Origin of the sequence: Pseudomonas sp. YL2 (assembly GCF_023063025.1) — a bacterium.
Taxonomy (GTDB): Bacteria; Pseudomonadota; Gammaproteobacteria; order Pseudomonadales; family Pseudomonadaceae; genus Aquipseudomonas; species Aquipseudomonas putida_A.
This window is the reverse complement of the sequence record NZ_JAJSLU010000017.1, coordinates 41795-137910: the sequence shown is the minus strand read 5'-3', so window position 1 is coordinate 137910 and position 96116 is coordinate 41795. Positions and strand designations below refer to the sequence as shown.

The 96116-nt window shown below is 60.2% G+C and carries 90 protein-coding genes, 4 tRNA genes and 1 pseudogene; 57 read left to right on the top strand and 38 right to left on the bottom strand.

Going from position 1 to position 96116, the window contains the following annotated elements; translation table 11 throughout:
- Nucleotides 1-227 precede the first annotated feature (227 nt).
- From LVD08_RS22015 to LVD08_RS22005, 3 genes are all read left to right on the top strand, one after another.
- Nucleotides 228-1289, top strand: a complete 1062-nt coding sequence (locus tag LVD08_RS22015; protein WP_247269250.1) for a Gfo/Idh/MocA family protein — start codon at nt 228-230, stop codon at nt 1287-1289.
- A 2-nt stretch (nt 1290-1291) separates the two neighbouring features.
- Nucleotides 1292-2107, top strand: coding sequence for a sugar phosphate isomerase/epimerase family protein (locus tag LVD08_RS22010; RefSeq protein WP_247269249.1), 816 nt, complete (start codon nt 1292-1294; stop codon nt 2105-2107).
- Between the two features lie 64 nt (nt 2108-2171).
- Nucleotides 2172-3050 (top strand): DMT family transporter, encoded by an 879-nt coding sequence (locus tag LVD08_RS22005; RefSeq protein ID WP_247269248.1) that lies wholly within the window; start codon nt 2172-2174, stop codon nt 3048-3050.
- A 127-nt stretch (nt 3051-3177) separates the two neighbouring features.
- Here the strand turns inward: LVD08_RS22005 and LVD08_RS22000 are convergent, their stop codons facing one another.
- Nucleotides 3178-4515: an MFS transporter gene (locus LVD08_RS22000; protein ID WP_247269247.1), complete on the bottom strand. Its 1338-nt coding sequence runs from the start codon at nt 4513-4515 to the stop codon at nt 3178-3180.
- Between the two features lie 267 nt (nt 4516-4782).
- Between LVD08_RS22000 and quiC the strand changes: the two genes are divergently transcribed.
- Entirely contained in the window at nt 4783-6684 is a 1902-nt protein-coding gene (quiC, locus tag LVD08_RS21995; protein WP_247269246.1) for a 3-dehydroshikimate dehydratase QuiC, read from the top strand.
- Nucleotides 6685-6786: 102 nt separating this feature from the next.
- The gene (locus tag LVD08_RS21990; protein WP_027612854.1) at nt 6787-7464 is read left to right on the top strand and encodes a TetR family transcriptional regulator; all 678 of its coding nucleotides are present in this window, start codon (nt 6787-6789) and stop codon (nt 7462-7464) included.
- Between the two features lie 117 nt (nt 7465-7581).
- On the opposite strand, the gene LVD08_RS21985 is transcribed toward LVD08_RS21990, so the two are convergent.
- Together LVD08_RS21985 and aroQ are read right to left on the bottom strand one after the other, a co-directional pair.
- Entirely contained in the window at nt 7582-8436 is an 855-nt protein-coding gene (locus LVD08_RS21985; protein WP_247269245.1) for a shikimate dehydrogenase, read from the bottom strand.
- Nucleotides 8433-8882 (bottom strand): type II 3-dehydroquinate dehydratase, encoded by a 450-nt coding sequence (gene aroQ / locus LVD08_RS21980; RefSeq protein ID WP_025108744.1) that lies wholly within the window; start codon nt 8880-8882, stop codon nt 8433-8435. Before aroQ ends, LVD08_RS21985 begins: the two co-directional genes overlap by 4 nt.
- Before the next feature lie 330 nt (nt 8883-9212).
- Between aroQ and LVD08_RS21975 the strand changes: the two genes are divergently transcribed.
- The gene (locus LVD08_RS21975; RefSeq protein WP_096795253.1) at nt 9213-9641 is read left to right on the top strand and encodes a DUF4160 domain-containing protein; all 429 of its coding nucleotides are present in this window, start codon (nt 9213-9215) and stop codon (nt 9639-9641) included.
- On the top strand, nt 9638-10084 hold the full coding sequence (locus LVD08_RS21970; RefSeq protein WP_247269244.1) for a DUF2442 domain-containing protein: 447 nt from the start codon (nt 9638-9640) through the stop codon (nt 10082-10084). Before LVD08_RS21975 ends, LVD08_RS21970 begins: the two co-directional genes overlap by 4 nt.
- 55 nt (nt 10085-10139) lie before the next feature.
- Here LVD08_RS21970 and trmA read toward each other — a convergent pair whose 3' ends face one another.
- The gene (gene trmA / locus LVD08_RS21965; protein ID WP_247269243.1) at nt 10140-11219 is read right to left on the bottom strand and encodes a tRNA (uridine(54)-C5)-methyltransferase TrmA; all 1080 of its coding nucleotides are present in this window, start codon (nt 11217-11219) and stop codon (nt 10140-10142) included.
- Nucleotides 11216-12511, bottom strand: a complete 1296-nt coding sequence (locus LVD08_RS21960) for an NCS2 family permease (RefSeq protein WP_007963748.1) — start codon at nt 12509-12511, stop codon at nt 11216-11218. The genes trmA and LVD08_RS21960 overlap by 4 nt, the downstream gene beginning before the upstream one ends.
- Before the next feature lie 224 nt (nt 12512-12735).
- Between LVD08_RS21960 and LVD08_RS21955 the strand changes: the two genes are divergently transcribed.
- Nucleotides 12736-13185, top strand: a complete 450-nt coding sequence (locus LVD08_RS21955) for a DUF4879 domain-containing protein (protein ID WP_247269242.1) — start codon at nt 12736-12738, stop codon at nt 13183-13185.
- Nucleotides 13186-13252: 67 nt separating this feature from the next.
- Nucleotides 13253-13804, top strand: coding sequence for a DJ-1 family glyoxalase III (locus LVD08_RS21950; RefSeq protein ID WP_247269241.1), 552 nt, complete (start codon nt 13253-13255; stop codon nt 13802-13804).
- Between the two features lie 6 nt (nt 13805-13810).
- On the opposite strand, the gene LVD08_RS21945 is transcribed toward LVD08_RS21950, so the two are convergent.
- Nucleotides 13811-15049: an MFS transporter gene (locus tag LVD08_RS21945; RefSeq protein WP_247269240.1), complete on the bottom strand. Its 1239-nt coding sequence runs from the start codon at nt 15047-15049 to the stop codon at nt 13811-13813.
- A 546-nt stretch (nt 15050-15595) separates the two neighbouring features.
- Here LVD08_RS21945 and LVD08_RS21940 point away from each other — a divergent pair.
- From LVD08_RS21940 to LVD08_RS21930, 3 genes are all read left to right on the top strand, one after another.
- Nucleotides 15596-17038 (top strand): cytochrome ubiquinol oxidase subunit I, encoded by a 1443-nt coding sequence (locus LVD08_RS21940; RefSeq protein WP_027612845.1) that lies wholly within the window; start codon nt 15596-15598, stop codon nt 17036-17038.
- Between the two features lie 3 nt (nt 17039-17041).
- A complete protein-coding gene (cydB, locus tag LVD08_RS21935) occupies nt 17042-18049 on the top strand; it encodes a cytochrome d ubiquinol oxidase subunit II (protein ID WP_007963753.1) in 1008 nt (335 codons plus the stop codon).
- Between the two features lie 83 nt (nt 18050-18132).
- The gene (locus LVD08_RS21930; RefSeq protein ID WP_007963754.1) at nt 18133-18300 is read left to right on the top strand and encodes a DUF2474 domain-containing protein; all 168 of its coding nucleotides are present in this window, start codon (nt 18133-18135) and stop codon (nt 18298-18300) included.
- A gap of 75 nt (nt 18301-18375) precedes the next feature.
- Here the strand turns inward: LVD08_RS21930 and LVD08_RS21925 are convergent, their stop codons facing one another.
- Nucleotides 18376-19500, bottom strand: coding sequence for a methyltransferase (locus LVD08_RS21925; RefSeq protein ID WP_247269239.1), 1125 nt, complete (start codon nt 19498-19500; stop codon nt 18376-18378).
- 150 nt (nt 19501-19650) lie between these two features.
- Nucleotides 19651-20379, bottom strand: a complete 729-nt coding sequence (locus LVD08_RS21920; RefSeq protein WP_247269238.1) for an autoinducer binding domain-containing protein — start codon at nt 20377-20379, stop codon at nt 19651-19653.
- A gap of 330 nt (nt 20380-20709) precedes the next feature.
- On the opposite strand from LVD08_RS21920, the gene LVD08_RS21915 reads away from it, so the two are divergent.
- Nucleotides 20710-21486, top strand: a complete 777-nt coding sequence (locus LVD08_RS21915) for a ferredoxin--NADP reductase (RefSeq protein WP_027612842.1) — start codon at nt 20710-20712, stop codon at nt 21484-21486.
- A gap of 42 nt (nt 21487-21528) precedes the next feature.
- Here LVD08_RS21915 and mscL read toward each other — a convergent pair whose 3' ends face one another.
- Nucleotides 21529-21942, bottom strand: a complete 414-nt coding sequence (mscL, locus tag LVD08_RS21910) for a large-conductance mechanosensitive channel protein MscL (protein WP_115986790.1) — start codon at nt 21940-21942, stop codon at nt 21529-21531.
- Nucleotides 21943-22227: 285 nt separating this feature from the next.
- Here mscL and katB point away from each other — a divergent pair, with 285 nt between their 5' ends.
- The 3 genes from katB to radA are packed head-to-tail and all read left to right on the top strand — an operon-like array spanning nt 22228 to nt 25777.
- Nucleotides 22228-23769, top strand: a complete 1542-nt coding sequence (katB, locus tag LVD08_RS21905; protein ID WP_123588925.1) for a catalase KatB — start codon at nt 22228-22230, stop codon at nt 23767-23769.
- A 60-nt stretch (nt 23770-23829) separates the two neighbouring features.
- On the top strand, nt 23830-24366 hold the full coding sequence (locus tag LVD08_RS21900) for an ankyrin repeat domain-containing protein (RefSeq protein WP_098965717.1): 537 nt from the start codon (nt 23830-23832) through the stop codon (nt 24364-24366).
- 43 nt (nt 24367-24409) lie between these two features.
- Nucleotides 24410-25777 carry a DNA repair protein RadA gene (gene radA / locus LVD08_RS21895; protein WP_007963764.1) on the top strand — a complete coding sequence of 456 codons (1368 nt, stop codon included), beginning with the start codon at nt 24410-24412 and terminating at the stop codon, nt 25775-25777.
- Nucleotides 25778-25887: 110 nt separating this feature from the next.
- On the opposite strand, the gene LVD08_RS21890 is transcribed toward radA, so the two are convergent.
- Nucleotides 25888-26256: a PilZ domain-containing protein gene (locus tag LVD08_RS21890; RefSeq protein WP_247269237.1), complete on the bottom strand. Its 369-nt coding sequence runs from the start codon at nt 26254-26256 to the stop codon at nt 25888-25890.
- A gap of 159 nt (nt 26257-26415) precedes the next feature.
- On the opposite strand from LVD08_RS21890, the gene LVD08_RS21885 reads away from it, so the two are divergent.
- From LVD08_RS21885 to yjiA, 3 genes are all read left to right on the top strand, one after another.
- The gene (locus LVD08_RS21885) at nt 26416-28482 is read left to right on the top strand and encodes a carbon starvation CstA family protein (protein WP_097089275.1); all 2067 of its coding nucleotides are present in this window, start codon (nt 26416-26418) and stop codon (nt 28480-28482) included.
- 15 nt (nt 28483-28497) lie between these two features.
- Nucleotides 28498-28695, top strand: coding sequence for a YbdD/YjiX family protein (locus LVD08_RS21880; protein WP_003228401.1), 198 nt, complete (start codon nt 28498-28500; stop codon nt 28693-28695).
- 152 nt (nt 28696-28847) lie between these two features.
- Complete coding sequence (yjiA, locus tag LVD08_RS21875; protein ID WP_096795248.1) at nt 28848-29819, top strand: GTPase; 972 nt, start codon at nt 28848-28850, stop codon at nt 29817-29819.
- 116 nt (nt 29820-29935) lie between these two features.
- Here the strand turns inward: yjiA and LVD08_RS21870 are convergent, their stop codons facing one another.
- From LVD08_RS21870 to LVD08_RS21850, 5 genes are all read right to left on the bottom strand, one after another.
- Nucleotides 29936-30646: a GntR family transcriptional regulator gene (locus tag LVD08_RS21870; protein ID WP_247269236.1), complete on the bottom strand. Its 711-nt coding sequence runs from the start codon at nt 30644-30646 to the stop codon at nt 29936-29938.
- 23 nt (nt 30647-30669) lie between these two features.
- Complete coding sequence (locus tag LVD08_RS21865; protein ID WP_027612834.1) at nt 30670-31374, bottom strand: FadR/GntR family transcriptional regulator; 705 nt, start codon at nt 31372-31374, stop codon at nt 30670-30672.
- Between the two features lie 84 nt (nt 31375-31458).
- The gene (locus tag LVD08_RS21860) at nt 31459-32772 is read right to left on the bottom strand and encodes a C4-dicarboxylate transporter DctA (RefSeq protein ID WP_007963773.1); all 1314 of its coding nucleotides are present in this window, start codon (nt 32770-32772) and stop codon (nt 31459-31461) included.
- A gap of 279 nt (nt 32773-33051) precedes the next feature.
- A complete protein-coding gene (gene glyA / locus LVD08_RS21855; protein ID WP_003228394.1) occupies nt 33052-34305 on the bottom strand; it encodes a serine hydroxymethyltransferase in 1254 nt (417 codons plus the stop codon).
- Nucleotides 34306-34636: 331 nt separating this feature from the next.
- The gene (locus LVD08_RS21850) at nt 34637-38485 is read right to left on the bottom strand and encodes a sensor domain-containing protein (protein ID WP_247269235.1); all 3849 of its coding nucleotides are present in this window, start codon (nt 38483-38485) and stop codon (nt 34637-34639) included.
- A gap of 286 nt (nt 38486-38771) precedes the next feature.
- On the opposite strand from LVD08_RS21850, the gene ettA reads away from it, so the two are divergent.
- Both ettA and gdhA read left to right on the top strand, forming a co-directional pair.
- Nucleotides 38772-40436: an energy-dependent translational throttle protein EttA gene (ettA, locus tag LVD08_RS21845; RefSeq protein WP_247269234.1), complete on the top strand. Its 1665-nt coding sequence runs from the start codon at nt 38772-38774 to the stop codon at nt 40434-40436.
- 375 nt (nt 40437-40811) lie between these two features.
- On the top strand, nt 40812-42149 hold the full coding sequence (gdhA, locus tag LVD08_RS21840) for an NADP-specific glutamate dehydrogenase (protein WP_247269233.1): 1338 nt from the start codon (nt 40812-40814) through the stop codon (nt 42147-42149).
- On the opposite strand, the gene LVD08_RS21835 is transcribed toward gdhA, so the two are convergent.
- The 4 genes from LVD08_RS21835 to LVD08_RS21820 all read right to left on the bottom strand — a co-directional run bounded on the left by LVD08_RS21835 (nt 42146) and on the right by LVD08_RS21820 (nt 45725).
- The gene (locus LVD08_RS21835) at nt 42146-42640 is read right to left on the bottom strand and encodes a GreA/GreB family elongation factor (protein WP_247269232.1); all 495 of its coding nucleotides are present in this window, start codon (nt 42638-42640) and stop codon (nt 42146-42148) included. The genes gdhA and LVD08_RS21835 overlap by 4 nt on opposite strands.
- Before the next feature lie 71 nt (nt 42641-42711).
- Complete coding sequence (locus LVD08_RS21830; protein ID WP_247269231.1) at nt 42712-43068, bottom strand: hypothetical protein; 357 nt, start codon at nt 43066-43068, stop codon at nt 42712-42714.
- Nucleotides 43069-43286: 218 nt separating this feature from the next.
- Nucleotides 43287-45140, bottom strand: a complete 1854-nt coding sequence (locus tag LVD08_RS21825; RefSeq protein WP_247269230.1) for an Lnb N-terminal periplasmic domain-containing protein — start codon at nt 45138-45140, stop codon at nt 43287-43289.
- Between the two features lie 96 nt (nt 45141-45236).
- Nucleotides 45237-45725: a DUF3015 domain-containing protein gene (locus LVD08_RS21820; RefSeq protein ID WP_007909797.1), complete on the bottom strand. Its 489-nt coding sequence runs from the start codon at nt 45723-45725 to the stop codon at nt 45237-45239.
- A 277-nt stretch (nt 45726-46002) separates the two neighbouring features.
- Here LVD08_RS21820 and LVD08_RS21815 point away from each other — a divergent pair, with 277 nt between their 5' ends.
- Together LVD08_RS21815 and LVD08_RS21810 are read left to right on the top strand one after the other, a co-directional pair.
- Nucleotides 46003-48441 carry a Lon protease family protein gene (locus tag LVD08_RS21815; RefSeq protein ID WP_027612829.1) on the top strand — a complete coding sequence of 813 codons (2439 nt, stop codon included), beginning with the start codon at nt 46003-46005 and terminating at the stop codon, nt 48439-48441.
- A gap of 326 nt (nt 48442-48767) precedes the next feature.
- Nucleotides 48768-49097: a PA4575 family protein gene (locus tag LVD08_RS21810; RefSeq protein ID WP_007963794.1), complete on the top strand. Its 330-nt coding sequence runs from the start codon at nt 48768-48770 to the stop codon at nt 49095-49097.
- Nucleotides 49098-49103: 6 nt separating this feature from the next.
- Here the strand turns inward: LVD08_RS21810 and LVD08_RS21805 are convergent, their stop codons facing one another.
- On the bottom strand, nt 49104-50936 hold the full coding sequence (locus tag LVD08_RS21805) for a hypothetical protein (RefSeq protein WP_247269229.1): 1833 nt from the start codon (nt 50934-50936) through the stop codon (nt 49104-49106).
- 174 nt (nt 50937-51110) lie between these two features.
- Between LVD08_RS21805 and LVD08_RS21800 the strand changes: the two genes are divergently transcribed.
- The 3 genes from LVD08_RS21800 (at nt 51111) to LVD08_RS21790 (ending at nt 52779) form a co-directional block, all read left to right on the top strand.
- On the top strand, nt 51111-51599 hold the full coding sequence (locus LVD08_RS21800) for a TIGR00645 family protein (protein WP_007963798.1): 489 nt from the start codon (nt 51111-51113) through the stop codon (nt 51597-51599).
- Nucleotides 51600-51734: 135 nt separating this feature from the next.
- On the top strand, nt 51735-52040 hold the full coding sequence (locus LVD08_RS21795) for a DUF6482 family protein (RefSeq protein WP_027612827.1): 306 nt from the start codon (nt 51735-51737) through the stop codon (nt 52038-52040).
- 121 nt (nt 52041-52161) lie between these two features.
- Nucleotides 52162-52779: an FKBP-type peptidyl-prolyl cis-trans isomerase gene (locus LVD08_RS21790; protein ID WP_003228367.1), complete on the top strand. Its 618-nt coding sequence runs from the start codon at nt 52162-52164 to the stop codon at nt 52777-52779.
- 136 nt (nt 52780-52915) lie between these two features.
- Here LVD08_RS21790 and LVD08_RS21785 read toward each other — a convergent pair whose 3' ends face one another.
- The 3 genes from LVD08_RS21785 to LVD08_RS21775 all read right to left on the bottom strand — a co-directional run bounded on the left by LVD08_RS21785 (nt 52916) and on the right by LVD08_RS21775 (nt 54870).
- Nucleotides 52916-53173 (bottom strand): PA4570 family protein, encoded by a 258-nt coding sequence (locus LVD08_RS21785; protein WP_003228365.1) that lies wholly within the window; start codon nt 53171-53173, stop codon nt 52916-52918.
- Nucleotides 53174-53378: 205 nt separating this feature from the next.
- Complete coding sequence (locus tag LVD08_RS21780; RefSeq protein ID WP_003228364.1) at nt 53379-53720, bottom strand: zinc ribbon domain-containing protein YjdM; 342 nt, start codon at nt 53718-53720, stop codon at nt 53379-53381.
- A 181-nt stretch (nt 53721-53901) separates the two neighbouring features.
- Nucleotides 53902-54870 (bottom strand): polyprenyl synthetase family protein, encoded by a 969-nt coding sequence (locus LVD08_RS21775; RefSeq protein WP_003228362.1) that lies wholly within the window; start codon nt 54868-54870, stop codon nt 53902-53904.
- A 241-nt stretch (nt 54871-55111) separates the two neighbouring features.
- Here LVD08_RS21775 and rplU point away from each other — a divergent pair, with 241 nt between their 5' ends.
- The 5 genes from rplU to LVD08_RS21750 all read left to right on the top strand — a co-directional run bounded on the left by rplU (nt 55112) and on the right by LVD08_RS21750 (nt 58856).
- Nucleotides 55112-55423, top strand: a complete 312-nt coding sequence (rplU, locus tag LVD08_RS21770) for a 50S ribosomal protein L21 (RefSeq protein ID WP_003228361.1) — start codon at nt 55112-55114, stop codon at nt 55421-55423.
- Nucleotides 55424-55458: 35 nt separating this feature from the next.
- Nucleotides 55459-55716, top strand: coding sequence for a 50S ribosomal protein L27 (gene rpmA, locus LVD08_RS21765; RefSeq protein WP_003228360.1), 258 nt, complete (start codon nt 55459-55461; stop codon nt 55714-55716).
- Nucleotides 55717-55910: 194 nt separating this feature from the next.
- Nucleotides 55911-57134 (top strand): Obg family GTPase CgtA, encoded by a 1224-nt coding sequence (gene cgtA, locus LVD08_RS21760; RefSeq protein WP_003228358.1) that lies wholly within the window; start codon nt 55911-55913, stop codon nt 57132-57134.
- 123 nt (nt 57135-57257) lie between these two features.
- Complete coding sequence (proB, locus tag LVD08_RS21755) at nt 57258-58376, top strand: glutamate 5-kinase (RefSeq protein ID WP_027612826.1); 1119 nt, start codon at nt 57258-57260, stop codon at nt 58374-58376.
- A gap of 12 nt (nt 58377-58388) precedes the next feature.
- Nucleotides 58389-58856, top strand: a complete 468-nt coding sequence (locus tag LVD08_RS21750) for a CreA family protein (RefSeq protein WP_003228353.1) — start codon at nt 58389-58391, stop codon at nt 58854-58856.
- A 183-nt stretch (nt 58857-59039) separates the two neighbouring features.
- Here the strand turns inward: LVD08_RS21750 and rpsT are convergent, their stop codons facing one another.
- Entirely contained in the window at nt 59040-59312 is a 273-nt protein-coding gene (gene rpsT, locus LVD08_RS21745; protein WP_003228351.1) for a 30S ribosomal protein S20, read from the bottom strand.
- Between the two features lie 252 nt (nt 59313-59564).
- On the opposite strand from rpsT, the gene murJ reads away from it, so the two are divergent.
- From murJ to ispH, 6 genes are all read left to right on the top strand, one after another.
- The gene (murJ, locus tag LVD08_RS21740) at nt 59565-61103 is read left to right on the top strand and encodes a murein biosynthesis integral membrane protein MurJ (RefSeq protein WP_027612825.1); all 1539 of its coding nucleotides are present in this window, start codon (nt 59565-59567) and stop codon (nt 61101-61103) included.
- Between the two features lie 129 nt (nt 61104-61232).
- The gene (ribF, locus tag LVD08_RS21735) at nt 61233-62171 is read left to right on the top strand and encodes a bifunctional riboflavin kinase/FAD synthetase (protein ID WP_003228347.1); all 939 of its coding nucleotides are present in this window, start codon (nt 61233-61235) and stop codon (nt 62169-62171) included.
- A gap of 13 nt (nt 62172-62184) precedes the next feature.
- Nucleotides 62185-65016, top strand: coding sequence for an isoleucine--tRNA ligase (gene ileS / locus LVD08_RS21730; protein WP_247269228.1), 2832 nt, complete (start codon nt 62185-62187; stop codon nt 65014-65016).
- Entirely contained in the window at nt 65009-65521 is a 513-nt protein-coding gene (lspA, locus tag LVD08_RS21725) for a signal peptidase II (protein WP_007963824.1), read from the top strand. The genes ileS and lspA overlap by 8 nt, the downstream gene beginning before the upstream one ends.
- Before the next feature lie 7 nt (nt 65522-65528).
- Complete coding sequence (fkpB, locus tag LVD08_RS21720; protein ID WP_210558657.1) at nt 65529-65966, top strand: FKBP-type peptidyl-prolyl cis-trans isomerase; 438 nt, start codon at nt 65529-65531, stop codon at nt 65964-65966.
- A 188-nt stretch (nt 65967-66154) separates the two neighbouring features.
- Nucleotides 66155-67099: a 4-hydroxy-3-methylbut-2-enyl diphosphate reductase gene (ispH, locus tag LVD08_RS21715; RefSeq protein WP_027612821.1), complete on the top strand. Its 945-nt coding sequence runs from the start codon at nt 66155-66157 to the stop codon at nt 67097-67099.
- On the opposite strand, the gene LVD08_RS21710 is transcribed toward ispH, so the two are convergent.
- Complete coding sequence (locus LVD08_RS21710; RefSeq protein ID WP_247269227.1) at nt 67056-67625, bottom strand: GspH/FimT family pseudopilin; 570 nt, start codon at nt 67623-67625, stop codon at nt 67056-67058. The two genes, ispH and LVD08_RS21710, sit on opposite strands and share 44 nt — an antisense overlap.
- 131 nt (nt 67626-67756) lie before the next feature.
- Here LVD08_RS21710 and LVD08_RS21705 point away from each other — a divergent pair, with 131 nt between their 5' ends.
- From LVD08_RS21705 to thiO, 7 genes are read left to right on the top strand one after another with little or no spacing between them, the layout of a single operon-like run.
- Nucleotides 67757-68230 (top strand): GspH/FimT family pseudopilin, encoded by a 474-nt coding sequence (locus LVD08_RS21705; RefSeq protein ID WP_097089250.1) that lies wholly within the window; start codon nt 67757-67759, stop codon nt 68228-68230.
- Nucleotides 68227-68676, top strand: a complete 450-nt coding sequence (gene pilV, locus LVD08_RS21700) for a type IV pilus modification protein PilV (protein WP_027612818.1) — start codon at nt 68227-68229, stop codon at nt 68674-68676. Before LVD08_RS21705 ends, pilV begins: the two co-directional genes overlap by 4 nt.
- On the top strand, nt 68673-69386 hold the full coding sequence (locus tag LVD08_RS21695) for a PilW family protein (protein ID WP_247269226.1): 714 nt from the start codon (nt 68673-68675) through the stop codon (nt 69384-69386). Before pilV ends, LVD08_RS21695 begins: the two co-directional genes overlap by 4 nt.
- Nucleotides 69387-69396: 10 nt before the next feature.
- On the top strand, nt 69397-69876 hold the full coding sequence (locus LVD08_RS21690; RefSeq protein WP_247269259.1) for a pilus assembly PilX family protein: 480 nt from the start codon (nt 69397-69399) through the stop codon (nt 69874-69876).
- Nucleotides 69863-72946, top strand: coding sequence for a pilus assembly protein (locus tag LVD08_RS21685; RefSeq protein ID WP_247269225.1), 3084 nt, complete (start codon nt 69863-69865; stop codon nt 72944-72946). Before LVD08_RS21690 ends, LVD08_RS21685 begins: the two co-directional genes overlap by 14 nt.
- Nucleotides 72947-72961: 15 nt before the next feature.
- Nucleotides 72962-73363 (top strand): type IV pilin protein, encoded by a 402-nt coding sequence (locus LVD08_RS21680; protein ID WP_247269224.1) that lies wholly within the window; start codon nt 72962-72964, stop codon nt 73361-73363.
- Nucleotides 73364-73420: 57 nt separating this feature from the next.
- Nucleotides 73421-74521 carry a glycine oxidase ThiO gene (gene thiO, locus LVD08_RS21675; protein ID WP_247269223.1) on the top strand — a complete coding sequence of 367 codons (1101 nt, stop codon included), beginning with the start codon at nt 73421-73423 and terminating at the stop codon, nt 74519-74521.
- A 115-nt stretch (nt 74522-74636) separates the two neighbouring features.
- On the opposite strand, the gene LVD08_RS21670 is transcribed toward thiO, so the two are convergent.
- The 4 genes from LVD08_RS21670 to LVD08_RS21655 form a co-directional block, all read right to left on the bottom strand.
- A complete protein-coding gene (locus tag LVD08_RS21670; protein ID WP_247269222.1) occupies nt 74637-75983 on the bottom strand; it encodes a sigma-54-dependent transcriptional regulator in 1347 nt (448 codons plus the stop codon).
- Nucleotides 75980-77569, bottom strand: coding sequence for a sensor histidine kinase (locus tag LVD08_RS21665; RefSeq protein ID WP_247269258.1), 1590 nt, complete (start codon nt 77567-77569; stop codon nt 75980-75982). The genes LVD08_RS21670 and LVD08_RS21665 overlap by 4 nt, the downstream gene beginning before the upstream one ends.
- On the bottom strand, nt 77559-77792 hold the full coding sequence (locus LVD08_RS21660) for a PP0621 family protein (protein ID WP_183786036.1): 234 nt from the start codon (nt 77790-77792) through the stop codon (nt 77559-77561). The genes LVD08_RS21665 and LVD08_RS21660 overlap by 11 nt, the downstream gene beginning before the upstream one ends.
- 127 nt (nt 77793-77919) lie before the next feature.
- On the bottom strand, nt 77920-78942 hold the full coding sequence (locus LVD08_RS21655) for an outer membrane protein assembly factor BamD (protein ID WP_027612809.1): 1023 nt from the start codon (nt 78940-78942) through the stop codon (nt 77920-77922).
- Between the two features lie 150 nt (nt 78943-79092).
- Here LVD08_RS21655 and rluD point away from each other — a divergent pair, with 150 nt between their 5' ends.
- The 9 genes and pseudogenes from rluD to LVD08_RS28295 all read left to right on the top strand — a co-directional run bounded on the left by rluD (nt 79093) and on the right by LVD08_RS28295 (nt 85970).
- A complete protein-coding gene (gene rluD, locus LVD08_RS21650; protein ID WP_007963852.1) occupies nt 79093-80055 on the top strand; it encodes a 23S rRNA pseudouridine(1911/1915/1917) synthase RluD in 963 nt (320 codons plus the stop codon).
- Nucleotides 80052-80774: a peptidoglycan editing factor PgeF gene (gene pgeF / locus LVD08_RS21645; protein ID WP_247269221.1), complete on the top strand. Its 723-nt coding sequence runs from the start codon at nt 80052-80054 to the stop codon at nt 80772-80774. The genes rluD and pgeF overlap by 4 nt, the downstream gene beginning before the upstream one ends.
- Nucleotides 80775-80904: 130 nt before the next feature.
- A complete protein-coding gene (gene clpB / locus LVD08_RS21640) occupies nt 80905-83469 on the top strand; it encodes an ATP-dependent chaperone ClpB (RefSeq protein WP_007963856.1) in 2565 nt (854 codons plus the stop codon).
- Between the two features lie 296 nt (nt 83470-83765).
- A tRNA-Asn gene (locus tag LVD08_RS21635) sits at nt 83766-83841 on the top strand.
- 9 nt (nt 83842-83850) lie between these two features.
- Nucleotides 83851-83927, top strand: a tRNA-Pro gene (locus LVD08_RS21630).
- 5 nt (nt 83928-83932) lie between these two features.
- Nucleotides 83933-84008: transfer RNA gene (locus LVD08_RS21625), tRNA-Lys, on the top strand.
- Between the two features lie 97 nt (nt 84009-84105).
- A tRNA-Pro gene (locus LVD08_RS21620) sits at nt 84106-84182 on the top strand.
- Between the two features lie 162 nt (nt 84183-84344).
- Nucleotides 84345-85115 (top strand): annotated as a pseudogene (locus LVD08_RS28300) (MCP four helix bundle domain-containing protein); the annotation flags it as partial.
- A complete protein-coding gene (locus LVD08_RS28295; protein ID WP_410477706.1) occupies nt 85107-85970 on the top strand; it encodes a methyl-accepting chemotaxis protein in 864 nt (287 codons plus the stop codon). The pseudogene LVD08_RS28300 and the gene LVD08_RS28295, both read left to right, overlap by 9 nt.
- Nucleotides 85971-86112: 142 nt before the next feature.
- On the opposite strand, the gene LVD08_RS21610 is transcribed toward LVD08_RS28295, so the two are convergent.
- From LVD08_RS21610 to LVD08_RS21595, 4 genes are all read right to left on the bottom strand, one after another.
- Nucleotides 86113-87411, bottom strand: coding sequence for an NAD(P)/FAD-dependent oxidoreductase (locus LVD08_RS21610; protein ID WP_247269219.1), 1299 nt, complete (start codon nt 87409-87411; stop codon nt 86113-86115).
- Between the two features lie 63 nt (nt 87412-87474).
- Complete coding sequence (locus tag LVD08_RS21605; protein ID WP_003228304.1) at nt 87475-87648, bottom strand: DUF3094 family protein; 174 nt, start codon at nt 87646-87648, stop codon at nt 87475-87477.
- Between the two features lie 51 nt (nt 87649-87699).
- Nucleotides 87700-88227, bottom strand: a complete 528-nt coding sequence (locus LVD08_RS21600) for an MOSC domain-containing protein (protein ID WP_096795222.1) — start codon at nt 88225-88227, stop codon at nt 87700-87702.
- Nucleotides 88224-88850: a DUF1780 domain-containing protein gene (locus tag LVD08_RS21595; protein WP_003228301.1), complete on the bottom strand. Its 627-nt coding sequence runs from the start codon at nt 88848-88850 to the stop codon at nt 88224-88226. The genes LVD08_RS21600 and LVD08_RS21595 overlap by 4 nt, the downstream gene beginning before the upstream one ends.
- Nucleotides 88851-88967: 117 nt before the next feature.
- On the opposite strand from LVD08_RS21595, the gene LVD08_RS21590 reads away from it, so the two are divergent.
- Nucleotides 88968-89657: an energy-coupling factor ABC transporter permease gene (locus LVD08_RS21590; RefSeq protein ID WP_135296585.1), complete on the top strand. Its 690-nt coding sequence runs from the start codon at nt 88968-88970 to the stop codon at nt 89655-89657.
- A 65-nt stretch (nt 89658-89722) separates the two neighbouring features.
- Nucleotides 89723-89938 (top strand): hypothetical protein, encoded by a 216-nt coding sequence (locus LVD08_RS21585; RefSeq protein WP_003228298.1) that lies wholly within the window; start codon nt 89723-89725, stop codon nt 89936-89938.
- Nucleotides 89939-89944: 6 nt separating this feature from the next.
- Here LVD08_RS21585 and yacG read toward each other — a convergent pair whose 3' ends face one another.
- The 5 genes from yacG to pilB are packed head-to-tail and all read right to left on the bottom strand — an operon-like array spanning nt 89945 to nt 94553.
- Entirely contained in the window at nt 89945-90142 is a 198-nt protein-coding gene (yacG, locus tag LVD08_RS21580) for a DNA gyrase inhibitor YacG (RefSeq protein WP_003228296.1), read from the bottom strand.
- Nucleotides 90139-90762 carry a dephospho-CoA kinase gene (gene coaE, locus LVD08_RS21575; RefSeq protein WP_247269218.1) on the bottom strand — a complete coding sequence of 208 codons (624 nt, stop codon included), beginning with the start codon at nt 90760-90762 and terminating at the stop codon, nt 90139-90141. Before coaE ends, yacG begins: the two co-directional genes overlap by 4 nt.
- Nucleotides 90759-91631 carry a prepilin peptidase gene (locus LVD08_RS21570; protein WP_096795219.1) on the bottom strand — a complete coding sequence of 291 codons (873 nt, stop codon included), beginning with the start codon at nt 91629-91631 and terminating at the stop codon, nt 90759-90761. The genes coaE and LVD08_RS21570 overlap by 4 nt, the downstream gene beginning before the upstream one ends.
- Nucleotide 91632: 1 nt before the next feature.
- Entirely contained in the window at nt 91633-92850 is a 1218-nt protein-coding gene (locus tag LVD08_RS21565) for a type II secretion system F family protein (RefSeq protein ID WP_247269217.1), read from the bottom strand.
- A gap of 2 nt (nt 92851-92852) precedes the next feature.
- Nucleotides 92853-94553, bottom strand: a complete 1701-nt coding sequence (gene pilB, locus LVD08_RS21560) for a type IV-A pilus assembly ATPase PilB (protein ID WP_247269216.1) — start codon at nt 94551-94553, stop codon at nt 92853-92855.
- Between the two features lie 228 nt (nt 94554-94781).
- On the opposite strand from pilB, the gene LVD08_RS21555 reads away from it, so the two are divergent.
- Together LVD08_RS21555 and LVD08_RS21550 are read left to right on the top strand one after the other, a co-directional pair.
- Complete coding sequence (locus tag LVD08_RS21555; RefSeq protein ID WP_247269215.1) at nt 94782-95222, top strand: pilin; 441 nt, start codon at nt 94782-94784, stop codon at nt 95220-95222.
- A gap of 295 nt (nt 95223-95517) precedes the next feature.
- Complete coding sequence (locus LVD08_RS21550; protein WP_007963876.1) at nt 95518-95874, top strand: BON domain-containing protein; 357 nt, start codon at nt 95518-95520, stop codon at nt 95872-95874.
- The last annotated feature ends 242 nt before the right edge of the window (nt 95875-96116 follow it).

The window sequence follows — 96116 nt, the reverse complement described above, 5'->3', positions numbered from 1 at the left end:
GCCCTCCCCCCCCCCCTGGTGGGCCCCCCCGGGGCCCCGATTTTTTTGGTTAAAAAAAAAAAAGCAAAAAGCCCGCGCCCCGCCGCAGCTCCTACAGGTTGAGCGTCAAGTACAAAGTTGTGCGGTGTTCGCACGGTTTTCCCATCACTGGGTGTTTGATTGTGGAACGCGGTTCTAAATTGTTGCTGGAGTGACATGTCCAACAACAATCACAAAAGGATCGCCCCTTGACTCCGCCCCTTCGTATCGCCCTGATCGGCGCTGGCAACATGGGCCAGCAGCATTACCAGCATTTGCAAACCCTCGAAGAAGCCCGGTTGTGCGCAGTGGCCGATCCCGGCCCGCAGGCTCCAGCGCTGGCGGCGCAGTGGGGCGTGGCGTATTTCGCCGATCACCGGCAGATGCTGGAGCAGGTGCGGCCCGATGCGGTGATCGTGGCCAATCCGAATAATCAGCACGTCAGCACGGCGCTGGATTGCCTCGCCGCCGGGGTTTCGGTGTTGCTGGAGAAACCGGTGGGCGTGCATCTGGATGAGGCACGCGAACTGGTGGCGGCAGTCAAACGCAGTGGCGTGCCGGTGCTGGTCGGCCACCATCGGCGGCACAATCCGTTGATCGTGCGTGCCCACCAATTGTTGCTCAGCGGCGCGCTCGGGCGGCTGACCACGGTTACTGCACTGTTCCAGTTACGCAAACCCGACCGATATTTCGAGGTCCCGTGGCGCCGTGAACCGGGGGCGGGCCTGTTGCTGACCAATCTGATTCACGACCTCGATCTGCTGCGTCACCTGTGCGGTGAAGTGCAGTCGGTGCAGGCCGTCACCGACAACGCGGTGCGGGGTTTTGCCAACGAAGACAGCGTCGCGGTGTTACTGCAATTTATCGACGGTGCACTGGGCACGCTGACCGGTTCCGATGCGGTCGCCGCGCCGTGGAGTTGGGAGCTGAACTCCGGAGAGAACCCGGTCTATCCGCGTCAGGTCGATCAGCCGTGTTATCTGCTGGCGGGCACCGCCGGGGCGCTGAGCATTCCGCAACTCAAGCGCTGGCATTACCCTGCCGATCAAATCGATGCCGGTTGGCACGAGCCTTTGCTCGCGGTGCAAGAGCATTGCGCAGCCGGGGACGCGTTGCGGTTGCAGCTGCAGCATTTTGTGCAGGTCGCGCGGCGTGAAGTCGAACCCTTGGTCAGTGCCGCCGATGCCGCGCGAACCCTGGCGCTGGTCGAGGCGATTCGTGAAGCGGCGGCCAGCGGCCGTGCCTGTTCCCCAGCAGCGGTCGAGGCTTGAGCATGAACGAACGAATCCTGTCTCTGGCCAGTCTCACCGTACTCGAGTTGTCACCGCCGCAAATGGTCGAGGTGGCGGCGCGTGCCGGTTACAGCCATGTCGGCCTGCGCCTGGAACCGGCGACGGCGGAGGAATATCACTTTCCGCTGGTGGCCGATGGTGATCTGCGGCGTCAGACGTTGAGGCGTTTGCGCGACACTGGCATCGCGGTGCTCGATGTGGAAATCCTGCGTCTGAAACCGCAAACCGTGGTCGCCGATTTCGAGAGGCTGCTGGCCGTCGGCGCGGAGTTCGGTGCCAGTGAATTACTGATCGCCGGCAATGATCCTGACGAGCAACGGCTCACCGACAACTTTGCCGCGTTGTGTGATCTGGCGGCGCCTTACGGTTTGCATCCGCATCTGGAGTTCATGCCCTGGACCGATGCGTGCAACCTCGAACAGGCGTTGCGCATCGTTGCCAATGCCGACCGGGAAAACGCCGCGGTGCTGGTCGATGCCTTTCATTTCGATCGCTCCGGCTCACGGCTGGAGGATCTGGCCAGCGTTGCGCCCGCGCGCCTGCGTTATGCGCAATTGTGTGATGTGGCGGGACCGAGACCGGCGGACATGGCCGAGATCTTGCGTCAGGCGCGCAATGAGCGGCGGTTTCCCGGCGAGGGCGATTGTGATTTGCACGGTTTGTTGCGCAGTCTGCCAGCTAATATTCCACTGAGCCTGGAGATCCCCACGGTAAAACTGCTGGAGCAGGGGGTCAGCGGATTGCAACGAGCGCAGATGGCGCTCGACAGGACGCGGGAATTGTTGGCGCAGTTGTAAGTCAGTTTTTGTGGCGGGGCGCCAGCGTCCTCGCCACTGTTTATTTTTCCTTCAGAGATATCCAATGACCGTCAGCACCCCGCTCTCCGGTGTCAACCAACCCTTCAAGGGGATCTTGCTGATTGTCGTGGCGACTTTCCTGTTCTCCAGCCACGATGCGCTGTCGAAATACCTCTCGGGTTTCTACCCGATCGTCATGGTGGTGTGGGCGCGGTACCTGGTGCACACCTTGCTGATGGCGGGAATTTTCCTGCCGCAATCAGGGCTGCGTGTGCTGCGCACCAAACGGCCGTTATGGCAGTTGGCGCGGGCGCTGTGCCTGCTCGGCACCAGTCTGTTTTTCACCACGGCGCTGCTTTACATCCCGCTGGCCGAGGCCACGGCGGTCAACTTTCTCGCGCCGGTGCTGGTGACGGCGCTGTCGGTGCCGTTGCTCAAGGAACGGGTGACGCGCGGCCAGTGGATTGCGGTGATCTGTGGATTCATCGGCGTGCTGATCATCGTTCACCCGGGCGGTGAATTGTTCACCCCGGCGGTGCTGCTGCCGTTCTGCTCGGCGTTGTTTTTCTGCTTCTATCAACTGCTGACGCGCAAGCTCAGTGAGGTCGACAGTCCGACCACCAGCAACTTCTTCGCTGGTCTGTGCAACACGCTGGTGATGAGTGCGTTGGTGCCGTTCTTCTGGCAGGTGCCGATCTTGTCGCACGCCGTGTTGATGCTGGCGCTGGGCAGTTGCGGGATGACCGCGCACCTGTTTCTGACCCAGGCGTTCCGCCATGCCGCGCCGGCATTGCTGGCGCCGTTCGGCTACTGCCAGATCGTGTTTGCCGGGTTGTTGGGGTGGGTGGTGTTCAATCACACGCCGAGTCTGTTGACGGTGATCGGCATTGCGGTGATCTGCTGCAGCGGCCTGGCGGCGGCGTGGCAGCAAAGCCGCAGATGAGAGAGATAAATAACCCTGTGGGAGCGGGCTTGCTCGCGAAGGCGGTGTTTCAGTCGACATCTTCAGTGACTGACTGGACGCTTTCGCGAGCAAGCCCGCTCCCACAGGGGGGAGGGGTGCAGGCCGGTTACTCGGTGACGTCTGGAATCTTGCGCGGTGCCATGAAGTACATCCAGGTCAGCGCAATGAAGTACATCGCCGGGATCAGCGTGAACAGCACCGTGTAGTTGTTATGGGTGACGGTCAGGATGTGGCCGACGATCTGGGTCATGAACATCCCGCCGATCGCTGCGCACATACCGCCGAAACCGAACACCGTGCTCATCATGTGCTTGGGCGTGTAGTCCATCACCAGGCTCCAGATGTTCGCAGTCCAGGCCTGATGCGCGCCGATAGCCAGGGAGATTGCCGCGACGGCTACCCACAGATTGCTTGAGCCGGCGGCCATGATCACGCCGATGATGCAGCAGGCGAACAGGAACATCGACAGCAGCCGCGCCTTGATCGAGTTCATGCCGCGACCGATCAGGAACGAAGACAGAATCCCGCCGCCCACGCTGCCGAAGTCAGCGGTGACGTAAATGATGATCAGCGGAATGCCCATCTGGGTGACGTTGATACCCAGGTTGTATTGCTGATTGAGAAACGGCGGCAGCCAGTACAGGTAGAACCAGAACACCGGCGCGGTCAGCGAATAGGCGAGGGCGAAGGCCCAGGTGCCGCGCATGCGCAGGATTCGCGAGAACGGTACGCGGGCCTGTTCCGGTTCGACTTCCTGCTGGATGTAGTCGAGTTCGGATTTTTTCACCCGTGGATGATCTTCCGGGTTGAAGTATTTCAAGCCCCAGAACAGCAGCCAGATCCCGCCGAGTGCCGACATGCACAGGAACGCTGCCTGCCAGCCCCAGACGTGGAGAATCAGCGGCAGCAGCATCGGCGTGAACATCGCGCCGACGTTGGTCCCGGCGTTGAAGATGCCGGTGGCCACCGCGCGTTCGCCGGCCGGGAACCACAGGCGCGTGGTTTTCACGCAGGCCGGGTAGTTGGCCGCTTCGGTCAGGCCGAGGATGAATCGGCAGACCATGAAGCCCACGGCCGAAGTCGCCAGACCGTGGGCGCCGGTGGCCAGGCTCCAGAGCAGCACCGCGCAGAAGAACACGCGCTTCACGCCGATGCGGTCGATCAGGCGTCCCTGCAGGACGAAGCCGATCGCGTAGCCGACCTGAAACCAGAAGTTGATGTTGGCGTAATCCATCGCCGTCCAGCTCATTTCCTTGGCGAGGATCGGCTGCATGACGCCGAGGGCGGCGCGGTCGATGTAGTTCAGGGTCGTGGCGAAAAACACCAGCGCCAGCATGCCCCAACGGGTCTTGCCGACAGCCATGGCGCCGCGGATCTTGTCGCCGATGCCACCCGTGGCAGTGCTCATGGCCGGGGCCATGCGGGAAGTCTGTGAAGGAATCATTGTTCCACCCGTTTTTGAATTTGTTATGTGGTGTTGTTTGCACGCACTGCGACCGAAGGTTCATTTCCGGACTCAATGTGAAGTCGATGGTGGGCAGTGGACGAAAAATCGTCAATTCGCCGAAACGCCATAGTGTTCGATAATCGCACGCAAAACTAACCGGCTGGTACACTTTAAATTGCTGCTGAAGACGATGCAGCCAATAATTTCCTCACGATAAAAAATGATCCCCTGTAAAAAACTGCAGCGCAGTCCGGGAGTAGCAACATGCAGCGTTCCATAGCCACCGTTTCCCTGAGCGGCACCCTGCCGGAAAAGCTCGAAGCCATTGCCGCCGCCGGGTTCGACGGCGTCGAGATCTTCGAGAACGATCTTCTGTATTACGACGGCAGCCCGCGGGAAATCAGGCAGATGTGCGCAGACTTGGGGATCGCCATCACCCTGTTCCAGCCGTTCCGCGATTTCGAGGGCTGCCGCCGTGATCGGCTGGCGCGCAATCTGGAACGGGCCGAGCGCAAATTCGACCTGATGCAGGAACTGGGCACCGATCTGGTGCTGGTGTGCAGCAACGCCTCGGCGGACAGCGTCGGCGACCGGCAGATTCTCGTCGATGACCTGCGGCTGTTGGCCGAACATGCAGGCGCTCGCGGGTTGCGTATCGGCTATGAAGCGCTGGTCTGGGGCCGTCACGTCAATACTTATCAACAGGTCTGGGACGTCGTGCGCCAGGCCGATCACCCGGCGCTCGGCGTGCTGCTCGACAGTTTTCACACCTTGTCGTTGAAAGGTGATCCAAGCGCGATCGCTGACATTCCCGGCGACAAGATCTTCTTTGTGCAAATGGCCGACGCGCCGATCCTCGCCATGGACGTCCTGGAGTGGAGCCGGCATTTTCGTTGCTTCCCGGGGCAGGGCGAATTCGATCTGCCGGGGTTCCTCGCGCCGATCATCCAGAGCGGTTACACCGGGCCGTTGTCGCTGGAAATTTTCAACGATGGCTTCCGCGCCGCACCGCCACGGGCCAATGCCGCTGATGGTCTGCGTTCGCTGCTGTATCTGGAAGAGAAAACCCGTCAGCGCCTGGAACAGCAAACAACGCCAGTGGTCAACCGTGAAATCCTCTTCGAAACGCCGCCGGCCAGCGAGTACAACGGCATCGAGTTTCTCGAGTTCGCCGTCGACGAAAGCCTCGGCGCCAAACTGAGCAACTGGCTGGAGCGCCTGGGCTTCGTCAAGGCCGGGCAGCACCGCTCCAAGAGTGTGAGCCTGTTGCGCCAGGGCGATATCAACCTGATCCTCAACGCCGAACCGTACTCGTTCGGCCACAGCTTTTTCGAGGCCCACGGCCCGTCGCTGTGTGCCACCGCCGTGCGGGTCAAGGACAGCGCCAGCGCCCTGGCCCGTGCCGTTGCCTACAAGGGCCAGCCCTATCGCGGACTGGTCGGCCCCAACGAACTGGAACTGGCCGCGGTGCGTGCACCGGACGGCAGCCTGATTTATCTGGTGGATGAAGCGGCGGACGTTTATGGCACTGACTTCAATCTGCTGCCGAACGCTCAGGCCCGTGGCGGCCTCAAGCGCATCGATCACATGGCCATGGCGCTGCCGGCCGACAGCCTCGACAGCTGGGTGCTGTTCTACAAGAGCCTGCTGGATTTCGAGGCCGACGATGAAGTGGTACTGCCCGATCCGTACGGTCTGGTGAAGAGCCGGGCGCTGAGAAGTCGCGACAGTTCGATCCGCTTGCCGCTGAATATCTCGGAGAACCGAAACACTGCGATCTCTCACGCACTGTCGAGTTATCGCGGCTCCGGTGTGCATCACATCGCCTTCGATTGTGATGACATCTTCGCCGAAGTCAGCCGCGCCAAAGAGGCTGGCGTGCCGTTGCTGGATATCCCGCTCAACTATTACGACGACCTCGCCGCGCGCTTCGATTTCGACGACGAGTTCCTCAGCGAGCTGGCGTACTACAACGTGCTCTACGACCGCGACGCGCAGGGCGGCGAGTTGTTCCACGTGTACACCGAGCCGTTCGAGGGACGCTTTTTCTTCGAGATCATCCAGCGTAAAAACGGTTATGCCGGTTATGGTGCGGCGAACGTCGCGGTCCGTCTGGCGGCGATGGCCAAATCACGCAGCGGTGCGGCGCGCCAGGCGAAGTTGTAGGAATTTCGTAAACGCGGGATTAAACACGAGCCGCGTGGCTTCCTTCACTGTGCAGCGCGGCCCATAATCGCCAACCTGTGCAGTGATGGCCGTGAGCCCGCAATGACAATGACTTCAGAACTCCCCGCTGCTCCCGTCGAATCCGGTATCGAGCCGCGCAAGAGTCGCAAGAACAACCCGGAAAAAACCCGCGAGAACATCCTGCAGGAGGCGATCGTCGAGTTCGTCCAGCAGGGCTTGTCCGGCGCCCGCGTCGACGCGATCGCCGAGCGTATCCACACCTCCAAACGCATGATCTATTACTACTTCGGCAGTAAGGAGCAGTTGTACGTCGAGGTGCTGGAGAAGCTTTACGGCGACATCCGCAGCACCGAAAACCGCCTGCACCTGGCCGAGTTGCCGCCGGTGGTGGCGATCCGTCGACTGGTGGAATTCACCTTCGATCACCACGACCGCAACGTCGATTTCGTGCGCATCGTCTGTATCGAAAATATTCACAACGCCGAGTTCGTGAAGCGTTCGGACACGATCAAGGCGATGAACAATACGATCCTCGATTCACTGGGCGAGATTTTGCGTCGCGGTGCCGAGGAGGGTGTCTTCCGCGCCGGGCTGGACGCGCTGGATGTGCACCTGTTGATCAGCTCGTTCTGCTTCTATCGCGTCTCGAACCGCCATACGTTCGGTGAGATCTTTCAGATCGACCTGCCGGATGAAAGCATCAAGCAGCGTCATCGCGAGATGATCTGCGAATCGGTGTTGCGCTACTTGCAGCCGTGACACCTATCCAATGTGGGAGCGGGCTTGCTCGCGAAAGCGGCGTGTCAGCCTATACATCGGCTGCCTGACACACAGCCTTCGCGAGCAAGCCCGCTCCCACAGGATCGATGTTTATCTTCAGCCATTCATGCTTTGAAAATGCGCCAGCATCCGCTGTGCGTCCGGCACCACGCCGCTGAACAATTCAAACGCCTTCACCGCTTGAAACACCGCCATGTTGCCGCCGTCCAGCGTGCGGCAACCCAGCGCGCGGGCGTTGCGCAGCAGTTCGGTTTCCAGCGGGAAGTACACGATCTCCGCGACCCACAATTCCTTGCGCAGCAACTCCACCGGCACCGGCATGCCCGGCAGTTTGGCCATGCCCATCGGCGTGGTATTCACCAGACCATCGGCCTGATTCAAGGTGCCCGGCAGATCACGCCCGGCGACGGCGCGACCGACGCCGAAATGCTGGTTGAGGTTGTTCGCCAGACTCTCGGCGCGCTCGCGGTCGACATCGAAAATACTCAGCTGCTGTACGCCTTCGCTCAACAACGCGTGGGCCACTGCCGCTCCCGCACCGCCGGCGCCCATCTGGACGACACGTTCACGCGCTGCGTCCTTCAGGCCTCGGCGAAAACCTTCGGCAAAACCCAGGCAATCAGTGTTGTGGCCGATGCGTTTGCCGTCCTTGAGCACCACGGTGTTGACCGCGCCGATGCCTCGGGCTTCCGGCGACAGTTCGTCGAGCAGCGGGATGATCGCCTGCTTGCACGGGAAAGTGATGTTCAGACCGGTGTAGTTCATCCGCTCGGCCGCCTGCAGCAAGTCGGGCAGGGCGTTGCTGTCGAGTTGCAACTGATCGAGGTCGATCAGCCGATACAGGTAGCGCAAGCCTTGGGCGTCGCCCTCATGTTCATGCAGTGCTGGCGTGCGCGAGGCTTGAATACCCGCACCGATCAGGCCAGCCAGTATTACCGGTTTACGGGTCATGCTGCGCGCCCCTTCAGTCGCTGACTGAAATGCTCCAGGGCCAGGCGATAGCCATGGCTGCCGAAGCCGCACATCACCGCCGTGGCGATGGCCGAGACAAACGAGTGGTGGCGGAATGGCTCACGCGCATGCACGTTGGAAAGGTGCACTTCGATCACCGGCAACTCACTGGCCACCAGCGCGTCGCGGATTGCCACCGAGGTGTGTGTCCACGCCGCCGGGTTGATCACGATCCCGGCGCAACGGCCGCGTGCCGCATGAATCCAGTCGAGCAATTCGCCTTCGTGATTGGTCTGGCGAAACTCCACGGCCAGGCCGAACTCTTCGGCAGCGCGGCCGCACAGAGCAGAAATATCAGCCAGGGTTTCGTGACCGTAGGTTGCCGGTTCACGAGTGCCGAGCAGGTTCAGGTTCGGGCCGTTGAGCACCAGAACGATAGGGGGCATGGGGGCAAACTCCACTTATTGTTTTTGGCTTGGGCCGAAGGTTTCAGCCTGTGGAGGTAAAATGTACCAGATGGTTACCATGGTCAATTGAACTGATTTAACCCGATGGTTTTGTGTTCGGTGATCGCACAAAAGCTACATCGCATTCAGATTTTCCGAATTGTATCGACAGTTTTGCTTACGTTTTTTTTCGAAGATGCAGCGCTTCCTCATCCGTGCCGACGCTAGTCTGAATGTGGTGAAAGGCATTGAGGTGCTGTGCAGCACCGGCCGTCGGATTTGAAAGGAAAATCAAATCCTGAAACTTATTAACCTAACGGATGGGTTAGCATGAAAGTATGCAACTACAGGGGATTGTCGATAAGCATCATGTTGCGAGATGAGCATTGCCCGCCACATGTTCACGTTAATGCAGGCGCCTGGAATGCCCGATTTCAGTTCAGTTTCTGGCACAACGACATTGAACTGTGGGATGTCGTGCCGCTTTCACGTCGACCGCCGCTGGCGGTGCTGGAAGGATTGTGTCGATCACTGGGGCAACCTGCTCATCTGCGTCGCGCACGAGGGATCTGGTGGTCAGGCTTGCAGACAGTTTGTCTCGACAATCAGGTGTGGGACTGCGAGTCAAACGAAGTCCCCGTGATGAAACCGGTCACCGCTACGACCTACAGGATCAGTTCGGCGCGCTATGAACCAGAAGCAGACAAGACTGTTCTGACATTGCTCGGCAAACTGGCAGGAGTTGAAATCGATTTATGAAAGTCATCAAGGCAAAGCCGTCCGTACATCGTCCGCTGACGGAAGAAATGCTCGATGCCGCGATAAAACGTGGCGAAGCGCGCCAAGCTAGCAGCTTGCAGGCTGTTTCTGTGACCTTTGAAAGCCCGTCTCTGGTCATTCGTTTTGAAGACGGCAGCGGTGTGTTGCTACCGGTGAGCCAGTATTCGGAGTTCGACGGGTTTGATTCAGACGATTATGCGAACCTGACAGTCGGCTATGCAGGCACTGCGCTTTGCCACGGGGGCAAAGACCTCGACGTTTCCATCTCCGGAATGATTTCGGCGAGCCCGTCACTCATGAGGATGGCGGCTTCGGTGGTTGCGTCGCGTAACGGTCGTCAAAGCAGTGCGGCAAAATCCGAAGCTGCACGAGCAAATGGCAAGAAGGGTGGGCGTCCACGTAAGACCGACACTGCACCGTAAGCAGGCACAAAAAAGCCGTCAATCACGACGGCTTTCTCGTATCCGGCATTCGCTATCAACGCCGGGTCAGCAACACCCCGGACTCCATGTGATGTGTCCATGGGAACTGGTCGAACATCGCGCAGCGGGTGATGCGGTGCGTGTCGTGCAGTTGGGCGATGTTGGCCGCGAGGGTTTCCGGGTTGCAGGAGATGTACAGGATGTTGTCGAAGCGCCGGGTCAGCTCGCAGGTGTCCGGGTCCATGCCGGCGCGCGGCGGGTCGACGAACACGCTGCCGAACTCGTAGCTCTTCAGGTCGATGCCTTGCAGGCGACGGAACGGGCGCACTTCGTTCAGCGCTTCGGTGAGTTCTTCGGCGGACAGCCGTACCAGCGTGACGTTATCCACAGCGTTTTCGCTGAGGTTGCTCAGTGCGGCGTTGACCGAAGTCTTGCTGATCTCAGTGGCCAGCACTTTGCGCACGCGGGTGGCGAGCGGCAGGGTGAAGTTGCCGTTGCCGCAATACAGCTCCAGCAGATCATCGCTGCGATCGCCCAGCGCTTCGTATGCCCAGTTGAGCATCTTCTGGTTCACCGTGCCGTTGGGCTGGGTGAACGCGCCTTCCGGCTGGCGATAGCTGAACGTGCGGCCGCCGACCTCGAGTTGCTCCACCACGTAATCGTGGCCGATGACTTCGCGCTTGCCCTTGGAACGCCCGATGACGCTGACGTTGAGATCAGCCGCCAGCTTCGACGCGGCGGCGTGCCAGTGCTCGTCCAGCGGACGGTGATAGCACAGGGTGATCATCGCGTCGCCGGCCAATGTGGTGAGGAACTCCACCTGGAACAGCTTGTGGCTCAGCGCCGAGCTGGCCTGCCACGCTGCCTTGAGCTGCGGCATCAACTGGTTGATGCGCAGGCTGGCAATCGGGAATTCCTCGATCAGGATCGGCGTGCGTTTGTCGTCCTGGGAGAACATCGCGTAGTGCCGCTCGCCGGCCTCGCGCCACAGGCGAAATTCCGCACGCAGGCGGAAGTTCTGCAGCGGCGAGTCGAACACGGTCGGCTCTGGCGCATCGAACGGGGCCAGCAGGTCACGCAAACGCGTGACCTTGTCTTCGAGCTGAGTGGCGTAGGCCTGGGAATCGAAAGTCATGCGTTGAACCAACCCAACTTGATCACGAACAGAATCGACAGAATCACCAGCGCCGGGTTCAGCTCACGGGCGCGGCCCGACAGCAGCTTGATCACGGTCCAGGAGATGAAACCGAAGGCGATGCCGTTGGCGATCGAGTAGGTGAACGGCATGGCCAGCGCGGTGACCACGACCGGTGCGGCGACGGTGATGTCTTCCCAGTCTATTTCCGCCAGGCCCGACGTCATCAGCACGGCGACGAACAGCAACGCCGGTGCGGTGGCGAATGCCGGAACGCTGGCCGCCAGTGGCGAGAAGAACAGCGCCAGCAGGAACAGGATCGCCACGACGATCGCCGTCAGACCGGTCCGGCCGCCAGCGCTCACGCCAGCCGCGGATTCGATGTAGCTGGTGGTGGTCGAAGTCCCCAGCAGCGAGCCGGCCATCGCCGCGGTGCTGTCGGCGATCAGTGCCCGGCCCATTTTCGGCATGTGGCCGTCCTTGCCCATCAGTCCGGCGCGTTTGGCGACGCCGATCAGGGTGCCGGAGTTGTCGAACAGGTCGACGAACAGGAAGGCGAAGATCACGCTGACCAGACCGATGTCCAGTGCGCCCTTGATGTCCAGTTGCATGAAGGTCGGGGCCAGCGAAGGTGGCATCGAGGTCACGCCGCCGAACGGGGTGAAGCCCATGGCGATGGAAATGATGGTCACTGCCAGAATGCCGATCAGCACTGCGCCGCGCACTTTCAGCGCTTCGAGGGCGACGATCAGGGCGAAGCCGAGGGTGGCGAGGATCGGCGCCGGGGCTTTCAGGTCACCGAGGCCGACCATGGTCGCCGGGTTGCTGACCACGATGCCCGCGTTGTGCAGTGCAATCAGCGCCAGGAACAGGCCGATACCGGCGGCAATCGCCGAGCGCAGCGGCAGCGGGATGCTGTTGATGATCCATTCGCGGATGCGGAAGATCGACAGCAGGAAGAAGCACACTGCCGAGATGAACACCGCGCCCAGCGCCACTTGCCAGGTGTGGCCCATGTGCAGGACCACGGTGTAAGTGAAGAAGGCGTTCAGGCCCATGCCCGGGGCGAGGGCGATCGGGTAGTTGGCGATCAGGCCCATGATGGTCGAGCCGATGGCGGCTGCCAGACAGGTGGCGACGAACACCGCGCCCTTGTCCATGCCGGTCTCGCCGAGGATGCTCGGGTTGACGAACAGAATGTAGGCCATGGCCAGGAAGGTCGTGACGCCCGCCAGAATCTCGGTACGCACGTTGGTGTTGTGTGCCTTGAGTTGAAACAGCCTTTCCAGCATGTCTGCTCCCCGTGGCGCGCGCGGCGCCGTGAATGTATCGACCTCAACAGCAAAGCACAGACCGTCGCAAGCGCCTGGGAATTTGTGGTGGGCCGGAAAAAGCCGCGCATCATACCAGCAGCGTGAGGAATATGGCGGTTGTTGGTGCCGAACGTCGTCGAAGTTTTGCCACAGGGCCAACTGCGCCATACTGCGCGCTGAATTTTTTGGGGAAATACGATCACATGGGCAAGCGCTGGATAAAGGCTTTCGGGGTAATGGCCGGGCTGATGGCCGGGTCGACGGCGGCGCTGGCAGCCTCGGCACCACCGTTGACGCAGGTGAAAGTGATCAAGGTTCAGTCGCCCGCCTGCGGGCTGGAAGACATCGGTGACGGACAGACCCAGACTCAATGCAATCACGCCGGGCCGAGCATCAAGGTGTATGTGCTGGAAGTCGGCTATGGCCAGAACCAGCCACACGCCACGCTGGACGGCTTTGAAGTCAACGGCACCCGGGCGCCGGTGTGCGCCTTTGATAACGGCAACCTGACCGAGTGCACGCCCGGCAGCAAAACTGTCGGCTCGCTGTATACCTTCGATCTGGCGGGCAAGCAGGAAGGCACCTTCAGCTTCAGCAACACTTCGCTCAACGCGCCGCGCAACACGATGTCGACCCAGCTTTACATCAAGTAACGGCTGTCACCGAACCGGGCAGGGCAAAGCTGACTACGCTTTAAAGATCACTCAGCGGATGGCGCCCATGACCTTTAGAGCCCTGATTACCCTCGCCGAGGGCATCGATGATCTGCAAAGCGTAACCCTGATCGACGTGCTGCGCCGCGCCAGCGTTGAAGTCGTGGCGGCCAGCATCGAAGGCCGGCGCATGCTGACCTGCGCGCGCGGTACGCGCCTGACGGCCGATGGCATGCTGGTTGATGTATTGGCGCAGACCTTCGACCTGATCGTCCTGCCCGGTGGTGCCGTCGGCGCCCAACATCTCGCGGCGCATCAGCCGCTGCAGCAATTGCTCAAGGACCAGGCCAGCGCCGGCCGCCTGTTCGCCGCCATCGGCGAAGCCCCGGCCATTGCCCTGCAAGCCTCAGGCGTATTACGCCAACGGCGCATGACCTGCCTGCCGAGTGCCAGCCATCAACTGTCAGGCTGTACGTTTGTTGATCAACCGGTGGTGGTCGACGGCAATTGCATCACGGCCCAAGGTTCCGGTGGCGCACTGGCGTTTGCCCTGACCCTGGTGGAGCAGCTTGGTGGCAAGGCGTTGCGGGCGAAAGTGGCGGGGGAGATGCTGGTGTGACGAGAGTCAGACCTTCGCCTCTTCCACCGGCACATGCATCCGGTCGCGGTTGGCCAGGGTCGGGAACAGTTTGATCCACGTTCCGGTGACCACCAGCGTGCCGATCCCGCCCATCACCACCGCCGGGACGGTGCCGAACCAGTGCGCGGTGAGGCCGGATTCGAATTCGCCCAACTGGTTCGAGGCGCCGATGAACAGGCCGTTCACCGCGCTGACCCGGCCGCGCATTTCGTCCGGGGTTTCCAGTTGCACGAAGGAGGCGCGGATCACCATGCTGATCATGTCCGCCGCGCCGAGCACCACCAGCACGCCCAGCGAGAACCAGAACGAGGTCGACAGACCGAAGGCGATGGTTGCGACGCCGAACACGCCAACGGCGGTGAACATCACCCGGCCAACGTTGCGTTCGACGGAGAACCGGGCGAGGAACAGTGACATCCCCAACGCGCCAACCGCCGGCGCCGAGCGCAGCAGGCCCAGGCCCCACGGCCCGGTGAGCAGGATGTCCTTGGCGAACACCGGCAGCAACGCGGTAGCGCCACCGAGCAACACCGCGAACAGATCCAGCGAGATCGCCCCGAGGATGTCCGGGCGGCTGCGAATGAAGCGGATACCCGCCAGCAACGAATCCAGCGTGGCTTTGCCTTTGTTCAGCGGCGTTTGCCGGGCGGGCAGGTTGAGCATCAAGGTGCAGGCGATGACATAGAGCAATACCGTCGGGCCGTAAACCCAGACGCTGCCGAACGCGTAAAGCAAGCCACCGAGGGCCGGGGCGACAATGGTGGCTGACTGTTGAGCCGACTGCGCTGCGGCGACCGCCCGTGGAAACAGGGCGCTGGGCACGATGCTCGGCAGCAGCGCCTGGGTGGTCGGCATTTCGAAGGAGCGCGCCGCACCGAGCAGGAAGGCGAGGATAAAGATCATTTCCCGGGTGACGTGGTCGGTCGCACTGCCGATGGCCAGTGCCAGGGCGATCATCGCCTGCAATGACTGACAGATCGCCGCAACACGGCGTCGGTCATAGCGGTCGGCGACATGCCCGGTGTGCAGCATGAACAGCACCCGTGGCGCGAACTCGACCAGCCCGACCAGGCCCAGGTCGAGCACGTTGCCGGTCAGCTGGTACAGATTCCAGCCGATGGCCACCGTGAGCATCTGAAAGCCACTGGCGGTGAAGATCCGGGCGAACCAGAACGCGAGAAACGGACGATGGTGACGTAACAGCAGGGGCTCTTGGCTGGGCATCTGAAGGCAGGTCTGGCTCTTGGGGGAACCGCGAGGTTATCACCAGTCTGTAACAGGAAGTTGCTATGACAAAAAATTTAGTTAGCCAGACATCGATTATCCGGATACCCCTTTCTCTGTGGCGAGGGAGCGTGCTCCCGCCGGGTCGCGAAGCGGCCCCAATCCAGCGCAATCCTGCTTTCAGGCAAGCGCTGGAAAACCTTTTTACGCCTGCTGCGCAGCCGAGCGGGAGCAAGCTCCCTCGCCACGGAGGGTTTCCTGGCTCTGGGACATCTGTTTCAGAACGTTGCCCAGGCAATGAGGCAACTTGTCACGCGGCAAACGACCACGCCGTTCTTCGTCGGAAATGGGACTACTCTTTTAACGTTGCTTGATCCAGATCAAGACCCTCCCGGGCCATGCTCTGGTGGCCCGTTGGCCAGACTCCCTGCGTTGCGATGGCTGTTAAAAAAGAACGAATCAGAATTCGCCGCACTCCATATCCGTGGGGGCAGTAGGCAGGGGCCACAAGCCCCAATGCCGGTATTACCTGACAGAGGAAGACTTATGTTCGGTTTAGAGGCACTCGATCTCGCCCGAATTCAGTTCGCGTTCACCATCTCGTTCCACATCCTGTTCCCGGCCATCACCATTGGTCTGGCGAGCTACCTGGCGGTGCTTGAAGGGTTGTGGTTGAAAACCCATAACGACACTTACCGGGATCTCTACCACTTCTGGTCGAAAATCTTTGCCGTCAACTTCGGCATGGGTGTGGTCTCCGGTCTGGTCATGGCTTACCAGTTCGGCACCAACTGGAGCCGTTTCTCGGACTTCGCCGGTTCCGTCACCGGACCGTTGCTGACCTACGAGGTGCTCACGGCATTCTTCCTTGAGGCCGGTTTCCTCGGGGTGATGCTGTTCGGCTGGAACAAGGTCGGACGCAAACTGCACTTCTTCTCCACGGTAATGGTGGCGATCGGCACGCTGATCTCGACGTTCTGGATCCTCGCCTCCAACAGCTGGATGCAGACGCCGCAAGGCTTCGAGATCGTCAACGGTCAGGTGATCCCGACCGACTGGCTGGCCATCGTGTTCAACCCATCGTTCCCGTATCGCCTGATGCACATGGCGACCGCCGCGTTCGTGGCCACGGCGTTCTTCGTCGGCTCGTCGGCGGCCTGGCACCTGCTGCGCGGCAAGGACAACCCGGCGATCCGCACCATGCTGTCGATGGCAATGTGGATGGCGCTGATCGTCGCGCCGATCCAGGCGGTCATCGGTGACTTCCACGGGCTGAACACCCTTGAGCATCAGCCGGCGAAAATCGCTGCGATCGAAGGCCACTGGGAAAACAAAGGCAATGAAGCGACCCCGTTGATCCTGTTCGGTTGGCCGGACATGAAAGAAGAGAAAACCAAATTCGCCGTAGAGATCCCGTACCTCGGCAGCCTGATCCTGACCCACTCGCTGGACAAGCAAGTGCCGGCACTCAAGGAGTTCCCGCCTGAAGACCGGCCGAACTCGACCATTGTGTTCTGGTCGTTCCGGGTCATGGTCGGTCTCGGCTTCCTGATGATCTTCACCGGTCTGTGGAGCCTGTGGCTGCGCAAGCGCGATTCGCTCTACACCTCGCGGCCGTTCCTGTATCTGGCGCTGTGGATGGGGCCGTCCGGCCTGATCGCGATCCTCGCTGGCTGGTTCACCACTGAAATCGGTCGGCAGCCGTGGGTGGTCTACGGGCTGATGCGCACGGCGGATGCTTCGTCCAATCACAGTTTCATGCAGATGAGCATCACCCTGATCATGTTCGTCGTGGTGTATTTCGCGCTGTTCGGTGCGGGGCTTGGCTACATGATGCGCCTGGTGCGCAAAGGGCCGAAAACCGACGAAGGCAAGGAAACCAACGAAGGGGGTCCTGGCCAGAAACGCACTCCGGCTCGGCCGTTGTCCGCAGCCGATGATGAAGGTACCGACGCCGACTCGCAGCGCAGCCTGGAAAAGGAGATTTGACTCATGGGTATTGATCTTCCGCTAATCTGGGCCGTGATCATCATCTTCGGCATCATGATGTACGTGGTCATGGACGGCTTCGACCTGGGGATCGGGATTCTCTTCCCGTTCATCCCGGGCAAGACCGACCGTGACGTGATGATGAACACCGTCGCCCCGGTTTGGGACGGCAATGAAACCTGGCTGGTACTGGGCGGCGCGGCGTTGTTCGGCGCGTTCCCGCTGGCCTATTCGGTGGTGCTGTCGGCGCTGTACCTGCCGTTGATCTTCATGCTGATCGGCCTGATTTTTCGCGGTGTGGCGTTCGAGTTCCGCTTCAAGGCCAAGGATGACAAGCGTCACCTGTGGGACAAGGCGTTCATCGGCGGTTCGGTGGCGGCGACGTTCTTCCAGGGCGTGGCACTCGGGGCTTTCATCGACGGTTTGCCGGTGGTCAATCGGCAATACGCCGGCGGTTCACTGGACTGGCTGACACCGTTCACCCTGTTCTGCGGCGCCGCGCTGGTGGTGGCCTATGCCTTGCTCGGTTGCACCTGGCTGATCATGAAGACCGAAGGCAAGTTGCAGGAGCAGATGCACAACCTCGCGCGGCCCTTGGCGTTCGTGCTGTTGGCGGTGATCGGCATCGTCAGTCTGTGGACGCCGCTGGCTCACCCCGAGATCGCGACACGCTGGTTCAGCATGCCGAACCTGTTCTGGTTCATGCCGGTGCCGATTCTGGTGCTGGTGACGCTGTACGGGCTGATCCGCGCGGTGGCGCGCAATGCCAACTACATGCCGTTCCTGCTGACCCTGGTGCTGATATTCCTCGGCTACAGCGGTCTGGGCATCAGCCTGTGGCCGAACATCGTGCCGCCGTCGATCTCGATCTGGGACGCCGCCGCACCGCCGCAAAGTCAGGGCTTCATGCTGGTCGGTACGCTGTTCATCATCCCGTTCATCCTGGGTTACACCTTCTGGAGCTATTACGTGTTCCGCGGCAAGGTCACCCATGAAGACGGTTACCACTGATCTCTCGCTCTGCTCACCCTGTGAGAGCAAGCCTTCTCGCGGTGGCGTCCTCAGCGACGCCATCGCCCAAGAGGAACGATGCAATGAACGGCAAACATTCCCTGCACGAGATTGAAGAAGCCGAAAAAAAGCCGCTGTGGCAGCGGCTCGGCTGGTTGGCCCTGATCTGGATCGGTAGCGTCGGCGCGCTGTTCATTGCCGCCAGCCTGATGCGCCTGTTCATGAACGCGGCCGGCCTGACCACACACTGAAACATCCCGTCCCGCTGCCCTTGGGCACGGTTTTATGACCCTCTGTACCGCGGAGGGTTTTTTTTGCCTGACGCTTTACTTGCGTGCTTTGAGAATCACGAATTTCGGTGTGGCTGCCACTTGCTCGACGCCACGGAACAGCCGCGCCAGCTTGCTGTGATAGCCCAGGTGCCGGTTGCCGACGATGTACAACGCACCGCCCACCACCAGCGCCTCGCGGGCTTGCTGGAACATGCGCCAGGCGAGGAAGTCGCCGACCACCTGTTGTTGATGGAACGGTGGATTGCACAGCACCACGTCTAGCGATTGCGGCTCCTGTCCGGCCAGACCATCACCAGCGCGTACGAGCACTTCACGCTCGCCCAGCGCGGCGCGCCAGTTCTCGGCGGCCGATTGCACGGCCATGAACGATTCGTCGACCAGCGTGTAGTGCGCGTCAGGGTTGTGCAGGGCGCTGGCGATGGCCAGTACGCCGTTACCGCAACCAAGGTCGGCGACGCGGGCGCTGCCGAGGTTCCTGGGCAGGTGCGGGAGGAAGGCCCGGGTGCCGATGTCCAGGCCCTCACGGCAGAACACGTTGGCGTGGTTGAGCAATTCGATGGCCGGCTCGTCCAGTTGATAACGCGAAGGGTAGGGCGAGGTCGCCGGGGCTTTGGCTTCAGGCGTTGCGATCAAAAGGCGAGCTTTCTTCACCGCCAGTGAAGCCTGTACCGGGCCAATGTAACGCTCCAGCAGATCACCGGCTGCGCGCGGCAAATGCTTGACCATGGCCGCTGCCACCACTTCGGCGCCGGGTGCCAGTAGCCCTTGCAGGCGGATCAGTTGCTCTTCCAGCAATGCCAGCGTCTTGGGCACGCGGATCAGCACCCGGTCGAACGGCCCGATCAACGGCTCACTGGCCGCAATCCCGCGCACGGCATCAAATGCCAGGCCGTTGCGTACCAGGTTCTTTTCCAGGCCCTGGAATGCGAGAAACGAGTCGCCACTGCTGCTGACCTGAACCTTGCCCGCCAGACTCGCCGCCAGCGCTCCGAAGCTGTCATTGAGTACCAACACCCGGGTGTCTGCCGTCGGTTGTTGCGCGGCCAGATGATTGAGCAGGTATTCGTCAGCCGCATCGAACGCTTGCAGAGGTTCATTCTGCTGCTCGGGCTGGCGGATCAGGTCGAGTTGGGCAAAGGGTGTTTCGAGCAAGGGCATCGGGCGAGAACTCTGGTTATTCAACGGGTGGCCCGCAGCCCAGGGCGTCGCGCGGCGGAACCATCCGAGTGGACTGCGGCGTGCGGCGCACGTCATCACTCAGGAAGGTTGCAAATGGTACGTTTTTTTCCGTTGAAATACTCGCAGCTTTTAGTGGGCGGGCATGTCGAGAAGGCCGCAACTCTTGGCGGCAATGACCGCAGAAATCTTGTTGCAGACGTTCAGTTTGAGAATCACGTTTTGCACGTGGTAATTCACCGTCCGCTCGCTCAGGCAGAGGATCCTGGCAATCTCATAGGCCGTCTTGCCGAGCGCCGAGAGCTTGAGCACTTCCAGTTCTCGCGGTGAAAGGCGTGGGGGGACGGGCTTTTTGGCCGGTTTGGGCAAGGTTTTGGCGAACAGGTCACTCAGGTGGCTGGTTGCGTAAAACATAAAGCCAAAATGCTCGTATAACTCGAGCGGACTTAATGGACCGTTTTTCCTGGCAAGGCTCAGGGTGCTGCACAGCCCGCTGTCTTCGTGGTGGAACGACTGGGACCAACCGTGTCGCAACCCATGCCTCTGTTGCGCGTCCCACAGCGACAAGGTTTGCGAAAACACGTCCTCGGTCCAGACAATCGGCAGCATTGAATGACTGCAGTGTGCTACTACCGGGTCGATTTTTCTGTAGTTTTGTCTTTCATAAAGTTGGTTCCACTCTTTCGGATAGTTATTGATTTGCAAGGTTTTGAAGTCGGCGTTCCGGTTGCTTGATGTCAATGTAATGGCGCAAAAATTGAAGCCAATATTTTGAACAAATCGCAGCAAGATCGGATAAGCAGTCTCTATTTCTCTTGCGAAAGTCAGTTGCTTTAATTGCGACTCCTTCCACATTTCCATCACTCACTCTCCATGAGTCGTTCGTCGGGTGCTTTTTATGGATCCAATCGGATCCTGCACGCAACCGAGTGTAGGACAGGTCTTACAAATGGCGTTGAATTTTTTTGCTCTTGGAGGGGGCTGTTAGTTGCTGGAAAGGTTATTAGTCATCAATAACGCGTTGGATTTAACCTGTCATTCAATCGGACTTTGAATACTGCTGTATTAACGGCATTTGGGTTTAATTCTCATTTTTTCGGGCGGTCTGAACGGTAAACCACTACAAAAGCAGTGGTGTTTATGCTCTGAGTTTGCGCGAGACTGTCAGGGTCTTTTCCGTGGAGTGCCCCCATGACTGTCAGCGCAGATAAATTTACTGCCCAGACCTTGCTCGACGTGCAGCCTTTGACCCCCAGTCTGTTTACCCTGCGCACCACGCGCGATACGGGCTTCAGGTTTCGCGCGGGACAATTCGCTCGCCTGGGGGTGACAAAGGCTGATGGCAGCACGGTCTGGCGTGCTTACTCGATGGTCTCTTCACCCTTCGACGAGTTTCTCGAGTTCTTCTCCATCGTGGTGCCAGGTGGCGAATTCACCAGTGAACTTAGTCGCTTGCAGGTCGGCGATACCCTGCTGGTGGAACGCCAGGCCTTTGGTTACCTGACGCTGGATCGGTTTGTCGACGGTCGGGATTTGTGGCTGTTATCCACCGGGACCGGGGTTGCGCCGTTTCTGTCGATTCTGCAGGACTTCGAAGTGTGGGAGCGATTCGAGCGGATCATTCTGGTGTACAGCGTGCGCGAAGCGCGGGAACTGGCCTATCAGTCGTTGATTGCAGAACTGTCCGAGCGTGATTACCTGGCAGAACACGCCCATAAACTGCAGTTCATTCCCACCGTTACCCGAGAAAAGGTTCCTGGTGCCTTGCATGGCCGTATTACCAGCCTGATTGAAAGCGGCGAGCTGGAGCGTGAAGCCGGCGTTGAACTGGCCCCCGAGCACTCGCGCGTCATGCTGTGCGGCAATCCGCAGATGATCGACGACACCCGGGCACTGCTGAAGAAACGCCACATGAGCCTGAGCCTGACGCGGCGGCCGGGACAGGTGGCGGTGGAAAACTACTGGTAAAAAAACGGCGCCATCAGGCGCCGTTCTTTATTCATCAAGCAGTCAAGGCCGGTTGTTCTGGGCCTTGAGCAGATCGCGGATCTCACCGAGCAACTCTTCTTCCTTGGTCGGAACCGGTGGCAGGGAAGGGGCCACGGCTTCTTCGCGTTTCAGGCGGTTGATGGCTTTGACACCCATGAAGATCGCGAAGGCGACGATCACGAAGTCCAGAACGCTCTGGATGAATTTACCGTAGGCCAAGACCACGGCAGGGGCGTTGCCCTCGGCGGCTTTTAGCGTGATGGCCAGATCACTGAAGTCCACCCCTCCGATCAACAGGCCGATTGGCGGCATGATCACGTCGCCGACAAACGACGAAACAATTTTGCCGAAGGCAGCACCGATGATGATACCGACGGCCATGTCGACCACATTGCCTTTGACCGCGAAGGCCTTGAACTCACTTAGCACGCCCATAGGTTATTTCCTTGTTACAGATGAGGTTGGTGTACGCAGTGTAAATCAGCAAACGCGTCCTGCGCGAAACACCTTCTTACAATGCCCGTTTTTATCGACCGATAAATCTGCAATTAGTTTGCAAAGTGCCACTAATCGCGCGCGAAATACGCCGTAACGCGCTGATCGGGAAGCCAAAATTTTCAATCGTCGGGTTACGAACTTTCTATTTATGTTCGCGGACTTAGCCCTCTAGCCTCTGGTTGGCGCACCTGGATGCGCCCAAAAGAACCAGAGGAACCTGATATGAATTCCACCCTTGGACTGGGGGCTTTTCCCCATCGCCGTACGCTCGGCGTACTCACCGCCAGCCTGTTGACCTTCTCCGTGCACGCCGCGCCCCTGACCCGGGACAACGGTGCAGCGGTGGGCGACAATCAGAACTCGCAAACCGCCGGCGCCAACGGCCCGGTGCTGCTGCAAGACGTGCAACTGATCCAGAAACTCCAGCGTTTCGACCGTGAGCGCATTCCCGAGCGCGTGGTGCATGCCCGCGGTACCGGTGCCCATGGCACGTTCACCGTGACCAACGACCTCAGTGACCTGAGCAAGGCCAAGGTATTCGCTGCCGGGCAGGTGACGCCAGTGTTCGTGCGCTTCTCCGCAGTGGTTCACGGTAACCACTCCCCGGAAACCCTGCGCGATCCACGGGGCTTTGCCACCAAGTTCTACACCGCTGATGGCAACTGGGACCTGGTCGGCAACAACTTCCCGACCTTCTTCATTCGCGACGCGATCAAGTTCCCGGACATGGTTCACGCCTTCAAGCCCGATCCGCGTACCAACCTTGACGATGACTCACGTCGTTTCGACTTCTTCTCCCACGTACCGGAAGCGACTCGCACGCTGACCGAGCTGTATTCCAATTCGGGTACTCCAGCCAGTTATCGGGAGATGGACGGTAATGGCGTGCATGCCTACAAGCTGGTTAACGCCAAAGGCGAAGTGCACTACGTGAAGTTCCACTGGAAAAGTTTGCAGGGCATCAAAAACCTGACACCTGAACAAGTCGAGAAAGTTCAGGGCAAAGATTACAGTCATATGACTAATGATCTGGTCAGCCATATCAACAAGGGTGATTTCCCGAAATGGGACTTGTACATCCAAGTGCTGAATCCACAAGATTTGTCCAAGTTTGATTTCGATCCATTGGACGCTACCAAGATCTGGCCGAATGTTCCTGAGCGAAAAGTTGGACAAATGGTGTTGAACCGTAATCCGGCCAATGTGTTCCAGGAAACCGAACAAGTTGCCATGGCCCCGGCCAATGTTGTGCCGGGTATCGAACCTTCAGAAGATCGTCTATTGCAAGGCCGAGTGTTTTCTTATGCCGATACGCAAATGTATCGTTTGGGAGCCAATGCCCTGCAGTTGCCGATCAACGCGCCCAAAGTTGCGGTCAACAATGGCAATCAGGACGGGGCGATGAACTTTGGTGCCACGCAGTCTGGCGTGAACTATCAGCCGAGCCGCCTGCAACCGCGTGAAGAGCCGCAGAGCGCGCGTTACAGCCAGCTGGCACTGTCGGGCAGCACCCAGCAGGCGAAGATTCAGCGTGAGCAAAACTTCAAACAGGCCGGGGATCTGTATCGCTCGTTCAGCCAGCAGGAGCGTCAGGACCTGATCGCCAGCTTCGGCGGTTCGTTGGCGACCACCGATGACGAGAGCAAGCACATCATCCTGTCCTTTCTTTATAAGGCAGATCCGGAATACGGCACCGGTGTGACCAAAGTGGCCAAGGGTGACCTGAGCCGGGTCAAGGCGCTGGCAGCGAAACTGGTCGACTGATCTCGACGCCATGCAACGCGGGGCCTGATTCAGGCCCCGTTCTGCCCAAGGAGAGCGTTTATGCGTGCCTTTCTTTTACTGTTGCTCGGTTGCCTGTCATTTACAGCGCTGGCCGAACAGAACCCCGAGGCGATCAAGGCGCAGTTGCAGGATTACTATTTCGATGCCGCCCGGCGTGGTGATGTGCCGATGCTTGAGACCTTTATCGAGTCCGGTTATTCCCTCGATACCCGCGACAGCAAGGGCTACACCGCTTTGATTCTGGCGGCGTATCACGGCCAGGGTGCGGCAGTTGACCGGTTACTGGCAGCGGGCGCTGATGCCTGCGCGCAGGACCAACGTGGCAATACAGCGCTGATGGGCGCGATTTTCAAAGGCGAGATGCAGATTGCTCGAAGGCTGATGGCCACCGATTGCAGCCCCGATCAGCGCAACGGCGCAGGCCAGACTGCGGCGATGTACGCCGGGTTGTTCAAGCGTGTCGAACTGCTCGATGCGCTCAAGGCCAAAGGCGCTGATCTCAATGCCGAAGATCCGCTGGGCAATAGCGCCGCGCGTCTGGCCAACGGCGAAATCCGTACCGCCGCGCCGCGCTGAGCGGTGGCTGCGTTATCATCGCGTTTTTTGCCGGGGGATCCAGATGGCCAAGGCCAAGCGCATGTACGGCTGCACCGAGTGCGGCGCAACCTTTCCCAAGTGGGCGGGCCAGTGCGGCGAGTGCGGCGCCTGGAACACCCTGACCGAAACCATGATCGAAAGCGGCGGGGCCACGGCGCCCACCGGGCGTACCGGCTGGGCCGGGCAGCAGGCGCAGATCAAGACCCTGGCCGAAGTCAGCATCGAGGAGATTCCGCGCTTCTCCACCGCCTCCGGTGAGCTGGACCGGGTCTTGGGTGGCGGTCTGGTCGACGGCTCGGTGGTGTTGATCGGTGGTGACCCGGGCATCGGCAAGTCGACGATTCTGTTGCAGACCCTGTGCAACCTCGCCAAGAGCATGCCGGCGCTGTACGTCACCGGCGAAGAATCCCAGCAGCAAGTGGCCATGCGTGCCCGCCGTCTCGGGCTGCCGCAGGATCAACTGCGGGTGATGACCGAAACCTGCATCGAAACCATCATCGCCACCGCCCGTCAGGAAAAACCCAAGGTGATGGTGATCGACTCGATCCAGACCATTTTCACCGAACAGCTGCAATCAGCGCCGGGTGGCGTCTCGCAGGTACGTGAGAGCGCGGCGTTGCTGGTGCGTTATGCCAAGCAGAGTGGCACCGCGATCTTCCTCGTCGGTCACGTCACCAAGGAAGGCGCGCTCGCCGGCCCGCGGGTGCTGGAGCACATGGTCGATACCGTGCTGTATTTCGAAGGCGAGTCCGATGGCCGTTTGCGTCTGTTGCGGGCGGTGAAAAACCGTTTCGGTGCGGTCAACGAACTGGGTGTGTTCGGCATGACCGACAAGGGTCTGAAGGAAGTCTCCAACCCTTCGGCGATTTTTCTCACCCGTGCCCAGGAAGAAGTCCCGGGCAGTGTGGTGATGGCCACCTGGGAAGGAACCCGGCCTATGCTGGTGGAAGTGCAGGCGCTGGTCGATGACAGCCATCTGGCCAATCCACGGCGCGTGACGTTGGGCCTTGATCAGAACCGATTGGCGATGTTGCTGGCGGTATTGCACCGTCACGGTGGTATTCCGACTCACGACCAGGACGTATTTCTCAACGTGGTGGGCGGGGTGAAGGTGTTGGAGACCGCGTCCGACCTGGCGTTGATGGCGGCGGTGATGTCGAGCCTGCGCAACCGGCCATTGCCGCATGATTTGCTGGTGTTTGGCGAAGTCGGTTTGTCCGGCGAAGTGCGCCCGGTGCCGAGCGGGCAGGAGCGCTTGAAGGAAGCGGCCAAGCATGGCTTCAAACGGGCGATCGTGCCCAAGGGCAATGCACCGAAAGAAGCGCCGCCGGGGTTGCAGATCATTGCCGTGACCCGGCTGGAACAGGCGCTCGACGCACTTTTCGAATAGTCCTATGGGAGCGGGCTTGCCCGCGAAAGCGGTGTGTCAGTCGAAATCAATGTCGACTGACACGGCCTCTTCGCGGGCAAGCCCGCTCCCACAGGGATTTGTAGTGGTTTCTAGATTTCGATCAGGGCGCGCAGTTCGCGCTCCAATTCCTGCGGATCGCCCAGGTTGAACTCGATCAACCGTCGCAAGCGCTGGATCGACTCCAGACTGATGTGCCGGCAGACGAAGCCTAGTTGTCCGTGATCTTCGTGAGCCAGGTGTACATCCATCTCGATATCGACATCATCGCTCAGATGAATGTTGACGAAGAAATCCTGCTCCCTATCCCCAAGCCACGGCTCCGGCCGTTCGATCAGCAGCCCTTTGAGCGACAGATCGATCAACTTCACCGGCCAGATGAATTGACCCTGACTCAGCTCGGTTCTGGCATCGAACGCAATACGTTTGAAGCGACGGCGATTGGCTGGGTGTTCGCTCATGGCGCAATCCTCGGAAGAGTTCGCTGACTATAGACCCGACCGTTGGGTGGCTGCCAATCGACAAGCCGTCTAGACCAACGTCGGGGTATGGCCTTTGGCGCCGTAAGCGCTAAACTCGGGGTGGCTGTCTTTCTTGTCCACCCTGGCTGGAATAATAAAATGAAAAATAATAATAGCCTGCTACGCCACTTACCCTGGCTAGTGCTGGCAATCGTAGGAGCGTGCGCCCTGGGCGTAGTGGCATTGCGCCGAGGAGAGGCGATCAACGCCTTGTGGATCGTGGTCGCGGCCGTGGCCATTTATCTGGTCGCGTACCGTTACTACAGCCTGTTCATCGCCAACAATGTGATGCAACTCGATCCGCGTCGGGCCACCCCCGCCGTGCTCAACAACGACGGTCTGGACTACGTTCCAACCAACAAACACATTCTTTTCGGTCACCACTTCGCGGCCATCGCCGGCGCAGGACCTCTGGTCGGCCCGGTACTGGCGGCGCAGATGGGTTATCTGCCCGGCACGCTGTGGCTGATTGCCGGGGTGGTGCTGGCGGGCGCGGTGCAGGACTTCATGGTTCTGTTCATGTCGACCCGGCGCAACGGCCGTTCCCTGGGCGACATGGTGCGTGAAGAAATGGGCCGCATCCCCGGCACCATCGCCCTGTTCGGCTGCTTCCTGATCATGATCATCATCCTCGCGGTGCTGGCGCTGATCGTGGTCAAGGCACTGGCAGAGAGCCCATGGGGCATCTTCACCGTGATGGCGACCATCCCGATCGCGATGTTCATGGGCATTTACATGCGCTACATCCGTCCGGGCCGCATCGGCGAGATCTCGGTCATCGGTGTGTTGCTGCTGCTCGGTTCGATCTGGCTCGGTGGGCAGATTGCCGCTGATCCGGTGTGGGCCAAGGCCTTCAGCTTCACCGGCGTGCAAATCACCTGGATGCTGATCGGTTATGGCTTCGTCGCCGCCGTGTTGCCGGTGTGGCTGATCCTCGCGCCACGCGACTACCTGTCGACGTTCCTCAAGATCGGCACCATCATCGCCCTGGCGATCGGCATTCTGGTGACCATGCCCGAGCTGAAAATGCCGGCGCTGACCCAGTTCGTCGACGGCACCGGCCCGGTGTGGAAGGGCGGTCTGTTCCCGTTCCTGTTCATCACCATCGCTTGCGGTGCGGTGTCCGGGTTCCACGCACTGATCTCTTCGGGCACCACGCCGAAGTTGCTGGATAACGAAACCAACGCGCGTTACATCGGTTACGGCGGCATGCTGATGGAATCGTTTGTGGCGATCATGGCCATGGTTGCCGCTTCGGTGATCGAGCCGGGCGTGTACTTCGCCATGAACAGCCCGGCCGCCGTGGTCGGCGGTGACGTCGCATCGGTGGCGCAGATGGTCAGCAGCTGGGGCTTCGCGATCACGCCGGAGGCGCTGCAAGCCGTGGCTCACGACATCGGCGAAACCACCATCCTCGCCCGTGCCGGCGGCGCGCCGACCCTGGCGGTCGGTATCGCGCAGATCCTGCACAGTGTCCTGCCGGGTGAAAACACCATGGCGTTCTGGTACCACTTCGCGATCCTGTTCGAAGCGCTGTTCATCCTGACCGCTGTGGACGCCGGCACCCGTGCCGGGCGCTTCATGCTGCAGGACCTGCTCGGCTCCTTCGTTCCGGCGCTCAAGCGCACCGAATCGTGGACTGCCAACCTGATCGCCACCGCCGGTTGTGTGGCGATGTGGGGCTGGTTGCTGTATCAGGGCGTCATCGATCCACTGGGCGGCATCAACACCCTGTGGCCGCTGTTCGGTATCTCCAACCAGATGCTGGCCGGTATCGCGCTGATGCTCGGCACCGTGGTCCTGATCAAGATGAAGCGCCAGCGCTACATCTGGGTCACCCTGCTGCCAGCCGCTTGGCTGCTGATCTGCACCACCACCGCAGGCTTCATCAAGCTGTTCGACGCCAACCCGGCGATCGGCTTCCTGTCGCTGGCCAAGAAGTACAGCGATGCGCTGGCCAATGGTCAGGTGCTGGCACCGGCAAAAAGCGTCGAGCAGATGCAGCACGTGATCTTCAACGCCTACACCAACGCAACGCTCACTGCGCTGTTCCTGTTCGTGGTCTTCAGCATCCTGTTCTATGCGCTCAAGGTCGGCATCGCTGCCTGGGGCAAAAAAGAGCGAACGGATAAAGAATCGCCATTCCAGGCCCTGCCGGACGCGTAACCAGAGGATTGCAGCATGTTCAATGACCTGAGTCGCCTCGGTAAATACCTCGGTCAGGCCGCACGCCTGATGGTCGGCATGCCCGACTACGACACCTACGTCGAGCATATGCAAACCAAACACCCGGACAAACCGGTGATGAGCTACGAGATGTTCTTCCGCGAACGTCAGGAAGCGCGTTACGGTGGCAAGGGTGGGCCGAAGTGCTGTTGAGCTGACAGCCTGCGGTTGAGGTAATCCCCCTGTGGGAGCGGGCTTGCTCGCGAATACGGAGTGTCAGTTGAGACGCGTGGTGACTGACACACCGCTTTCGCGAGCAAGCCCGCTCCCACATTTGTTTTGTGTTTCTTTAAGGAGATCGTGTTTTGTCTTCTCCCATACCCGTAACGGTACTCAGCGGTTTCCTCGGTGCCGGCAAGACCACCTTGCTGCGCCATCTATTGAAAGCCGAGCACGGCCTGAAAATCGCCGTGATCGAGAACGAATTCAGCGACGCCGGCATCGACACCCAGTTGCTCGGCGTCGAACCGGTGCAAGTCATGACCCTGGCCAACGGCTGCGTCTGCTGCACCATCCACACCGATCTGACCAAGGCCCTGTACCTGCTGCTCGAACGCCTGGACAGCGGTGAAATCGCCTTCGACCGTCTGGTGATCGAGTGCACCGGGCTGGCTGATCCAGCGCCTGTGGCGCAGACCTTTTTCATTGACGAAGAACTGCGCGAACGCTATCTGCTCGACGGCATCATCACCCTGGTAGATGCCGCCCATGCCGACCAGCACCTGACCCAGACCATCGCCCAGGCGCAGATCGGTTTCGCCGACCGCTTGCTGGTGAGCAAGACCGATCTGGTGGATGAGGCGACGTTCAACGCACTGAGCGAACGCCTGACGCGAATCAATCGTCGTGCGCCGATCCGCGTGGTCGAGCACGGCAACATCGATCTGGCGGAACTGCTCGACGTGCGCGGCTTCAACCTCAATGCTGACCTGGGCGGCGGGGTCAGCCTGCGCCCGGTGAGCAAGGCGCCGTCCATCGACCGTATCTCCAGCCTGGTGCTGCGCACAGACCAGCCGCTGGATATCGATCAACTCAGCGAGTTCATGAATGAGCTGCTGGAAGAACATGGCAAGCAGTTGTTGCGCTACAAGGGCGTGTTGAACATCGCTGGCGAGGATCGGCGGCTGGTGTTTCAGGGCGTACTGAAACTTTACGGTTTCGACTGGGACACCGAGTGGGCCGAGGGTGAGGCGCGGGAAAGCGTGATCGTGTTTATTGCCGATGATCTGCCGGAAGAGAAAATTCGGGCGGGGTTTGCCAGAGTGACTTCTGCCTGATGGATCCTGGTTGTCAGCGATGGCCTCTTCGCGAGCAGGCTCGCTCCCACAGTAGGTCGCATTCTGTCAGGAGGAATGCAATTCACTGTGGGAGCGGGCTTGCTCGCGAAGGCGATCTAACCGGCGACACGATGCTCAAGGGCTGTACCCAGCAAGGTCTGCTCAAGATGATCCAGGTGTTGATTCATCAGTCGCTCAGCCATGGACATATCCCCAGACGCGACCGCCTCGACAATCGCCAGATGCTCCTGCCACGCGCAGCAACCGGGCGTCGATCCATCACACCGCGCAATCGCCAGCGACGTCAACGGCACCAGACTGCCAAGAAAATGCGCCAACGGTGCATTCCCCGCCATTTGTGCCAACTGCAGATGAAACTCGCCGGACAAACGAATCGCCGCCGCACGCCGTTCCTGTGTCACGGCCAGACGTTCGCGTTCGACCAGCGTGCGCAAGCGTTTCAAACCCTCCGCTGAGGCATTCTGACAAGCCAGACGCGCCAGCGTCGCTTCGGTCAGGCGCCGGGCGTGCAGGGTTTGCCGGGTCTGCTCGGCATCCGGTGCGGCCACCCGTGGCCGATGGTTGGCGCGCAGCACAATCACCTGCTCATGGGACAACTGCGTCAGCACCCGGCGCACATCGGCGCGGCTGACGCCAAACATCTGCTTGAGACTGTCTTCGGTGAAGCGGCTGGCCGGGTCGATTCGCCGGTCCAGAATCGCGTCGAACAGCCGCGGGTACAGATCGTCTGCCGACGCCTGCAGGCGGGAGAAGTGCAGGGGGGCCGACATCTGACGAGTGTGCGGCGACGTGGCAAGGCTGTTCATGGCCGGTCTCCAGTGTGAATCAATCAGTGGCTGAGGTTGTCATCCGGAATGTTCAATTCAACGCCCATCCGTTGGCCTTCGCGCAGAATGTGCCGACGCATTTCGGCGCTGGCCTGAGCGCTGTTCTTGCTGCGGATTGCGCGTACCACCGCTTCGTTTTCTTCCAGGCGTTCGGCCAAATGCTCAGGCGAATTGCGCAGCACTTCGGCGCTTTGCTTGAGGGCATTGCTCGTTTGCTGCACCACACTCTGGAAAATCGGGTTCGAAGTCAGGGTGAACAGCTCCTCGTGGAAGGCGATGTAGGCGCTGACCCCGGCTTCACTGTCGCCTGCCTCAAGGGCTTCGCGCATGTCCATCAACGTCAGGCGCAATTGCCCGACTTCCTTGCTGCTGATCGACTGCGCGACCAGACCGACGATGAACGGCTCTAGGGTGTAGCGCAGTTGCAGCACGTCTTCGAGGCTGGCGCCGGCCACCGCGCTGTCGTGGCTCTGGCTGTCGCTGAGTTGGGCGTCGAGCACCACCACGCCTTTGCCCGGCATCGAACGCACCAGGCCAAGGGTTTCCAGGACGATCACCGCTTCGCGCAGGCTTGGGCGGCTGATGCCCAGTTGTTCGGCCAGTTCGCGCTGGCCCGGCAGCATGTCGCCGGAGCGCCACTGACCGCGGGCGAGGGCGGCGCGCAGTTTTTCTACGACTGAGTTGACGACGGTTGATGTGGTGATCACTTGTCTTGCTCCGTGAGCCCGTTGGGGCTGCCGCAAATAGGATCAGAAGATCGCAGCCTGCGGCAGCTCCTGTGGGGTTGAAAATCAGAACTCTTGCTGGTGCGCCGGAGTTCCGGTTTTACGCGGTTGAAAGGTGTAGCCCTGCTGACCGCTGAGTACTTTGTTTGCCCGTTGCACATCGATGTCCTTTTCCCAGCGGGCGATGGCCACGGTGGCGACGCAGTTGCCGATCAGGTTGGTCAGTGCCCGGCCGATGCCCATGAACCAGTCCACCGCCAGTACCAGCACCAGACCCACTACCGGAATCGCCGGGATCGCCGTCAGCGTCGCCGCCAGGATCACCAGCGCCGAGCCGGGAATGCCGTGGGCGCCCTTGGAAGTGATCAGCGACACCAGCAGAATCGTCAGCAGATCGGTCATCGCCAGTGGCGTGCCGGTGGCGTTGGCAATGAACACGATGGCCAGGGTCAGGTAGATCGAGAAACCGTCGAGGTTGAACGAATAGCCGGTGGGAATCACCAGCCCGACCGTCGAGCTGCCAATCCCCAGGTGTTCAAGTTTGCGCATGATCTGTGGCAGCACGGCGTCGGAAGAAGCGGTGCCCATGACGATCAGCAATTCTTCGCGCAGGTATTTGAGCAGGGGCCACAGACGCAGGCCCGAGGCGCGCATTACCACGCCGAGGATCACGCTGACGAACGCCATGCAGGTCAGGTAAAACAAGCCCACCAGACTGCCCAGGTGTTGCAGCGAATCGAGGCCGTACTTGCTGGTGGTGAAGGCGATGGCGCCGAACACGCCGATCGGCGCCAGACGCACGATCATGCCCATGATCCGGAAAATCACATGGCTCAGTTCGTTGATCAGCCGTGAGATCCCGGAAGCCGCTTCGCCCACCAGATTCAGCGCGCTGCCGAACAGCACCGAGAACAGCAGTACCTGCAGGATGTTGTTGTCGGCGAAGGCACCGAGCACCGAGGTCGGAATCAGGTCCATCAGGAACTGCGTGGTGGTGTGCATATGCTGGCCGCGTTCGGCGATGTCGCCCATGTCGGCGGCGGACAACTGCTCCAGATGGATATTCGCGCCACTGCCGATGCCGGTGCTGAAGGCGAATACCAGGCCGATCACCAGCGCGATGGTGGTCAGCACTTCAAAGTAGATCACCGACTTGAGGCCGATGCGCCCGACCTTCTTCAGATCACCTGCGCCGCTGATGCCGCTGACCACCACGCAGAACACGATCAGGCCGATAAGCATCTTGATCAGTTTGATGAAGCCGTCACCCAGCGGTTTGAGCTGAGCGGAATATTCGGGAAGGGTCAGCCCGCAGACGATGCCGAGCACCAGTCCGAGAACCACTTGGAGGAAGATTGAACGCGAGCACCATCTGAGCATGGGAGGAATCCTGGTCGGTGTCCTGGCTGCCGTGCGCCTTTGGGCGCATCAGATTCAGAACTTAATTATTGTGGTCTTACCGGTATGTCCAGTGCGGGTGCAGTCTAGGCGCGGTTTTTTGCGGATCGCAAGTGAAAATTGACGAATTGGCATGACCGGTCTGACCAGTTGTGCGGTGAGTCCCATTCTTGAGCGGTTCAGGCGTTTGAAAAAATGTGGGCACAAAAAAACCGGCCAATCACTTGGCCGGTTTCTCATGCTGCGGATTTAACGTCGCGATTACGCGCCGTACACCGGCAGTTTCTTGCAGATGGCTTTGACTTTCTCACGAACGGCGTCGATCACCGCTTCGTTGTTCAGGTCAGCCAGGATGTCGCAGATCCAGCCGGCCAGCTCTTTGCACTCTGCTTCCTTGAAGCCGCGAGTGGTCACAGCCGGAGTACCGAAGCGCAGGCCGGAAGTGACGAACGGCGAGCGTGGGTCGTTAGGCACGGAGTTCTTGTTCACGGTGATGAACGCTTTGCCCAGAGCGGCGTCGGCGTCTTTACCGGAGATGTCCTGCTTGATCAGCGACAGCAGGAACAGGTGGTTCTTGGTACCGCCGGACACCACGTCGAAACCGCGCTCGATGAACACTTCGGCCATGGCCTGGGCGTTCTTCACCACTTGTTCCTGGTAAGCCTTGAACTCAGGCTGCAGCGCTTCCTTGAAGCAGATCGCTTTAGCGGCGATCACGTGCTCCAGCGGGCCACCTTGGGCGCCCGGGAATACCGCGGAGTTCAGCTTCTTCTCGATCTCGGCGTTGGCGCGCGCCAGGATCAGACCGCCACGAGGACCGCGCAGGGTCTTGTGCGTGGTGGTGGTGACCACGTCAGCGAATGGCACCGGGTTCGGGTAGACGCCAGCGGCGACCAGACCGGCCACGTGAGCCATGTCGACGAACAGGTAGGCACCGACTTTGTCAGCGATGGCGCGGAAGCGTGGGAAGTCGAGAATCTGCGAGTAGGCAGAGAAACCGGCCACGATCATTTTCGGCTTGTGCTCAACCGCCAGACGCTCGACTTCGTCGTAGTCGATCAGGCCATTGGCGTCGATGCCGTACTGCACCGCGTTGTACAGCTTGCCGGAGGACGAAACGCTGGCGCCGTGGGTCAGGTGACCACCGTGGGCCAGGCTCATGCCCAGGATGGTGTCGCCACCTTGCAGCAGGGCCAGGTAAACAGCGGCGTTGGCTTGGGAACCGGCGTGCGGCTGAACGTTGGCGTAATCGGCGCCGAACAGCTCTTTGGCGCGGTCGATGGCCAGTTGTTCAACAACGTCGACGTACTCGCAACCACCGTAGTAGCGCTTGCCCGGGTAGCCTTCGGCGTACTTGTTGGTCAGTACCGAGCCTTGAGCTTCCATCACCGCAGGGCTGGTGTAGTTTTCCGAAGCGATCAGCTCAATGTGCTCTTCCTGGCGCTGAGCTTCTTGCTCCATGGCGGCAAAGAGATCGGCGTCGTACTTGGCAATAGTCAAATCACGGCTGAACATGGCGGTCCTCAAGGATCGGGGGCAGAAAAGGGGGGCATTCTAACCCAATGGGTTTTGGATGGCATATGAAACGACATCATGTCGCAGACAAGTGGCGTTCATGCCAGATGTGCGGTGCTTTTGCTGGCTCCACAATGGCCGCGTTTCAACCGGAGAATACTGATCCACGGCAAGTCCCTGTGGCAGCCAGCCTGCTGGGGATGGCTGCACCGCAGATTTTTCCGGCGTCTGTACCGGCCCTTTCGCGAGCAAGCCCGCTCCCACAGGGATGTGCATTCCAATGTGGGAGCGGGCTTGCTCGCGAAGGCGTCATTGGTGGTGCCGCAAAAAATCAGTCGAACATGAACAGCGCGTCATTGCTGAACTGCGCTTCAAACCGGCTCGCCGGCATCGGCCGTCCGAACAGATAGCCCTGAACCTCATCGCAGCCATGCTCGCGCAGGAAGTCCAGTTGCTCATGGGTTTCCACGCCTTCGGCGATCACCGCCAGATTGAGGCTGTGGGCCATGGCGATGATTGCGCGAGCGATCTGCGCATCCTGTTCGCCGGACGGCAGGCCGTCGACGAAGGTGCGGTCGATCTTCAGCACGTCGATCGGGAATTGCTTGAGGTAGTTCAGCGACGAATAACCGGTGCCGAAGTCGTCGACCGCAATGCTCAGGCCAAGGTTCTTCAGCCCGGCGAGGATCTGCATCGCCTCGCTGACTTCGCGCATCAGGATACTTTCGGTCAGCTCCAGTTCCAGGCACGCCGGCGGCAGCCCGGTTTCGCGCAGGATCGTGGCGATGCGCGTACCGAGCTGGCCATCGGAGAACTGCCGCGCCGAAATGTTCACCGAGACCTTCGGCACGCGCACGCGGTTCTGGTGCCAGGTCTTGAGCTGGCGGCAGGCTTCGCTGATCACCCAGTCGCCAACGTCCACTACCAGACCGAGCTCTTCCAGCACCGGAATGAAATCCCCCGGCGGCACCAGTCCACGACGCGGATGGCGCCAGCGTAGCAGTGCCTCGGCGCCAGTCAGGCGTTTGCCGTCGCCACTGAATTGCGGCTGGTAATACAGGACGAATTCGTTCTGCTCCAGCGCATGACGCAGGTCGCTTTCCAGCTCCAGACGTTCCAGCGCACTGGCGTTCATGTCGGCCTGATAGAACTGGAAGTTGTTCTTGCCGCGCTCCTTGGCGTGGTACATCGCGGTGTCGGCGTTCTTCATCAACTGGCTGAGTTCGTTGCCGTCCTGCGGGCTCAGGGCGATACCGATACTGGCGGTGACGAAGAACTCGCGACCTTCCAGCACAAATGGACGCACCAGGCTGGCGAGAATCTGCTCGGCCACATGAATCGCTCGGTTCAGCGCCATTTCGCGGCTGGAGCGGTGTTGCAGGAGCAAGGTGAACTCGTCACCGCCCATGCGCGCCACGGTGTCGTCATCGTCGACGCAGGCCAGCAACCGCGTGGCCATGTCTTTCAACATGCGGTCGCCAGCCGCGTGGCCGAGGGAGTCGTTGATCGGCTTGAAGCGGTCGAGGTCGAGGAACATCAGCACCACCCACGACTTCTGCCGTTCGGCCGATTGCAGCGCGGTGTGCAGACGATCCTGGAACAGCGTGCGGTTCGGCAGGTGGGTCAGGGCGTCGTAGTAAGCGAGACGATGGATGCGTTGTTCGCTGGCCTTGCGCTCGCTGATGTCGCTGAAGAAGCACACGTAACTGGCCAGATCGCCTTCATCGTCGAGTACCGCCGTGATGCCGACCCACGCCGGGTAATGCTCGCCGTTACGGCGCTTGAGCCAGACTTCGCCTTCCCAGGTGCTGTGCTGGTGCAATTGCTTGAGCACGTAGCGCAGGTGCGCGTCCTGTTGCTCGTCGACGGTGAGCATGTTCGGCAACTGGTCGAGCACTTCCGACACCGCGTAACCGCTGACCCGGCTGAAGGCTTCGTTGGCCTGCACGATGTAACCGGCGGGGTCGGTGATCAGGATCGCCGAGGTCGAGTGCTCGAATACGGTGGCGGCCATGCGCAAGTCTTTCTCCGCGCGGCGCTGCTGGCTGATGTCGCGACCGACGCCGAGCACGCCTTCGAACGCGCCGTGTTCGTCCCACACCAGCACCAGCCGCAGCTCGATCGGGATCTTGCGGCCGTCGGCGCGCAGGCAGTCGAACAGGAACATCTGCGTCTGTACCTGGCTTCGCAGTTGCGCGAGTTGCTCAGGCTTGTCGAGCGCTTTGCTCACCCGATCCATCAAGGTGTAGATGCCGGATAGCTGCTGCGGGTTGGCAATGGTCGATTGCCAGCCATTCTGGAAGATCCACTCGGCGTCGTAACCCAGCACCGCCTGCACCGACGGGCTGACGTAGTTCAGCGACAGCTTGCTGTCGGTGGAGAAAATCACATCGCTGATGCTTTCGGCGAGCATGCGGTAGCGCTGCTCGCTGTCGCGCAGCGATTCGCTGGCCTCGATCTGCTCGGTGATGTCCTTGGCCACGCCGATGATCCGCGTGACCTGATCATGTTTGTCACGGGCCAGCGCCTGCTCACGAATATCGAAGCGCCGCCATTTGCCGTCGCGATGGCGGAAGCGCAATTGGCACTGCAACAGCTGGCTGTACCCGGCGTGCCGCTGCATCTGCCGCGAGCGGTGGTAATAGTCGGCGTCCTCCGGGTGCAGGAGGATTTCCCAGAAGTACTCGCCCATCTGGTGCAGCTCGGAGCGGTTGTAACCGAGGGTCTGGCCGAGGTGGTGGTTGCTGAAAATCATCCGCTGGCTGATCACGTCCTGCACATACAGATGATCTGGCACGGTGCGTACCACGTCCGACCAGAAACCTTCGCGCTCCAGCAGCGACAGTTCGATCAGCTTGCGGCTGGTGATGTCGTTGATGCTGAGGATCACCGCTTTATAGTCGTGCTGTTCCTCGGGCAGGCGCAGGACCATCCACAGGTGCTGATCGCGGCCATTGATGTCCGGCAGTCTGATTTCCAGTTCCAGTTGATTCTGTTGCTGCAAAACTGCGTCGAGCACCTGGTTGCCGATGGCGCACTGGCTGTGCGGATGGCCGTCGATCAGCAACTGCCAGGCGTGCTCGCAGGAATTGACGTTGAGCAGTTGCAGCGCGACCTGATTGACTTCGGTGACGCGCAGTTCCTGCAGCAATTGCTGGCGCTGGACCGGTTGGTCGAGCCAGGCCTTGAGCTGGTCGCTGGTCTGGATCTGTGCTTTGTCGAACACCTGCTTGAGGCCGGACAGGTCGAGCACACACAACGCAACGCCAGTGCCTTCGAAGATGTCCTGATAACGTCGGCGACCTTCATGTAACTGGCGCTGGCGCCGGCGCATGTTGAGCAGAGCGATCACTGGCAGCATCGAGAACGCCAGCCCCAACAGGCATTTGCCGATAAACGCCGGCAGCAGTTCTTCGAGCACGCGCTGGCGGTCGAACAGCCCGCGCAATTGCCAGTCGCTGCTGCTCAACGGCACGGTCAGCACGGTGTTGGCCATGTCGTCCGGGCTCAAGACGCCAGGCCTGGCCGAAGGCCGTGCCTCGTCGCGGCTGATGATCTGATGGTTGAGACGGTTTTCCACCAGCCACAACGGACGGATGCCGGTTTCGCCCTGCTTGGTCAGCGAGTCGAAGAAGGTCGGGGTCAGGCGCAATACCCAGTACCCGCGCGTGCTGCCGCTGGCCTGATGCAACAACAGATGCACCACCGAGCCGTCGTCGGCGTTGCTGAAGTAATGCGCCTGGGCGCGGCTGCGGCGCACCAGTTCAGCGAGGTAATCGGCGTCGTGGCTGTCGCTGGCGCTGTCGTTGAGGATTTTCCCGGACGGGCTGAGCAGGGCCAGGCTGCGTACGTCCGGCAGCGATTGCTGGAGCTTGCGCAGCAGCGCCTGCTGTTCGTCGGACGACTGTGGCTGTTCGACGATCGGTAGCAGGTTGAGGGCGATTTGCGCATTCAGCGACATGTTCAGGCTGACCTGCGAGGCGAGGTCGGCGGTGTAGTCGATGGTGTACTGGCGCTGATTTTTCTGGGTCTCGCGCAATTGATCGAGCAGTTGCCAGAACAGCAATGCCAGCAGCAAAAGTACCAGCGTCGCCAATGCCCCCTTCAATGTTCCGCGCAGGGGCGAGCCGGTCCCCGGATTGGACGCGCTCACAGAAGCTGGCGGGGTAACGTTGGACAAGCTGAAATCCTGCGGTTTGGCTGGACTGGCGCGACGTGCACTATAAGCCGGACGCCCGAAGGGCGGCTAGCATGCCTTGAGTTGTGGCGAAGTGCCAGCCCCACTCGGCTGGACTGCCTTCCGTCATTAAGGTAGCTTTGCCGGTTACGCGGGAGCGTTCCAGCTCCTAGACTCAGACTTTTTCAGCGCGCAGGCATTGATGACCATCAAGTGAACGACGCGCATCGGTCTGGCCGGGCATCGCCTGCGCTCCAATCATTCATCTGTCACTGACCCAAGGTTCTCCATGGCTCAATACGTCTTCACCATGCATCGGCTGGGCAAAGTTGTTCCGCCGAAGCGGGAAATCCTGAAAAACATTTCTCTGTCGTTCTTCCCCGGCGCCAAGATCGGCGTGCTCGGCCTCAACGGTTCGGGTAAATCCACGTTGCTGAAAATCATGGCCGGCGTCGATACCGAGTTCGAGGGCGAAGCCCGTCCGATGCCGGACCTGAACATCGGTTATCTGCCGCAAGAGCCACAACTTGATCCGACCAAGACCGTGCGTGAAGTGGTCGAGGAAGCCGTCAGCGTGATCAAGGATGCGCAAGCGCGTCTGGACGAGGTCTACGCCGCTTACGCTGACCCGGATGCCGACTTCGACAAGCTGGCTGCCGAACAGGCCAAGCTCGAAGCGATCCTGCAGGCCAGCGATGGTCACAACCTGGAGCGTCAACTGGAAGTCGCGGCCGACGCCCTGCGTCTGCCGGCCTGGGACGCCAAAGTCGAACACCTGTCCGGTGGTGAAAAACGTCGTGTGGCCCTGTGCCGTCTGCTGCTGTCCGCTCCGGACATGCTGCTGCTCGACGAACCGACCAACCACCTGGACGCTGATTCGGTGGCGTGGCTGGAGCACTTCCTGCACGACTTCCCGGGCACCGTGGTCGCGATCACGCACGACCGTTACTTCCTCGACAACGTCGCTGGCTGGATTCTGGAACTCGACCGCGGCGCGGGCATTCCGTACGAAGGCAACTACTCGGGTTGGCTCGAAGCCAAGTCCGATCGTCTGGCGGCCGAATCCAAGCAGCAGTCGGCTCACGAAAAAGCCATGAAGGAAGAACTGGAGTGGGTGCGCAAAGGCGCCAAGGCCCGCCAGTCGAAATCCAAGGCTCGTCTGCAACGCTTCGAAGAAATGCAGTCGCAGGAATTCCAGAAGCGTTCGGAAACCAACGAGATCTACATCCCGGCCGGTCCGCGTCTGGGCGACAAGGTCATCGAGTTCAAGAACGTCACCAAGGGTTACGGCGATCGCGTGCTGATCGACAACCTGTCGTTCTCCATGCCGAAGGGCGCCATTGTCGGCGTGATCGGTGGTAACGGTGCCGGTAAGTCGACCCTGTTCCGCATGCTGATGGGCAAGGAAACTCCGGATTCCGGCACCATCGAAGTCGGCGAAACCGTGCAACTGGCCTGCATTGACCAGAGCCGCGAAGACCTCGACGGCAGCAAGACCGTGTTCCAGCAGATCTCCGACGGTTCCGACCAGATCCGCATCGGCAACTACGAGATTCCGTCGCGCACTTACGTCGGTCGCTTCAACTTCAAGGGCGGCGATCAGCAGAAGTTCGTCAAGGACCTGTCCGGTGGTGAGCGCGGTCGTCTGCACCTGGCGCTGACCCTGAAGGAGGGCGGCAACGTCCTGCTGCTCGACGAACCGTCCAACGACCTCGACGTTGAAACCCTGCGTTCGCTGGAAGAAGCCCTGCTGGACTTCCCGGGCGCTGCCATTGTGATCTCTCACGATCGCTGGTTCCTGGACCGCGTCGCGACCCACATCCTGGCGTACGAAGACGACTCGCAAGCGGTGTTCTTCGAAGGTAACTACACCGAGTACGAAGCCGACCGCAAAAAGCGCCTCGGCGAAGCGGCGGCCCAGCCACATCGGGTACGCCACAAGAAACTGGCCTGATTCGGGTTGGTTGCATGAAAAAGAGCGGAGCCTTCGGGCTCCGTTTTTTTTTGCCTGGTTTTTTCGGCAATACCGAGTTGAATTCATCGCTGGCAAGCCAGCTCCCACAGGTTTCGTGGCGCTCGCACATTCCAGGTACAACAAAAATCCTGTGGGAGCTGGCTTGCCAGCGATAGCGGTGTAACTGCTGGTGCATCACTTCAATTTGAACTCCCCATTCAGGTGCAATATCAGTCCAAAAAGACCTCTGATTTATATCCTGTGCACCATTTAATTTCATAACTGCGACATTTTGCGCTGTTCCTGTGCGCAAATCGTTTGTTACAGTCCGGCTCAATCGCTTCCAACGACAATAAATTTGCCGAGACTTTTCCCATGATCAAATCCGTCGAATCCTTCCTCGCCCGCCTGAAAAAACGCGACCCGGATCAACCCGAATTCCACCAGGCCGTCGAAGAAGTCCTGCGCAGTCTGTGGCCGTTTCTCGAAGCCAATCCGCGTTACCTGACCTCGGGCATTCTGGAGCGTATCTGCGAGCCGGAGCGTGCGGTGGTGTTTCGCGTGTCGTGGGTCGACGATCAGGGCAAGGTCCAGGTCAATCGCGGTTTCCGCATTCAGATGAACAGCGCAATCGGCCCGTACAAGGGCGGCTTGCGCTTCCATCCTTCGGTGAACATGGGCGTGCTGAAGTTTCTCGCCTTTGAACAGACTTTCAAGAACTCCCTGACCTCGTTGCCCATGGGCGGCGGCAAGGGCGGTTCGGACTTCGATCCGAAGGGCAAGAGCGACGCCGAAGTCATGCGTTTCTGCCAGGCGTTCATGAGCGAGCTGTACCGCCACATCGGCGCGGACGTTGACGTGCCGGCTGGTGACATCGGTGTCGGTGCGCGGGAGATCGGTTTCCTGTTTGGCCAGTACAAACGCCTGAGCAACCAGTTCACCAGCGTGTTGACCGGTAAAGGCATGACCTATGGCGGCAGCCTGATTCGCCCGGAAGCCACCGGTTTCGGTTGCGTGTACTTCGCCGAGGAGATGCTCAAGCGCCGCGGGCAGACCGTCGAAGGCAAGCGCGTGGCGATCTCTGGTTCCGGCAACGTCGCGCAGTACGCGGCGCGCAAGGTCATGGACCTGGGCGGCAAGGTGATTTCGCTGTCGGACTCCGAAGGCACGCTGTACTGCGAATCGGGCCTGAGCGAAGAACAGTGGCAGGCGTTGCTGGAACTGAAAAACGTCAAACGCGGACGCATCAGCGAACTGGCCACCGCGTTTGATCTGGAATTCCGCGCCGGTCAGTTGCCGTGGTCGCTGCCGTGCGACATTGCGCTGCCCTGCGCAACGCAGAACGAGCTCGACGCCGACGCCGCACGCACTCTGCTGCGCAACGGCTGCGTGTGCGTGGCCGAGGGCGCGAACATGCCGACCACCCTGGAGGCTGTGGATATCTTCATCGAGGCCGGCATTCTGTTTGCACCGGGCAAGGCGTCGAACGCCGGCGGGGTTGCGGTCAGCGGGCTGGAAATGTCGCAGAACGCCATGCGCCTGCTGTGGACCGCTGGCGAGGTGGACAGCAAGTTGCACGCGATCATGCAGTCGATCCACCACGCTTGCGTGCATTACGGCGAAGAGGACGGGCGGATCAACTACGTCAAAGGCGCGAACATCGCCGGCTTCGTCAAAGTCGCCGATGCGATGTTGGCCCAAGGCGTGGTTTAAGCCGGTTCGATGCGAATCACTTCAATCAGCTGATCGCCAGCGGGGCGCTGCCACAGCACTTCGTCATTGAGCCAGGCGCCGAGCAGCGCCCGGCCCAGCGGCGAAGCCCAGTTGATCAGGCCTTGGCTGGCGTCGGCCTGATCTTCGCCGACCAGTTGCACCCGACTTTCGGTGTCGTGTTCGTCGGCGTAGGTCACCCAGCTGCCGATCTGCACTTTATCGGTCGAGATCGCCGGGGCCGCGACCTGTGCGCTGGCGAGGCGTTGGTTGAAGTAGCGCAAATCTCTTTCGAGATCGGCCTGGCGCTGCTTGTCGGCCTGTTCGCCCTTGGCCGATTGCTCGGCGTGCAGGGCTTGCAGTTCGGCGACTTTGGCCTGCAACTGCACCAATCCTTGGGGGGTGACGTAATTGGGCTGCGCACTGACCTGCCGTTCGACGGGCTGATCGGCTTGCGCAGCGGCGTTATCTTCGTTGACGAAAGCGCGGCTCATGCTGTCCTCCTCTGCAAAGAGTTTGGGCCATGGTCGCCGGCATTTGGTTTCACTGGATGTCTGGAAGCGACCTATTGCGAGCGATAAGCCCGCCCGGCGTCCTGATCTTTCTGCTGCTGCCAGGCGCGCTCGCGTTCGTCCCAGTGCTCGTTGCGATACTCTTCGCGATCCTTGTTTTCCAGCATTGCCTGACACTGGCGGAAGCCGTCGGTCCAGCCTTCGGCGTATTGCTTGTCCTTGAGATAGCGCGGCACGTTCTTGCGAAACTCGCCACTGATCGAACCGGCGGCTTGCCGACCACTGACGCAGCCATCATCAAAACCGTCGGCGAAGGCCGGTGGATAACCTTTGGCGATCAAGTCTTCATGGGTGGTCTGGCAACCCCCGAGCAACAGCAAAACACCCAGCAATCCCACACACCGCCACATCGCACTCTCCCGCGCCGATTCTCGGCTGATAGGGAAAGTCTAGAAGCGGATTCGTCGGGCGTTGGTGAAAGACATGTAAGTAATTCGTTGAATACCGGAGAGACGTGTGGGAGCGGGCTTGCTCGCGAAAGCGGTAAATCAGTCGAGATTTGAATCGCCTGACACGACACCTTCGCGAGCAAGCCCGCTCCCACAGGGGGTATTGATTAGGCTTCAGATCAGTAGTGGTACCACTTCACCTCAAGCATCACTTCGGTTTCCGGTGTCGCCACATGACTGAACTCACGCTGTGCCGTCAGGCGCAAACCGAGGTTGCGCGACAGCTCCCATTGCTGATTCAGGCTCAAGCTACGGCGCACTTCACCATTGAAGAAGTAATCGCCCTTGGCTTCCAGGCTGAGATTGCCCAACGGGTTTTTCCACAACACGCCGGTATTGAAACCGCCGGCCGGGGAGACGAACTCGGCGAAGTCATTGTTGTGTTCAACGCGCACGGTGCCGAGGGCAAAACCCAATACGTCATCACCTAACGCCCAGGTACCGCCACCACCACCGTTGACGTGGCTGACCAGCGTCTCGTCATCATGCTTGCCTGGCACTCGCTCAAGGCCACCGGTGACTTGCCACGACAGTGGCTGCAGCAGCTCATTGCGCGGGGTCAGCGAGCGGATGGTCGCCAGGTCCAGTTGCTGGAACTGCCACTGGTTGCCTTTGTATTGACGCAGCTTCATCTGCAGGATTTCGATTTGCGCGCCGAGGGGGAAGCTTTCGGCGTTGTCGTTAAGGTCGTGATAGGCCATGCGCAAACCGTACTCGCCGAACGCACGGTCGCCACGGGTGCCGAGTCCGGCCTGCCAGGTGCGTGATTCGTGGCCGTCTTCGGGCAGGCCCGGTTGTGGAATCTGCAACTCCGGCGCCGGGTTCTTGTTGATCGCCCGCAGCAGTTCGAAGCTGCGCTGTGCACGTTGCGCATCACGTTCCTGCCCGTTGGCGCGGTAACGCTCCAGACGATAGGCGGCATCGATGATCAGCGCCTGACGATCCCGGGGCAGGGCTTTGAAGGTCGGCTCCTGCAACACCTGTTGATCGGCGCTGACCTTCAGCACCCATTGCTGTTCTTCCTTATTCAACGGCTCGGCGCGGCTGAGCAGTTCACGCTCGCGGGACGGGCGATATTCGATGCTTTCCACCAGCCCGGCTTCTTTCACCGCTTTGACCGTATCGGTAGGGATGGCAGTCAGCGGGAATTGCTCGGTCAGGCGCAGGCTTGGACGTGCCACTTGCAGCAGTTCGAGCAGGCGATAGGAGCAGTTTTCGTCGAAGAAGAAATAGTCGAACTGGATCTGCTTCAGCTCCCACACATGCTCGACCATGCGCGCGGTTTCTGCTTGGGTCAGGTTCAGCCGGTATTCCCACAGATCGCGGTTTTCCAGGCTGCGGTACTCGGAGAGTTTTTCCTGGTACGGCACCAGTGCGAACAGCCCGGGATAGCCACCCATCAAGCCCTTCCAGGCGTAGAGAATGCTGTTGTCCGAGCCTTCGATGTAGGCGCCGAAATTGATCGCATAACTCAGCAGCGAAGTCTTGTCGCTTTGCACGTCAGCCTGGTCGATGCGCAGCAGGGTGTGGCCGAACATCGACGACGGGCTGTTGAGGTAGGCCGCCGGGAAGATCATCACCGCGCTGTGCGGCGAGACGTCCTTGAACCACTTCTTGAATTCGGCGCAATCGGGGGCGGGCAGATCGGTCAGGTTGAGCTGGGCTTTCAGCCAGCGCGTACGCGCCGGGTAGACGCATTGCGCGTGTTGCTCGCCGAGACTGGCCGGGGCGTACAGCGCCTGCACGGTGGCGGCCAGCTCATGGTCGGGGTGTTCGTTGCCATCGGGCGCAAGAAAGAATTTCCTGTCGCTGACATAGCTGCGCCAGCCGCCAAGCTTGGCGGTTTCGTAATGACCGAGGGAAATCCAGAAGCGGTCGTTGGCCAGTTGCTGCAAACGTTGAGGGTCGATGTGAGGCGCGGCGGACAGCGGGGCGCAGACACAGAGCGCCAGCCAGGCAAGGCGTTTGAGCATAGGTGGCAACTTAAGTCGAAAAGAAACAAAAGACCCAAGGAGGGCAGGTCCAAAAAAACAAAACCCGCTTCCCGAAAGAAGCGGGTGGGGTCGAGCTTAAGCCTGAGTTGCGTACTTGGCCAGACGTGGGTCCGACTTCAGCACGGCCAGGGTGTTGGTATGCACGTCTTCTGCGGTCACGTCAGCTTTGCTGAAGATCTGCTGGAAGTGCTCGTGAGTGACAGCAGCGAAGTGCGCACGGTCTTCCGGCGCCACGCCCAGTACCACGGCGTAGGTCGTCAGCGCTTCGCCGTTGCCCTTGGCCATGTCTTCGGACAGCTCGTTCATCATGCCATTCATGGCGAACCAGGATTTACCGCCGTAGGTCAGCGACGCGTTGGTCGAGCAACCGTTGGTGCCGGAAGTCATACCGAACGTAGCGTTACCGGAGGTGCCGTTAGTGGTGGATGCCAGGAAGTGTGCCGGGGTGCCACGCTGACCTTCGAACAGCATGTTGCCCCAACCGCAATCCGGGCCACCCGGGGCTTGCGCCATGGCGTTGATGGAAACAGCGGTGAAGAGAGTACCGAGAAGAATCCGTTTCATAGCTTTGTTCTCTTTGTGTGCATACCAATGGACAGGGTTCTGACACCTGACGGTGCCAGTGGGCCAGTATTCGTTCCAGCCGCGCAGTTTGGAGTTTAGGCACGTTCCTGGGGTTCCGTGAGTTTTTACAAAAGATTTGGCGATAACCCCGATTTGCCGGGGGGCGGGGCAGGGTCACCCGGTTGTCTATGCTTTGTCGTGTGGCGCGCCTTGCCAGTGGGGCACGGGCAGCGCCAGAATGCCGCTATCCGCCCCGCCTGATTGTTAAGGAAGCCCGATGCCTGATCCTGTTGCTGCCAGCCTGCGTATAGCGCCCGAAGCGCTGACTCGTCCGTTTTCCGCTGAACAGTTCAGCTTCACTACCACCAATGATCTGGAGCCCTTTCGCGGTGTGCTCGGCCAGGAACGTGCGGTCGAAGCCTTGCAGTTCGGTGTGGCGATGCCACGCCCCGGTTACAACGTCTTTGTCATGGGCGAGCCCGGCACTGGCCGCTTTTCGTTCGTCAAACGCTACCTGAAGGCCGAAGGCAAGCGCCTGCAGACCCCGGCGGACTGGGTCTACGTCAATAATTTCGATGAGCCGCGCGAGCCCCGCGCGCTGGAATTGCCTTCTGGCACTGCGGCTTCGTTCATCGGTGACATCAACGGCCTGATCGATAACCTGCTGGCAACCTTTCCGGCCGTGTTCGAACACCCGTCCTACCAGCAGAAGAAAAGCGCCATCGACCGCGCCTTCAACCAGCGCTACGACAAGGCCCTCGATATCATCGAGCGGCTGGCGCTGGAGAAGGACGTCGCCCTGTACCGCGACAGCAGCAATATCGCCTTCACGCCGATGCTTGAAGGCAAGGCGCTGGATGAAGCGGAATTCGCCCAATTGCCGGAAGCCGAGCGCGAACGGTTTCACGAAGACATCTCCGGCCTCGAAGAGCGTCTGAACGAAGAACTCGCCAGCCTGCCGCAGTGGAAGCGTGAGTCGAACAATCAACTGCGTCAGCTCAACGAGGAAACCATCACCCTGGCCTTGCAGCCGTTGCTCTCGCCGTTGTCCGAGAAGTACGCGGAGAACGCTGCGGTCTGCGGTTACCTGCAAGCGATGCAGGTGTACTTGCTGAAAACCGTGGTCGAGCAACTGGTCGACGACAGCAAGACCGACGCCGTGGCGCGCAAGCTGCTGGAAGAGCAATACGCGCCGAGCCTGGTGGTCGGTCATCCGGCCAGCGGCGGGGCGCCGGTGGTGTTCGAGCCGCACCCGACTTACGAAAACCTGTTCGGGCGCATCGAGTACACCACCGATCAGGGCGCGCTTTACACCACTTACCGGCAGTTGCGCCCAGGTGCTTTGCATCGCGCCAACGGCGGCTTCCTGATCCTTGAAGCGGAAAAAATGCTCAGCGAGCCGTTCGTGTGGGACGCGCTGAAACGCGCCCTGCAATCGCGCAAGCTGAAAATGGAATCGCCGCTGGGCGAGATGGGCCGTTTCGCCACGGTGACCCTCAACCCGCAACACATTCCGTTGCAGGTCAAAGTCATCATCATCGGCGCGCGACAGTTGTATTACACGCTGCAGGACCTGGATCCGGACTTCCAGGAGATGTTCCGCGTGCTGGTCGACTTCGACGAAGACATCCCGATGGTCGACGAAAGCCTGGAGCAATTTGCCCAGTTGCTGAAAACCCGTACTTCGGAAGAAGGCATGGCACCGCTGACCGCCGATGCGGTAGCGCGTCTGGCGACCTACAGTGCACGGCTGGCCGAGCATCAGGGGCGTTTGTCGGCGCGGATCGGCGATCTGTTCCAACTGGTCAGCGAGGCGGACTTCATCCGTCATCTGGCCGGCGATGAAATGACCGATGCCGGGCACATCGAGCGTGCGCTGAAAGCCAAGGCCACTCGCACCGGTCGGGTCTCGGCGCGGATTCTCGACGACATGCTCGCCGGGATCATCCTGATCGACACCGACGGCGCGGCGGTCGGCAAGTGCAACGGGCTGACTGTGCTCGAAGTGGGTGATTCGGCGTTCGGTGTGCCGGCGCGGATTTCCGCCACGGTGTACCCGGGCGGCAGCGGTATCGTCGACATCGAGCGCGAGGTCAACCTCGGTCAGCCGATCCACTCCAAGGGCGTGATGATCCTCACCGGGTATCTGGGCAGCCGTTACGCGCAGGAATTCCCGCTGGCGATTTCCGCGAGCATTGCGCTGGAGCAATCCTACGGTTACGTCGATGGCGACAGTGCGTCGCTGGGCGAGGCCTGCACGCTGATTTCGGCGCTGTCGAAGACGCCGCTCAAGCAGTGCTTTGCGATCACCGGCTCGATCAACCAGTTCGGCGAAGTGCAGGCAGTCGGCGGGGTCAACGAGAAGATCGAAGGTTTCTTCCGCCTCTGCGAAGCCCGCGGGCTGACCGGCGAGCAGGGCGCGATCATTCCGCAGGCCAACGTCGCCACGCTGATGCTCGACGAGAAGGTGCTGGCGGCGGTGCGCGCCGGGCAGTTCCACGTGTACGCGGTGCGTCAGGCTGACGAAGCGCTGAGCCTGCTGGTCGGCGAGCCGGCCGGTGAGCCGGATGCTGACGGTCAGTTCCCTGAAGGCAGCGTCAACGCGCGCGTGGTCGAGCGTCTGCGGGTGATTGCCGAGATGATCAGTGAAGACGATCTGAAAGAGGCGGAAAAGGAACTGGCGCAGGAGGCACTAGCCGAAGCCAAACCAGCCTGACCGCAAACGCGGTAAAAACTGTGGGAGGGGGCTTGCTCCCGAAGGCGGTGTACCAATCGACACATTAGTTGATTGAGACATCGCCTTCGGGAGCAAGCCCCCTCCCACAGTTGTTTTCCCAGATTGATTTTTGTGGTGATCTTCGGGAAAAGTGCCACTACTCTGACGTCAGAATTCACACAATGACCATTCGGCGCCTTCTGGTTCTATCCAGCTTGCGCGGCGGACTTTTCTTCTATTCTCTGCTCAAGGACATCGACAGTATCACTGGATCGAAACAGCCTTCGCGTGAAGGCTGAATACAGGCTTTACCGAGGGTCGCCGCCATGTCGCGCAACCTCTGCCTCACCCGTCAGTGCCTGGGTCTTGTGACCCGCATCGAATGCGCCATCAAACCGTTGGCCGGCGATAACGGCATGTGGACCTTGCTCTTCGCTGCCGGCATGGCCGGCGAACAACCCTCCGCCATCAAGGCCCAGGGCCCGTTTCACGGGCCGGTCGCCGCCGAGTCGATTCTCGACACTATTGTGGAAAGCCTGACGATGCACGGCTACGAGCTGGCCGACGATCCGCAGATCTGGAGCCTGCACCTGCAGGCACAGTTGCGCCAGATCAATGGCGGGCGTGGGCGTACGGTCGGCGTGTTCGACCACTAGGCGCAGTCATGGCGCGGTGTCGGACTGCTGCGCCTTGTCGAGTTTGACCTCAAAGCCGTATTGCACGGTATTGAGCTCGGTCCGCTGATAGGTCTCCACGTGCGTTGGACGACCATAGAAGTAATGCACGCCGAACAGCGCCGGGCCATCCGCACTCGCGTCATGACTGACCGATAGAATCTGTTTCAGGTAGTTGCCGCTGTCGTCCTTGACGAAGAATCGCCAGGCGTTGGCCGGAAACAGTTTCAGGTCCACCACCAACGTGTTGTTCTTGATCTCCAGGCCTTTGGGCAGGGATTTGGCGTCGTAGGCTTTTTTCTCCACGCTGGCGAGAAACAGCGGCATCGACCCCACGGCAATCGCCGGGGTTTCCGGAAACAGGTTCAAATCGTAAGTGATGGTCGCCTGCAGCGGATCGACCTGATACGCCTCGGGTGGCAGTTCGATCGGCTCATCGAGTTTGCCGCTGCGTTTCTCGGTGAAGAACGTCACGGGACTCTCGCCGGGGCTGAAATCATCACCGAGCAATTCATCGTTGAAGGTTCGCCGGTGAGAGAACTCGATGCGTGCAGCGCTCGGATCTTCCACGGACTGATGGATGCGGATACCAGCCTTCAACGCTTCCTCGGTGAGGCTCGCGCCTTTGAGCCAGTTCGGCGCCAGATCGTCATAGACGACCACCGCCGGGTCCAGCGGTTGGATGGCTTTTTCGGTGGTGTGCTGGCTGAAAGTGCGCACTGGCAGATCCAGTGTTTTGCGGGTCACGGTTGCCGAGGAGAAATCCAGCACGCTGACTTCGAGGGTGTCGATGGGGCCGTTGAAGTAGACCTTGTTGTAGCGGCGCGGATGCTGCTGCTCGAAGGTCTGCTGTTCGTCCTCGAGCTGTTTTTCCAACGCCTCGCTCCAGGTTTTCTGCTGTTGCAGATGCGCCAGTTGTTTCTCGTAGAAAGCGACTTGTGCCGGGCTCTCATTGATTGAGCCGGCGCGCACCAGGTATTGCCCGCTGGTGTCACGGGCCTGAACGATGACTGGATTGAGCTGCGCACCCTCGACCTCAGGGGCCAGTGGCAGGCTGTTGCTGAATTCGACTTCGGCGTAGTTCTTTTCAAGCTTCAGCAGGGTGACGCTGAGGTTGTCATCGGTGCGGGTCTGGCCGACGTCCTTCTGGCTCAGGTTGAAGCTGAACAGGCGGCGCGGCGCGATGACTTCGACTTTGCCTTGCAGGGTCACCGGTTGTGGCTGGCTCTTCTTGTCCACGTCCAGCCCTTCGATGAACGGGTAGGTCACGGTCAGGTCATCGGGGTTGTTGACGTTGGAGCTGGACGGGCTCAACTGAATGCCGGGATCGGTTTCCGACCACTCCGGCTGATAGGCGATCACGCGCTTGTTGCTCAGGGTCACCGACTGCCATTCCACGCCGTGCGGGAATAGAAAGCCGCCGGGAATGTTCAGGTTGAACGGGAATACCGGTTGCAGGTCGGTAAGGTAATCGGAGCTGGCGTCCTTGTGCAGCACGAACAGGCCGTTGATAAAGGTATCGACCAGCGCCTGCGGCGAAGGGTAGTGCTTGAGGATGCCGAGGGTGTCTTCGCCGTAGACGGTTTTCAGCGGGGTGCTGTCGAGCTTGAGCTGCGCGCGTTCGAGCAGCAGCAGCGAACCACCGAGCTCGGTCACGGCGTCCTTGAGTTTCGGGTCGGTAATGGCGTCCAGTGAGTGTTCGAAGGTTGCCGTCTTCGCGTCGAGGCTGACCGAGGGCTTTTTCTCATCGCCGGGTGAGCAGCCACCCAGCAGCAGAACGAGGCAAACTCCGGCAGTCGTCAACGGTAATCGCACATGCATTTCCAGTCGTCCTGTCCACTTTCGCTAGGCGGTCAATGGTTTGGACAGTAGCAGAAAAAAATTCACACACACACGCAGGTTGCGGTGATGGGAGGTGCGAGCCGGGCGGTTTCTGGCGGTCACGGGCGGCTGGTATACTCGCCGCCGATTTCAATCCTTATTGTGTGAGAGTCAATGGAACGCTTTATCGAAAATGCAATGTACGCCACGCGCTGGCTGCTGGCGCCGATCTATATCGGGCTGTCCCTCGGGCTGCTGGCGCTGGCATTGAAATTCTTCCAGGAAGTGTTTCATGTCATTCCCAACGTGTTTTCCATGGCCGAATCGGATCTGATTCTGGTGCTGCTGTCGCTGATTGACATGGCGCTGGTGGGCGGCTTGTTGGTGATGGTGATGATTTCCGGCTACGAGAACTTTGTGTCCGAGCTGAACATCGACGAAGGCAAAGAGAAGCTCAGCTGGCTGGGCACCATGGACTCCTCGTCGCTGAAGATGAAAGTGGCGGCGTCGATCGTGGCGATTTCCTCGATCCACCTGCTGCGGATCTTCATGGATGCCAAGAACGTCGATCCCGAGCACCTGATGTGGTACGTGATCATCCACATGACCTTCGTGATTTCGGCGTTCGCGATGGGTTATCTGGACAAGCTCACCAAGCACTGATCATTGGCTGATCGCTGCAAAAACACCGCCCGTCTGTTGCGAAACAGACGGGCGGTGTCGTTTGTGGCTTGTGCTTTGGTGCGCGCGGGCATATCCCTGTAAGGGTCCTGGCTCGCCACCGCACGAGGTGCGTTCATGAACCTGCAAGAGTTGAATGCGTTTGCCATCGCCAGAAAGGTCGATGAGCTGAACCTGATCTCCATGGAGGGCGGGATTTATCTGCTCGAAGCGCGGATGCACGGGGCGGCGTATCCGCTGAGTGATCTCAAGGGCGAGATGCTGCAGCTGCGTTCGGTGGAGCATGCACGGGATCTTTTGCATAACTTTCCGGTGCTGCCGTTCAACCTTGTGCACACCTCGGTGCACGACGAAATGTGCGGCCTGGGCGGCAGCGTCGATGAAAGCCTGAAAGTGCCACTGGCCTGGCGTTCGGCCCTATAGGCCTTGCGCCCCATCGCCGGGCATCTGTGCTAGTCTGCTCGCCCTTTTGGTTCCGGGCGCGCCGGGACGCGCTGTGCACGCACGGCAAGTCTGATGGCCGTCCGCACAGCGGAGCAGTGTCATGTCCGAAGTAAATCTGTCCACCGACGAAACCCGCGTCAGCTACGGTATTGGCCGTCAGCTGGGTGACCAGCTGCGCGACAACCCGCCACCGGGTGTCAGCCTGGACGCCATCCTGGCCGGTCTGACCGACGCATTCGCCGGCAAGCCAAGCCGTGTCGATCAGGAAGCCATGTCCGCCAGCTTCAAGGTTATCCGCGAGATCATGCAAGCCGAAGCCGCCGCCAAAGCTGAAGCGGCTGCCGGTGAAGGCCGTGCTTTCCTGGCTGAAAACGCCAAGAAAGAAGGCATCACTACTCTGGCTTCCGGTCTGCAATTCGAAGTGCTGACCCAGGGCGAAGGCGCCAAGCCATCCCGTGAAGACACCGTGCGTACTCACTACCACGGCATGCTGATCGACGGCACTGTGTTCGACAGCTCCTACGATCGTGGCCAGCCGGCAGAATTCCCGGTGGGCGGCGTGATCGCCGGCTGGACCGAAGCTCTGCAACTGATGAACGCCGGCAGCAAATGGCGCCTGTACGTGCCGAGCGAACTGGCTTACGGCGCTCAAGGCGTCGGCAGCATCCCGCCGCACAGCGTTCTGGTATTCGACGTCGAGCTGCTGGACGTTCTGTAATGCCTGGCCTGTCCCGGTGACAGGTCAATAATGTGGGAGCGGGCTTGCTCGCGAAGGCGTCCTTTCAGGCAATCATCCGTTGCCTGACACACCGCTTTCGCCAGCAGGCTGGCTCCCACAGTTTTTTCCGCGCTACTCATATTTCGATCTTGTGATGCAGCTCATTGGTCGGGCGCAAGGCCCGGGCATAGCAGAACAGGAACAGATTGCGCACCAGCTCCTTGAGCACCAGCGGTTCGCTGGAATTCAGGCTGCTGACGTCCAGATCACCCTGATCCTGCAGCTCATGCAGGGCTTCTTCTTCCAGTACCGCACAGACTTCGCCGGTTTCCCGATGCAGGATCCTGAGGTACGGGTGTGGGCGGTCCAGCCAGGCATCGATCAAATAAGTCATGGGTCTCATCTCCTTGAAAGGCTTCAATGAGAATAATTCTTATTCGTCAAATAGCAAGTGCCTATTGGCGGAATGCGATTTTTTCCGGGTAAAGATTGCGTAAGGTCAAAACGGCTGGCGTCTGGCTATTACGCGAGAATGCGGGGGCTGGCGGGGAGGGTGACGCACCATCCCGCGGCGGGGCACGGGATGGCTGACAGCAGGATCAGACCTTTCTGACGAACTCGGACTTGAGCTTCATCGGGCCGATGCCATCGATCTTGCAGTCGATGTCGTGGTCGCCATCGCACAGGCGGATGTTCTTGACCTTGGTGCCGACCTTGACCACCAGCGAAGTGCCCTTGACCTTCAGGTCCTTGATCACGGTGATGGTGTCGCCGTCCTGCAGCACGTTGCCGACCGAATCTTTCTTCACGGCATCATCGGATGCCACTTCGGCTTCGCCGTTGGCCGACCACTCGTGGGCGCACTCAGGGCAGATCAGTTGGGCACCGTCTTCGTAGGTGTATTCGGAATTGCATTTCGGGCAGGGTGGCAACGTGCTCACTAAGGCTCCTTGATAGGGGATCGCTAAAAGTCGCACATTGTATAGGGTTTTACGCGCAGGAGGGCATAGCGACAGAAACAACTGTGGGAGCGGGCTTGCTCGCGAATGCGGTGTGTCATTGAACATTAATGTTGAATGACAGGTTGCTTTCGCGAGCAAGCCCGCTCCCACAGAAGGCAGATCAGTGCGTGCGGGCGACCGCAAATTCGCTCAGTTCCACCAGTGCATCGCGGTATTCGCTGGCCGGCAGCGCGTCGAGGCACTTGATCGCACGGGCTACGTAGTCGCGGGCCAGTTGCGCGGTGTACTCCAGCGAACCCGAGGCTTCCACGGCGATGCGGATGCTTTCGAGGTCTTCGATCCCGCCTTTCTGGATCGCCTGACGTACCAGAGCAGCTTGCTCCGGCGTACCTTCGCGCATGGTGTAGATCAGCGGCAGGGTCGGCTTGCCTTCGGCCAGATCGTCACCGACGTTCTTGCCCAGAGTCTCGGCATCGCCCTTGTAGTCCAGCAGGTCGTCGACCAGTTGGAACGCCACGCCGAGGTGATCACCGAAGGTGCGCAGGGCTTCGCTCTGCTCGGCGGTGGCACCGGCCAGTGCGGCGGCGCTGTGGGTCGAGGCTTCGAAAAGCATCGCGGTCTTGCCGCGGATGACTTCCATGTAGGTTTCTTCGGTGGTGCTGGCGTCGCGTACCTTGGACAGTTGCAACACTTCGCCTTCGGCGATGATGCGCGTGGCCTGGGACAGGATCTTCATCACCGGCATCGAGCCCAGCTCGACCATCATTTCGAACGAGCGCGAGTACAGGAAGTCGCCGACCAGCACGCTCGGGGCGTTGCCCCACATGGCGTTGGCGGTCGAGCGGCCACGGCGCATGCCGGACATGTCGACCACGTCGTCATGCAGCAGGGTCGCGGTGTGCAGGAATTCGATGGTGGCGGCCAGCAGGCGCATGTCGTCGCCTTCGCGACCCAGGGCCTTGCCGCACAGCAGCACCAATAAAGGACGCAGGCGTTTGCCGCCGGCCGAGGTGATGTAATCGCCGATTTTCGATACCAGCGGCACTCGGGAAGTCAGCTGCTTCTTGATGATGCCGTCGACGGCGTTAAAATCGTCCGCCACCGCGCGGTAGAAAGCTTGGGGTTGCATCAGCGACAGTTGCTCCAGAAGGGTTGCGCGGCATGCTAGGACCCACACCGGGGCCTGTCAAGGCGCGATGGACGGCCCCTTGCGTGACTCTCGCGGCTTGCGTACAATCGCGCACCCTGAACTTCCTGGGCAGCACCTGCCTTACGCAATTGCACTTGGGCCGTTCCAGCCCCATGCAGCCATGCCAGCCAATACCTCTTCTTATAAAGAGCTGGGTGAGCAGGATTATCGGAGAAATACCATGTACGCAGTAATCGTTACCGGCGGTAAGCAATACAAGGTCGCTGAAGGTGAATACCTGAAGATCGAAAAACTGGAAGTCGCTACTGGCGAATCCGTGACTTTTGACCGCGTTCTGCTGGTCGCCAATGGCGACGACGTGAACATCGGCGCACCTGTTGTTGCTGGCGCAACCGTCAAGGCTGAAGTGATCTCCCAAGGTCGTCACGATAAAGTCCGCATCATCAAGTTCCGTCGCCGTAAGCACCACATGAAGCGTATGGGCCACCGCCAGTGGTTCACCGAGATCAAAATCACCGGTATTCAGGCTTAATTACAGCCTAATTCCTCACTAGGAGAATTGAACTCATGGCACACAAAAAAGCTGGTGGTAGTACCCGTAACGGTCGCGACTCAGAAGCCAAACGCCTTGGCGTGAAGATGTATGGCGGCCAGGTCATCAAGGCCGGCAACATCATCGTGCGTCAGCGCGGCACCCAATTCCACGCTGGCTACGGCGTTGGCATGGGTAAGGATCACACCCTCTTCGCGAAAATCGAAGGCGTGATCAAGTTTGAAGTAAAAGGCGCCTTCGGTCGTCGTTACGTGAGCGTTGTCGCGGCTTAATCGCGAGATCGCTGGAAGAGCCCTGTCTTGCGACGGGGCTTTTTCGTTTGTGGGGTGAGTCTCTTGCAAAACTGTTTGTATGGGCTGTCGGCGTGCGATGCAGGTCGTGGTTTGGGGTCGCTGCGCTCATTTTTGCAAGAGTCTTATGTCTTGATTGTTTTTCGGCTCGTCCGTATGGCGAGAGGCGTTGAGTTATGAAGTTTGTAGACGAAGTATCGATCCGCGTAAAAGCTGGCGACGGCGGCAATGGCTGCATGAGTTTCCGTCGGGAAAAATTCATTGAAAACGGCGGCCCGAACGGCGGTGATGGCGGTGACGGCGGTTCCATCTACATGATGGCCGACGAAAACCTCAACACCCTGGTCGACTACCGTTACACCCGGCACTTCGATGCCGAGCGTGGCTCCAACGGCGGCAGCACCGATTGCACCGGCAAGAAGGGTGAAGACCTGATCCTGCGCGTGCCGGTCGGTACCACCGTGATCGACTCGGCCACCCAGGAAGTGATTGGCGACCTGACCAAGGCCGGCCAGAAACTGATGGTGGTGCAGGGCGGTTGGCACGGTCTGGGCAATACCCGTTTCAAATCCAGTACCAACCGTGCGCCGCGCCAGACCACTCCGGGCAAGCCGGGTGAGCAGCGCGACCTGAAACTGGAAATGAAAGTGCTGGCTGACGTTGGTCTGCTGGGCTTGCCGAATGCCGGTAAAAGTACCTTTATCCGTTCGGTGTCGGCGGCCAAGCCGAAAGTTGCCGACTACCCGTTCACCACGTTGGTGCCGAACCTGGGCGTGGTCAGCGTTGACCGCTGGAAAAGCTTCGTCATCGCCGACATTCCGGGGCTGATCGAAGGCGCTTCCGACGGTGCCGGCCTGGGTATTCGCTTCCTCAAGCATTTGGCGCGTACGCGTCTGTTGCTGCACCTCGTCGACATGGCGCCGCTGGATGACACCAGCGCACCGGACGCGGCTGAAGTGATCGTCAACGAGCTGGTCAAATTCAGTCCGTCGCTGGCCGAGCGTGATCGCTGGCTGGTGCTGAACAAGTGCGACCAGATTCTCGAGGAAGAGCACGAAGAGCGCGTCAAGGAAATCGTTGATCGCCTGCAGTGGGAAGGTCCTGTCTACGTGATCTCGGCCATCGCCAAAGAAGGCACCGAGCGCCTGACCCGCGACATCATGCGTTATCTGGAGGATCGTGCCGATCGCCTGGCAAACGACCCGGCGTACAAGGAAGAGCTGGCCGATCTCGATCAGCGCATCGAAGACGAAGCCCGTGCACAGTTGCAGGCGCTGGATGACAAGCGTGCTCTGCGTCGCAGCGGCGTGAAGTCGGTCCACGACATCGGCGACGATGACTGGGACGAAGAAGATGTGGATGATGAAGACGGTCCGGAAATCATTTACGTGCGCGACTGATTCGTTGCAGTAAACTTAAGCGCCGCTCAATCGAGCGGCGTTTTAGTATCTGGAAATCGCAAGTCACAAATAACGACATGGGCGGCGCTGGGTCGCGCTGCCCTCAAGCTAAGGTTGAAGATGATGCGGAGCAAGGTGACAGGTGCGCAGCGTTGGGTCGTGAAGATCGGCAGCGCTTTGCTGACAGCTGATGGCAAAGGGCTGGATCGTGCGGCAATGAGTGTCTGGGTCGAGCAGATGGTCGCCCTGCATGAGGCAGGTGTCGAGTTGGTGCTGGTGTCCTCCGGGGCGGTGGCTGCCGGCATGAGCCGTCTGGGCTGGACCGCACGACCCAGTGCGATGCACGAGCTCCAGGCTGCCGCGGCAATCGGTCAGATGGGCTTGGTGCAGGCCTGGGAATCGAGCTTTGCCGAGCATGGCCGGCACACCGCGCAGATTCTCCTGACTCACGATGACCTGTCCGACCGCAAGCGCTACCTCAACGCCCGCAGCACCCTGCGTGCGCTGGTCGAGCTGAAAGTCATCCCGGTGATCAACGAAAACGACACCGTGGTCACCGACGAAATCCGTTTCGGCGACAACGATACGCTGGCGGCGCTGGTGGCCAATCTGGTCGAGGCCGATCTGCTGGTGATCCTCACCGATCGCGACGGCATGTTCGACGCCGACCCGCGCAATAACCCTGATGCGCAACTGATTTACGAAGCGCGCGCCGATGATCCGACGCTTGATGCGGTGGCGGGCGGCACCGGTGGCGCGCTTGGGCGTGGCGGCATGCAAACCAAGCTGCGTGCGGCGCGTCTGGCGGCGCGCTCCGGGGCGCACACGATCATCGTTGGTGGGCGTCTGGAGCGAGTACTCGATCGCCTGAAGGCTGGCGAGCGCATCGGTACGCTGCTGTCGCCTGAGCGCGGCATGCTGGCGGCGCGCAAGCAGTGGCTGGCCGGGCATCTGCAAACGCGCGGCACGCTGGTGCTGGACGAAGGCGCGGTGTCGGCGTTGTCGCAGGGCAACAAGAGTCTGTTGCCGGTCGGCGTCAAATTGGTCCAGGGCAGCTTCCGCCGTGGCGAAATGGTGGTCTGCGTGGCGCCGGACGGTCGTGAGATTGCCCGTGGCCTGGCCAACTACAGTGCGCTTGAGGCGCAAAAAATCATTGGTCAGTCGTCAGATGCAATTGTCGGCGTGCTGGGCTACATGGCTGAGCCGGAACTGGTTCATCGTGACAATCTGATTCTGGTCTAAGGGAAAATACGCATGCGCATGGCTAAAGGATTGTTGGGTCTGCTGATGGCGCTGCCATTGCTGGCCTCGGCCGAGGAAATCGGTCAGGTGTCGACGGTGTTCAAGTTCGTCGGCCCGAATGACCGGATCGTGGTCGAGGCTTTCGATGATCCGAAGGTCGACGGTGTGACCTGCTACCTGTCTCGCGCCAAGACGGGTGGGGTGAAGGGGGGTCTGGGTCTGGCCGAGGATCGCGCCGAGGCGTCGATCGCCTGTCGTCAGGTCGGTCCGATCAAGTTCAAGGGCGAATTGAAGGATGGTGATGAGGTGTTCAAGGAGCGCACATCGCTGGTGTTCAAGACCATGCAGGTGGTGCGTTTTCTCGACAAGAAGCGCAATACGCTGGTGTACCTGGTTTACAGCGATCGCGTGATCGAAGGCAGCCCGCAGAATGCGGTGACCGCGATCCCGATCGTGCCGTGGGTGCCCGTCCAGCAATAACACCGCAAATCCAGAGCGTGGGAGCGGGCTTGCTCGCGAAGAGGTCGTGTCAGTCGCTAGAGATGTCGGCTGACAGATTGCATTCGCGAGCAAGCCCGCTCCCACTTTTTTGAGTGCGGGATTCACCAAATCGCAGGCAATAAAAAACCGACCCTAAGGTCGGTTTTTTAATGACTACGTCGATTAAGCAGCTTCTTTCAGTGCCTTGACGTGGCCATTCAGACGGCTCTTATGACGAGCAGCCTTGTTCTTGTGGATGATGCCTTTATCGGCCATACGGTCGATAACTGGCACAGCCAGAACGTATGCAGCTTGAGCTTTTTCAGCGTCTTTTGCGTCGATGGCCTTAACTACATTCTTGATGTAGGTACGAACCATGGAACGCAGGCTGGCGTTGTGGCTGCGACGCTTCTCAGCCTGTTTTGCACGTTTTTTGGCGGAAGGTGAGTTGGCCACCGTCGAGCTCCTCGAAAGACTTTTTAGGAAATAGCAAACAAAATAGGCCGCGAATCATGCCGATGAAGAGAAGTCTTGTCAAGGGCGCTTGAAACGTTCCGCTAAGTGGTAGGTGTAAAGAGGCGGGATATTTATTTCCGGCGCTTGACCTGTAAACTCGCGAGCTTTGGCTCTGTGCTGTTGCGGCGCAGAGTATCGCACAAGTAGGCGCATTGTTCGCCTGCTGTTTATCGACAGGCACACATTCCCTCAATGAATCTGCTCAAATCGTTGGCCGCCGTCAGCTCTATCACCATGCTTTCCCGGGTTCTCGGGTTCGTCCGTGACACGCTCATCGCTCGCACGTTCGGCGCCGGAATGGCCACGGACGCCTTCTTCATTGCCTTCAAATTGCCCAACCTGCTGCGGCGAATCTTCGCCGAGGGCGCGTTCTCGCAGGCCTTCGTACCGATTCTGGCGGAATACAAAAGTCAGCAGGGTGAAGAGGCGACCCGTACTTTTATTGCTTATGTATCGGGCCTGCTGACGCTGGTGCTGGCATTGGTCACCGCGCTGGGCATGATCGCCGCGCCGTGGGTGATCTGGGCCACGGCGCCGGGGTTTGCCGATACGCCGGAAAAATTCCAGCTCACTTCCGATCTGCTGCGGGTGACGTTCCCTTATATATTGCTGATCTCCCTGTCCTCGCTGGCCGGGGCGATCCTCAATACCTGGAACCGATTTTCGGTACCAGCCTTCGTGCCGACTCTGCTCAACGTCAGCATGATCGTGTTCTCGCTGTTCCTGACGCCGTATTTCGATCCACCGGTCATGGCTCTCGGCTGGGCGGTGCTGGTCGGTGGTCTGGCGCAGCTGCTGTACCAACTGCCGCACTTGAAAAAGATCGGCATGCTGGTGCTGCCGCGCCTGAATCTGCGCGATAGCGGCGTCTGGCGAGTGATGAAGCAAATGCTGCCGGCGATCATCGGTGTCTCGGTCAGCCAGATTTCGCTGATCATCAACACCATTTTCGCCTCGTTCCTGGTGGCCGGTTCGGTGTCGTGGATGTATTACGCCGACCGTTTGATGGAATTGCCGTCCGGTGTGCTCGGCGTAGCGTTGGGCACTATTTTGCTGCCTACGCTGGCCAAGACTTATGCGAGCAAGGATCGTCACGAATACTCGCGGATCCTCGACTGGGGCCTGCGCCTGTGCTTCGTGCTGGTGTTGCCGTGTGCGCTGGCGCTGGGGATTCTCGCCGAGCCGCTGACCGTGTCACTGTTCCAGTATGGCCAGTTCAGTGCGTTTGATGCGTCCATGACCCAGCGTGCGCTGATTGCCTATTCTGTCGGTCTGCTCGGAATTATCGTGATCAAAGTGCTGGCGCCGGGCTTTTACGCGCAACAGAACATCCGCACCCCGGTAAAAATCGCAATCTTCACACTGGTGTGCACACAGCTGTTCAACCTGATGCTGATCGGCCCGCTGGCTCACGCCGGGCTGGCGCTGGCGATCAGTGCCGGTGCCTGTCTGAATGCCGGGCTGTTGTTCTATCAACTGCGCAAGCAAAAGATGTATCAGCCCCAACCGGGCTGGTACATGTTCGGCTTCAAGCTGGTAGTGGCGGTAGCGGTGATGTCGGCGGTATTGCTGCTGGGCATGCATTTCATGCCGGCCTGGGATCAGGGGCACATGCTGGAGCGCTTTCTGCGTCTGGGGGCGCTGGTGGTTGCTGGTGTGGTGGCGTATTTCGGTATGTTGCTGCTGCTCGGTTTCCGTCTGCGCGATTTCAATCGCAAGGCGTTGAGCTGAGGTTTCAGCCTTTATAACCGGGCAAGGGCCGGCAGTTTTGTCGGCTCGATCACTTTGCGTTACGGTGTTGCCTGTCGTCGACCGTCGGGTGTGGTTATAATCGACCACTTTATGAGCAAGAAGCGCGTTATGCAGCTGGTTCGAGGCCTCCACAACTTGCGCCCCCAGCATCGGGGCTGCGTCGCCACTATTGGCAACTTTGACGGTGTTCACCGTGGTCACCAGGCTATCCTGGCCCGGCTGCGTGAGCGTGCGCTCGAGTTGGGCGTACCCAGCTGCGTGGTGATTTTCGAGCCGCAGCCACGGGAATTCTTTGCCCCGGAGACCGCTCCGGCGCGTCTGGCCCGCTTGCGTGACAAGCTGCAGCTGCTGGCCGCCGAAGGCGTCGACCGGGTGTTGTGCCTGGCTTTTAATCAGCGCCTGAGCAAGCTCAGCGCCAGTGAATTCGTCGATACCATCCTGGTGGACGGTCTCGGCGTGCAGCATCTGGAAGTCGGCGACGATTTCCGCTTTGGCTGCGATCGCCTCGGCGATTTCGATTTTCTGCTGCAGGCCGGCCAGGTCCACGGGTTTACCGTGGAAGCCGCGCAAACCGTCGAGCTGGACGGCATTCGCGTCAGCAGCACTCAGGTGCGCAACGCGTTGGCCGCCGCCGATTTTGCCTTGGCCGAACGCCTGCTCGGCCGCCCGTACCGGATCGCCGGTCGCGTGCTGCACGGTCAGAAACTGGCCCGGCAACTGGGTACGCCCACTGCCAACATTCAACTCAAGCGCCGTCGCGTACCGTTCACCGGGGTTTACCTGGTGGATGTGGACATCGACGGCAAGACCTGGCCTGGCGTCGCCAACATCGGCGTGCGGCCTACGGTCCAAGGTGATGGCAAAGCCCACCTTGAAGTTCATCTACTGGATTTTGCCGGCGATCTGTATGACCGGCGTCTGACGGTGGTTTTCCACCAAAAGCTGCGTGAAGAGCAGCGTTTCGCCTCCCTGGAGGCACTGAAAACGGCGATCAACGCGGATGTCGCCGCCGCCCGTGCACTAGCCGCACCTAGCGCCCATCGCTAATGAAGAGCCTTAAATGACCGACTATAAAGCCACGCTAAACCTTCCGGACACCGCCTTCCCAATGAAGGCCGGCCTGCCACAGCGCGAACCGCAGATCCTGCAGCGCTGGGACAGTATTGGCCTGTACGGAAAGTTGCGCGAGATTGGCAAGGATCGTCCGAAGTTCGTCCTGCACGACGGCCCTCCGTACGCCAACGGCACGATCCACATCGGTCATGCGCTGAACAAGATTCTCAAGGACATGATCATCCGCTCGAAGACCCTGTCGGGTTTCGACGCGCCTTATGTTCCGGGCTGGGACTGCCACGGCCTGCCGATCGAGCACAAGGTTGAAGTGACCCACGGCAAGAACCTGGGCGCGGACAAGACCCGCGAACTGTGCCGTGCCTATGCCACCGAGCAGATCGAAGGGCAGAAGAGCGAATTCATCCGCCTCGGCGTGCTGGGCGACTTCGCCAACCCGTACAAGACCATGGACTTCAAGAACGAGGCCGGTGAAATCCGCGCCCTCGCCGAAATCGTCAAGGGCGGTTTCGTGTTCAAGGGCCTCAAGCCGGTGAACTGGTGCTTCGATTGTGGTTCGGCGCTGGCCGAAGCTGAAGTCGAGTACGAGAACAAGAAGTCCTCGACCATCGACGTGGCTTTCCCGATCGCTGACGAGGCCAAACTGGCCGCCGCGTTCGGTCTGCCGTCGCTGAGCAAGCCTGCCTCGATCGTGATCTGGACCACCACCCCGTGGACCATTCCGGCCAACCAGGCGCTGAACGTACACCCGGAATTCAATTACGCCCTGGTCGATATCGGCGACAAGCTGCTGGTTCTGGCTGAAGAGCTGGTTGAATCCTGCCTGTCGCGTTACGGCGTTGAAGGCTCGGTCATCGCGACCACCACCGGTAAAGAGCTGGAACTGATCAACTTCCGTCACCCGTTCTACGACCGCCTGTCGCCGGTGTACCTGGCCGACTACGTCGAACTGGGCGCCGGCACCGGTGTGGTTCACTCCGCCCCGGCCTACGGTGTGGACGACTTCGTGACCTGCAAGAAGTACGGCATGGTCAACGATGACATCCTCAATCCGGTACAAAGCAACGGCGTGTACGTGCCGTCGCTGGAGTTCTTTGGCGGCCAGTTCATCTGGAAGGCCAACCCGGCCATCGTCGAAAAACTCACCGAAGTCGGTGCGCTGCTGCACACCACCGTCATCGAACACAGCTACATGCACTGCTGGCGTCACAAGACCCCGCTGATCTACCGCGCCACCGCGCAGTGGTTCATCGGCATGGACAAGGAGCCGGTCAGCGGCGACACCCTGCGCGTGCGCTCGCTCAAAGCCATCGAAGACACCAAGTTCGTTCCGGCCTGGGGCCAGGCGCGCCTGCACTCGATGATCGCCAACCGTCCGGACTGGTGCATCTCCCGTCAGCGCAACTGGGGCGTGCCGATCCCGTTCTTCCTGAACAAGGAAAGCGGCGAGTTGCACCCACGCACCGTCGAACTGATGGAAGAAGTCGCCAAGCGCGTTGAAGTCGAAGGCATCGAAGCCTGGTTCAAGCTCGACGCCGCCGAACTGCTGGGCGACGAAGCGCCGCTGTACGACAAGATCAGCGATACCCTCGACGTGTGGTTCGACTCGGGCACCACCCACTGGCACGTGCTGCGCGGTTCGCACCCGATGGGTCACGAAACCGGCCCGCGCGCCGACCTGTACCTGGAAGGTTCCGACCAGCACCGCGGCTGGTTCCACTCGTCGCTGTTGACCGGTTGCGCCATCGACAACCACGCGCCGTACCGCGAGTTGCTGACCCACGGTTTCACCGTCGATGAGTCCGGCCGCAAGATGTCCAAATCCCTGGGCAACGTGATTGCGCCGCAGAAAGTCAACGACACCCTGGGCGCCGACATCATGCGTCTGTGGGTTGCGTCGACCGACTACTCCGGCGAAATGGCCGTGTCCGAGCAGATCCTGCAGCGCAGCGCGGACGCCTATCGTCGCATCCGTAACACCGCGCGTTTCCTGCTTTCCAACCTGACCGGTTTCAACCCGGCCACCGACCTGCTGCCGGCTGAAAGCATGCTCGCACTGGATCGCTGGGCGGTGGATCGCACGCTGCTGCTGCAACGCGAATTGCAAGAGCACTACGGCGAATACCGTTTCTGGAACGTCTACTCGAAGATCCACAACTTCTGCGTGCAGGAGCTGGGTGGTTTCTATCTCGACATCATCAAGGATCGCCAGTACACCACCGGTGCCGACAGCAAGGCACGTCGCTCGTGCCAGACCGCGCTGTTCCACATCTCCGAAGCGCTGGTACGCTGGATCGCGCCGATCCTGGCGTTCACCGCCGACGAGCTGTGGCAGTACCTGCCGGGCGAGCGCAACGAATCGGTGATGCTCAACACCTGGTACGAAGGTCTGACCGAGCTGCCGGAAGGCTTCGAGCTGGGTCGCGCCTACTGGGATCGCATCATGGAAGTGAAGGTAGCGGTCAACAAAGAGATGGAAATCCAGCGTGCGGCCAAAGCCGTCGGTGGCAACCTGCAGGCCGAAGTGACGCTGTTCGCCGAAGAGGCGCTGAGCGCCGACCTGGCCAAGCTGAGCAACGAGCTGCGCTTTGTATTGATCACCTCGACTGCCAGCGTGGCACCTTTCGTTCAGGCACCTGCGGACTCGGTAGCCACCGAAGTCAGCGGCCTGAAACTGAAGATCGTAAAATCGGCCTTCCCGAAATGCGCCCGTTGCTGGCACTGCCGCGAAGACGTTGGCGTGAACCCGGAGCATCCGGAAATCTGCGGTCGTTGCGTCGACAACATCAGCGGCGCCGGCGAGGTTCGTCACTATGCCTAACGCCGTTGGCCGTTTCGGACGGTTGAGCTGGCTCTGGTTGAGTTTGCTGGTTCTGGTCATCGACCAGGCCAGCAAGTTCTACTTCGAAGGCAAGCTCGAAATGTTCCAGCAGATCGTGATCATTCCCGATTACTTCAGCTGGACGCTGGCCTACAACACCGGCGCGGCCTTCAGCTTCCTGGCTGACAGCTCCGGCTGGCAGCGCTGGCTGTTCGCCCTGATCGCGATTGTGGTCAGTGCGGTGCTGGTGGTCTGGCTCAAGCGTCTGGGGCGCAACGATACCTGGCTGGCTGTCGCTTTGGCGCTGGTGCTGGGCGGCGCGCTGGGCAATCTGTATGACCGCATTGCCCTGGGCCATGTGATCGACTTCATTCTGGTGCACTGGCAGAACCGCTGGTACTTCCCGGCGTTCAACTTTGCCGACAGCGCCATCACCGTCGGTGCGGTGATGCTGGCACTGGACATGTTCAAAAGTAAGAAAACCGGAGAAGCCGTTCATGACTGAACAGGTATTGGCTGAGCAACGCATCGGCCAGAACACGGAAGTCACTTTGCACTTTGCATTGCGCCTGGAGAACGGCGACACGGTCGACAGCACGTTCGACAAGGCTCCGGCGACCTTCAAGGTCGGCGACGGCAACCTGCTGCCGGGTTTCGAAGCGGCATTGTTCGGCTTCAAGGCCGGCGACAAGCGTACGCTGACCGTCGAGCCGGAAAACGCTTTCGGCCAGCCGAACCCGCAAAACGTACAGATCATCCCGCGTTCGCAGTTCGTCGACATGGAGTTGTCGCCGGGTTTGCTGGTGATCTTCAATGATGCGGCCAATACTGAGCTGCCGGGTGTGGTGAAAGAGTTCGATGACGCGCAAGTGACCATCGACTTCAACCACCCGCTGGCCGGCAAGACGCTGACCTTTGACGTCGAGATCATCAGCGTCAAAGCGATCTGAGTACACCGCAGAACAATGGTGGGAGCGGGCTTGCTCGCGAATGCTGACTGACATTCAACATAGAAGTTGTCTGACACACTGCTTTCGCGAGCAAGCCCGCTCCCACATTGGATTTTTGCTGGATTTGAGCAATTGTGCTCGATCAGCAGGACGTAAATTTATTTCGCGCGCAAGACACGAGGCACAGCATGCAAATCAAACTCGCCAACCCCCGTGGCTTCTGCGCCGGTGTGGACCGGGCGATCGAAATCGTCAACCGCGCCCTGGAAGTCTTCGGGCCGCCGATCTACGTGCGTCATGAAGTGGTGCACAACAAGTTCGTGGTCGAAGACCTGCGCAGCCGTGGCGCGATTTTCGTCGAGGAACTGGATCAGGTGCCGGACGATGTCATCGTGATCTTCAGTGCCCACGGCGTTTCTCAAGCCGTACGCAGCGAAGCCGCCGGCCGTGGCCTGAAAGTTTTCGACGCCACTTGCCCGCTGGTGACCAAGGTGCACATCGAAGTCGCGAAATACAGCCGCGACGGCCGTGAGTGCATCCTGATCGGCCACGCCGGTCACCCGGAAGTCGAAGGCACCATGGGCCAGTACGACGCCAGCAATGGCGGCGCGATCTACCTCGTCGAAGACGAGAAAGACGTCGCTGAACTGCAAGTGCGTGACCCGGAAAAACTGGCGTTCGTGACCCAGACCACCCTGTCGATGGACGACACCAGTCGGGTGATCGATGCCCTGCGCACACGTTTCCCGGCCATCGGTGGCCCGCGCAAGGACGATATCTGCTACGCCACGCAAAACCGTCAGGATGCGGTGAAGCAACTGGCAGACGAGTGCGACGTAGTGTTGGTGGTGGGCAGCCCGAACAGCTCCAACTCCAACCGCCTGCGTGAGCTGGCCGAACGCATGGCCACGCCGGCCTACCTGATCGACGGCGCCGAAGACCTGCAGAAGAGCTGGTTCGAGGGTGTCGAGCGCATCGGCATCACCGCCGGTGCTTCCGCGCCGGAAGTGCTGGTGCGCGGCGTGATCCAGCAATTGCAAGCCTGGGGCGCGACCGGTGCCGATGAACTGGCCGGTCGCGAAGAGAACATCACCTTCTCGATGCCGAAAGAGCTGCGCGTCCGTTCGATCTGACGCTCTTCGCCTTCAGGCACAGCGCCTGCTCAGCCTTTGCGCTGGTCAGGCGCACCCGACCGGTTGCCGCCAGCACCACCTGGCGCTGGCTGACCGGCTCGTGTGCCGAGCAGAGATGTAACGTCCCTGCCTGAAATGCCCGCCCGGGCATCAGCGGTTGTCCCAGACTGCTGAAGCGCACGTAACGACTGACCGCCCAATTACCGACAATCGGTGTCCGCCCGTCACTCGCATGTTCCACCAGCAGCGGATTGCTGCTGTCCTGCGGCCCCTTGCCGCTGATATCCAGAATGATCCGCCAGCCCTGACTCCAGTCGCCATTGATGCCATGGATAACCACGCTCTGATTGCGGGTGATGGCCAGGGTGCGGGCGTTGCGAATGCCTTCAACCAGTAACCGCGCCGCCTGGTCGCGCTGAGTCGACTCGGTGAAGGCGGCGAACGCCGGACTGACCAGCGCCAGAACAATTGCGCCAATTGCCAGTCCCATAAGCAATTCGAGCAGGCTGAAACCCTGTTGCGGCATGACAACTCCCTCCGTGGAGCATGAAGCCCGGCGCGATCCTTTTCGCCGGGCAGGGCAAATCAACCGACGCGGGCCGGTTGAATGTTCTAGTTTGTAGAAGCAGGTATAGCCGACGGCAACGGAGGGCATCGATGGATCATCATACAAAAGGTTTCACGCTGCCCGAGTTGTTGGCTGCGGTAGCGGTGATGGTGATCCTCATCACCCTGGCGGTGCCGGGCTTCACCCGCTCGATCCAGAGCAGCAAGGCCGACACCGAAATGGGCGACCTGCAGCGCGCCATCAACTATGCCCGGCTGGAGGCGATTGATCGCGGCGTGACCACGCGCTTGCGCCCGAGCGCCGGCGGCAGCGTGTGGACCGGCGAATTGTCGGTCTACGACAGTACTGGCACACCGGCCAATGTATTGCGGGTTGTTCCAGCGATGAGCAGCGGCGCGACTCTGACGCTACCCTCAGGAGTGACCGCACTGGATTTCAATAATCTGGGTGGCCTGGCGGCGCCGTCGACAGCGGTGGTCATCAGTTACGTGTTGGGCACGCAAAGCAGGACGCTGAACGTGTGTCTGAATGGACGAATTCAATTGGGTGGAAGTTGCGGATGAGGGCAGGGAGCACACAGGCACAGGAGGGCATGTCGCTGATCGAGGTGCTGGTCGCGTTGCTGATTCTGACCGTCGGGATATTGGGCGCGGCTGCCGTTCAAGTGAATGCGCTGAAGTACACTGACAGTTCGCGAATGACCAGTCAGGCCAGCTTCATCGCCTACGACATGATGGACCGCATCCGTGCCAACTCCGCCGCTGATTACACCGTCACGCCGCCTACCTCGGGCAACCTCAGCGTGGCGCGCGATCAGGATCTCTACGATTTTACCACCAACATCGTCAATTTCGGCGGGCCAACCGCCACGGGCACGATCACCCGCAATCAGCGGGTGTACACCATCACCATCAACTGGAATGACTCACGGGCCGCGAATGCCACCGGTACCACGCGCAGTTTCGTCCTGACCAGCCGTGCAACGGTCGATCCGGTGGCCACGCCATGAAGCACTCCAATCGTGGTTTCGGCCTGATCGAAATGCTTATCGCCCTGGCCCTTGGGCTGATCATCGTGCTGGGGGTGGTGCAGACGTTTCTCGCCGCTAAAAACACTTACGTCAGTCAGAACACCGCTGCAGCGATGCAGGAAGATGCGCGCTTCGTATTGAGCAAGATGATTCAGGAACTGCGCATGGTCGGCATGTTCGGCTGCCTGGGCACGATTACTGACGCGAGTTCGGCAGGGGATTTCAACGCGGCGCAGGTCACCCCGATCAGTTGGGACAACAGCAACCTCAAGCTGACTCTGGTTACCGCCGATGTCGGCGGCAGTGGTGGCACGCCGACCTGGACGGTGGTCTCCGATTGCCGCAACAGTGCCACGGCCTATACCGGGTTGCGGGCGGCAGCGAGCGGGCAGATCGCTTTTTCGATCCGCCGCTTGATCTACAGCTTCAGCAACAACCAGATTCTCATGGGCACCGGCAGCGGTACCCCGACCCAACAGGTGCTGGTGAACAATGTCAGTGCGTTCAGCGTCATGTTCGGTCTGGCGACGTCCGCCACTGACGTCGCGGCGTCCTCCTACAGCGCCAACCCCAGTGACCCGGCGCGCATCCGCAGTGTGCGCCTGAGCCTGACCCTCACCGACCCGAACAACCGGGTGGCCAATCAAACCTTCAATGTGGTTGCCGCTTTGCGCAACCGCTTGCAGTGAGGCCGGAATGATGAGGATCACGTTCAACCAGAGGCAAACCCAGCGCGGCATGGTGTTGCTGGTCAGTCTGGTGTTTCTGTTGCTGCTGACCTTGATCGGGCTGTCCTCGATGCAGAGTGCCAACCTGCAGGAGAAAATGGCCGGCAGTGTCAGCCTGCGCAATCAGTCGTTCCAGACCGCCGAGGCGGCGTTGCGCATCGGCGAGAGTGCGGTGCAACTCGACAGTTATTCGCTGGCGGTGTGTGCCAGTACCACGCAATGTGCGCCGCCGGCGGAGTCTTCTGTGGTCAGCGCGGCGGGGTTCAATTCGACTTCCGGAGTTACGTGGATCGCTGCCGGTAACGGCTTTTATGGTGTGCAGAACATTGGCACCACCCTGACGGCGGTCAACGTGCCGAGCAACACTTCGGCGACGCTGTATCGAGTTACGGCAGTCGGCATCGTCGGTACTTCGCGCAGTGTGGTGGAGAGCGTCTATGCGAAGTATTAAGCGCTGCTGGACGTTATTGACCGGCATGCTGCTGAGCTTGTATCTGGCGGCACCGGCCTACGCGTTCACGCCGTCCGACTCGCCACTGTTGAGCGCTGCAGCGGTGCCGCCCAACGTGATGTTGCTGATCGATGATTCCGGCAGCATGAACAGCATTATTTATGCGCCAGGATTCGACCCCGGCGTCGATCGCACACCCGCCCGGCAGTGCAACGCGTTGCTCGGACTGTGCCTGAGTTCTACTGCCATCACTGGTGATTCGGTGTTTCTCTCGAGCCTGCCGACCTCGGGTTGTTCCGGTGGGGCCTATGCCTTTTACAACAACAGTATCGCGCCGCTATGCCTGAAACTGCCGGATCCCGTGGGTGGCGGCAACACCCGCTACACCGGGGACTACATCGCCTACGTTGTCGGGCTGGCGATCAACAACGGCACCCGCGACTTCACCAACGGGGCAATTCCCAACGACTATCGGATCAACGTCGCGCGTAATGTGTCCACCGCGCTGGTCACCAGCAACCGTACCTTGCGCATGGGCCTGTCGACCTTCAATCCGGCCACCAGTAACAATTCGGGCAATGGCGGATATATCGCGCGATCGATCAGCGACCTGTCCCCGGTCTCCGGCAGCGTGACCCAGGCGCAGGCCGACGCCAACTACAACGCGCTGATTTCTTCGATCAACGGTTTGAGCGCCGTGGCCAACACGCCGCTGGCGGAAACTTATTATGAAATCACTCGCTACATGCGCGGCATGGCGCCGTACTACAACAGCACGCCGACGACCTACACCAGCCCGATTCAGTACCGCTGCCAAAAGAACTACGGCGTGGTGATCACCGACGGTTTGCCGACCTACGACCGCACGTTTCCCACCAATGATCCGTTGGGTGGCAGCCGCCTGCCGAACTGGGACGGTATCAACAATGACGGCAACAACCTCAATGGCGATAACGAGGGTGACACGCTGTATCTGGATGACATTGCCAAATTCGCCTTCGACATCGACATGCGTTCCACGGGGACTGACGCCGCTGGCAAAAGCTGGAATGCCGTGGATTTTCCCAAACAGAACATGAACACCTACACCGTGGGTTTTACCGCCGACAACGACATGCTGTCGGACGCCGCCGCTTACGGGCAGGGCAGGTATTACCAAGCCACCGACAGCGCCGGTCTCAACACCGCGCTGTCCTCGGCGTTGAGCGACATCACTTCCAAGGCCGGTTCCGGCGGCAGCGGGGTCACCAGCGGTACCACGCTGGCCAGTGGCACCAGTTATTTCCAGACCAGCTACGATCCCAAGGACTGGCGCGGGACGATCAAGTCTTTCGGCTTCACCTCGGCCGGCGCGGTGAATACTTCGACAGCCCTGTGGACCACCGATACCACGATCGTGCCGGGCGCGACCGCTCCAACCTATCAATCGTGGAACACCTCCAGTAACGCCGCCGTCACCCTGGCCTATGGCAACTTTTCCGCAGCCCAACAGACGACGCTCAGCCAGAGCCTGCCCACCGGTATCAGCGGCAGTGATCTGGTGGAGTGGAGCAAGGGCACCAACAAGAGCGGGCTCAAGGTGCGCAGCGTGTTGCTTGGCGACATCATCAACTCGCCGCTGGTGCTGGCCTCGCCCAGCGACAAAACCGCCTCCGACCTCTCGGGTGACACCACCTACACCACGTACCTGACCACCAAAGCGGCGAACATGAATTCGAATCTGGTGGTGAATGCCAACGACGGTTTCGTCAACGTGATCAACTCGGCCAACGGCACCCGGCTTTATGCCTACATGCCGTCCAGCGTGTTGCCGTCGCTGCGGCTGATTGCCGACCCGGCTTACATCAATGGCGTCAGCCACAAGTTTCTGGTGGACGGTCAGGTCGGTGTGTATGACGCGCAAATCAACAGCGCCTGGAAAACCCTGGCCATCGGCGGTACCGGTGCTGGCGGCAAGACTTTCTATGCGCTGCAACTGTTCGACGCGTCGGCGGGCAATGTGCTCAATGCCCTGTGGGAAGTCAGTGCACCTGCCACGGCTAACACCGCCAACGCATTCAATGATCTGGGTTACGCCTATGCCCGGCCGGAAGTGGCACGCTTGGCCGATGGTCGCTGGGCGGCGTTCATTGCCAATGGTTATGGCAGCAGCTCCGGGGTGGCGGCGTTGTATGTGCTGGATGTGCGTGACGGATCGTTGATCAAGAAGATCGTGATCGACAGCACCGAAACCACCAATGGCCTGTCGTCGGTGAAGCTCAAGGTCAATTCTTCCAACGTGGTGCAGGCCGCTTACGGAGGTGACCTGAAAGGTCGCTTGTGGAAATTCGATCTGAGCGCGACGTCGACCGACAGCTGGGGCGTGGCGTTTTCCGGTAAGCCGCTGTTCACCACGGCGGGCGGGGCGACTCAACCGATCACCGCGCAGCCGCTGCTGGCGGACAATTCGCTGGGGGGCAAACAGATCTTCGTCGGCACCGGCAAATTCAATGAGACCGCCGACAAGACCAACAAGGATTTGCAGGCGTTCTACTCAGTGTGGGACGCCGATGGTGGTTCCGGCCAGTTGACTGTCAGCAGCTTGCAGGCGCAAGCAGTGACCGGGGTGTTCTCCGGCAGCACCGGGCAGTTCATCACCACCAGCCAGAACGACACGACCTATCCGGGGGAGAAGGGCTGGTACCTGCCCTTGGTGTACAACAACGTACTGACCGGCGAGCGGGTGATCAATCAGGCCAGTCTGGTGCTCGGACGCATCGTGTTTACCACCGCCAGTGTCGACACCACCGACCCGTGTGCCAGTTTCGGCACCGGCAAACTGGTCGAACTCGATGCGTTCAGCGGTAAGATGCTCAACTACGCGGTGCTCGACACCAACGCCGATGGCGTGGTCGACAGCAACGACACGATTTCCAGCGGCGTGGTGTTCACCGGCGGGATTCCGACCCTGAACGCCATCGTCAATGGCGCGACGCGCAAGATCGTCAACGATTCCAGTGGCACTGTCACCACACTGGTGGAAAAATCCGGCGGCGGCAGCCGTCGTATCATGTGGCGACAAATACAGTAAGTGAGAGTTTGAGGCATGCGCAAATTCAACCGAGGTTTCACCCTGATCGAAATCATGATCGTGATTGCGATCATCGGGATCATCATCACCATCGCCGCACCGAGCTACACCGAATACCTGAAAAAGGGCCGGCGTGCCGAAGTGGTGTCACTGCTCTCGGAGCAGGCGCAGAGCCTCGAACGCTTCTATACCAAAAACAACGTCTACACCGGCATCACCGGTCTGAGCACGGGCAATGATTACTACACCATCACCCCGACGATCGCTGACCAGACCTTCCTGCTGACCGCCACGCGCAAGGCTGGCACTGCCATGGCCACCGACAAGTGCGGGGACTTCACCCTCACCAACACTGGCGTCAGAAGCATGAACAACGCTACCACCGGGCTGACCACCAAGGATTGCTGGGGCCGCTGAGGTACCTTCTTGAGGGCGCCTTTTGCGCCCACTGTCTTTTTTACGGTTGGATCAAACATGACCAGGCAACAGCAAGTGGTGATTGTCGGTGGCGGGGTGATTGGCCTGCTGACCGCCTACAACCTCGCCTCCGAAGTGCGCAGCGTGGTGCTGCTGGATCGCTCGAACGTCGGCCAGGAATCGTCCTGGGCCGGCGGCGGTATCGTTTCACCGCTGTACCCGTGGCGCTACAGCCCGGCAGTCACCGCGCTGGCGCATTGGTCGCAGGATTTTTATCCACAGCTGGGCGAGCGGCTGTTTGCCGATACCGGGGTTGATCCCGAAGTGCACACCACCGGCCTGTATTGGCTGGATCTGGAGGATGAAGCCGAGGCGCTGGCTTGGGCCGAGCGGGAAAATCGTCCGCTGCGGGCTGTGGATATCTCGGCGGCGCACGACGCGGTGCCGGTGTTGGGCGGCGGGTTCTCCCGGGCGATCTACATGGCCGATGTGGCCAATGTGCGTAACCCGCGTCTGGTCAAATCATTGAAAGCCGCTTTGCTGGCGCTGCCGAACGTGACGATTCACGAGCAATGCGAAGTCAGCGGGTTTGTTCGCGAAGGCGAGCGGGTGGTTGGCGTCGAGACGTCCAAAGGCGTGATCAGTGGCGCTCAGGTGGTGCTGACGGCCGGGGCATGGAGCGGTGATCTGCTCAAGACGCTGGACCTGACGCTGCCGGTGGAGCCGGTCAAGGGCCAGATGATTCTCTACAAGTGCGCAGCGGATTTCCTGCCGAGCATGGTGCTGGCCAAGGGGCGTTATGCGATTCCGCGTCGCGACGGGCACATTCTGATCGGCAGTACGCTGGAGCACGAAGGCTACGACAAGACGCCGACCGATGTCGCGTTGCAGAGCCTCAAGGCTTCGGCGGTCGAGCTGCTGCCGGCGCTGGCGGAGGCCGAAGTGGTGGGGCACTGGGCCGGTTTGCGCCCGGGCTCGCCTGAGGGAATCCCGTATATCGGCCGGGTGCCGGGGTTTGAGGGGTTGTGGCTGAACTGCGGGCATTACCGCAATGGCCTGGTGCTGGCGCCGGCGTCATGTCAGTTGTTTGCCGATGTGATGCTGGGGCGGGCGCCGATTATCGATCCGGCGCCGTATGCGCCTGAAGGTCGCATTTAGTCAGATATTTCTCTGTAGCCTGGCAGATCGCTTTCGCGAGCAGGCTCGCTCCCACAGTTGATCTTTGTCGATCACAAAATCCAATGTGGGAGCGAGCCTGCTCGCGAAGAGTCCCTCAATCCAGCCCGAGTTTCTTCAGCCGATAACGCATCGACCGAAACGACAGGCTCAAGCGTTGCGCTGCCGCCGTGCGATTCCAGCGCGTTTCCTCCAGCGCCTGCAGGATCAGTTTGCGCTCGACGTTCTCCAGATAATCTTCAAGGTTGTCGATCTGCGTCAGGTCGGCAATGCCGTCCTCTACTGCGCAATTGCCTTCGCTCAAGCGCAAGTCCGCAGCCTCGATCACCTGGTTTTCGCACAGCGTGTGCGCGCGTTCGAGGACATTCTCCAGTTCTCGCACATTTCCGGGAAAACGATAACGCTTCAGTGCTTCGAGCGCTTGCGGGTGCAATTGGGCTGCCGGCTGGCCACTGTTGCTGGCCAGACGCTGGAGCATGTGCGTGGCCAGCACTTCGATGTCGTCGCGCCGTTCGCGCAGGGATGGCACGCGCAGTTCGATCACATTCAAGCGGTAATACAGGTCCTGGCGAAAGCGCCCGGCGGCGACTTCCGCTTCCAGGTCTTTGTGTGTGGCGCACAGAATGCGCACATCGACCACGGTTTCTTGCTGGCCGCCGACGCTGCGCACGGCTTTTTCCTGAATCGCCCGCAGCAGCTTGACCTGCATCGACAGCGGCAGATCCGCCACTTCATCGAGAAACAGGGTGCCGCCGTGCGCGGCCTGAAACAGCCCCGGTTTGTCGTCCACCGCGCCGGTGAAGCTGCCTTTGCGATGGCCAAAAAACTCGCTCTCCATCAGCTCTGAAGGGATCGCCCCGCAGTTGACCGGTATAAACGGCTGTTGCGCGCGCGGCCCTTGTTCGTGGATCAGCCGCGCGACCAGCTCTTTGCCGCTGCCCGATTCGCCGCTGATGTAGACCGGAGCCTGACTGCGGGCGAGCTTGTCGATTTGTTTGCGCAGAGCGCGCATTGGGGGCGAGTCGCCCAACAGTCGGCGGTCGATCGAGGTGACGCTGCCGCCGGCGGCAGGCATGCGCAACGCGGTGCTGACCAGTTCACGCAGGCGCGTGAGATCAACCGGTTTGGTGAGGAAGTCGAAGGCGCCGGCCTTCAGCGCATTGATCGCTGTTTCCAGGCTGCCATAGGCGGTGATCATCGCCACCGGCAGTTGTGGATGACGTTGCTGGATGTGCTGCACCAGGTCCAGCCCCGTGCCGTCGGGCAGGCGCATGTCGGTCAGGCACAGGTCGAACGCATTGCGCTGCAACAGTGCCTGGGCTTCGCCGAGGTTGCGAGCGCTGAAAGTGTCGAGTTTCATCCGTCCCAGGGTGATTTCCAGGAGTTCGCGGATATCCGGTTCGTCGTCGACGATGAGGATTTTTTGCCGTGGGCTCGTGTTCAACTTTGTTTCCGTCCGTGAGCAAAGGTGATGCGAAAGCAGCCGCCGCCTTGGCGTGGTTTGAAGTCTAGGCGCGCCTGGTTGCTTTCGCACAGCTCACGGGACAGATAAAGCCCAAGGCCGGTGCCTTGGCTGCTGGTGGTGAAGAACGGTTCGAACAGATGCGCCTGCTGATCGGACGGGACACCGGGGCCGTTGTCCTGTACTTCGAGCACCGCCAGCTGGCTGTCGGGGTCGACGAACAGCGCCAGCCAGACTTCGGCCTGCTGGTGCAGCAGGGCGCTGTGCCGCCAGCCGTTGCGTAACAGATTGTCGAGAATCTGCGTGAGCTGGTCGGGATCCATCAACGTGATGAAGTCCCCGGAATTGATCCGCAAATGAATCGACTGGCGCTCGCTCGCCTGCTCGCGGCTCTCGGCAACAAAGTGTTCCAGCCACGGTTTGAGATCCAGCCGTTGCGGAGCGCTTTGCTGGCGGCGCGACAGTTGCAGGACGTTTTCGATGACTCGGTTCATGCGCTGGGAGTGGTCTTGAATGATCTGCGTCAGACGCCGATCGGCGCTATCGAGTTCCTCGGACTCCGCCAATAGCTGCGCGGCATGACTGATGGCGCCCAGTGGATTGCGGATTTCATGGGAGATGCCGGCAGTCAGACGCCCCAGTGCGGCGAGTTTGAGCTGCTGGGCTTGCTGAGCGATTTGCGCCAGATCTTCGAGGAACACCAGGGTTTGCTGGTTGGGACTCTGGTCGAGGGCGATGAAGCTGGGTTGCAGTTCCAGGCCGTTGCCGGGGATCTTCAGGCTCTGCGGGCGCAGGGTCGGGTTGCTCAGCCACAGCTGCAGACGCTCGACTAATGCCGGCGAGTAGTCGCTGATCAAATGCCCTTCAAGATGCGACTGGGCCAACAGATTTTTCGCGCTGTGATTGGCCAGCTGTACCCGGCGCTGTTCGTCGAGCACCAGGATGCCGGTGCGCATGCGTTGCAGAATCAGGGCGTTGAGGGCTTCAAGACTGGTGACTTCGCTGGCACGCTGTTCGGCGAGATTTTCGCTGACTTCCAGACGCCGGATCAGGCCCTGGACCAGCAACGACGCGGCAAAACACAAAGCGCCGAGGGGCCCGGCTTGCAGATAGTCATTGGCGCTCAGGGGGTGACTGAAGCCCAGCAGAAAGCTGGAGCCGACAATGCCGAGTGCGCCGATGGCGGCAATCAGCAGGCCGATGCGCCGGCGCAGCAGGGTGTTGGCGATCGCCACCGAGACAATCAACAGGTTGCCGATGGCGCTGGCCACGCCGCCCGCCGCGTAGAACAGGCCGCACAGCAACAGCACATCGACCAAGGCCAGGGTGAACAACTGCGCCGGGCGGCGGGTGTTCTCCAGAAACACCACCAGCAGAATGTTCAGCACCAGATACAACCAACTGCCGCTGCGCAGCAGATCGTCGTCGGCTGACGTCAGCAGGCGGTTGTCCATGTTGCTGGAGATCAGCAACACCAGGGTGATGCCGACGCTCAAACGGTAGAGATGATACAGGCGCAGCAGGCGCTGAGCCTGTTTACGGTCGGCGTTGGCGACCTCAGCGACCACTGGTGCCCGGGCCTTGCTCAAGGTGAGCCTGGCTGCAATACCATTGTTGCTGAAGGTTCAACGCGCGGTCGCGGGGCAGGTGCACGCCGCAGTGAGCGCAGCGCACCATCGGCGCGGCGTCTTGCTCGCGGGGCGATTGGGCAGACGAGGCGGGCGCCTTGAATTTGCGCCACAGCCATACCGCAGCGAAAATCAGGACAATCCAGAACAGTAAACGAAGCATGATGGGCGGCTTTTCGGCTAATGATTCGGCAGTTTAGCCAAGGTGCCGGCAGGCGCACAGACTATTAACGCGCAGCCATGAAAAAGGGAGATCCGCGGATCTCCCTTTTTTGTAACGCCCGGTGTGATCAGTCGAACACGCCGAAGGTCATGTAGCTGAACCACGAACGGTCATCGTTGTTGCCTTCAGCCTCGTGATGTTCTTCTTCGATCACGTCACCGTTTTCGTCTTTAGGCTTGAGCTCGTTCGGGATTGCGTCTTTCGCGTCCTGGAACTGCTTCTGCACGTCCTGGTTGGCGCGGGTTTCTCCCGGCGGCAGCGGTGGACGCGATTCGATCAGACCCAGCGTCGCCTTGCTCAGGAACGAGCGGTTGTCGGCTTCGGCGACCGATGGCACGAACTGACCGTCCTGCAGGCTTGGGTGGTTCGGGTAGTTGAGCTTCAGGGTTTCCAGACTGGTGGCGGCCAGATCGTCCAGGTGCAGACGCTGGTAAGCCTCGGTCATCACCGCCAGGCCGTCGCCGACCGATGGGGTTTCCTGGAAGTTTTCCACTACATAACGGCCACGGTTGGCGGCGGCGACGTAGGCCTGACGAGTCAGGTAGTAGTCGGCTACGTGGATTTCGTAGGCCGCCAGCAGGTTGCGCAGGTAGATCATGCGCTGCTTGGCGTCCGGCGCGTAGCGGCTGTTCGGGTAGCGGCTGGTCAGCTGTGCGAACTCGTTGTACGAGTCGCGGGCAGCGCCGGGGTCACGCTTGGTCATGTCCAGCGGCAGGAAGCGCGCCAGCAGGCCGACGTCCTGGTCGAAAGAGGTCAGACCTTTCAAGTAGTACGCGTAATCCACGTTCGGATGCTGCGGATGCAAACGAATGAAACGCTCGGCGGCGGACTTTGCAGCTTCCGGCTCGGCGTTCTTGTAGTTGGCGTAGATCAACTCCAGCTGTGCCTGATCGGCGTAGCGACCGAACGGATAACGCGACTCCAGGGCCTTCAGCTTGGCTGTGGCGCTGGTGTAGCTGTTGTTGTCCAGGTCAGTCTGAGCCTGCTGATACAGCTCGGCTTCGCTGAGGTTTTCGTCTACGACTTCCTTCGATGAGCAAGCAGCGGTCAATGCGAGGATGGCGATCAGCAGCAGGTGTTTCACTTGCATGGCGGCTTGCGTCCCTATGACGGCCGCTGTCTTGGGCGGGGCCGTCCTGTTATGATGAGCGCCCCGTTGAAAAGCCTCGGGGCAAAAGACGCCGTATTTAACCACAAGCGCGCAGCCGAAACCAAAGGCTGTGCCGACGCCAGTCAGAGCATGTCCGATAAAATTGAACTTCGCGCAGAGGTGCCGTCCGATTTGGGCGGCCAACGCCTCGATCAAGTCGCCGCCCAACTCTTCGCTGAGCACTCACGCTCGCGCCTTTCCGCCTGGATCAAAGAAGGTCGCCTGACTGTGGACGGGGCGGTCATCCGCCCGCGCGACATCGTGCATGGCGGTGCCATTCTTGAGCTGACTGCCGAGCAGGAAGCCCAGGGCGAGTGGATCGCCCAGGACATCGAGCTCGACATCGTTTATGAAGACGACGACATCCTGGTGATCAACAAGCCTGCGGGCCTGGTGGTGCACCCGGCTGCCGGCCACGCTGATGGCACCTTGCTCAATGCCTTGCTGCACCACGTGCCGGACATCATCAATGTCCCGCGCGCCGGTATCGTGCACCGCCTGGACAAGGACACCACCGGTCTGATGGTGGTGGCCAAGACCATTCAGGCGCAGACCAAGCTCGTTGCCCAGCTGCAAAGCCGCAGCGTCAGCCGGATCTACGAGTGCATCGTGATCGGTGTCGTGACCGCCGGGGGCAAGATCAACGCCCCGATCGGCCGTCATGGTCAGCAGCGCCAGCGCATGGCAGTGATGGAAGGCGGCAAGCCGGCCGTCAGTCACTACCGCGTGCTGGAGCGTTTCCGGTCCCACACGCATGTGCGGGTCAAACTGGAAACCGGCCGGACCCACCAGATTCGTGTGCACATGTCGCACATCAACTTCCCGTTGGTCGGCGACCCGGCGTACGGCGGTCGTTTCCGCATTCCGCCTGCCGCGAACCCGACCATGGTCGAATCCCTCAAGCACTTCCCGCGTCAGGCCCTGCACGCGCGCTTCCTTGAGCTGGATCATCCGACCACCGGTGAGCGCATGAGCTGGGAATCGCCGCTGCCGGAAGACTTCGTCTGGCTGCTGACCCTGCTCAAGCAGGATCGCGAGGCATTCGTCGGATGAACTGGCTGACGCCGGACTGGCCTGCGCCGGCCAGCGTCAGCGCCTGTGTCACCACCCGCGAGGGAGGTGTCAGCGAGGCGCCGTTCGACAGCCTCAATCTGGGCGATCATGTCGATGATCGCCCGGAAGCAGTCGCCGAGAATCGTCGGCGTCTGACCGAACACTTCTCGATAAAGCCTGCCTGGTTGCAGCAAGTACACGGGACTGCCGTGGCTCATGCTGATCCGGGCGTGGTTGCCACCGCCGATGCCAGTTGGACGGCGACTCCCGGGATTGCCTGCACGGCGATGACCGCAGATTGCCTGCCGGCATTGTTCTGCAACCGTGCCGGTACTCGCGTCGCGGCGGCTCACGCCGGCTGGCGCGGTTTGGCGGCGGGCGTACTGGAAGCCACTCTCGATCATCTCGACACCGCTGCGGCGGACGTACTGGTCTGGCTCGGCCCGGCCATTGGCCCGAAGGCCTTTGAAGTCGGCCCGGAAGTCCGCGAAGTCTTCGTCAAGCAACTGCCGGCAGCGGCAGCAGCCTTCGTGCCCAGTCACAATGCTGGCAAGTTCATGGCTGATATCTATCTACTGGCGCGCCTGCGTCTGGCTGAACGCGGTGTCACTGCGATTTATGGTGGCGGTTTCTGCACCGTGACCGACCCGCGCTTCTTTTCTTACCGCCGTGCGTCGCGCACTGGCCGTTTCGCCTCCCTTGTCTGGCTCACCCGCTAGACTTGCCTGACCTGAATCAACTCGCTGACGCTTGAATCTCCCAGAATCGACCGCATCTACAGTGGTATCTGGCAGGTTTCTTTATTCAGGATGGTTTTTAGGTCCGGCCTGCTCAAAAGGAAGGTGACCCATGCGTATAGACCGTTTAACCAGCAAATTACAGTTGGCGTTGTCCGACGCCCAATCCCTGGCCGTTGGCCACGATCATCCGGCCATCGAGCCGGCGCATTTGATGCAAGCCATGCTTGAACAGCAGGGTGGTTCGATCAAACCCCTGTTGATGCAAGTCGGCTTCGACGTCAACAGCTTGCGCAAAGAGCTGACCAAAGAGCTCGACCAATTACCGAAAATCCAGAACCCGACCGGCGACGTCAACATGTCGCAGGATCTGGCGCGCCTGCTCAATCAGGCTGATCGCCTGGCTCAGCAGAAGGGCGACCAGTTCATTTCCAGCGAGCTGGTGCTGCTCGCCGCGATGGACGAGAACAGCAAGCTTGGCAAACTGCTGCTCGGCCAGGGCGTGAGCAAGAAAGCCCTGGAAAACGCGATCAACAACCTGCGCGGTGGTGAGGCGGTAAATGACGCCAACCACGAAGAGTCGCGTCAGGCGCTGGACAAGTACACCGTCGACCTGACCAAGCGTGCCGAAGACGGCAAGCTCGATCCGGTGATCGGCCGTGACGACGAAATCCGCCGCACCATTCAGGTACTGCAGCGTCGCACCAAGAACAACCCGGTGCTGATTGGCGAACCTGGCGTGGGTAAAACCGCGATTGCCGAAGGTCTGGCCCAGCGCATCATCAACGGCGAAGTGCCTGACGGCCTCAAGGGCAAACGTCTGCTGTCGCTGGACATGGGCGCGCTGATCGCCGGTGCCAAGTATCGCGGTGAGTTCGAGGAACGCCTGAAAGCGTTGCTCAATGAGCTGTCGAAGCAGGAAGGGCAGATCATTCTGTTCATCGACGAACTGCACACCATGGTCGGCGCGGGTAAGGGCGAAGGCTCGATGGATGCCGGCAACATGCTTAAACCGGCACTGGCGCGCGGTGAGCTGCACTGCGTCGGCGCTACCACGCTCAACGAGTACCGCCAATATATAGAGAAGGATGCGGCCCTCGAACGGCGTTTCCAGAAAGTCCTGGTGGACGAGCCGAGCGAAGAAGACACCATCGCTATCCTGCGTGGCCTCAAGGAGCGTTATGAGGTTCACCATAAAGTGGCGATCACCGACGGCGCGATCATCGCCGCGGCCAAGCTCAGCCATCGCTACATCACGGATCGGCAGTTGCCGGACAAGGCCATCGACCTGATTGACGAGGCCGCCAGCCGTATTCGCATGGAGATCGACTCCAAGCCGGAAGTGCTGGATCGTCTGGAGCGTCGCCTGATTCAGCTCAAGGTTGAATCTCAGGCCCTGAAGAAAGAAAGCGATGAAGCGGCGATGAAACGCCTGGAAAAACTCCAGGAAGAAATCGTCCGCCTCGAGCGTGAGTACTCGGATCTGGAAGAAATCTGGAACTCGGAAAAAGCCGAGGTACAGGGTTCGGCGCAGATTCAGCAAAAGATCGAGCAGTCGCGTCAGGAGCTGGAAGCGGCGCGCCGTAAAGGCGACCTCAACCGCATGGCCGAATTGCAGTACGGGGTGATCCCGGATCTGGAACGCAGCCTGCAAATGGTCGATCAGCACGGCAAGAGCGAAAACCAGTTGCTGCGCAGCAAGGTGACCGAAGAGGAAATCGCCGAAGTCGTGTCGAAGTGGACCGGTATTCCGGTGTCGAAAATGCTCGAAGGCGAGCGCGACAAGCTGATGAAGATGGAAAGCCTGTTGCACCAGCGTGTGATTGGTCAGGACGAAGCGGTGGTTGCGGTCGCCAACGCTGTACGGCGCTCGCGTGCCGGGTTGGCGGATCCTAATCGTCCAAGCGGCTCGTTCATGTTCCTCGGCCCGACCGGTGTCGGTAAAACCGAGCTGTGCAAGGCGCTGGCCGAATTCCTCTTTGATACCGAAGAGGCGATGGTGCGGATCGACATGTCCGAGTTCATGGAGAAACATTCCGTGGCGCGGCTGATCGGTGCGCCACCAGGCTATGTTGGCTACGAGGAGGGCGGTTACCTGACCGAAGCGGTGCGCCGCAAGCCTTACTCGGTGATCCTGCTGGACGAGGTCGAGAAAGCGCATCCGGATGTGTTCAACATCCTGCTACAGGTGCTTGAGGATGGACGGCTGACCGACAGCCACGGACGCACGGTGGATTTCCGCAATACCGTGATCGTCATGACCTCGAACCTCGGTTCGTCGCAGATCCAGGAACTGGTCGGTGATCGTGAGGCCCAGCGTGCAGCGGTGATGGACGCGCTGACGTCGCACTTCCGTCCCGAGTTCATCAACCGGGTCGACGAAGTGGTGATCTTCGAGCCTTTGGCGCGGGACCAGATCGCGGGGATTACCGAGATCCAGTTGGGCCGTCTGCGCAGTCGTCTGGCCGAGCGCGAGCTGAAGCTGGAACTGAGCCCGGAAGCGATGGACAAGCTGATTGCCGTTGGTTACGACCCGGTTTATGGCGCACGTCCACTCAAACGTGCGATCCAGCGCTGGATCGAAAACCCGTTGGCGCAGTTGATCCTGTCGGGGCATTTCCTGCCGGGCGATACAGCAACCGGCAAGGTCGTGAACGACGAAATCGTTTTCGACTGAGCGGCAACGCCAATGAAATAAGGAAGGCCTCGCTTTGCGAGGCCTTTTTTTCGTTAGGCTGTTGAAGTCTAAGGAAAAGGCTTGTAAAGTGCGCCCCGCAGTCAGTCACCCGCAGCATCTCAGCTCACTGAGCTGAAATCTGAAATAAGTTGCAAATCATTAACTTGAAAGCGATTTAGGGGGTTGACAGAGGTGTTCTAGGTTGTAGAATAGCGCGCCTCAGACACACGAACGCAGCGATGCGAACGGAAGTCTAAGAGCTGTAAGTTTCACCGTTGTAAATTGAAATATGTAGTTCCGTGATAGCTCAGTCGGTAGAGCAAATGACTGTTAATCATTGGGTCCCAGGTTCGAGTCCTGGTCACGGAGCCAATTTCAAACCGGGGTATAGCGCAGTCCGGTAGCGCGCCTGCTTTGGGAGCAGGATGTCAGGAGTTCGAATCCCCTTACCCCGACCATTTTTGGGTCGTTAGCTCAGTTGGTAGAGCAGTTGGCTTTTAACCAATTGGTCGTAGGTTCGAATCCCACACGACCCACCATTTTTGAAACCAGGTAACACTGGGATCGAATCTTAAGATCAGAGGCCAAAAGCGCTGATCGAAGAAGGCGATCTTTGAAAGGTCGCCTTTTTTTTACCGGGGTATAGCGCAGTCCGGTAGCGCGCCTGCTTTGGGAGCAGGATGTCAGGAGTTCGAATCCCCTTACCCCGACCATATTAAAAATCCTCGTATCGAAAGATACGGGGATTTTTTTTGTCCTCGCGAAAGACAATTCCCTTCAAGTCATCGTACAACTTGCCGATAGCCCGCTAACGAGAGGGGACTGCCGCTGTTCGCCCCTTCAATCTGGCCAATACAAGAATAAGGGCGTCCGTCATGTTGCTTCGTCAGTTGAATATTGCTCCACGTGCCGCACTGGGTTTTGCCCTGATCGCGGTACTGGTGGCGTTGCTTGGGGTATTTGCCTTGGGGCAGATGTCGAGCATCCGTGACAGTGAAGTTGCGGTAGAGAGCCAGTGGCTGCCGAGTATTCGCGGCGGCGACGAGATTCGTGAGTTGATGCTGCGGATCCGCACGATTTCCCTGCGCATGGCACTTGATCAGGATCCGAAGAACATCGCGACTTACCGCAGCCAGATGGACACCCGCGACAAAGAGCTGAGCGAGAAGATCGCCGCCTACGACAAACTGGTCACCACGCCGGAAGGCCAGCAGCTCTATGACCAGTTCAAAAAAACCTTTGCCGCATATCGCACCGGCATCGCGCAATCCTTCACCCTGGCCGATCAAGGCCAGCGTGACGCACTGACCAAACTGCTGCTGATTGATATGAAAACCGTGGTCGACGGCTCCGGCAAGCAGCTCAATGACCTGGCAGATCTGTTCGCCAAACAGGTTGCTGCGGAGAGCCAGAAATCCGCTGACCACTACCAGACCTCACGCACCATCGTCAGTCTGTTCATCGCGCTGGCGGCGCTGGCCACGGTGGCGCTGGCCATGTTGCTCACCCGCAGCATCATTCGTCCGTTGAGCACGGCCGTCAGCGCTGCCGAAAGTGTGGCCCAAGGCGACCTGACCCGACCGATCGAAACCCACGGTAACGATGAAGTCAGCCGTTTGCTCAAGGCGCTGGCAACCATGCAGCAGAACCTGCGGGAAACGCTGCAAGGCATCAGCGGTTCGGCCACGCAACTGGCGACCGCTGCCGATGAGCTCAACGCGGTGACGCTCGACAGCACACAAGGCCTGCAGCAGCAGAACAACGAAATCGAACAGGCCGCCACGGCGGTCAATGAAATGACTACGGCGGTTGAAGAAGTCGCGCGCAACGCGGTGTCGACGTCCGATGCCACCCGCCAATCCAGTGAGTCGGCGCAACTGGGGCAGGCGCGGGTCAGTGACACCGCGTCGGCCATCAATGCGCTGGCCAGCGACGTGCAGCACACCGGCGAGTTGGTGCAATCGCTGGCCAACCAGTCACAGGACATCGGCAAAGTGCTGGATGTCATCCGTGCGATTGCCGAGCAGACCAACCTGCTTGCGCTCAACGCGGCCATTGAGGCAGCCCGCGCAGGGGAGAGCGGACGCGGTTTTGCGGTGGTTGCCGATGAGGTGCGGGCGCTGGCCTATCGCACTCAGCAATCGACGCAGGAGATCGAGCAGATGGTGCAGGGCATGCGCACCGGTTCAAGCCTGGCGCTGGATTCGATGCAGGCCAGCGCTGCGCGGGCCACGACCACGCTGGCGTTGGCCGAGCGCGCCGGGGAGGCGCTGGAAACCATCACCGCGTCAGTGCATGAGATTCATGAGCGCAATCTGGTGATCGCCAGTGCGGCGGAGGAGCAGGCGCAAGTTGCGCGGGAAGTGGATCGTAATCTGGTGAATATTCGCGACCTGTCGGTGCGTTCGGCAGCGGGAGCCGATCAGACCAGCGCGTCGAGTCACCAACTGTCGCAACTGGCCAACGCGCTGCAAGGCATGGTACGGCGCTTCCAGCTCTGATGTGCAGAGATCGATTGCTGGATTTTTGAGCTGCGCAAAACAATGTGGGAGCGGGCTTGCTCGCGAAAAGCTGTGTATCAGTCGACATGAATGTTGAATGACACAACCTCTTCGCTAGCAAGCCCGCTCCCACAGTTTTAGATCAATGCAGCTTCAAGCGTGGCTCGGTGCCGCGACCGATCTTGCTGCCCAGCATCAGCATCGCCGTGCGGAACGGTCCGTACAGTGCCATCTGGTGCATGCGGTACAGCGACACGTAGAACATCCGCGCCAGCCAGCCCTCCAGCATCACACTGCCGGTCAGGTTACCCATCAAATTACCCACAGCCGAAAAACGCGACAGCGAAATCAGCGAGCCGTAGTCGGTGTACTTGTACTCCGGCAGGGTTTTGCCCTCGATACGCAGCTTCAGCGACTTGGCCAGCAACGAAGCCTGTTGGTGCGCGGCTTGCGCACGCGGCGGCACGTTGCGATCCGAACCCGGTTGCGGGCAGGCGGCGCAGTCACCGAAGGCGAAAATGTTTTCGTCGCGGGTGGTCTGCAACGTCGGCAGCACTTGCAGTTGATTGATACGGTTGGTTTCCAGACCGTCGATGTCCTTGAGGAAACCCGGCGCGCGAATCCCGGCAGCCCAGACTTTCAGGCTGGCCTTGATCACGTTGCCATCGGCGGTGATCAGGCTGTCGGCGGTCACTTCGCTGACCGAAGCGTTGGTCATCACGTTGACCCCGAGTTTCTCCAGAGTCTTGTGCACCGGGCTGCTGATGCGCTCCGGCAGGGCTGGCAACACCCGTGGGCCGGCTTCGATCAGGGTGATGTGCATGTTCTCCGGTTTGATCCGGTCGAGGCCGTAAGCGGCCAGTTCATGTGCGGCGTTGTGCAGTTCTGCCGCCAGCTCGACGCCTGTGGCGCCGGCACCAACGATCGCCACGCTGATCTGTTCGATCACATCGGTCTGCCCGGCATGCGCGCGCAGGTAGTGGTTGAGCAACTGCTGGTGGAAGCGTTCGGCCTGTTTGCGGGTGTCGAGGAACAGGCAGTGCTGCGCTGCGCCCTGGGTGCCGAAATCGTTGGTGGTGCTGCCGACGCTGATCACCAGCGTGTCGTAGGCCACTTCACGCGCAGGAACCAGTTCCACGCCGTTTTCGTCGTAGGTGGCCGCCAGCTGGATTTTCTTCTGCGCGCGATCGAGCCCGCTCATGCGTCCCAGCTGGAACTCGAAGTGGTTCCATTTCGCCTGGGCAACATAGTTGAGTTCATCCTCGGAAGAGTTCAGCGATCCGGCGGCCACTTCGTGCAGCAGGGGCTTCCAGATGTGCGTGAGGTTCGCGTCGACCAGCATCACACTGGCCGTGCCGCGCTTGCCCAGAGTCTTACCCAGACGGGTAGCCAACTCCAGACCGCCGGCGCCGCCGCCGACAATAACAATACGATGGGACATAGGGATCACTCGCAAGGTTTTTAAAGGAAATCGGTGCAATTACCTTCGCGAGCGCAATGCTGCTCATAGCGTCAGGTAACTGATAAGTCGGCTCAGCAGGCCCAGACCAATGGTCACTGCCAGCACCAGCACCAGGAGCATCCACGGCCGAAAAGGCCGGCGCTCGACACGGTGTTGGGACAGTTGCAGGTACTCTTCGACATGCTTTTGGTCTTCGGGGTTCAGGCGGCTGGTCATAAAGGCCTCGTCAGGTAGACGTTGCTGAATGTGCAGAAGCTACAGCGGTTTTCAACCGGGGTTGAACGCAGCATAGCCGCTGTCCGGAACCGGTTCGACAGACACACCGTCGTCGAGGCGAATGATCCCGCTTTGTAACACCCGCGCGGTTATTCCGCCATGCCCGCGCACCGCTTGAAAGGTGCCGGGACCGAGGTTGTTTTGCAGGCGCGCGCAGGGCTGGCACCAACCGGTGGTCTCAAATATGGCCTGACCGATGCGAAAGCGCCGACCCTTCAGACTAAACAGGTTGATGCCGCTGATCACCAGATTGCGCCGCAGGTCTTCAGGCCGCACGGGTTGATCTTCAGGCCGGCCCATCAACGCGCTGATGACCGCCAGGTGTTCGAACTGAATCAACGTTACTTGCCGCGCGTTGCGCACGCCGGGGCGGGCGTGGTCACCGGTCAATCCGGCTTCGAGCCGTGCCTCGACGGCGTCGAGCTCGATCATCGGGCCGCGAGACTCGGGGCGCACGCCGATCCAGCGTACGCGGCCAGTCTGCGGGACGTCGGCAATCAACTGCTGCAGCGGCGTCACAGGCTGATCCCGACATCGAAGACGATACTGCGACCGAGGTTGCTGCGCAGAAAGTCCGGCGCATCGGGATGGGCGAACAGCACCCGGGCGAAGGTCGGGCCGACCAGCGACAGCGAGCGCCAACCCTGACGCAGATACTCGGTCGGCGGTGGAAAATGGCTGTTGAGGTCCAGCACTTCGCGCTTGAGGCTGGCGAAGGCGATGATGTCCAGTTCGCCCAGATCCATGCCGCGTTCCTTGTAGTTGTGCGCTTTTTTGCGCAAGGTCGGCGCCAGTCGCAGTAAGAATTCATTGGCCGGGATCCGCCGTGGCTTGGCTTCACGACGCACCAACTGGCTGAGGGAAAACGCACTGCGGCGGCGTTGCAGTTCATCGCGCCATTCGTCGTTGAGCCGGCGGCCTTCATCGAGAACGAAGAACACTTCGAAATTGGCATCGCGAAACAGCACGTCCGGCGGCTCGCCGGCGGGGGCGAACTCATCGGCGCGGTAAGGGATGTTCAAGCCTTGCAGCAGGCGCTGGCAGACCCAACGCTCACGCTCCCATTTGCGGGCATTGGACAGGAACGCGTTGGCTTGCTCGGCCGCAATGGTCAGCAGGCGTAAGTAATCTGAGTCATCCATAGGCCAAGCTTAGCGTTCAAATGCGACAAGCAGAAAGCTTTGCATCGGCTGATGCCCGGAAGAGGGCGGTGTAGACTCCGATGAAGGAATCAAACCCATGGAGAAGGTAAGGGATTCATGATCGGTGCAGAACTGCTGTCGTCGACGAGCCTGACACTCGGCTGGCTGATTTACCTGCCGGTGCTGTTGTGGGCGATCTGTCGTGCGCCGTGGGTCGAGTTGTTCACTGACAGTCGCCGCCAGCATCTGCTGTTCGGCACGGTGTTCGCCTTGTTTCTGCTGTGGATGGTGCGCAGGGATTTCGACACCGGGGTTTCTTATCACTTCATCGGCATGACCGCCGTGACGTTGCTGCTCGACTGGCCGCTGGCGATCATCGGCGGGCTGGTGGCGCAGCTCGGGCTGGTGTTGCTCGGGCGCCAGGATCTGGCGGCGGTCGGGGTCAACGGTACGTTGCTGATCCTGTTGCCGGTGTTGATCACCGAGTGTGTGGCGATCCTCGTCGAGCGCGCCCAGCCGCGTAATCCGTTTGTGTACATCTTCTGTTCCGGGTTCTTTGCCGCAGCGTTGTCCGCATTGCTGTGTCTGACGCTGAGTCTGGGCCTGCTGTGGTACGACGGTCTGTTCGCCATGCCGGAATGGCTGGAAGACTTCATCGGCTACCTGTGGCTGCTGATTTTCCCCGAAGCCTTTATCAACGGCATGGTGATCAGCGCGCTGGTGGTGTTCAGCCCCGAGTGGCTGGAAACCTTCAACCGCACCCGCTACCTTTCGGCGCCGTGGAAGGACGACGATCCCAAGTCTTGATCCACATCAAATCCGTCATCCACGCGGCATTTCATGCTCGGCCAAATTCCTTCAGGAGCAGCGGCATGAGTGTTTACGAGTGGGCGAGGCAGGAGACGCGGCAGAGTCTGGACATGGCGCTGGAGGTGGGCTTCGATCCGGGCCTGAGTTTGCGCGCCTTGCTCAGCGCGGTGGTGCAACAGAGCAAGACGGTGCGCAACGCCGAAGACCTGGCCGACGAGTTGCGCTTTCTCGCGGAAAACCTCGACGACGATCAGGACTACGGCTTCATGCGGCCCTGATCGCGATCAGTGACGCGGGTCGAAATCGCCGGAGAACATTTCGTCTTCGGCATCCGGGGCGACCGGAATCTTGTGCTCTTCGGACGCCCAGGCGCCGAGGTCGATCAGCTTGCAGCGATCGGAGCAGAACGGGCGGAATTTGTTCTCGGGGGTAAATTCCACGGGGGCGCCGCAGGTTGGGCATTCGACGGTGGTAGGGCTCATGACTGGCCTCCGGATAAAGTCAGGTAAAAGTGATGCAGGCGCTCGACTTCGCTGTGCAACCAGGCGAGGTCGCGGTCGTTGACCACCACATCATCGGCACGGCTCACGCGGTCTTCACGGCTTGACTGGGCCTTGAGGATCGCTTGGACCTGCTGTTCGCTGGTCTGGTCACGCTGCAAGGTGCGTTCGATCTGCAGTTGTTGCGGGGCATCGATCACCAGAATTCTTTGAGTCATCACGTACTGCCCGGATTCGATCAGCAACGGTGAAACTAGAATCGCGTAAGGCGATTTTGCCAGCGCCAGATGGTGAGCGATTTCCTCGGCGATCAACGGATGCAGCAGGGCTTCGAGCCAGCGGCGTTCTTCAGGCACTTCAAAGATCAACTTGCGCAGGGCCGCACGGTCCAGCGTGCCATCGGCTTGCAGGACGCCGGGACCGAAGTGTTCAGCAATCTTCGCCAGTGCCGGACGCCCCGGCTCGACCACCCAGCGCGCTGCGTGATCGGCGTCGACCACATGGATCCCGAGATCGATGAAGTGCTGGGCCGCGGCGCTTTTGCCGCTGCCGATGCCGCCGGTCAGGCCGAGAATCCAGGTTTTTTCCACAGGGGTATTCATTTCAAACCGACAAACTGCCAATAGAAGTCGGTTATTTGACCACCCCAGAGCAAGGCAATCCAGCCGGCAATTGCCAGATACGGGCCGAAGGGCATCGGCGTCGAGGTTTTCTGCTCACGCAGACGCAGTAGAACCACCCCGACAATCGCCCCCACCAGCGATGACAGCAGGATCGTCAGCGGCAGAATCTGCCAGCCGCCCCAGGCCCCGAGCAGCGCCAGCAGCTTGAAATCGCCGTGGCCGATGCCGTCCTTGCCGGTCAGCAGCTTGAACAGCCAGAACACCGACCACAGCGCCATGTAACCGGCCACCGCACCCCACAACGCCGCGTGCAGCGAGACGAACAGCCCGAAACTGTTGACGATCAGCCCCAGCCACAACAATGGCAACACCAGCACATCGGGCAGCAGTTGATGTTCGGTGTCGATCAGGCTCATGGCCAGCAGGCCCCAGGTGAGGACGATCAACAGACCGGCCGGCCAGCCGAAACCCAAATGCCAGGCAACGAATGCCGAAAGCAGGCCGCAGGCCAGTTCGGTCAGGGGATAACGTTTGCTGATGGGCGCGGCACACGCCGAACAGCGTCCGCGCAGCACCAGGTAACTGAGCAGCGGAATGTTTTCCCAAGCCCGAATCCGGTGGCCGCAGTGTGGGCACTGGGAGTGCGGCAGCATCAGGTTGTAGGTCGGCAGTGGTGTTTCGCTCGGCAGGCCGAGGACGTCCTGCGCCTGCTGGCGCCAATCGCGCTCGAGCATTTTCGGCAGGCGCCAGACCAGTACATTGAGAAAACTGCCGACCACCAGACCCAGCAGCAGGGCGGTGCACACAAAGGCCAGCGGATACAGACTGAAGAGTTCGTCGATAGGCATGTCAGATCGCTGAGCCAAGCTGGAAGATCGGCAGGTACATGGCCACGACCAGCCCGCCGACGATGACCCCGAGCACCACCATGACGAACGGCTCCATCAGGCTGGTGAGGTTGTCGACCATGTTATCCACTTCCTCTTCATAAAAACCGGCGACCTTGTCGAGCATGTCATCCAGCGCGCCCGATTCCTCACCGATGGCGGTCATCTGCACCGCCATGTTGGGGAAGACTCCGGTGCTGCGCATGGAAAAATTCAGCTGCATGCCGGTGGCGACGTCCTGGCGGATACGCAGCACGGCACGTTTGAACACCACGTTGCCCGTGGCGCCTGCCACCGAATCCAGTGCCTCCACCAGCGGTACGCCAGCGGCAAAGGTAGTCGACAGAGTGCGGGCGAATCGCGCCACTGCCGATTTGTACATCAGCGTGCCCACCAGCGGCAGCTTCAGCAGCCAGGTGTCCTTGCGGTCGCGCAATGCCTGGGATTTCTTCAGCGCATGGCGGATGCCGAACACCGCCGCGATCAGCGCACCAAGCACCGCCCACCACCATTGCTGCATGAACTCCGAGATACTGATCACCATCAGGGTGAAGGCCGGCAATTCAGCGCCGAAGCCGGAAAATACCGACTGAAACTGCGGCACCACTTTTACCAGCAGAATCCCGGTAACGACCATAGCCACCAGCACCACGGCGCTGGGGTAGGTCAGGGCTTTCTTGATCTTGGCCTTGAGCGCTTCGCTTTTTTCCTTATAGGTCGCGACCCGCTCAAGCAACGTATCGAGGGCGCCGGATTGCTCGCCGGCATCCACCAGGTTGCAATACAGTTCATCGAAATACTGCGGCTTCTTGCGCAGTGCGGCGGCGAAGCTGTTGCCGGCCGCTACCTCTTGCTTCACCTCGTCTACCAGTTTGCGCATCGCCGGGTTGTCGAAGCCTTCGCCAATGATGTCGAACGACTGCAACAGCGGTACGCCGGCTTTCATCATGGTTGCCATCTGCCGGGTGAACAGGGCGATGTCCTGCGCTTTGATGCGTTTGCCGAGGTTGAGCAAAGAGGTGGATTTCTTCCGTACCTTGCCCGGGTTGATCCCCTGCTTGCGCAACTGGGCCTTGATCAGCGCGGGGTTCTGCCCGCTCAACTCGCCCGTGACTTTGCTGCCTTTGCGATCCGTGCCTTCCCAGGCGTAGATGCTGATTTTCGCTGCCTTGACCGCCATGTTCAGTCCTTGGTGACCCGGTTGATTTCTTCCAGGCTGGTGATGCCTTGCATGGCCTTGCGCAGGCCGGAGGTGCGCAGGTCGTCGAAGCCGTCGCGACGCATCTGGCTGTCGATCTCCAGCGAGTTGCCTTCGGCCATGATCAGCCGTTGCAGATCAGGGGTGTTTTTCACCACTTCGTAAATCCCCACGCGTCCCTTGTAGCCGCCGTTGCACAGGTCGCAACCGACCGGCTCATAGATCGTGAAACTGCCGATCTGTTCCGGCGGGAAACCTTCCTTGATCAGCGTTTCGCGGGGGATCTCGATCGGTTTCTTGCAGTGGCTGCACAGCTTGCGCGCCAGGCGCTGGGCAATGATCAGACTGACCGAGGTGGCGATGTTGAACCCGGGGATGCCCATGTTGTGCAGGCGGGTCAGAGTCTCAGCGGCACTGTTGGTGTGCAGCGTGGACAGCACCAGGTGGCCGGTCTGCGCCGCCTTGATCGCGATTTCGGCGGTTTCCAGATCGCGGATTTCCCCGACCATGATCACGTCCGGATCCTGACGCAGAAACGAACGCAGAGCCTGAGCAAAATCCAGCCCCTGTTTCGGATTGACGTTGACCTGGTTGATGCCTTCCATGTTGATTTCCACCGGGTCTTCGGCGGTGGAAATGTTGATGTCGACGGTGTTGAGAATATTCAGGCCGGTGTACAGCGATACGGTTTTCCCCGAACCCGTAGGCCCGGTAACCAGAATCATCCCTTGGGGCTGCTTGAGCGCGGCCATGTACAGTTCTTTCTGCGCCGGTTCGTAGCCCAATGCATCGATGCCGATCTGCGCGCTGGACGGATCGAGGATCCGGATCACCACTTTCTCTCCCCACAGGGTCGGCAAGGTGTTGACCCGGAAGTCGATCGACTTGGTCTTCGACAGGCGCATCTTGATCCGCCCGTCCTGAGGTTTGCGGCGTTCCGAGATGTCCAGGCTGGCCATGACTTTCAGGCGTGCGGCGATTCGCCCGGCCAACTGGATCGGCGGTTTGGCCACCTCACGCAGGATGCCGTCGGTGCGCACCCGTACCCTGAAGTTTTTTTCGTAGGGTTCGAAGTGCAAGTCCGACGAGCCACTCTTGATCGCGTCGAGCAGCATCTTGTGCACGAAGCGCACAACCGGCGCGTCGTCGGCGTCGAGGCCGCCAATGGCGTCCTGGCGGCTGTCGTCGACGGACTCGACATCCACGCCGTCGAGATCGACGTCGGCCATTTCTTCGAGGCCGCTGGCGTGGGTGTCGAAGAATTTCTCGATGGCCTCGGTGAGCTTGTCGTCCTCCACCAGAATGGCTTCGGTGCTCAGCCCGGTGCTGAACTGGATGTCATTGATCGCCTGATGATTGCTCGGGTCGGAAATGCCCACGAACAGCTTGTTGCCACGGCGCCACAAGGGCAGGGCGTGATGCTGGCGCACCAGTTTTTCACTGACCAGGCCTTTGGGCTGGGTTTCCTTGTCCAGGCAATTGAGGTCCATGAAGGCCATGCCGAAATGCTCGGAAGCGATCTCGGCCACCTGTGAGCTCTTCACCAGTTTGTTCTGCACCAGGTAGCTGATCAGCGACAGCCGATTGCGCTGCGCCTGTTGCCAGGCCTGCTGGGCGCTTTTTTCCGTAAGCAGTTCGGCCTGCACCAATTGCTTGGCCAGACCGCTCAGAGCGATGTCATTCATGGGGATTCCGGATGCTGACAGTTCATGACTTATAGCCTAGTCAAGTGACAGCGCCAAACACGCCCGGTACAGGTGACAAAAAGTGTCAGATAGTGCGGTTACAGGTTGTAGGAAAGCGCGACACGGCACCTTTATGCCGAACGTGCGGGGTCTGCAAGCGGTTGGCACGGCCTATGCTGAGCCCTTTGCAGATCATGAGATTCCGACTCATGCATGGAGAGCCTGTCTATGAACAACCAAAAGGGTTTCACACTGATCGAGCTGCTGATCGTGGTGGCGATCATCGGGATTCTGGCGACGATTGCCCTGCCGCAATACTCAAAATACCAGGCGCGTTCGAAAGTGACGGCAGGTCTGGCCGAAATCAGTGCGCTGAAGGTGCCGTTCGAGGACACCATTAATCAAGGTACTGACCCTACGCTGACACTGGTGGCGGGGGGCGCTTCAGCCACTACCTCCAACTGCACGCTGGCGGCGTCGGGAACTGCCTCGACCGGTGCCGGCTCGATTACTTGCACATTGGTGAACGCGCCGGGACCGGTACTGGGCAAAACCATCACGCTTACTCGCTCGGGCGCTGCTACGGGTAATACCTCTGGTGTGTGGACCTGTGCCACGACAGTCAATCCCGACTACTCGCCAAAAGGCTGCACTGCCAGCGGCACTTGATGCGATGGTCTGAAGGAAAATGCCCCGCTTTGCGGGGCATTTTTTTGTGTTTTGGCACTGGAAAAAGCTTTAAGAATTTCAGCGTGTTAGGAACTTTCCGAAAAGCCGCAACTTGCATGTCGATAATGCACTTGTCATGCAAATTGCATGATTCCGAAAATTTGCTTAATTCGTAAATCATTGATTTAAAAGGATTTATTGTCTTTCGAAAAGTTGGCACAGCCTTCGCAATATACCCAGTAACCCTGCTGACAAGACAACCAGCAGACTTTCCAGAAAAACAGGAGTTACTCGTATGAAGAAGTTCGCTATCACTGCCGCTGCTGCTACCGCGCTGACCCTGACCATGGCTTCCGGTGCTTTCGCACAATCCACCCAGGCTACTCAGGCTCCAATGACTCTGGCTGCTGGTGAAATGACCAAGGCTAAAGAAGCTACTTCCGATACCTGGATCACTACCAAAGTCAAAAGCGACCTGGTAACCGAAAAAGGCATTCCTGGTACCGACATCAAAGTCGAAACCAACAAAGGTGTGGTTTCCCTGTCTTCTGACGTCGCTGTCACCGAAGCTCAGAAAACCACCGCTGTGAACATCACCAAGAAAATCAAAGGCGTCAAAGCGGTCTCCGCTGACGGCCTGAAAGCCGAGTAAGGCATGACTTCTCGCCTGGACCGGGAGAAGGCGCGACAGACGGGCCGAGCAATACGTCTGCCGCAACTTTAGAGTTCATGCGAACGGTCACACGGATGTGACCATTACAGGCCCCGGCACTTGTGTCGGGGCCTGTTCTATTTTCAGGTGATAAAAAACGAAATGTGGGAGCGGGCTTGCTCGCGAATGCGGTGTGTCAGCAGGCATATTCATTAACTGACCCACCGTATTCGCGAGCAAGC

What these genes read in the sequence shown, in the direction of transcription:
- LVD08_RS21900 (WP_098965717.1), top strand. Translation starts at nt 23,830, where the DNA reads ATGCGTGCCTTTCTTTTACTGTTGCTCGGTTGCCTGTCATTTACAGCG.
- mscL (WP_115986790.1), bottom strand. Translation starts at nt 21,942, where the DNA reads ATGGGCGTGCTAAGTGAGTTCAAGGCCTTCGCGGTCAAAGGCAATGTG.
- LVD08_RS28295 (WP_410477706.1), top strand. Translation starts at nt 85,107, where the DNA reads ATGCAGCAGAACCTGCGGGAAACGCTGCAAGGCATCAGCGGTTCGGCC.
- rplU (WP_003228361.1), top strand. Translation starts at nt 55,112, where the DNA reads ATGTACGCAGTAATCGTTACCGGCGGTAAGCAATACAAGGTCGCTGAA.
- radA (WP_007963764.1), top strand. Translation starts at nt 24,410, where the DNA reads ATGGCCAAGGCCAAGCGCATGTACGGCTGCACCGAGTGCGGCGCAACC.
- clpB (WP_007963856.1), top strand. Translation starts at nt 80,905, where the DNA reads ATGCGTATAGACCGTTTAACCAGCAAATTACAGTTGGCGTTGTCCGAC.
- LVD08_RS21795 (WP_027612827.1), top strand. Translation starts at nt 51,735, where the DNA reads ATGAACCTGCAAGAGTTGAATGCGTTTGCCATCGCCAGAAAGGTCGAT.
- LVD08_RS21945 (WP_247269240.1), bottom strand. Translation starts at nt 15,049, where the DNA reads ATGCCCAGCCAAGAGCCCCTGCTGTTACGTCACCATCGTCCGTTTCTC.
- LVD08_RS21595 (WP_003228301.1), bottom strand. Translation starts at nt 88,850, where the DNA reads ATGGATGACTCAGATTACTTACGCCTGCTGACCATTGCGGCCGAGCAA.
- ettA (WP_247269234.1), top strand. Translation starts at nt 38,772, where the DNA reads ATGGCTCAATACGTCTTCACCATGCATCGGCTGGGCAAAGTTGTTCCG.
- LVD08_RS21710 (WP_247269227.1), bottom strand. Translation starts at nt 67,625, where the DNA reads ATGCCGCAACAGGGTTTCAGCCTGCTCGAATTGCTTATGGGACTGGCA.
- LVD08_RS21790 (WP_003228367.1), top strand. Translation starts at nt 52,162, where the DNA reads ATGTCCGAAGTAAATCTGTCCACCGACGAAACCCGCGTCAGCTACGGT.
- LVD08_RS21860 (WP_007963773.1), bottom strand. Translation starts at nt 32,772, where the DNA reads ATGCTCAGATGGTGCTCGCGTTCAATCTTCCTCCAAGTGGTTCTCGGA.
- lspA (WP_007963824.1), top strand. Translation starts at nt 65,009, where the DNA reads ATGCCTAACGCCGTTGGCCGTTTCGGACGGTTGAGCTGGCTCTGGTTG.
- LVD08_RS21825 (WP_247269230.1), bottom strand. Translation starts at nt 45,140, where the DNA reads ATGCTCAAACGCCTTGCCTGGCTGGCGCTCTGTGTCTGCGCCCCGCTG.
- LVD08_RS21695 (WP_247269226.1), top strand. Translation starts at nt 68,673, where the DNA reads ATGAAGCACTCCAATCGTGGTTTCGGCCTGATCGAAATGCTTATCGCC.
- cgtA (WP_003228358.1), top strand. Translation starts at nt 55,911, where the DNA reads ATGAAGTTTGTAGACGAAGTATCGATCCGCGTAAAAGCTGGCGACGGC.
- ileS (WP_247269228.1), top strand. Translation starts at nt 62,185, where the DNA reads ATGACCGACTATAAAGCCACGCTAAACCTTCCGGACACCGCCTTCCCA.
- aroQ (WP_025108744.1), bottom strand. Translation starts at nt 8,882, where the DNA reads ATGCCCCCTATCGTTCTGGTGCTCAACGGCCCGAACCTGAACCTGCTC.
- LVD08_RS21930 (WP_007963754.1), top strand. Translation starts at nt 18,133, where the DNA reads ATGAACGGCAAACATTCCCTGCACGAGATTGAAGAAGCCGAAAAAAAG.
- LVD08_RS21605 (WP_003228304.1), bottom strand. Translation starts at nt 87,648, where the DNA reads ATGACCAGCCGCCTGAACCCCGAAGACCAAAAGCATGTCGAAGAGTAC.
- LVD08_RS21800 (WP_007963798.1), top strand. Translation starts at nt 51,111, where the DNA reads ATGGAACGCTTTATCGAAAATGCAATGTACGCCACGCGCTGGCTGCTG.
- LVD08_RS21990 (WP_027612854.1), top strand. Translation starts at nt 6,787, where the DNA reads ATGACAATGACTTCAGAACTCCCCGCTGCTCCCGTCGAATCCGGTATC.
- LVD08_RS21940 (WP_027612845.1), top strand. Translation starts at nt 15,596, where the DNA reads ATGTTCGGTTTAGAGGCACTCGATCTCGCCCGAATTCAGTTCGCGTTC.
- proB (WP_027612826.1), top strand. Translation starts at nt 57,258, where the DNA reads ATGCGGAGCAAGGTGACAGGTGCGCAGCGTTGGGTCGTGAAGATCGGC.
- LVD08_RS21975 (WP_096795253.1), top strand. Translation starts at nt 9,213, where the DNA reads ATGAAAGTATGCAACTACAGGGGATTGTCGATAAGCATCATGTTGCGA.
- LVD08_RS21815 (WP_027612829.1), top strand. Translation starts at nt 46,003, where the DNA reads ATGCCTGATCCTGTTGCTGCCAGCCTGCGTATAGCGCCCGAAGCGCTG.
- LVD08_RS21690 (WP_247269259.1), top strand. Translation starts at nt 69,397, where the DNA reads ATGAGGATCACGTTCAACCAGAGGCAAACCCAGCGCGGCATGGTGTTG.
- LVD08_RS21570 (WP_096795219.1), bottom strand. Translation starts at nt 91,631, where the DNA reads ATGCCTATCGACGAACTCTTCAGTCTGTATCCGCTGGCCTTTGTGTGC.
- pgeF (WP_247269221.1), top strand. Translation starts at nt 80,052, where the DNA reads ATGAACTGGCTGACGCCGGACTGGCCTGCGCCGGCCAGCGTCAGCGCC.
- thiO (WP_247269223.1), top strand. Translation starts at nt 73,421, where the DNA reads ATGACCAGGCAACAGCAAGTGGTGATTGTCGGTGGCGGGGTGATTGGC.
- ribF (WP_003228347.1), top strand. Translation starts at nt 61,233, where the DNA reads ATGCAGCTGGTTCGAGGCCTCCACAACTTGCGCCCCCAGCATCGGGGC.
- LVD08_RS21880 (WP_003228401.1), top strand. Translation starts at nt 28,498, where the DNA reads ATGTTCAATGACCTGAGTCGCCTCGGTAAATACCTCGGTCAGGCCGCA.
- LVD08_RS21950 (WP_247269241.1), top strand. Translation starts at nt 13,253, where the DNA reads ATGACCTTTAGAGCCCTGATTACCCTCGCCGAGGGCATCGATGATCTG.
- LVD08_RS21590 (WP_135296585.1), top strand. Translation starts at nt 88,968, where the DNA reads ATGATCGGTGCAGAACTGCTGTCGTCGACGAGCCTGACACTCGGCTGG.
- LVD08_RS22010 (WP_247269249.1), top strand. Translation starts at nt 1,292, where the DNA reads ATGAACGAACGAATCCTGTCTCTGGCCAGTCTCACCGTACTCGAGTTG.
- LVD08_RS21925 (WP_247269239.1), bottom strand. Translation starts at nt 19,500, where the DNA reads ATGCCCTTGCTCGAAACACCCTTTGCCCAACTCGACCTGATCCGCCAG.
- rluD (WP_007963852.1), top strand. Translation starts at nt 79,093, where the DNA reads ATGTCCGATAAAATTGAACTTCGCGCAGAGGTGCCGTCCGATTTGGGC.
- LVD08_RS21655 (WP_027612809.1), bottom strand. Translation starts at nt 78,942, where the DNA reads ATGCAAGTGAAACACCTGCTGCTGATCGCCATCCTCGCATTGACCGCT.
- murJ (WP_027612825.1), top strand. Translation starts at nt 59,565, where the DNA reads ATGAATCTGCTCAAATCGTTGGCCGCCGTCAGCTCTATCACCATGCTT.
- LVD08_RS21835 (WP_247269232.1), bottom strand. Translation starts at nt 42,640, where the DNA reads ATGAGCCGCGCTTTCGTCAACGAAGATAACGCCGCTGCGCAAGCCGAT.
- LVD08_RS21955 (WP_247269242.1), top strand. Translation starts at nt 12,736, where the DNA reads ATGGGCAAGCGCTGGATAAAGGCTTTCGGGGTAATGGCCGGGCTGATG.
- LVD08_RS21685 (WP_247269225.1), top strand. Translation starts at nt 69,863, where the DNA reads ATGCGAAGTATTAAGCGCTGCTGGACGTTATTGACCGGCATGCTGCTG.
- LVD08_RS21830 (WP_247269231.1), bottom strand. Translation starts at nt 43,068, where the DNA reads ATGTGGCGGTGTGTGGGATTGCTGGGTGTTTTGCTGTTGCTCGGGGGT.
- yacG (WP_003228296.1), bottom strand. Translation starts at nt 90,142, where the DNA reads ATGAGCCCTACCACCGTCGAATGCCCAACCTGCGGCGCCCCCGTGGAA.
- LVD08_RS22005 (WP_247269248.1), top strand. Translation starts at nt 2,172, where the DNA reads ATGACCGTCAGCACCCCGCTCTCCGGTGTCAACCAACCCTTCAAGGGG.
- LVD08_RS21785 (WP_003228365.1), bottom strand. Translation starts at nt 53,173, where the DNA reads ATGACTTATTTGATCGATGCCTGGCTGGACCGCCCACACCCGTACCTC.
- quiC (WP_247269246.1), top strand. Translation starts at nt 4,783, where the DNA reads ATGCAGCGTTCCATAGCCACCGTTTCCCTGAGCGGCACCCTGCCGGAA.
- glyA (WP_003228394.1), bottom strand. Translation starts at nt 34,305, where the DNA reads ATGTTCAGCCGTGATTTGACTATTGCCAAGTACGACGCCGATCTCTTT.
- LVD08_RS21680 (WP_247269224.1), top strand. Translation starts at nt 72,962, where the DNA reads ATGCGCAAATTCAACCGAGGTTTCACCCTGATCGAAATCATGATCGTG.
- rpmA (WP_003228360.1), top strand. Translation starts at nt 55,459, where the DNA reads ATGGCACACAAAAAAGCTGGTGGTAGTACCCGTAACGGTCGCGACTCA.
- LVD08_RS21705 (WP_097089250.1), top strand. Translation starts at nt 67,757, where the DNA reads ATGGATCATCATACAAAAGGTTTCACGCTGCCCGAGTTGTTGGCTGCG.
- cydB (WP_007963753.1), top strand. Translation starts at nt 17,042, where the DNA reads ATGGGTATTGATCTTCCGCTAATCTGGGCCGTGATCATCATCTTCGGC.
- LVD08_RS21550 (WP_007963876.1), top strand. Translation starts at nt 95,518, where the DNA reads ATGAAGAAGTTCGCTATCACTGCCGCTGCTGCTACCGCGCTGACCCTG.
- LVD08_RS21960 (WP_007963748.1), bottom strand. Translation starts at nt 12,511, where the DNA reads ATGCTGGAAAGGCTGTTTCAACTCAAGGCACACAACACCAACGTGCGT.
- LVD08_RS21885 (WP_097089275.1), top strand. Translation starts at nt 26,416, where the DNA reads ATGAAAAATAATAATAGCCTGCTACGCCACTTACCCTGGCTAGTGCTG.
- LVD08_RS21985 (WP_247269245.1), bottom strand. Translation starts at nt 8,436, where the DNA reads ATGACCCGTAAACCGGTAATACTGGCTGGCCTGATCGGTGCGGGTATT.
- LVD08_RS21585 (WP_003228298.1), top strand. Translation starts at nt 89,723, where the DNA reads ATGAGTGTTTACGAGTGGGCGAGGCAGGAGACGCGGCAGAGTCTGGAC.
- LVD08_RS22000 (WP_247269247.1), bottom strand. Translation starts at nt 4,515, where the DNA reads ATGATTCCTTCACAGACTTCCCGCATGGCCCCGGCCATGAGCACTGCC.
- LVD08_RS21750 (WP_003228353.1), top strand. Translation starts at nt 58,389, where the DNA reads ATGCGCATGGCTAAAGGATTGTTGGGTCTGCTGATGGCGCTGCCATTG.
- ispH (WP_027612821.1), top strand. Translation starts at nt 66,155, where the DNA reads ATGCAAATCAAACTCGCCAACCCCCGTGGCTTCTGCGCCGGTGTGGAC.
- LVD08_RS21915 (WP_027612842.1), top strand. Translation starts at nt 20,710, where the DNA reads ATGACTGTCAGCGCAGATAAATTTACTGCCCAGACCTTGCTCGACGTG.
- LVD08_RS21870 (WP_247269236.1), bottom strand. Translation starts at nt 30,646, where the DNA reads ATGAACAGCCTTGCCACGTCGCCGCACACTCGTCAGATGTCGGCCCCC.
- katB (WP_123588925.1), top strand. Translation starts at nt 22,228, where the DNA reads ATGAATTCCACCCTTGGACTGGGGGCTTTTCCCCATCGCCGTACGCTC.
- LVD08_RS21805 (WP_247269229.1), bottom strand. Translation starts at nt 50,936, where the DNA reads ATGCATGTGCGATTACCGTTGACGACTGCCGGAGTTTGCCTCGTTCTG.
- pilB (WP_247269216.1), bottom strand. Translation starts at nt 94,553, where the DNA reads ATGAATGACATCGCTCTGAGCGGTCTGGCCAAGCAATTGGTGCAGGCC.
- LVD08_RS21555 (WP_247269215.1), top strand. Translation starts at nt 94,782, where the DNA reads ATGAACAACCAAAAGGGTTTCACACTGATCGAGCTGCTGATCGTGGTG.
- LVD08_RS21610 (WP_247269219.1), bottom strand. Translation starts at nt 87,411, where the DNA reads ATGTCCCATCGTATTGTTATTGTCGGCGGCGGCGCCGGCGGTCTGGAG.
- LVD08_RS21970 (WP_247269244.1), top strand. Translation starts at nt 9,638, where the DNA reads ATGAAAGTCATCAAGGCAAAGCCGTCCGTACATCGTCCGCTGACGGAA.
- LVD08_RS21890 (WP_247269237.1), bottom strand. Translation starts at nt 26,256, where the DNA reads ATGAGCGAACACCCAGCCAATCGCCGTCGCTTCAAACGTATTGCGTTC.
- gdhA (WP_247269233.1), top strand. Translation starts at nt 40,812, where the DNA reads ATGATCAAATCCGTCGAATCCTTCCTCGCCCGCCTGAAAAAACGCGAC.
- LVD08_RS21565 (WP_247269217.1), bottom strand. Translation starts at nt 92,850, where the DNA reads ATGGCGGTCAAGGCAGCGAAAATCAGCATCTACGCCTGGGAAGGCACG.
- coaE (WP_247269218.1), bottom strand. Translation starts at nt 90,762, where the DNA reads ATGAATACCCCTGTGGAAAAAACCTGGATTCTCGGCCTGACCGGCGGC.
- LVD08_RS21660 (WP_183786036.1), bottom strand. Translation starts at nt 77,792, where the DNA reads ATGCTTCGTTTACTGTTCTGGATTGTCCTGATTTTCGCTGCGGTATGG.
- LVD08_RS21820 (WP_007909797.1), bottom strand. Translation starts at nt 45,725, where the DNA reads ATGAAACGGATTCTTCTCGGTACTCTCTTCACCGCTGTTTCCATCAAC.
- trmA (WP_247269243.1), bottom strand. Translation starts at nt 11,219, where the DNA reads ATGACTTTCGATTCCCAGGCCTACGCCACTCAGCTCGAAGACAAGGTC.
- LVD08_RS21775 (WP_003228362.1), bottom strand. Translation starts at nt 54,870, where the DNA reads ATGCAACCCCAAGCTTTCTACCGCGCGGTGGCGGACGATTTTAACGCC.
- LVD08_RS21920 (WP_247269238.1), bottom strand. Translation starts at nt 20,379, where the DNA reads ATGGAAATGTGGAAGGAGTCGCAATTAAAGCAACTGACTTTCGCAAGA.
- LVD08_RS21810 (WP_007963794.1), top strand. Translation starts at nt 48,768, where the DNA reads ATGTCGCGCAACCTCTGCCTCACCCGTCAGTGCCTGGGTCTTGTGACC.
- pilV (WP_027612818.1), top strand. Translation starts at nt 68,227, where the DNA reads ATGAGGGCAGGGAGCACACAGGCACAGGAGGGCATGTCGCTGATCGAG.